The organism is Metabacillus sp. B2-18, assembly GCF_021117275.1.
In the GTDB taxonomy this organism is placed as follows: Bacteria; Bacillota; Bacilli; order Bacillales; family Bacillaceae; genus Metabacillus.
Genome location: NZ_CP088245.1, coordinates 2,978,748 through 3,092,747 on the forward strand (window position 1 = coordinate 2,978,748; position 114,000 = coordinate 3,092,747).

Genomic DNA, 114,000 nt, shown 5'->3' on the forward strand with positions numbered 1-114,000 from the left:
AGCACTTGGGAGCATGATTGTTTCGGCGATGCTAGAAAAAACAAATAGTGACATTGCATTTCTGCATCACGGAGGTATTAGGTTTTCATTAAATAAAGGAAATATTACACTTGAAGATATTTATAGATCATTACCTTTTAATCACAAATTAGTAAAAATGCAAGTAACTGGACAACAAATGATAAACATACTAAATCAACAATGGACTTACGAAAAAGAGAATCTCTTACAATCTAATGGTATTAGTTATCAAAAGACTCACATAAATAATAAAATAATTGAGCTAAAAGATTCTCTAGGAGAAGATATAGAACCAGATAAAATATATACTGTTGTAACAAGTGATTACCTTGCTTATGGAGGGGATGGTTTTTCAGCTTTTAAAGCAGGAGAAGTTATTTTTACTGGTGAAACTATTCGGGATGTTTTTATTGACTACTTAACAAAAAGATAGAATCTTAAAGAGACATTTTTCCAATCAAAAATACCCCCCTTTTAAAGGGGAGTTTCGCTGTATTTATTCCAAATCAAACTCCGATAACGAGTCCATATGACTTGCTATCATCGCAATAATTGTACTCGCTTCTTCTTTACTAAAGATAAAATTTGTTTCATCTTTTATCATATCATCATCGTCAGTCTTAATACGGTTTATTCGACGAAGAACTCCATCACCAGTCTCCTGGACAACTCCAAATTGATAAGTAACTTCCACTTCATCTTCATACATAAAGGCTGTAACTTCTGGTGTTTCCCACTCAACATCAATTTCTTCGAATATGTCTGAATCCTCATCATCTTCATATTCGTCATCTAAGTATACAACATCATCGAACTCATCATCATTCATATAAAGATGGAAGCTTTCATGCACAGCATCTACGATATCTTCAATATCTCCTAATATTGCTCTAGATGTTTGCTCGTACTCAAGATCGAACGTTTCAATATAAAATTCTTCGTTGTGAGGATCAAAAAACAACGTACAGAAATAATCACGATCTTCATCCTCTGTTTCTACGAAAAATTCAATTCTAGGATGCTTTGCTCCGCGATCAATTGACATATGTCCTTCTTGGTCATATTTTTCACAAATCGACTCCAAATGGTCCTGTAATTCACTACTAACACGATCAAACCATTCCATACTCATTTTTCACCCCACCTTTTACTCTAATTTCTATTTTACTATTCCCTACTTTTTTGAAAATTTCCCTATTTTTTTTATTTTTAGGTAAATAAGAAGTTCTCACAAGCATACAATGCAGTCAAATTAACGAAAAAGTTTTAAGAATATAGATCATAAAGCTGGGTACCGGCATATGATGTTAACATCATCTATTAGACTGACTGAAAGGAGTGAGTTTTTTGGTTTATATAAAAAACGATCAACATCCTTTACTATATAAACATTCAGCAGAAGTTAAGGCTACATCGAACCAAGACTCTTATCGCAGAAACTATTTACAAGAATTTATTCATGCTCAACAAAAAATAAATTCACAATTAAGAAATGCTACAACACAAGTAAATACCCTTGTTCATGAAACAAAGGTTGAGCAACAGCATCATTTTGACCAATTATCAAAAAAAATAGAAAATCAAGAAGAAAGAACAACTCCACTGCTTGATAACATCCTTAAGCAGGAGGAAGCCTATAAAGTTTTACTGGAAAGATTTGAATCAATCGAAATGTTTAATCAAGAGTTGTTAAAAAAGTATGAAGATGAAGGTCTGCTTAATCAAGCAATTGTTGATCAATTAACCATTCAGGATACTGCCGTTCAAAACTTATCGATAAGGTTAGAAAAATTTGGTGAAAATCATGAAAACCTTAATGATAAATTGGCTGAACAAAATGAGATTAACGAACAAATTTTAAAAACAGTCGAAATTCAGGAAGCATTCCACAAAACGGTCCTACAAAAACTTGAACAACAAGAAGCAATCAACCTAAAGACTTCACGTGAAGTAGATAGTTTAAAAGCAACACTATTCGAACGAATTAGTTATGTTATTGACAAGATAGAAGAAAATTACCGCAGTGTAACAGGATTTATTAATCAATTCTTTACCAAAACACACATCATTCCAAAAAAAACAGCGGATACTGAAAGAAAACAGAAAGAAACAACGCTAAATAAATAACAAAAAAACTGATTTCATGTAGGAGTAACACCTTACATGAAATCAGTTTTTTAATAGTAATTTACTCTATTCTCACAGTCTGAATGTTCGCCATATATTATGCTCATCATTTCCTGTGCGGCGTCTCCTGAAACTTTTTCATAGTCCTTTGCAAAATGCTTCAAGCTATCACAAAATCCAACATTATCCTGCCCTACACCTTCTGACCAACTAACAAAGTTGTGGTAATCCTGAAGTGGGTCATAAGATTCAAAGTTAGCAATAACATCACTCGAACCAAGTGTTGTTACTTCAATCCCTTTATAAGTATCTGGAAGATGTTCATCATATTTTACACATGCGTAAAAAATCATAGTATCTGTCCCTTCACAAATTGTCATATATCATAGTTTGCTTAGTAGCTAGTGAAAATATGCCATTTAAAGAAATGGAAACTCAAGATCATTTTTCAAAATTATGAGTTGTCATCACCCAAAAAGGAAAAAATAATTATGTGATTCGATTTATGGAGGGAAATCATGTCAAAAAAGTATCCTAGTTTTGTAAAGAGTGAATTTTTTGTAGATGAACCTGGAAATTGGCACTTAAAAGAGGGTGCACCAGATGAAATGAAAAAAGAGTTAAAAGAATATGTGGAATCATTAAATACGATTCAAGATGAACCCGGTACAATTGACAGCATACATGTTCCATATCCTTATGGCGATTAACAAGAAGAAGACCGCAATCATCAGATTGCGGTCTTCTTCTTGTTAACCATTATAGTACTGAAAAAGAATATGTTGTAGACGTTTTGTACTCCTCATTAACATCTAAGACGCACGGAGAAAAATGTGGGAAGTGTATAGAATCAGGCAGCCCTTGTGTTTCTAAGCAAATACCTAGATATTTTCTTGCTTGAGTTCCTCTTATTTCAAAGGAATCGTCCATCATATTACTTGTATATATAACAACACTTTGTTCATCAGTTTCCACCGTTAATTTTCTCCCACTCTGTTCTTCAACTAAAGTGATTTCTTCATTATGATGGTCGTTTAATAAAAATGGATGATCCACACCATTACCCGCTATTTGTATTTGTTGGTGATTTCCCGCAATCGCTTCTTTTATAGCTTTACTATTTCTGAAGTCAAATGGAGTGTTATCCACTTCAAGAAATTCGCCTGTTGGTAGTAAATTTTCACCTAGTTCAAGAAATTGATTGCTCTTTAGTTGCAGTTTATGTGATAAGATATCATTTTTTAGATTTCCACTTAAATTGAAATATGTATGATTTGTGAGGTTAACTAAAGTCTTCTTGTCTGATGTAGCACTGTATGAAATCTTCAGCTGGTTATTATTTGTTAAGACGTACGTTACATGTACGGTCAAGTTTCCAGGGTATCCATTTTCGCCATCTGGACTACAATAAGAAAACTCAATTCCAACTTCTCCGTCATGATGGAACTCTTTTGCAGCCCACAGTTTTCTGTCAAATGCCTCTGGTCCACCATGTAGATGGTTAATATTTTCATTTTTCGGTAACGAATATTGTTTACCATCTAACTCAAATTCAGCATTGCCTATTCTACCAGCAACACGACCGACGATTGTTCCAAAGTATGGTGAATCATTTAAATAGCTGTCAATATCATCAAAACCTAGGACAACGTTTTCATAGTTTCCATTTTTATCAGGTACAATGATATCAGTAATAATACAGCCTAATGTTATACATGTCACTTTCATGCCATGATCATTTTCTAAAGAATAGCTGTATACGTTTTCGCTATTAAGCTCTCCGAAAGTATTTTTAGTTATATTCATCTATCTCTCTCCCTTAATACGCTTTATTGTTTTCCCATAAAGATATAATAACACAACTTGTTCATACATCTTTATCTTTATAATTAAATAATTAATCATTTATTTGTCGATTCCTGCTAAAAACGGAAATTTCCTTAATCAAGACCAGATATTACTTATTTTTGTTGGTTTAGTGTGGCAATAAATGATGAAATCTCTCTATTTGCTGATTTCCATCTTTTCGTTGGCACTTGATGGTTTGTTCGTTTAAAAAACACAACTCTAAGGTTATTCGTTCTTTTTTTAAAATAAGATAAATATTTATTAATTAAATCAGACCTCGTTCCATACATCAAAAGAATAGGAACGTTAATTTTATGAATATCATTTATTAAATTGCTTCTTAATACAACTTGATAGTATTTATACCAAGCACTAGGTTGACATTTCTCCATATGCTGAATAAGCAATTCCCTCAATTTTTTGTTTTTTGTATGACTTACAGCTAACAATTGACCTAAAAATTTTTGATGGTGTTTAACCATGTACATGCCTGCCTTGTGTTCCCACTGAAATGCTGTATTTATAACTGCTGGATATCCACCAAATAAAATAAGTCCACTTACACGATTTGGATATAATATACATAAATTTTGAGCAATTACTCCACCGGCAGAGTAACCACAAATAACAACCTCTTCAAGATTCAGCTTATTTAATAGTTCGATAAGCTCTTCACTATAATGACGAATCGAAACTTCACTTGATTTTATCCGTGAGCTATCTCCATGCCCTGATAAGTCAGGAACAATGATTCTCATTTTTTCACTAAGTTTCCTTTGGTAATAAAACACGTGCCGCCCCATCCCAGGTGGATGTATAAAAAGGACCGGTATTCCTTGTCCAAAATCATCATACGCAATTATTTTATTCTCATTTAATTGAACAGTTGGCACTGTATTTCCCTCCTATCATAGCCGTCTTGTCGTATTATTCCACATTCTTAATTTGTTACCCATCAGGATTGGAAAAAATTTCTTTCAATAAAAAAGAATAAATATTGTTTATCGTGCAATATTAAATATCAACAACGATACAGCAAGGCAACAAAGCAGTACATCTTCTTCATTTATCAGGGGTTAACCTAGATGGTTAATGGATTGGTGCAATTCCAACCTAACCCACCAAACAATACATTTATTAAAGGAGATGGATTATCATGGCAAGCAACAGTAACAACAATTCTAACCAATTAGTAGTACCTGGTGCTTCTCAAGCGATCGACCAAATGAAATACGAAATCGCAAACGAATTCGGTGTAGATCTTGGTGGCGAAACAACATCTCGTGCAAATGGATCTGTTGGTGGAGAAATCACAAAACGCTTAGTATCATTTGCTGAACAACACCTAGGCGGCGAAACACGTAAACAATTTTAATTGAATATAAATGGCAATAGGGCACCATTTCGATGGTGCCCTTTCTATTCCTGAAAAATTGTCATGAAAAAGGTACATATGGTTAATCTAAAGAAGAAACAAAAACTAAAAGGGAGTTGATATGATGGTTAATGAAAACTTTGATGAATTTATCAAAACTGAAGCAAAACATAAGGCAAAATATTTAGGATCTACACAACCATCACATGGTATTTATAAAAACGATGAAGAAATTAATTCTAGAACAAATACAGATGAATCTGTTGGAGCAGTTGGTAGAGACGTTTTTGATAAAGAAAATAAATAAAACAAATACGCTCTAAATAAAGTACCGTATTGTGTGGTAAAAATGATAGTTAATGCTAAGTTGTGGGTGATAAGGTCTGATGAGCAATAATAAGTAGACTTTCTTGAGTAACCTGATCGTTTAAATAAGCGGAGTTTTTCCGGTTATATTGAGGAATGGAACTCTTTTTTTTGATATTAGCGGAATTTTTCCGCTTAAGCAACGTAAAATGGTCCATTTTCACCTTTTTCGCATAAATAGGCGGAATCTTTCCGTCTATTTATTCTATTTTACGTGCTTTTTCCTCATTAAGAGAAATTTCTCCGTTTATTTTTATTTACTGGTCATTCTTGAGGGTTTGGAAATCGCTTAACCTAGTGCTTATCTTGGTTAAAAAAATGCTTGGAGCATATATGTCTCCAAGCATTTTTCATTGCTAAATTTCTTTCGAAAGCAATATTCATTCGTACTTCAAAACAGAATCAATTATAAAGTGACCCCGTTTTTTCCAACTTATCTTCCTTTAATAAACATTTGCACCCATGCTCCGTGATAGAAGCCAACACCTATCGCATCAAATTCAGGTTTTAAAATATTTGCACGATGTCCTGAAGAATTCATCCATGCATTCATTACTTCCTGAGGTGTTTTTTGACCTTTTGCTATGTTTTCTCCAGCATATGAATAACTAATGCCAAATGTTTTTAACATATCAAAAGGTGATCCATAGTTAGGACTTGTGTGAGAGAAATAATTAGAATTAATCATATCTTCTGCTTTCTTTTGAGCTACATTTTTCACATCAGCTCGATGTGTTAATGGCTTTAAACCAGCTTTAGCTCGCTCCTGATTTACCAGTTGGACAACTTGATCTTGGAAGTTACTTACGCTTCCTGCAGACGGTTTTAAGCGAATAACTTCACCAACATGCATATTTCTTGGCTCAACATTTGGATTTAGTTCCATTAGCTTTTTATAATCTAAGCCATATCTTTGAGCTATGTACCAAAAAGTATCGCCAGGAGAAACTTTGTAAAATTCAAATGGTGGTTCCTTAAATGTTTTAATTTGTCCATGTGACACCGCCGGCATCGCTAATAAAAAAACAAAAGTTGCAAGTACTAGTTTTTTTAGCATTATGTCTTCCTCCAGTTTAATCAATTTAATTATTCAGTTTTCCACCACTATAGTTTGGCTAAGATCTTGAAAATCATTCATTAAACTTTCACAAAATTATGAGGATTAATAGAGTTATTCAAAAACGTTTTATAACAAAAATGAAAAAGAGGCTGGCATATAAACACGGCCAACCTCAGGAATGTGATGATTTTATTGACAAACATTCATATTTCTATGGTAATTGAACGTTTAGAGCTTTTAGCATATCATAGACAGCAGCTTTAATGTCTTCTGACTGATTTTCCCCTTCAAGAGCAGCATTAATTTGTTGCTTAAACTCTTGAACAACTGCTTTTACTTCATGTTTATTCATTGTTCTTATTCCCACCATTCATATTTTGAGTAATTTTATCTAGTGGAATGTTTAGGCCTAATCCTTGTAGCATTTCAAATACGGCAGCTTGGATATCTTGGCCACTTGCTCCTTCTTTTTTTAAATCAGCGATTTTAGATGATAAACTTCCAATGGCTTCATTCATTTTTTGATTATCCATATCTCACCTCATGATTGATTTAATATTGAGCGAATGTTTGCACATAGCTTTTCAGGATTTTCATCTTGGAAAATATTTCTACCAATTGAAATTCCATCAGCACCGGCACTTACAGCATCATCGATCATTGTCAATAAATCATCATTTGAACCTAATCTCTCTCCCCCTGCAATTAGAACAGGGATTTTCACACCAGAAACAACTTGCCTGAAGGTTTCCGGTGAACCACTGTAATTTACTTTTACAATGTCTGCCCCGAGCTCTTCTGCTACACGGGCAGCATGACGAATACGTTCAGGATCAAATTCATGCGCTTTTGAACCGTCACGTACATACATCATCGCAAGCAAAGGCATTCCCCATTTGTCACATTCTTCAGCGATTAAACCCACATCCTTGATCTGTTCTGCTTCAAATTGAGATCCAAGATTCACATGAGTTGAAATTGCAGTAGCCCCTAAACGAATCGAGTGCTCTACAGAGGATACAAGCTCTTTTCGCATACTTTGAGATTCTGGAGCTAACGCAGTTGAAGCAGATAAATGAATAATTAGTTCACCTTTATTGGAGCCTAATGCATCTGTTAAATAGCGAACAAGTCCTTTATGCACAACAACAGCATCCGCTCCTCCGTCAAATACGGCATTCACTGTTGAATTGATTTCCGTTAAACCAGTTACAGGACCTATCGTAATACCATGATCCATCGGAACAATTAGTAACTTATCGGAATGATGATATAATTTTTTCAGGCGAATTTCTTTACCGGACATACAAATTCCTCCAATTTTTCTATCTTTCAATAATTGTTTCGCTAACTTTTACTCCAACGTGACGTCCTGGCTCACAAATATAAGACAATAATTCATCACCTGGCTTAATTGTTGAAGCATTACGAGGCTTGCCGTCTGCACTCATAATACGGATGTGCCAGTCATCCTGTACAACAACATTCAGTTCACGCTCTCCTACTTTCCCTTTGATTAACAACATTGGACGAACTTCAGTTTTAATACGACCAACTGTTAATACGCGTGTTTCACCTTTTGTATTCACACAAAGAACTTTATCTCCAGCTTTAAGATCACTTAAATACTCCGCTGCATCTTCAGGCTGCCATACATAAGAATGAACTGCACCTGCATTAACACGAAATGGTCTTAAGTTCATATATGGTAAATAATGTGTTTCAGAGCAAACAAATACCCCTCCACCTGAAGTAGAACCAATAATCATTCCTTCATCTTGTGTCATGATACCAGTTGTATCGATACAAGCACGAACACCCATACCAGCATGCACAACATCCGTAACAACCATTGGATGTAAGTCTAATTTCGGTAACGATTGTTTTGACATAAATGCAGTTAATCGTTTTACTTCATCAACATTTGTTGTCGCGAATAAAACACCGTCACTACCCTTTTCAAGCGTTCCATATGCAATTTCTGTATCAATTGCCGTGTTAACAGCACGTAATAATACGGTGTTACTTTCTTCTAATCTAGCAATAATTAATTCAAGTGGAATGTTTGTTGGTAAATCAAAATCTACTGCAGCAAAATCATATTCACTTGCTTCTCTTGAACAACGTTCTAACATTTCACGATTATCAACTGAGTAGAAAATACATGTTTGATGACCACGTTTTTTCGCATCTGCTAATACTTCTTGGCTATCAGAAAAAATGACATCTTCTGCTGGTACTTGCTCTAATTCTTCACTGCTGCTAACTTCTGTAATGAATGTCATTTTTTGAGGAAAATATCCATCTTGACGTTGTTGAAGTGAAACCAATACCTTATCAATAGGAGAATGATTAATTAACTCCCAAACATCCATATTCTCAACTGAAACTCCTCTACCGTCATACCAAACTTGCCTAGCTTTTTGTTGCATATTAATTAGCTCCTTCCAATCTGCTCATTTTTAATAAATTTTCTGTTTCTTGAGTTGTTAAAAAGTAGTGTGGCTTTGCTTTCATGCCAAAAGATAAATCATCTGATCTGTCATATAATGTTCCTTTATCTAAGAGAATAATAGAAATGGCAACTCTGTATTTTTCATTCAGTTGATCAATATAACTGCTTAAGATCCGATCATCTTTTGATTCTTTTTCGATAAAAATATAGAGATGAGAGTTGATTTTACCCGCTGACCAAAAACGCCTTGCTGGTAAAATTGTGATCATTTTCTCTAATTCATGCATATCAAAAGACATACTATCAATTGTAATTAGATTTTCTTTTCTGCCTCTAATAATAAAAGAACGATTTCTACCGCAGGAACAAGGATGTTCTACTACTTGCACTAGATCTCCAGTTACATATCGGATCATCGGTGTTGCCCGTTTGCGAAGAGTTGTTAAGACTAAATTTCCAATTTCACCAGCTTTTACCTCTGTTTTTAAATCATCTGCGAGAACTTCGACATGAAAATAATCTTCAAATACATGTAATTGTTGTGATGAGCAATCAACCATTGTTGTACCTACTTCTGTCATTCCATAATTATCAAAAACAGGTACACCCCATATTTCCTCTATTAATTTTCTTCGAAACGGTGTTAATGGTTCACCAGCAGTACAAATAGCTCTCAATGAAGGGAAATCCTTTTTCGGATTTAGTCCAAGCATTTCTGCTACCTCAGCAAGCATGATTGCTTGTAAAGAAATACATGCTAGTACCGTTACATTTAACCTTTTTACTAAATCAATGACTTTTGACATTGGTGTAATTGTTGTTCGACTATCAGCAGGTACAACACAACCACCTTGCCTTTGCACGGCACGATGAACAAAGTGTGAAATCGTTGAAAGTGCATAAGGAAATCGGATTAGAACAATATCACTTTCGTTAAAAGAAGCACCACATGTTGCGATACCGCTCGTAATTTCATCAAGATCTTTTTCGTTATACCATACTGATACTGGAGTACCTGTTGTTCCAGAAGACTCATGGTATTGTGACAAAGAACTCGAAGAAGCTGGCAAAAGACCAAAAGGTGATTGCTCTCTTAAATCAGATTTTGTTGTGAATGGTATATTTTTTATGTCTTCTAGTGAATGTAGTGGTAGATTTTGAATTCGAGTAGAGTAAAATGGTGATGTTTTTGCATAGTTTAGTACTTCATTCAAAGCAGCAATCTTATTTTGTGTGTTCATCTTAAACACACCCTTATTTCATCTGTAAAAGATGTTTAATGTTTTGAGATAGGATTTCTTCACGTTCACGATCTGTTATTTGAAGCTTTATAATTTTTTCAAGCTCTATTCCAGGATGTGATAACGGATATTCTGATCCAAATATTACTTTTGATGATCCAACTTTCTTAACTGTTTCTTGGATGTGAAGAAAATTACCTGTTGATGTTTCTAAATAAAAATTCGATAAATTTTTTGCGGCCTCTAACGCTTCCTGATCAGCAGGACCAAATCCCATATGTCCGATAATAAAATTCGTTTTAGGAAATTGTTTAGCAAGCTGAATAAACTTTGCTGTAGAAGCACCAGGACTATAAACAACATGAGAGTAGACCGGGAAACCATAATCACCACAAAGATCAGCTAAACTTGTAATGCCTTTTGAGGCAAAGGAAAATTGGTGTGATAAAGGCGATAGCTTTAAACCTTTAAATCCTTGTTTTTTTCCTTTTTCCAGCTGTTTGTTAACATCCTTGTCGTGAGGATTAATGCAGATAAAACCTTGAATGTTTTGATTTGCTTTAATAGCCTTTTCTACATATTCATTGTCAGGAACAGGATTATCCGGCTTTGCTCTACCTGTAATATATTCAGTCATTTTACGAACATCAAGCATCGCACCAGGTACTGCCACCCCTTGGTCGATCCCTGCTTCCTTTATTACTTTTAAATACATCTCTGTATTTCCGTATTCAGTGTCAGACAAATGTGCATGTGCATCAATAATCAATTTTTTCACCTCTATTCATAAACAACACGTACTGTTTTACCTTGTGGTCTTGGAAGTTTATCAACGAACTCAAGTTTAAATGGAATTCCAGATGCAAACTCCAATTTACTTTCTAATGAATCTGCTAGATGATTTGATGCTTCAACACCTTCAGCAAGTTCGCATCTTACGTGGATTGCTTCATTATCTTCTTCTTTTGCTAAAACAAATTCAAACCAGTTACCAATTTCAGGTTCACGCATTAAGAACTCTTCTAAATAAAATGGTGAAAGTGATGTTCCGTTATATTTGATTTGATCAACAACTCTTCCTCGTAAATAGAACTTAGGCATCGTAACACCACAAGAACATGTTTCAGACTCAATATAGCCTATGTCTCCAGTTCGGAAGCGCAAAATTGGTGTATCATAACGAAGAGCACTTGTTACGACAATTTCACCAATCTCCCCTTCATCAAGTGATTCACCTGTTTTCGGATCCACAATCTCAACAATTGCATGTGCTTGAGCTAAATGATAGCCGTCATGACTGTCGCACTCAATACCTAACACTCCACATTCAAGGCTGCCATAAAAGAAATTAGCTGTAGCTCCCCAAAGCTCTTCAAGACGCTCACGGAATGCAGGTGAACATCCTTCACCTGTGATCCATAATTTCTTTAATTGCAAGCTCTTCAAGTCAAATTGTTGTTCTTCCGCTTCTTCTGCAAGCAACATTGCCCATGAAGGCGTTGTAATAACAACATTAGGCTGTAAATCTTTTATCATTTTCAATGTTTTCTTAGGTGTTGAATAAGCTCCACCTTTACCAGCAGGGATAACCGTTGCTTCACAACCTTCCATAAATGTTTTATGAAAAGCTAAACCTGCTGCACTCATTTCATATGGCAAGGCATTTAAGCAAACATCGCCAGGATCTACTTCAAAAAGCTTTGGATAGCGTGGAGCAAGATCATGTAAATAATAATCATTCCACGTATACATCATATAAATCTCTTCTCCACCCGTTGTACCAGTAGAAACCTGAACAAGTGCAATATCTTTTTTATCTACCGTTAATAAAATATAGGGTTTGCCGCGCAGTTCATCTTTCGTTAAGAAAGGTAACTTACTTAAATCACTTACTGATTTAATATCATTCGGCTTCATATTCACTTCATCTAACTTTTGTCTGTAAAACTCATTTTTTTCATATGCGTTTTTAACAATATGCTTTAACGATTCTAAATGATAAGAGTCAATCTGTTGCTGTGACATTTGATCAGGATGAGTGGTGCCATTGAAAAATCGCTTAATCGTTAAAGGCATTCTTACCTTTTTGATTTTTTTCTCAAATAATGAGCTCATTCTTCTTCACCTACCTGATGTGCAATTCGACGAGCATACTCTGAATGAGGATCTTCTTTCATAAGAGTTTTCCAAGTTTTCATTGCTTTGTCTATGAAACTAGTTTTTTTGTATAAATGCCCTAAATCATACAACAGTTTTAAATACTGCTCTTTTGTAATTGGAGCATTTTCGCGATTGTTTTCATATGCTGATTTAACCGATTTAAAATCTTTAGCTGCCTTGTCGCTAGTATGGAAAAATCCTTCCGGTAAACACATATAAATACAGCCTCGCAAATATTTTAATTCTGGGTCATCAGATTTAATGCAAGATTTTAATAGTTTTAAGCCTTTAATTGTTTCACCAAACATTTCTTGTGGATCACTTGCAAATTTGCCCTTTAACGCAACAGATGCTGCATAATAGGTTTTAGCAATTTCACAATCCGGAAAAGCATCTTTTGCTTTTTCCCATGCTTCTAAGCTTTGTTTAGCTGCAGCCTTACTACCTTTTGCACCTAAGTGATGCATTTCTTTTGCTGCTTCATATAGCTTTTCTTTTGTTACAGTAGAAAGGGTCCGAAGATCAATTTCCTTATAAGAGTGAATGTTTAATTTCTCTTGAACTCTCTCTTTTATATCTTTAGAAGGTCTGAGCTTTAATAGCTTATTCCATGTCTCATGTGCAGCATCAAGCATATCTAGCTTTTCATATGCAAAACCTAGATCAAATAGTAGTTGATGATGTGTGTCTGCTCCCGCTTCTTTAAGATAATCTTCAGCTTTTAATAATGTTTCTATATCACTTACAGCGATCGCAGCTCTTCTAAAGAAAAGTTCCGGTAAACGCAAGCAGTGCCTCGAACGAATTGCACGTAACTCATGCAAAGACGGATGTTCATTGATTAAGCTATCCATTGCCTTCATAGACTTAATAGCTGAACCGAACATTTCGTACGTGTTAATAGAATCACGACCTTGCATAGACTGAAGGTCAATATAAATCATCTCTACCTCTGGTGAAGGATTGGTTAACACAAAAACATCAAAGAAATTAAGAGCTTCTTTCACATCATCAGCATCACCATATAATGCTTTTTTATAATATTCCATTGCTTCATCAGTGAGCCCTTCATTAGAAACTTCATAATTATTGTCCACCGGTTTAGCTTTATCTTCAGCTTCATTAAAATGTCCACCATGTTTAAGTGCTTTTAATTTTTCCTGGTAATTTGTAGCTTTTTCTAGTTGATTTGTTCGTTTACATGCTTCAACTAAGTTCTTTAATACTTCTGTATACTCAGCTTCCGATAGAATAGATGAGTTCCCTTCAAATGCAGTTACCAAGTATGAAAAATCCTCAATTGCAGTAGATGTTCGTTGAAAATATAATTCAGGTAGACGATAGCACACATTTCCTCTTAAAAATCTTGCTAGAACAAGATCAGGAGAAGTTTCAACTACTTCGTCTAGTTGTTTTAAACCTTCTAATGCATATTTCATTTTGTCTGTTACACTATTTGCATCTCTTGCTAGTAGAGTTGTGGCACTTCCATAGTAAGCTTTTATTTCCAAATTTTTCGGCTGCTTTTTAGATAACTCTTTTAGTGATGAATAAGCTTTCTTTACAGCTAGTTTATTGCCCTTAATACCTGCATCATGATCCTTAATAGCTTCTTCTAAAGGTGACTGAGATTGGACAGGGTTTTTACTAGTTTTATTTGACAAATCTTCTTCTTTTTTTATTTTTGTTGGAACATGATTAGAAGTAGTTTGTTCTTTCACTTGCTGATTCCTTGTTTTAGTAGTTGCTGCTTCCATATTGTTTAATTGTGGCTGGGTATACTGAGCAACTTTTTTATTGATTACTTTTTTTGCTTTATTCATAAAAGGGTTTGTTTTCATTAATGATTCCAACAAATCTTCTCTTTTTCTGAAACTCAAGTTTATTCACTCCCTGTTTTCCTTGCCTGTTCAACAAGTTTTTTATATTTTCCGCTATTTATTTTTAGTAGTTTCTCCCAAGTATTCTCGGCATTTTTAGAATCACCGATTGTTTGATATGAACTACCTAGATTTAATAGAAACTCACAGTATTGGTCTTTTGAAATATCAGTTTTCTTTTTTTCATAATCACTAATTAAAAACTGAAAATCTTCAATAGCAGTTTTTGTTCGTTTAAAATACATTTCGGGCAATCGATAAGCAACGTTTGCTCGAAGCATTCTTATTTCTGTGTGATTTGGTTCTGCCTTTACTGCCTTATCGAGAGCTTTTAATCCTCTTTTTGCTAAGTTCATTTTTTCAATTAAATCAGGGTGATCTCTTGCTATTAGGGCAGATGAACTCCCAAAATATGCTTCAACAATGCTATAATTCATAGCTTGAAGCTTTATTTTTTTCAAAATATCATAAGCTTTTTTTGCTGCTTGTTGATCTCCATCGATTGCCTTTTGGTGAAGTTTAACTGCCTCTTCAAAGTCTTTTTCCCAATCACCTTTTTGATAAGTCAATCCTTCCACCTCCTTTTAACCAATACATGTTCGTAAATCTATCTCACTCAATCTTCTTGAGTACATTTACAACTTATGTGAGTGATAAAGTATGGTGATAGACATTAATGGAAAAGAAGATATTTGATGATAGAGTCCACAATGTAAGCGATATCATTTAACTAATTCTTGATTTTCTTATTGTTGTATAGACTATTAAACCTATTTAAAGAAGAATTTTAAAAATGTGCTTTATGAGCTTAAGTATTCTCATAAGAGGTCAATTAAAGAAAAGGCTAATCCTATTAGAACAAAGAACAAAATTCTATATCGCACAAAATATAAATCATTTATGCAAATTTAAACATAAAAAACCATCAGATTTTATCTGACAGTTAAAAAAGAACGATAAAGCTAGTTTATTGGAGATGACTAGGAGGTGTTGGGCTGTGTTTACCTTTTGTTATTTCAGTAAATAAAGTCGTATTCTGTGTTGATGGTTGATTTTGCTGCATATTAAGGTCTAATGGAATGACCCCCATTGATTGCTTTATTTGCTGAATTTCCTGTAAGATCATATTTATATCTTCTTTTGTTGCTGGCTTTTTATTCTCTTTTAATTCAAAACCAATTTGACCATTTGGTTCTAATGTTGCATATTTAATATCTTCCATCTTATTAACATTTGATTGTCTTAGCTTCATTTCCAGTAAGTCAACTGAAAGACGAAGCTTTTTTAATTGGCCTTCTTGCAGCTTTCCATCTTTAATTAAGATTTTGGCTTTTCCTGAAATGAACTTTTCAAGCTTATCAGATTTTATTTGAGTAAATTCCACTACTACAAGCGTTAGGACAAGGGTTAAACCAACCACTAATGTTGTCCATACATTTTTTCCAACTAACGGTTGAACAAGTAAAGATCCAATTCCAATCATAATCACTACTTGAGCTAATGTCATTTGCGAGATTGACTTTCTTCCTGCTATTCTTAAGAGGATTGTCCCACCAATCACAATAATGACGCTTTTCCAAATCAAATCCAAATCCATGGTTAATAAAACCACCTTTATCATTAGTTACTATTATTTTTTGTAAATTCCCTTATTTTATGCTTTTTAGGAAAGAAAGGATAGAAATGAATGACAAACAGATTCAAATTTATTGATTCAATTCGAGGCCTTGCATTGTTTGGAATACTTCTCGTTAATATGAAGAGCTTTCAATCTCCAGAGTTCATCGATACGATGTTTAGCAAAACTTCTTATAAAGATGATTTTGATCAAGGACTTTATTACTTTTTGCAATTGTTTATTCAAATGAAATTTTACCCCATTTTTTCCTTTTTATTTGGATTGAGTTTTTATCTTTTTATGATTAAATCAACTCTTTCCAACTTTGTTTCAAGAACACTTTTTCTATTTTTGATCGGAATAATTCACCTTATCTTTATTTGGTATGGTGACATTTTACATGTTTACGCGATAACAAGTGTGTTTCTCCTATTCTTCCATAAGCTTTCGAGCAAAAAGGTTGCAATGTGGAGTATAAGCTTATTATTTGCTTACCATTTATTTCTTTTCGCGTCTATATTTGTTTCTGCTTCTACGATTCCAACAGCGAGCCAAAGTAAAATCGCATTAGAGTATATTCAAATGTATAAGGAAGCTCCTTATTTTGAGTGGGTATTGTTTCGCTTTAACATTGAAGTATTGCCGATACTTCAACAGCTACCAATTGTCATGATTCCTGTATTAGGTTGGTTTTTATTAGGTTTGTTCGCAGGGAAAGAGAAGCTATACGAGAGAACCCATAGAAATATAGTTCGTATAAATAAGTGGTGGAAAATTAGTTTATTTTTAAGCTTGATTACAGTATGTTTGAATGGACTAGCTATACTCACAAACTTAGATGACGACAGTATTACCTATTTTCTTACTAGCTTGAGTGGTCTTTTTCTTGCTGTTTTTTATATCACGGCGATCTATTTGCTTAGTAGTCGGACTATTTTCAAGAAGATTCTTTCTCCCTTCCAATATGTTGGGAGAATGTCACTGACCAATTATTTAGCTCAATCCATAATGGTCATTTCCTTTTTTCGTTTTTTTCACATGTATAACACCCTAACTCTTACTGAAGGGTTGTTAATCAGTTTAGCTCTCTTTGTCATACAGCTTGGAATTAGTTATATATGGTTATCTTACTTCTACTATGGTCCATTAGAATGGATTTGGCGCAGCTTTACTTATCAAAAAATAAGTCCTTTTTTCATTAACAAAGAATCACACAAGTTAAAAATCCAAAAATAATTTCCAAATTGTATAACAGCGAATAAAACAGGTAAAAATAAAATGTTGATAAATTTTTAGGAGGTTATACAATTGGATATGAATCGAGTAAAACAAATCTTATCTTCATCTGCTGATATTAAAGTTATGTATAATGGTAGTTCTGTTTGGATTGATGAATTGCATGAAGAGCAAGGAATGGTTACTTGTCATTTAAGAGGACCACTTGAAGAACGTTCACAGGTAAGTGTTGCAGAACTAAAAGAAGTAGAGTAATACGAAGGTTATTAAATAAAGCTAATCAGGCTTGAAATAAGGTAATAACATAGGAATTTGTTAACATTTATACATATTGTTAGAAAAAATGTGTATAATGTACTTAGTACTAAATCTCCTTACTAAAGGATGTGTTGATATGAGATTTCAACAACAAGTTGAAAAACCACCAGAGGTAAGCTTAAAAATTTGGACTTGTGGTTCAGAAGATTGTAATGGTTGGATGCGTGATAATTTTAAATCAAACGAAGAGCCTGATTGTCCTCTTTGTGGACACGCAATGATTGAAGGAGAACGCACATTACCTGTTCTAGAGAATTTTTCCGCTGTAAGCCACAAAAAGGAATAATTTCATACACAACAGTAATACTGTTCAAAATAAAATTCCATGTATTCACATGGAATTTTATTTTTATTTATTTCAGGCCGAATCATGCAATATGTAGTGCATTGTTTTTTAGGAAGGTTTTCCACAGTGAAAATTGTGAGAAAACAATGAAGGTAACTGAGGTGTAAAATGTCTTGGATTGATGAGCAACTTATGAAGCATATTTTTGTATACAGTAAAGATCCATTCGATCCTGTTATTGTAAATAACATACCGAACGGATGGAAACTAATTGGTAAAGGTAATTTTGCAGCTGTATTTACTCATCCTTCTTTAGACGGAAAAGTAGTAAAGGTTTATGCTGAAAACCGTGAAGGGATTACAGAAGAAATCATGGTTTATAAAAATCTTGGAGAACACAATGCATATTCAAGATTATATGAGTATGGAGAAAGATATCTAGTTCTTAAAAAATTAGAAGGAATTACGCTTTACCAAGCCTTTAATACAGGAACATTTATACCAAAAACTGTAATTGAAGATGTAGACAAAGCCATACATTTTGCTAAATCAAAAGGGTTAAATCCTACTGATATACATGGAAAGAATATTACAATGAAAGATGGTAAAGGATATATAGTTGATGTATCCGACTTTCTAAAAACCTATTCCTGCCCAAAGTGGAAGCACTTTAAAAGGGGTTACTATTTAATCTATCTACCATTATTTAAAAACATTCGTATCCCTTTCCCTCATTGGCTACTAGAAAGAATTCGCAAAAGCTATCAATTTTACTTACTAGTAACCGGCTTTAGAAGAAAACAAGAATTATATAGTAATAAAAATAGATCTAGCTAATAGTAACCATCTCTGGGGTTAATTATAATCATCCATAAGAAAGGCACGCTGTTAATGGTTCTGCGTGCCCTTTTGTTATTCTTCTCCCTTTGCTTTTTTATTCGTTGCAATAACAGCCTGTTGAACAAGTTGAGTAAACTGACCATTTTGTAACACCTTGATCCCTTCTGCTGTCGCACCTCCGGGTGTTGTTACTTGTTCCCTTAGTTCCCGCGCAGAAAGATTTCCTTTAAGCATCTCTGCAGATCCAATTACCATTTCGTTTACTAATTTCTCAGCCACTTCAGATGATACCCCCATCTTTTCAGTAAACTCTATTAGTGTTTCAACGAAAAGATAAACAAAAGCCGGTGCACTCCCAGTAACGGCAGTTAAATCATGAATTTGTTGTTCAGTGCAATATTGTGATGCTCCAATGGAATTTACTAGCATTTCCATTTGTTTCTTATGTTTATCTTTAACAAACTTTCCATATGTATAAAGTGAAATGGAATGACCAATTGTAGCTGCCGTATTTGGCATTATCCATCCAACAGGAGTGTTAGTTGGAAGGTTATCCTCTAAGTAGGCAGGTCCAATTCCTGCTGCTACTGTTACAATAAACTGATTGGTTATGTAAGGACTTATTCTCTTAAGAATATCTTTATGTTCACCTGGCGGCATCGCCAATACAATAACATCTACTCTTTTAATAAACTTTTCAATTTCATGTATTGCATTAGCTTTATACTTTTTAGCTAATTCAGTAAGTCTCTCTGGATTTGATCTGTTCGAAACATAGATATGACTTATTTGTTCATCGCTTTTTTGGTATAACCCAGATATGATTGCCTCTGCCATTCTACCTGCACCAATAAATAGTATCGAATTTCTCATCCTGTACCTCTTTCTTCTCATATTTCCTATTACGATATGTTATTTTTGGAAATTATTCAAATCAAACTGTTAATTCTAAAAGGTCACGACAATATTATATTCGTACTTATATGAATTTTTACAAATAAAAAGAGACGCCTATAAAGACGTCTCCTGCGTATTGAGGCGAAAAACTGCACGCCACATCGTGCATTTAGCCTTCCGGCATGTTTTTCGACTTACACAATTCAGCTCATCGCTAGATAAATATAACATAATGCTAGCAATAAGAAAAGAGGAAAATTTAAGAAGATGGTATACCCGAAATTTTCTTTATTTAATCACAATATAAAAAAGTTAGTAGAATTCTACTAAATTAACTAGTAACATGCATTTTATGTTTAATACATCTTTTGTGTAATAGAATACTATAACATTTTAAAGGAGGAAGTTAGTATATGAAACCTTATATTGAAGAATTCCAAAATGAAGACAAGCTGGAGCAAGCTGTAAATAATCTTAAAAATAAAGGTGTACAAGCTAATGACCTTTATGTGTTAACACATGATGACGAACGAACAGAAAGAATTTCTGATAAAGCAGAAACAAATGTGATTGGTATTGAGGAAACAGGTTTAAATCAAGCTGTTGAAAACTTTTTTAGTAAAAAAGGTGACGAACTCCGAAATCAATTATATGAAATAGGGTTTTCAGAAGATGAAGCACAAACATATGAAGAAAAACTTGATGAAGGAAAAGCTTTATTAATTGTAACAAATGCTGAACAATATCATTTAGTATAATGTAAATGAAAGGGAGCTCTAGAATATTAGAGCTCCCTTTCCCCTTTCATTACCCACATTACTTTCAATCTACCCTCACATACCGATTATCTTGAAACTTTTTGTACAAATTAGACAAGTTCTCCTTTCTAAAGTCATATAGTTAAATTGAGACATGCTTAGGGGGGATATGATGCGGTTTATTTTTATTCGCAAGAGCTGGTTGTTTTTTCTTTTTGTCGCAATTGTCATGGGTAGCTTGTATTACTTCTCGAATGATGTTGTGCCAACATTTCAAAATAGCGCTGAAAAAGATACGAACATTGTTATAAACATGGTAACCGGAGAATTCTCGACAACAACATCAGATGGTAAGAAAATTGAAGCTTATCGTTGGGATCCAGGTACAATTGTTATTCCACAAGATAAAGATGTTACATTAAGTATTATTGGTGTGAACGGTGAGGAACATCCTTTTTATATAGAAGGTACTGATATTAAAGGTACTGTTAAAAAAGGAGAGGAGACAGTTATTCCACTTCATTTCAAGGAAGAAGGAACTTATCGTCTTATTTGTGATACACACTCTCATGATGGTCAACAAGTTCCAATGATTGGATACATTGTTGTAGATTAAACACTTTATCAATCCTTAGCCAAAAATAGGCATTAATACCTAGTTTATTTATTTAGACAAGCGGGTATTAGATATCTATCAAAGAAGAAAGGCAAGGGTGAGTAGTTTTGAAGATTGTCATCTATAAAGAGGAATTATATGAAATATTTTATACATACACCAGTGGATACGTAGAGCTTAAGAAACTCGAATCTGAGATTGATGATATCATACTAGTCCACCATTCCGAGGTATCAACGCTTGAATCTAGTGCATAAACTGAATTTTGTTCAAGTTAATCATAAGAGGAAAAGAACATTTTTTTCCGTTTTCTGTATAAAAAAAGCAAAGCAAATTATGCTTTGCTTTTTGTTTATTTTGTTATCTTACTTAGATCGCTCATAAGAATCTAATAAATATTGAACGAGCTTCTCATCTTTTGATAAATGAACAGAATAAGTTCTTTTAACAAAGCGCTCTGCTTCTTCATAGCTTGAGAATTGATTTGAAAGTAATTTATGATTTTTTTCTATATTCCATACAGCTTCTTTATTTTTGTAAAGCAAGAATTTATCCTTTTCAGCATTTTCAAAATGCGAACAATGATTTTTCAAGTTCATTTTATTGTGAATGAAATCTGTGCGTAATGGCTTTATTGAAAAAGGTTTTTCAATAAATTCTTTATAAGCATCGATTGTTAAGGAACACCCAGCTGCTTTTGCATGTCCACCACCACCATATCTTGAGGCAATCTCAGAAACATCAGTATGATCATGTATTGTTCGAAAACTAATCTTTTTATTACCCATATTTAATATCGAAATACAATCAAGATGTGGATGTTCCTTTCCTAATTCATTTCCTAATTCAGAATGATAAGATTCAGCATGAACAATCCCTATACATACATCACCTAAAAACGATTGCACTAACTCTCTTTTTTTACGCCTTATGTAACGGTCTGTTTTCTTTTCTTCGATATCGAGAATTTTCTCTTCAAACTCACTAAATGTAAAATGATCAAATGTTAACAACCTATCTAACATGCTTGCTTCAAACTCTTCTATTGATTGCATATATAGAAGATCATTTAACCTTTTAGCTTGAATATTCTCATTCTTTTCCCATTCCCATGTATCATATTGACGTACTAGTTCAACATACTCATCCAAGATTGGATGAGACGATATAATGTTGTTCTCAACTAAGTAGGAATAAAGCAGTGATGTAGCAGAAGCCAGCTTTCCTTCTTTTTCTTCTACCTTCACGATCCCCCACTCATACTGATTACAATGAAGAGCTGTTTTATGATGATCAATTAATCTTATCTGCCCCCCATTTTTATAAAACTTTTCTAACTTTGCCTCATTTTCTTTATTAACAGATAAATCAGTTATGTATACTTCCTTATCTAAGTCCTGCTGATCAAGCAATTGTTCAACATGATAATCTAGACTATTAACAGAATGATAATGTACCTCAACATTTTCTTTGAACGCAAATTTTGCTAGAATGCCACAACTTACACCATCTAAATCATTATGTGATAATAATATCTTTTGCATAAATCCACCTTCTACCTCAACATGTTTAAATTCTTTCAATATATGTCAGTATTTGTTTTAATGATTGATCTATTCAATCTATTTTATATTTTTACCTATTTTTAAAACAAAAAGAGGATACAATGAACCTGATTGGCCCAATGTTTCCTCTTTTTTTATTCACATACTCTTTTACCGAGAATAACTAAATCTCGTTCTACCCCATCCATGTTTGCAATCCTCGGTAAGTGTGCCCATCTTTCAAAATTGTAGTTTTCAAAAAGCTTAATACTAGGTGAATTGTGACCAAATACAAATGCTAGTAACGTTTTTAATCCCAGCTCGGGACATTGAGCTATAGCCCGTTCCATTAAAACACGAGCGTAGCCTTTTCCGTGAGCGGAAGGATCAAGATAAATACTTACTTCTGCTGTTGCATCATAAGCCGGTCTCCCATAAAAAGATTGAAAGCTTAGCCAGCCAACTATAGTGCCACCCTCTTCTAACACCCATAATGGTCGTTGGTGTGCGTTATGTTCATGAAACCACTTTAATCTGCTCTCTACAGTCACCTCTTGTAAATCAGCTGTTGCAAGCTGCCCTGGAATAGAGCTGTTATATATTTCAACGATCTTTGGGAGATCATCCAGATTTGCATCTCTTATTCTAAGATTCTGTTCACTCATATCTGTCTTTCCTTTCGTCATATAACATTTCTTCTTATTATAGAATAAAAATAGACAGACAAAAACTACTTTTTTGCTTCCGGAATAAAAATTGTCGACAGATGTCGAGCTTTTCGATCATTTGATGGTTCATTATCTATTACTTTTTTGTACACTTGTGAAAGTTCTTGCATAAATTCTTGAAATTCTTGATCTGTTAAGTACACCATAGCTTGCCGATAACTTACTCCATCTTTTATTAGATCAATATTTTCTTGGTTTAAATAACTTTCATACTGTCCAAGTAGATGAGTCATAAAGGTTAAAAATAAGTTTAAATGTTCATCTTTAGATATTTTTGTTAAATCTCTCTCATTAGATACCTCATGTTCATTTAAGGCATAGATTTTTTCGACCGTACCTCTTATTTGGTTTTCCTTTACAACTTTTAAAACTTCAGCCTCTAATAATTTATTTAGATGTCGATATAATGTTGCTTGTGGTACATCTGTTAATCTTGTTGCAATTTGCTGAACAGTATACTCTTTGTTTCCTATTAAGGTTTGAACAATTTTCATTCTTACTGGATGAAGGATTAGTTTCGCTTTTGAATCCACTGAGGTCACCCCTCCTAATATAAAAATAACATTTGTAACACAATGGTTATCATTATCAATTATAATAATAATATAGTTCATGTCAAATAATATAGGTTATCAATAGGTATTTCTAAGAAAATAAAAAAGAATGACAGTTTCCCGTCACTCCTTAACGAATTATTAAATCACTTCAAAATAGTCTTTGTAATATCCACCGACTTTACCGGTATTGTCAATAACAAAGAAAAATTCCTCTGTTTCATTTTGTACATCATACTCTTTTCCTGCTGTTAAAGCTCGATCTACCATATATTTTTCAGCATTCGTATGAATACATTTTACTTTCTTAATTTCTTTAGAATTTTGCCATGTTTTATGAATCATATCTATCACCTCTCTAATTTCTTCTTTTATTTTATCCGAAAATAGTTAAAAAGCCAATTATTGTGGAATGGCAACCTTAACAGCCACACTTTTCTTTTTCATTTCATATTTTACATATAGTAAGATTGGTAAAGCGATAATTGTAATCATCACTAGTGTACCAAAAAGATATAATGGTTTGTTCGCGCCAAATTGCTCTAATAAAATACCGCCGATCCATGGGCCGATGACATTTCCAAGTTGTGTAAAACCCATAGCACCAAAATATGTTCCCTTTAAATCAGGCTTAGCAAGCTGATCGATAAGTAAATCTGTCATAGAGAACATCAAGATTTCACCAATTGTAAAAATGATCATCATTAAAATTAATAGTGGCAATTCTTGACTAAATGCAAAGCCGAAAAGTCCTAAGCAAATGACAACATTCCCAATCATAATTGAAACAAGTGGGGAATATTTTTTCCCAATTTTTATTAACGGAAATTGCAAAACAATAACTGTAATTGCATTTAAAGTTAGTAAATATGAAAATAATTCAGCTCCATTTTTGAATAACTCCGAGCTTGAAAAGTATTGTGGCAATGTTGAGCTAAATTGAGAATATCCTGTAATACATAATACAAGTCCAACAAGACTATATAAAAAAATATGATCTTTACGGACAATTTGGACTGCATCTTTTAACTGAACAAGATTATTATTCGTTATGTTTACATTGTCATTGTATTTTCTCAACGTATAAAGTAAAACAATTCCATATAGAAAATACGTTATTCCCGCAAATATAAATGGAGTTGTGCTAGCAGCTGCCCCAAGTTTAAGTCCAATTAACGGTCCAAATGTAACACCAACATTTATTGCTGTATAGCGAAGATTGAAGATTACTAAACGATTTTTTTCAACCGTTAAATCCGAAAGCATGGCCCTGGAAGTTGGTTCAAAAACAGAACGACATAAACCGTTTAACGCATTCATCATAAAAAAACCTACAATAGAATGAGTAAAAGCAAATCCTACAAAAACGAGGCCCCAAGCAAAAACAGAGATTAACAGAACTCTTTTTCTTCCCCATAAATCTGATAAATATCCACCATAAAAGCTTGATGCAATGCCAACTAGAGAGCTAATTGCGATGATAGCACCTGTTGTCGACGGTGATACATGTTTTTCCTGTGTTAAGTAAATGGCTAAAAACGGTATACACATCGATGTTGCTAAACGTCCAAATAAAGTACCGATTAGAATATTCATTGTAACTGGACTAACATCTTTTAACTGTTTCCACATTCTGTTCCCTTCCATCTTCTAATAGAATAATAATTTATTATACCTGATAATGGAAAAAAGAATAGTAGAAAAACAGATAAAATCGTTCAGTTTCATAACACACAGAATGATTGCATAATGTATGGAGAGGTGAACGGATATATGTATACGAATGAAAGTATTGATCAGAAGATAGAAGAAATGATCGAAAAATTAAGAACTACTCAACGAAAAGATGGTTCTTGGAAATATTGTTTTGAAGGCGGTTTAATGACTGACGCTTTTATGATTATGACATTGCGTGCCTTAGATATAAAAAATGAAGAAAAGCTAATAAAACAACTAGCAGATCGGATCTATTCGTTACAAAAAAACTCAGGGGTATGGAAGGCTTATTCTGATGAAAAAAGTGGGAACCTTTCTATTACCATACAAGCATATTGTGCTCTTTTATATTCAGGTTACTTTACACAAGAACATCCTGGCTTAAAAAAAGCTGAAGCATTTATCCGTAAGAATGGTGGATTGGGTAATTCCCATTTTTTGACGAAATGGATGTTAGCTGTAAATGGGCTTTATCCGTGGCCAACTCTATTTTATATACCAATGACCTTCCTTCTAATTCCAACTTCATTTCCCTTAAATTTTTATCAATTCAGTAACTATGCCAGAATTCATTTTATTCCAATGATGGTTGCTGCCAATAAAAAATACACGATTAAATCAAGTTATACACCAAACTTGAATCACCTGATTATTCGTTCTTCTTTTGCTAACGAAAACTGGGAACTTCCATTTGCGACACGTACAAATTCATCGTTTACAAATGAAATGAAAAAACTTCTGCAACTACCTGAATATTTACACCGGTTAGGCTATCAAAAAGCAGAGCGATATATGTTAAAAAGACTTGAAGCTGATGGAACTCTTTACAGCTATGCTAGTTCAACCTTTTTCATGATTTATGCCCTACTATCTTTAGGCTATAAAAAGTCTTCTCCAACGATATTAAATGCCATAAACGGATTAAAGCATTTGGTTTCAACCAATTGTGATGGTATTCATCTAGAAAACTCAACCTCTACTGTTTGGGATACAGCTTTACTTAGCTATGCTCTTCAAGAAGCTAATGTTTCCAGTACTTCACCCATGATTAACAAATCCGTTCAATATCTCTTATCAATGCAACATACAAAAAAGGGTGATTGGAAGATTCATAACCCTAATATTAAGCTAGGGGGATGGGGTTTTTCCCATAATAATACGATTAATCCAGACAATGATGATACCTCAGCCGCATTACGAGCATTAACAAGGAAAGCTCGTAAAGATCAAAAAGTACGCGATGCTTGGTATAAAGGAGTTACTTATCTTCTCTCCATGCAAAATGCTGATGGTGGATGGGCGGCCTTTGAAAAAAATACAGATCTAGAAATCCTTACGTATCTTCCGTTAGAAAACGCAGAGGACGCCGCTATTGACCCTTCAACTCCGGACTTAACAGGTAGAGTACTAGAGTTTTTAGGTAACAATGCTGGATTAACAAAAGAACACCCAAGTGTAAAAGCAGCAATAAGGTGGCTGATGGACAATCAAGAAGAGAACGGCTCTTGGTATGGAAGATGGGGAGTTTGTTATATATATGGAACTTGGGCAGCTGTGACAGGACTACTAGCTGTTGGTATCTCCCCAAATTCATCTGCTATAAAAAAGGCAATCAACTGGCTAGTAAGCATACAATTAAACAATGGAGGTTGGGGTGAATCATGTGCAAGTAGTGAGGAGAAAAGATATGTACCCCTTTCATTTAGTACCCCTTCACAAACAACATGGGCATTAGATGCATTAATTCAGAGTAGAGCCTTTTCGAATTTATCTGTACAAAAAGGTATATCTCATCTAATAAATGATTCTTCTTTCACTGAAGAAGGAAGAACATATCCAACCGGCATTGGACTACCAGGGCAATTTTACATCACTTACCATAGCTACAATCTACTTTTTCCATTGTTAACACTTGCCCACTACCAAAAAAGGTCATAACAGGTTTATTTAGAAAAAAGATCAACCTTTTTGGAAAAGTGCATATATTGTCTACGACTGATGTCAGGGAGGGAGAAATAATGTCAGAGCAGTACATCGTATCCATGCAAAAATGGTGTGAGGAAATTTTAGAAAGTTATCATCATTCCTATGAAGAACTAAGCCGAAACCATCACAAAGATACATTAGAAAATTGGAAAAGTGAGCTTGAAATCTTCCAAGCTCAACTAAACAAAGATGATCGTCCTGATAATAAGGAAGTTTATGAGCGTGCTGATCGTCTGTTTACACAGTTTGAAGCTTACTTTGATGATGAAAATAATGAACAGGAAAGCATTTTACGCGCCCATAACGAAGCAGGAACGGTTCCAATCGGAGGTCATACGTTACCACCACTACCCTACAGTTATGATGCATTAGAGCCTCATATTGATCGTGAAATTATGAGATTACATCATGACAAGCATCATCAAAGCTATGTTGATGGTTTAAATAAAGCCGAAAAAGAAATGCAAAAAGCTCGTCAAACAAATAACTTCGAATTAATTAAGCATTGGGAACGTGAAGCAGCGTTTCATGGTGCAGGTCATTACCTTCACACAATCTTCTGGAATGTAATGAGTCCTAACGGTGGTGGCATGCCTTCTGGTATGTTAATGAGAGAGATTAATCAAACATTTGGTAGTTTTGAAAAATTTAAAACCCACTTTTCTGAAGCAGCCAAAAATGTTGAAGCAGTTGGATGGGCAATTTTAGTTTGGGCACCACGTTCCCGTAGATTAGAAATTCTTCAAGCAGAAAAGCATCAAAACTTAAGTCAATGGGATGTTATCCCCTTACTTACGCTAGATGTTTGGGAACATGCCTACTATCTTCAATATAAAAACGAACGAAAAAAATACGTTGAGAATTGGTGGAATGTTGTAAATTGGCGTGAAGTAGAGAGACGTTTTCATGAAGCACAACAACTAAAATGGAAACCATTTTAATATACAAAAAAGGCAGATTATCTTATAAAGAAAAATCTGCCTTCATTTATTCTATATAATACCTAAAGCATCTAAAAAGACAAAGATAATTACAATCGGTGATACATATTTTAATAGTAGGTACCAAATTGTAAAAATCTTTTTACTAAGAGATGATCCTTGTGATAGTTCATCAAACAGAACTTTTTTAGATATCTTTAATGGAACAAATATTGAAATTAAGAGCGCACCAAGTGGCATAAGAATATTGCTTACTAGAAAATCAGCAGCATCAAAAATTGACTTATCGAATAATGTTATATGTCCAAGCAGTCCGAAAGAAAGTGCTGACGGAATTCCGACAACAAAAATGCATATTCCAACTAACCAAGAAGATTTTCTTCTTTTAGAATCATTCCCCTTCGCAATCGGAGCTACAATTATTTCGAGCATTGAAAAAGCAGATGTTAAAGTAGCAAATAAAAACAATAATAAAAATGCGATCAAAAAGATTGTTCCAAATGGCATTTGATTAAACACTGTAGGCAGTACATTAAACAATAACACAGGACCTGCATCCGGAGCTAAACCAAAAGAAAACACGGCCGGAAAAATTGCTAATCCTGCTAAAAACGCAACTAATAAGTTAAGAACGACGATTGAAACTGCCGATTGTGGTAAGTTTTCATTCTTAGACAAATAAGAGCTATAAGTTACCATAACTGACACTCCAACACTTAGGGCAAAAAAGGATTGTCCCATCGCATATAAAATCGTCTCAGATGTTACGTTTGTAAAATCAGGCTTTAAAAAGAAAATAATTCCTTCCATGGAGCCATCTAGTGTAATAGAACGAACAATCAAGATGACAAATAATATAAACAACGCAGGCATCATAATTCGGCTTGCTTTTTCAATCCCATTTGAAACACCTTTAGAAACAACAAAACTTGTAATAAGTAAAAATAATAACTGTGCAAAAACGGTTAAAATCGGATCCGAAATGCTAGTACCAAATAACTCACCATACTCCTGCTCTGTTAAGCCACTAAGATTTCCTGTAACAGCTTTAAATAGATAAATTAAGATCCAGCCACCTACTACGCTATAAAAAGACAACAAGATAAAACAAGTCACTACACCAAGTCTTCCAATTAAGTGCCAAGAGGAATTCGGAGCAATTTGTTTGTATGCTTGAATGGCATCTTTTTTCGTACTTCTACCTATCACAAACTCTCCTAATAGAAGTGGTAGTCCTACTAGTAAAGTAAATAAAATAAAGATTAGAAAAAATACACCGCCCCCACTAGTCCCCGCAACATAAGGAAACTTCCATATCGCTCCTAAACCAATTGCAGACCCGGCAGCCGCAAGAATAAAAGAGAGCTTGGACGACCATTGTTCTACAGAATTATTCATAACATCACCTCAAAATCCTACTGATCAAAGATTTCTTTCAAAAGAATATAAAATCAACCTTTGAAAAATATATTATATAAATACACATTTTATCATTTTACTAGGATAATTTAAATTAAATTTTAAAATAATTCAATCAGCAAAACTGAATTAATAGAAAAAAAACAGCTTATTGCCAAGTCCTAATGGCAAAAGCCTTAGTTTTCTATACTATAATTCATAAAACTTATCCTTGCTGATAGTAAAAGAAAAAAGGCTGACACATTTAGTGCCAACCTTCTTAGATTTATTAAAAACTTATCCTTCTAATAATAATGATTCTGGATCTTCAAGTAATTCTTTCACTGTTGATAAGAAGCTTACTGCTTCTCTTCCGTCAACAATTCGGTGATCATATGAAAGGGCAATGTACATCATTGGACGATTTTCCATTGTATTTTCATCGATAGCAACAGGGCGAAGCTGTATTTTGTGCATGCCTAAAATACCAACTTGTGGTCCGTTTAGGATAGGTGTTGACATTAATGATCCGAAAACACCACCATTTGTAATCGTAAATGTTCCGCCTTGTAAATCAGAAAGACTTAATTTGTTATCGCGTGCTTTCTTAGCAAGATCAAGAATTTCTCCTTCAATACCTGCAAAGTTTAAGCGATCTGCATCACGAACAACTGGTACAACTAATCCATCTGGAGCTGATACCGCAATTCCAATATCATAGAATTTCTTCACCAAAATTTCATTGCCTTGTATCTCAGCATTAAGAAGTGGATATTGTTTTAATGCAGCAACAACAGCTTTTGTAAAGAAGGACATGAAGCCTAAACGAACATCATGCTGTTCGAAAAATTTGTCTTTACGACGTTTACGAACTTCCATAACAGCAGTCATATCTACTTCATTAAATGTTGTTAACATAGCAGCTGTTTGTTGAACTTCTACTAATCGATTTGCAATCGTTTGTCTACGTCTAGACATTTTTTGTCTTTCTACTGGTTTACCAGGTTTATCATCCTGTACGGCTGGTGTAGCAGCTTTTGGTGCAGCTGGTTTCGATTCTTGTTTTGGTGCTTCTTGACCCGAGTGTGCTTCAACATCTTGTTTACGTACGCGGCCAAGTGGATCAACTGTTTGAACTTGTTGTAAATCTATTCCACGCTCACGAGCTAACTTACGTGCCGCTGGTGAGGCAATTGTACGTTGTTTTTTCTCTTCTTCCGTTACTTCAACATTGTTTTGTTGAGCTTCTTGTGGCGCCGGTGCTTCTTGTTTAGTCTCTGTTTGCTCTGGTTGTGAAGGAGAAGCTTCACCACTCTCATCAATTATCCCAATTGTTTCTCCAACTTGAACAGTATCACCTGATTCTTTGTGTAGCTCTTTTAAAACTCCAGAAAATTCAGCAGTTAATTCAACATTTACTTTATCTGTTTCAACTTCTAAAAGGTATTCACCCTTCTCAACAACATCACCTGGTTGTTTTAACCATTGTGCAATCGTTCCTTCAGTAATAGATTCTGCTAGTTCTGGTACTTTAATTTCAGCCATTGTTGGTTCCCCCTTGAGAAACTTGCTTGTTAAAAGAATCACTTTTATTACATCTATATCAATTTAACGCGATAATATGATAACAGCAAGTCTCGCATTTTTCAATTTAAATGATGATTAATGGTTAAATAATTATTTATTCCAAGTTAATGCTTCTGTAACGATCCGTTCTTGATCTTTTTTGTGGATATTCGGATCACCTTCCGCTGGACTCTGTCTTCTTCTTCTACCTATATAGTTCACCTGAACTCCTTCAGGTGCAATTTCTCTTAATTTTGAATCAATAAACGTCCATGCTCCCATGTTTTGGGGTTCCTCTTGAACCCAAACAATTTCTTCAAGAGCTGGTAAACGATCCAAAATAGATGTAATAATTGTCTTAGGGAAAGGATATAGTTCCTCAACTCTTAGCATGTGAACCCAATCCAGATCGCCTTCAATCGTATTTAACTTATCAGTTAAATCTGTAGCTACCTTACCAGTGCATAAAAGAAGTCTTTTTACTTTTTCCGGAGAAGTGCCTAGTCCTGGTTGTTCAATAACTGGCTTGAACTCTCCTTCACATAATTCATTTAGATCTGATACAGTTTGTGGATTTCTTAGTAAGCTCTTTGGCGTCATAATAACAAGTGGTCTTACTTCTTCACGCTTTAGCAAGTCCGCTTGACGACGTAATATATGGAAATATTGAGATGCACTTGTTAAATTCGCAACTTGCCAGCTATCTTCAGCAGCTAACTGTAAGAAACGCTCCAACCTAGCACTGGAATGCTCGGGACCTTGTCCTTCAAATCCATGTGGTAATAACATAACAAGCCCAGATTTTTGACCCCATTTTGCACGACCTGCAGCAATAAACTGATCAAAGAATACTTGTGCTGCATTTGCAAAGTCTCCGTATTGTGCTTCCCATAAAACTAATGTTTCTGGTGCAAATACATTGTAACCATATTCAAAACCAATAACAGATCCTTCAGATAATGGACTATTGTGGATTGCAAATGATGCTTTAGCGTCATCTAGTCGATGTAATGGTGAATAAAACTCACCAGTATCAACATCATGTAAAACAATATGTCTCTGTGCGAATGTTCCACGCTGTGAATCCTGTCCTGTTAATCGAATAGGAGTTCCATCTGTTAAAATGGATGCAAACGCTAACGCTTCACCTAAAGCCCATTCCACTTTTCCATCTTCCTTAAGCGCTTTTGCTCTTCTTTCTAGAATTCTCTGAAGTTTAGAAAACACATTAAAGCTTTCCGGCCATTTTACAAGCTCATCATTTAATTGAAGTAACTTATCCTTATCAACAGCTGTTTTTAACTTAGGAAGGCCACTGTTAACGAATTCCGGTAACTGAATTTCATGTTTTTGAGCTACCTTTTTATCAGGAACTTTTTGATATGCCTTTTCTAGTACTGTTTGAACTTCATCGCTAATTTTTTCAACATCTTCTGGCTTAACAATTCCTCCACCTTGTAGTGATTTTGCATAAAGCTCACGTACAGTTGGATGTTTACGAACTTTTTCGTAAAGTTTTGGTTGTGTCATGGATGGTTCATCCATTTCATTATGACCAAAACGTCGATAGCCAATAAGATCGATTAAGAAATCACTCTTAAATTTATTTCTGTATTCCATTGCAATGAACACTGCAGCAATACATGCTTCTGGATCATCTGCATTAACGTGTACAATAGGAATTTCATATCCTTTTGCAAGGTCACTTGCATATGTGGTTGAACGGGAATCACGACTTTCAGTTGTAAAACCGATCATATTATTCGCAATAATATGTATTGTGCCACCCGTTTGATAACCAGTCAGCTTATTTAAGTTCAATGTTTCCGCAACAATTCCTTCACCCGGGAATGCAGCATCCCCATGGATAAGAATAGCCATAGCATTATTTTCATTTTGTTTTGGATAACCTTTTTCTGTACGAGTTTCCTGTGCAGCACGGGTATATCCTTCAACAATTGGATCGATAAACTCTAGATGACTTGGATTATTAGCTAATGTTACTTTAGCACGCACTGTACTTTCATCTTTTATTTGTTTATTGGCACCAAGGTGGTACTTAACATCACCACTCCAACCATAGTTAATTCCAATAGAACCTTCTGATGGAACCAATTCTTTATTAGGTGCATGTTGAAACTCAGAAAAGATAATTTCATACGGTTTGCCAAGTACATGAGCTAAAACACTTAAACGGCCGCGGTGCGCCATTCCTATATTTATTGTATCAGTGCCAGCTTGAACGGCATTTGAGATTAATTCATCAAGTACCGGAACTAGCATATCTAAACCTTCAATAGAAAAACGTTTTTGACCAACAAAAGTACGGTGAAGGAATTGTTCAAACCCTTCAACTTCTGTGAGTCTTTTTAAGATAGAAATACGTTTTTCCTTTGATAAATTTTCAAAGATCGCTCCTGATTCCACCATTTTTACAAGCCATGTTTTTTCCTCATAGTTATGAACATGACTAAATTCGAATGCGATCGTTCTCTTATAAACTTCTTTTAAGTATTGATATGCTTCAAGCCCATTGGTCACATGTGCAGGAGCATCTTCACATAATAGGTTTACAGGTATATCTTTTAAATCTTCTTCAGTTAAATCATATTCTTCAAGGCGAAGAAACTCATTCTTCTCATTTCGGTCCTCAAAAGGATAAATTGCTGCGTTTAAGTGACCATATCTACGAATATTTGTCACTAATCGAACTGCTTCAGCAACTTTTTTCATTTTATCAGTACTGATTGTTTCATTTTCAGCTGACATTGTCGTGTCTTTTGTTGTGATTGAAGGAGAACCCCAGGTATCAAAGATTTCTTTTAATTCTATATCAATAGAATTTGGATCAAGTTTATATTGATCATATTGTTCCATGACATAGCCGAGGTTAGGACCATGGAAGTCTTCCCAAGGGAAATTCTTCTTGCTATTGCCTTGTGCCATCTAACATTACCCCCAACGATTCATAAGTGATCAGAAATGATTTTCCTGATACGTAGGAAGGATAAAATTATCCTACGATATTAACCACTCTTACGAGTATAGTAGTATGATATTAAAACGCTTCCAATGCTATTTTAACATTGCTACCTTCACATTCCAAGATAGTTAATAGAAAAATCGAAAAAAAATGTTTCTTTTTTCTTACGGTTTTCCTTAGAGTGTCTAATTGTTCGGAATAATTGGAATTATCCAACAAAAATATCACTATCTTTATTCCAATCATACAACATATACCAAGGAAAAAAGTACAATTTTTATTATTTTAATGTAAATTAATTATATTTTTTTAGTATTAATGAAATTTATGTTTATTTTGAAATTATTATTAATGTCTTTCCTACTTTATGAGGCTAATTTTCTCCATGTAATTTCAATAAAAACCTCTATTTTTATAAATAAATGTGAGGTTTTTACTATTTTGCAAACTTTGTCACAATATGAAATTTCAGTTAGTGCTTATAAAGTAGAGATACTCGTTCTTTTCTCACATCTACTCTTACAGACACTGCATACTCGTTTCGGATCAATCCTTTTATAACATTTTTAATAACAATCTCTTAAGTATTGGATATAACTGCTCTGGGAGCTCTTCAATTTTGTCGACAAAAACACTATATTTCCCATAAATATTTTTTATTGTTTTTTGTGTTGCTTCATTAACTTCGCCATTTGACAAAAATACATTGATTACTTCTATACCCAGTTTTCTTGCCTCTAAAACTGCTTCATGTGTATCAATTATACCATTCCGTTCATAACCTGTTGCAGCGGGCTCACCATCTGAAAAAACAAGGAGAAATTTCTGTTTTTCATTTTTCTTCATTAGCTGTTCTGTCATATGTCTTATAGCATATCCATCACGATTATCTTCTTCTGGTGAGAGTTGCATAATTTCAGGTCCTGACTGCTGATTTAAAGAGGTCTCAAAAGAGATTACCTCATAGAAATGATTTGGCTGTCGTGTTTTTGTCGATTCGTTCGTGTCCTCCCAAAATCCAACAATTTTATGTGGAACTCTTACTGATTTTAACGTTTCATGAAATAAGATAATCCCAAGCTTTGATTGATCCATTTTATCGAACATGGATGCAGAACAGTCAACTAATAGAGTAAAAACAGCATCAATATCAGGAGACTTTTCCTGTTTTTTATAAAAAAGCTTCGGATTGTCATCTGTTATAATTCGGAGCAGTTTTTTGTTTAATCTTCCAATTTGAAGATCAGACCTCGGCATTGTTCTTTTATGCTCCAGCGTTTTTTGAATCATTAGCTTCAGCTTATTTTGGTATAACTGAATAACCATTCGATCTTTTTGATATTGCTCAATATCTGATATTGTTGGAGTCTTAGCTTCTTGAAACACAGGTACAGCATATTTATTTTCCTTACCATAAGATGCATCCCCACTACTAGCTCGATCTTCTTTTTGATTTTCCAATGCTTCCATTTTGGAGTAATCATTTCTTTTTGCTTTTTTTGAAGTTCCTTGAACCATCGCTAGAGCCTGGTCACCGTCTTCTCCCTCACGTACAGCACCGTCTCCATTTATCGTCGTATTTGTTCCTTGTTCTAAATCGAATTGAAGAAAACTTTTTGTAGGCTTGCTTGTTTCACTATGCCATGTTGGTAATTTGTCACCATGTACATCTTCATCACCTTGCTTAGCATCTTCTAACACATCTTTGTTTTTTAATTTAGATTTTCTTTTTAATTCATCATATAGGCTGCCAGACAAAATGTTATTGTAAGGTAGTTCCGCTAAATAAAAATAGGTATTCAGCATATCTTTTTCCAATATTTCTTCTAAAACATCAACAATTTCTAAGACAATATCAATAACCTGCTTAGTAGAACCTACATCAAACACTTGAAAAAGCTTTGACTCAATATAAGGTATCGTTCTGTCAATACTCTCAGATAAAGATGGGATTGTCTCGATTGTGGATTGTGCTGTTAGTGTTAAATACATACTATTAAAAAGCGCATCCGTTAAAATACTTCGCTCTTGATGAATAATTAACTGACTTTGAAAATGTTTTCGATAAAGCTCTCTTCGAATATTAAACGCTTTTTTCGTACCGCGTCTTTCTTTTCTGCATTTTTCCTCTATTCGAAGGTCCTCCAACAGCATACATAATTGCTTCGCAAAGCTCTTTAGTTTTAATTTTGAAGACTTTTCAATAAAAACACCTAATTCTTTAAAATCAGTATAATAATAATTACCAATACTTCTAAGATAAATATCGCTTTTTAACGCTAGTTCTGTTTCTTCCTTCTCACGGTGATCCCAGAAATGACTAACATAAACTTTTTTTTCAAATGGATCTAGATATGAGTGAACGCTGTAATCAACCTCAATGTCTGGAATTTTCGTTAAGCCCTTCGCTAAATCTGATAATGACATAAATAAAAAAGAATCTACCTGTTGATCATTAAATTTTATAAATCTCAATTTTATACCCTCACTCGAATAACGTTTCTGCTAGATTTCGAATGGCGGCTTTTTCTCTTTCATCTTCAAGCTTATTAACAATTCCTCTTTCTACAGCACGGTTTGGTGGCATATAGCAAGCTAAATCACATGTATCAATAAGCGCTCGGATCGATGCTGCCTCTTCTGAAACCTGGCCATTTTTCACGAGAGTTAGTAGATCTGACGAAAGACTAGTAAACGTTTCTAATAAGCGTTGATCAGACAGTTGTGATTGATTCTCTAAAACTATTTTTAGCTCTTCCCCTTGGATATAGGGTACTTCAATAACAACAAAACGATTTTTGAGTGCTTCATTTAATGGGACCGTTCCCACATATCCTTCATTAATAGCGGCAATAACACCGAAATCTTCATGTGAGCGGATAACTTCACCTGTAAATGGGTTTGTAATCATTCTCCGGTAATCTAGCACACCATTTAATATCGGTAATGTTTCTGGCTTTGCCATATTTATTTCGTCTATATATAATAAATGGCCTTTTTTCATTGCCTTTACAACAGGACCTGAAATGAATTCAATGGAAGTTTCACCGTTTCGATTTTCAATTGTTTTGAAGCCTAAAAGTGCTTCAGCATCCATATCAACAGAACAGTTTACACTATGCATAGGTTGATTAAACATAAATGATAATGTTTCTGCCAACTTTGTTTTTCCTGAACCTGTTGGACCCTTTAATAAGACATTTTTACCAAGAGCAAGAGCGATCATTGCATCTAGTAGAATTGATTCATCAGATGGAGTATAACCACCTTTACCAATTAATAAAGCGTCTTGTTCATCTTTTCGTTTTAATGATCTATTTTGAATTCTTTCTTTAATTTCTTCCGGTAATGGATAAGCTTGTAAATTATTCATTGTACGCCTTCTTTCATCTATATAAAGTTAAGTTGATACGGTTTTATATCAACCATGAGTATACTAAAAAGTATATTGAGATTCAAAGAAAAGAAATAATTAAAGGTCTTAAATATTTTAATCATAAAAACAAAAAGCTACCCTTTTAAAGAATGTAGGTAGCTTTTTCTTAGTTATATGCTTTTATTGGTATTAATTGATCCACAGATAATTCTATCCCCTGCATTTCCAGAAGGATCAGTTACATAATCATCTGGTTTTTCATGAATAACAAAGGAACTTCCATCTTTATCCAAAAGCGAAAGCTGTTCTCCTTTTTTTAATGTTACAGAAGATGCAAGAAGCTCAATATCAATTTTCCCATCGGCACCAACTTCAATATTTGGTAGATCTCCCTCATGTTGTCCTTTAGGATTATCAAAGCCATGTTCGTGATTTGACAAGCTTAGGTGACTACCAGCAGAAGTGAAAGTTGGTTTTTCACAGATTCCTATTGAATGGATATGAAAAGCATGCTTGCCCGGTGGTAGATTTTGTCCAATTAACCGAATGGTTACACCTTCAGCTGTTTCGTTTAGAATGATATTTCCTACATTTTTTCCTTTTTGGTTGATTAATTCTAATTTTTGCTGATTTAACTCAGGCTCAGAGGCAGTAATTGACTCCTTTTTAGTATGAGTGTTGTTATTAGTATTTTTTTCTGTTACTAAAACAATAAAAATGGATAGAGTCATAAGTGATATAAAAACAATAGATAATCCTTTCAACGTTAGTTCCTCCTAGATAATGGCGCTTATAAGTCATTCTTGCCAGGTTCTAAAGAAATAAACGCTGTGGTTAGGTTCTACAGTTAGAATGATCTATTTCCTAAAGTTTAATAGAGCAAAAAAGAACCAATTTGGTTCTTTTCATTAAAATCGCTTAGCTCCTAAGTAACGTTGTTTCCAATAAGAGTTATTTAAGTTAGAAATACTTACACCTGAACTACTGGCATGGATAAATTGATTATCCCCCAAATATATTCCCATATGTGATGGACCTTCTTTATATGTAGTAAAGAAAACAAAATCACCTCTAGAAGGTTCATTTATTACTTTCATCATATCCCAATACCCTGCAGTGCTAAGGCGAGATACAGAAGTAACCTTATTTAATACATAATAAATAAAACCGCTACAATCAAAACCACTAGGAGTATTACCAGCCCAACGATATGGTACTCCTAAAAGTGACTTTGCCTCAGAAATCATTGTTTCAACCTTATTGTTTTGATTTTGAGGTGCCGTATTTTCAGTACTGTTATCAATAATAGCTTCTCCAGTCACCTTCAAAACTTGTCCAACGATTATTACATCTGACTTCATATTATTTAATACTTTTAGTTCAGCAATTGTTATGTTAAATTTATTGGCGATTTTCCATAAAGAATCTCCAGCAGAAACAGTATATGTAGATGTGTTCGGATTTGATATAACTTGCTGTTTTGTGGGCTCACTCTGTTTAACATCTTCTTGTTTAGTTTGTGTTGTTTCCTGTTTTACGTTTAACTTCTGCCCAACATAAATAACATCACTATTCAAATTATTTGCTTTCTTCAATTCTGATACCGTTGTGTTATATGATCTGGCAATAACCCATAAGGAGTCACCACCCTTAACTATGTATTGTACATTACTAACAGTTTTTGAAACTGATTTTTCTGGTGCTGGAGTAGTAATTTCTTTAGAAGAATTTGTCCCGGGAATCTGAAGAGTTTGTCCAATCCTAAGAACATCAGTTGTTAGTCCATTAGCTTTTTTTAGTTGATCAACTGTCGTATTGTATTGGCGGGATAATCCCCAAAGAGTATCATTACTCTTTATACTAATGCTTTCGGCTTCTGCCATAGTTGCAAATAATGAGGAGCTAACTACAGCTGTTGCTGTTAACCCTAATATCTTATGCTTCATCTTTAAAGGTACCTCCTAGATCTTATATATAAATAGATTAACAACAATAAATGACATAAAAATTTCATTGAATAGTAGTTTTACAGAATAACAGGAAAAAAGAGACAAAACTTTTATTTTTATCATACAAAACATTACACTTGTAGACAATCATTTCTTTTATGAAGAACCATCTTTATTTAAAATTTATAAATTATTTAAATAAAAAAGGCCGGGTCCATTCCAGACCCATACCCAATTGTTAAACTATTTTTTTCTGATTATCTAGTAATCTCTTATTTGCTCCAATCTTAAAATGCTGCACACCAAAAATAAATACTGCCACTAAAGAAATCACACCAAAAACAATAACCATATATTTTAGACCAATTGTATCAAGAAATAATCCTGTACTTAATAAAACTACTTGAAACATGATGCGGTCAAACATATTTCGAAACGAAAAGAAACGACCGTGATATTCTTTATCGATTTTCGTTTGAAAGATCGTAGCAGCAATTGGGAAAAAGCAACCAACTGCAAAGCCAAAAATTCCAAAAGAAATAAGTGACATTATTTTTACATCACTAAAAAATAATGAAAGGTGGGCCAAAGATATAACAAAGGAGAAAATAAACATTAGTTTAATTGGCTCCACAAGATGTGTAATTCGTTTGACGAAGAAAGCACCAATCATAAATGAAACACCTTCTGCTGTATAAAGAAGGCCTTTAATTGCAGCGTCTCCTTGCGTTTCACTAATATTAATAACCATTAAATTAAAGCCACCTAGAAACAATACTGGAACAAATGTTAACACAAGTGCCATCATGGCAATCGGTGTACGTCTCAAGACTGGTATTATTTCTGTAAATCCTGCTGATTTTTTCCCCTTCACTTTGTTTGATTCAGGTTCTTCAAATGATAACAAGTATGTTGTTGCTAAAATCGTAACATAAGCCATCATTGACCCTATATAAAGAAAACTAATATCCATAATTACTAATAAAATTCCACCAAGAGCTGTCCCTGCAACACGTGAGATAGTCGATACATTCATATGAACTCCATTCATTTGAATGTAGTCCTTCTCTTCTACTATTAAAGGTATAACAGACTGTAAGGCAGGAAAATAAAAGGCCGCACTAATTTGAATGCAAACCATAAAACAAATCATAAAGATAATCGATTCGAACTCTAGTGCTAAAAACATAAATATTACACTTAAAGTTCTGCCTATTCCAGCATAGATTAGGACTTTCTTTTTTGAGTAACTGTCAATCACTCTACCCGCAAGTGGTCCAACCATAACACCCGCTAATAATCCTAAAAACAAAATCATTGATTTCATAAAATCTGAAGGAACATATTTTTGCATGAACTCTAAGTTACCGATAATCCCCAGCCATAAACCAAGACCGGCAACAAGTTCCCCAACCAACAAAATCCAAACATTTTTATTTTTCCACATGCTCTCAGCTTCTTCCAATATAATTCACAATATAAGTCAACTATAACACCGATATTTTTATTTCGCTATACGAAATAAATACTTTATTGAAGATTCGAATCAGGGGTGCTAATCGGATATAATGTTCCCTCTAGAGCAAATGACATTTTCCCCGTTTCTTCAGAAACAATTAATATTAAAGCATCTGTTAATTCAGATAGACCAATAGCTGCGCGGTGTCTTGTCCCAACCTTTTCTTGACCAAAATTTTGTGAAGATAGAGGTAAAACATTTGCAGCAGATATCATATAATCCCCTTTAATCAAAACAGCACCATCATGAAGGGGATTTCCGGGATAAAAGATGCTTTCAATTAGTCGGTTTGATAATGTTGCATTTAATTGTATTCCCTCTTGAATTAGATGATCTACATTTTGTTGTCGCTCAACAACAATTAGCGCACCATGTCGTCGTTCCGATAGATTTTTAATCGCCTTAGCAATTTCTATGTACTGACTCGTAAATTCCGCAATATATGCCTTTAAATAGAAAAAAGACGCAGTTGATTGTATTTCATTAAATCGATCCCTTATTTGGGCGAGTTCACATAATAAACAATACTCCTTTTCTCCTATAGATAATCGCATTTTCTCGGCTTCTTCAATAATTTGTTCAAGGTGAAAAGAAATATGATGTTTAATAGAAGAAAATGTGTTGTGTTCATTTTGCATATGTAATCAAGCCTCCTTTTCTTTAGTCTTTTCATTGATAAAAAACTTATGTTAACTAAGTCCATGTGTATTTTTTCCAATTGAAAAACCATACTAATAATAGGAGGCGTTTTACATGATTACACATAAAATTTTGCAGTATACATTTAGCATTCTTGGTGTTATTTCATTAGGATTTTTTTATTATCAAATGTTTAAAGGTGAATCAAGAAAATCTGATAATCAACCAAAGTAACATACCACGAATTTTTCATGATATAATTCTCAAGGTATTAAGTAGAAATGAGGATGTATAAATGAAAAATAACAGTTTAAAACGGGAAAAGCTTATTTATTTTTCGAGCATTTTATTTCCCATTCTTGTTACTCAGCTTGGACTTTATGCTATGAACTTTTTTGACACAACAATGTCAGGTAAAGTTCATCCAAACGACCTTGCCGGCGTTGCGATTGGTTCAAGCCTTTGGGTACCTGTTTACACAGGATTAAGTGGAATTTTACTTTCAATTACACCGATTGTTGCTCAGTTAGTAGGTGCAAAAAAGACAAAGAATGTTCCTTATATGGTTGTACAAGGAATATACGTCAGTATTGTGATTTCAATCATTGTTACTATACTTGGTGTTATTGTTTTAGATCCGATATTGAATAATATGGGATTAGATAAACCTGTTTCACATATTGCAAAATGGTACCTTATTTCGTTGTCACTTGGCATCTTACCTTTATTTATTTACGCCGTATTAAGATGTTTTATTGATGCACTAGGATATACAAGAATAACTATGTTCGTTACGCTTTGCTCTTTACCAATTAATTTTGTATTTAATTACTTATTTATCTTCGGTAAACTAGGCTTTCCTAAACTAGGTGGAATCGGTGCAGGTGTCGCATCAGCTATTACATATTGGTGTATCACAGCAATAGCAGTGATCATTGTTATGAAGCAATCTCCTTTTAAAAAATACGGTATTTTTAAAACGTTTTATTCTGTTTCGATAAAAGCATGGATGGAAATATTAAAAATCGGTGTTCCAATCGGTTTATCAATTTTCTTTGAAACAAGTATTTTTGCTGCTGTTACTCTTTTAATGAGTCAATATAATACAATTACGATTGCCTCACATCAAGCAGCAATAAATTTCGCCTCATTTCTATATATGATTCCACTAAGTATTTCAATGGCCCTTACTATTGTTGTCGGACATGAGGTTGGGGCGAAACGAATTAGAGATGCTAAACAATATAGTTATTTAGGAATTAGCATGGCTATCTTTTTATCCGTTTTGTCAGCTGCGCTTATTTATTTCTTTAGACCTGAAGTTGCATCAATTTACACAGAAAATTCTGCTGTTTTAAAACTAACACAAGACTTTTTAATTTACGCAATTTTCTTCCAGCTTTCTGATGCAATAGCAGCACCAATACAAGGAGTCCTTAGAGGTTATAAAGATGTTAATGTAACATTTATTATGGCCCTAATATCATATTGGGTCATTGGATTACCTATAGGATATCTTTTAGCAACGTTTACTTCTCTTGATGCATTCGGCTATTGGATCGGCTTAATATCAGGCCTAGCAGCAGGTGCTGTAGGCCTTTCAGCAAGATTATTTGTTATTCAACGTAGAAACGAATCTGCATTAGGCAATTCATAACAAAAAACCCTCAGAAATTTGAGGGTTTTTCTTTCTACTTAATTATTCCACTTATACGTATAAAAGACTTCATTTTCAAACCAATGCATAACCTCTGGATCTTTGTTAAGGAACTTCTCTTCCATTGCTTTTAACATACCTTCTGTTTGAGAACGATGAGCTTTTAAAGCATTTAATTTAATATCTGCTACATCTGTAATGTTTATCTGTACATCAGGATGACCAATCACTTCGAAACGATTTTTTGTAATCGCCATACAATACGTCATTGGTCGTTCTGCAATAGGTTTACGGTTTAATGCACGAATAACTCCTGCACCACATGCATCATGATCAGGATGAACACCATGACCTGGATAAAATGTAACAATTAATGTTGGTTTTACTTCATCAATAATTGTCTCAAAAAGATCAGCTAATTGTTCATCATCTTCAAATTCTAATGTTTTATCACGTAGTCCGAGCATTCGTAAATCTTGAATATCCATAGCAGCACAAGCATCCATTAATTCCTTTTTTCTTATTTCTGGTAATGTTTCACGGTTGGCAAATAGAGGGTTTCCCATATTCCTGCCCATTTCACCTAAAGTTCCACATGCATATGTAACAGGTATTCCTGCTTTTCTTTTTTGCGCGATTAATCCAGCTACTCCAAATGCTTCATCATCAGGATGTGGTAAGATTACTAGAACATGTTCTTTCATTAAATACACTCCTTTTGCCGATCATCTTAATTTTCAAACGGTGTTTCACTTATTTGTAATGATATCGCTAACTGTCCTTCTGAATTATGTCCTGCTGTTAACAATTGGTTATTTTCGTTATACACCCAATCTGTTAACCCTTCAGCATAGATCCAACCTTCTTCTAGCTTCAATCCAATTCGATATGGTCCATTACCCGTAATTTTAGCTTGATGATATTTCACCTTTGCATTTCGAATAAACGCAACTACTGTCATGCTTTTTTCATCTTTATGTGCCGAATAAGAGCCAGTAGTTGTTTCTAAATGAATATATACTGGTTTGTTTAGAAATGTATTTAAATATGCTTGTACATCTTCTTGTACAATTCTTTTCATAAATTAGCCCCCTAAGTAGGATTTTTTGTTAAGTTTTCCATCACTTTAAGATGAATTTCAATTAAACCGAGTTTTTGGTCTTGATTAAGTGAAGAAGAGAGTATTCGCTTAACCGACAAATGAAATTTAAAATGGATATTCTTACGAAGACGCGGATGAGTCATTTCATCTAACAATTCTTTTGTGATGGCATTCATCAGCGTCTCATTTTCGTTATTTTCAACAGGTAATTCACGATTTGTCCATAACTGTCTGTATGCATGCAATAAACCATTCATTTCCAAAATAAACCTCCACTCAAAGTTTACATCTCCAGTGAATTCCGATTTTTAAGCTTGAATTCTGCTTTTTTGAAGGATCTGGAATTTGATAACGTAAATAACAGTAGTGATGTCCATATACATGAGAATGTCATCACTTCAATTTTTGTAAAGGGTTCTTTATACAGTACAATTCCTATTATTAAAGTAATTGTAGGAGCTATGTATTGTAGAACACCAACCATAAACAGCGGAATTCTCTGTGCTCCACTTGCAAAAAGTAGCAAAGGAACAGCTGTTGCAATTCCAGCTCCAATTAAAAGTAAATTTGTTGGTACATGAAAAGATAGAAATTCAAGTTCCCCTTGAGTAGCAAGCATTATTAAATAAATTATCGCGATTGGTGTGACAGCCATTGTTTCAAAAGTAAGGCCGATCCCCGAGCTTAGTTTTGTTATTTTTTTAGTTAAACCGTATAAACCAAAACTTAATGCCAATGTAACCGCAACAAATGGAATTTGCCCATAATGATAGGTCATAATGAAAACACCAACTGCCGCAATTAAGAAAGAAAGTTTTTGCCATAAATTTAACTTTTCTTTAAAAAAGAGCATTCCTAGCAAAACACTAATTAACGGGTTTATATAATAACCTAAGCTTGCCTCAATCAAATGATCATTATTTACTGACCAAATATACACAAACCAGTTGATACTAATTAACAATGATGAAACAACTAGTAAAAAAATCAATCCTGGATTATTAATCATTCTTTTACTCACATCTTTTACATTTTTCCATTCTTTCGTAAAAGTGAGCAAAGCAATCATAAAAATGAAGGACCAGAAGATTCTGTGTGCTAAAATTTCTTCAGGTGAAACATTGTTAATCATTTTCCAATATAGAGGTAATATCCCCCAAAGGATATAAGAAAAAGCCGTGTAAAAGAGCCCTTTCTTGTATGTATTTTCTTCTGTTGTATTCATCTTGTTTACCTCGATTCTTATGCCTTTCTCAATCAATCTCGACTTTCAAAGTACACTATTCTTCCTCCACCTAAAACTCATTATAAACTTGTTAGAAGCTGTCCCACAACATATTAGCTTTCTAACCCATTTCCCTTCCCATGCATACTCTATATTATCAAATCAGGTATAAAGGAAGTGAAGATATGTTTCCTTGGAATAATAAACAATTTCCATTTGATCAATCCGGTTTTATGAAGCATTTAAACAAGATGAATCCAAAAGACGTCGAATCCTATATTCAAAACGTTATGAAAAATGTTTTTAGTGGAGATTTTACACAGGGATTTCCTTTTCAAGGTAATATGACAGGTAACGATCCTTCAGGATTTCCTTTTCAAGGAGATTTCTCAAAAAGTGAGACGCAAGTGAAGCCCCAGCCGGAAATCTTTGAAACAAATGATTTTGTTTATGTAAAGCTTCCCTTGTCAAGCAAAGATAACAAGAATTTAAAATTACAACACACAAATCATCAGCTTATTCTTATAAACTACCCTAAAGAAAATGAACAATCTAAATACATGTTGCCAAGCCCTGTTAAGAGAAAGGGAACTCGAGCACGATTTTTAGATGATTACCTTGAAATTCAATTTATTCGATTAGATGAAAGTAATATTTCTGAAATAGATATTTCATATTAAATCTTAATGTTATTGTTTGATAATCGTTTCAAATGAGAAAAAACTACCTACTTTATTAGGAGGCCACTGAAAATCTGACGATTTTAAAGATTATTCATGTGAGTTTAAAAAGAGCCGACTTTTTTTCCTTTTTTAGGAATTAAAGTCGGCTCTTTCTTTGCATTAGCCACATATTTTCTCTAATTTTACCCTAGTAGCTTTAGAATTCTTTTAATGTTTACCGTAAATATAGCCATGGCGCCTTGCAACTCCATGCTAATTAGACCCGAGGATTTTGCCACATTATACCCGTGTCTGTGTTTTAATTCACTATTTTTCGCTTCAATTTTATAACGCTCTTTAGACTTTTCCTTAAAATATACACTTTTCTGGAATTGTGCTTGGGATGAATGTTGATCAGACTTAAGGGAAACAGAATATGTTTTACTTTTGGCTCCCTCTTTGTAGCACCCTTCTCTGAAAGGACATCTCTTGCATTTTTCAACATTAAAATAGTAGGTATCAACTTGGTTTTTGCCTACTCCTTTTTTACCTTGCCTAGCTTTCCGTACAGCCATATGCCCTGCCTTGCAGACATACATGCCCGCATCCTTATTGAATTCAAATTCATCCTCTTTTTTTCGGGTACCCTGAGTTATGGAAGGATTTAATTTTGAGACCAGTTTAATTCCATTTTCCTTACTATATTGAATGTTGTCTTTCTCAGAATACGCAGTATCCCCAATAACCGTTTCAATTTCCATTCCTGCATCTATACTTTTCTCAACAAGTGTCTGTAGCTCTTTTCCATCATTTTTTTCTCCGGTTGTAATCGTTGCGGCTGTAATAATTCGCTCTTCACTCATCGCCAGATGAGTTTTATAGCCAAAGAATGATGAGTCAGCTGCTTTGTGTCCGACTTTGGCATCTAGATCATTCATGGACTGTAGCTGTTCGATATCATCTGCAACGGCTTCTTTCAGGAGATTAAGATGTTCCTTGACTTTTGGATACTCTAAAAGGCTTTCTTCCTTTTCAATCACTTCAATGAGCTCTTGGGAATAAGTAATCTCATCTTCAAGTAGATCATTGTTTGGCTTTACGGGGAATTTCTTCTTCATACTCTCGTTAATTTTATAAATTGCTTTTCTGAGGTTTTTGGAGCGCTCCATTAGTATTTCTTTTGGAGTCATTTGATTATATCTCGCCTTTGTATGGGTGGCATCTACAATAATGGACTTGCTTTTAATAATCTCTTTCTCAATGGCAATCTCCACTGTCTTATTGATAAGCATGTCTAATAAGTTCATGTCTTTTAACCTAAGCTTACGAAACTTTGTCAAAGAACTTGAATCAATAACGGCTTCCTCCGGAGCCATATCCAAAAAATATTTGAAGGACATATCATATTTTGAACGCTCGATAATATCAACATCTGAAACATCATGAATGGTTTTCAAAAACAAATATTTAAACATGCGAATAGGATCTATCGCATTCCGCCCATTATCTAGACAATATTTATCCTTTAATTCTTCGTAAATAAAAGAAAAGTCAATTAGATCCTTAATTCTTCGTAACATATTATCCTGAGGAACGACGATATCATATAGAGCCACATATGGACTAAACATCATTGTTTGTTGTTGTTGTATCATTGGAAACCACCCACTTATATTTATAATTTTAATTATAAAGTAAAAAAGGTAGAAAGGTTCACCTAAGTGAATCTTTCTACCTTTTACTTGGACTTTTTCAGTGGCCTCCTTTATTAGCAGGTAGTTTTTTCTCATTAGTAGAAAGGATAACCGCCATATGGAGTTCCATAACCATAACCGTAACCGTATCCACCATAAGGATATCCATAGAAAGGTGGTCTTGGTCTAAAGATCGCACTTCCAACTAACCCACCTAATAAGCCTCCAACAAAAGGACCTCCCCAGAAAAATCTCCCACCAGGATAAGGTCTACGAAAATCATTACGCATCATATAAGGTGCCATTTTTTTACCTCCTCTAAAATATACCTACACTACTTCATATTCATTTAGAGGAATATTGGAGTGGGCTCACACCCACTTTATTAGGTAAATGACATATTTTTTACGGTTTTAGAAATGTCCCGCAAAATAAAATTCCTGCATTATATATTATTCCTCATAAATCATCTTTTTCGTCATACCACCATCCACAACAATGTTAGTACCAGTAACAAAATCATTGTCTTCAGATGTTAAATAAAAACAAGCCTTTGCTATATCAGATGGTTTTCCGACTCTATTTGATAAATGTTGAGCATGATCTTTTTCTCGAAGTGCTTCATACTCTCCAGTTTCAATCCACCCTGGCGAAATAGCATTCACTTGAATATTATCTGAACTAAAAGAAGTGGCCAATGCATGTGTAAGGGCAACAATCCCGCCTTTTGTTGCAGCATATGCCTCAGAATTTTCTTCAGACATAAGTGCTCTTGTTGAAGCTATATTAACAATTTTCCCACCTTTGTTCATTTTCATCACTTTTGCAGCTTCTCTTGAAGCAAACATAACACTCCGTAAATTAGTATGAATTATCTTCTCCCATTCTTCTACAGAAATGTCATACGGTGAAAACCATTTAGAAAGTCCAGCATTGTTAATTAAGATATCTACTGTATTATATTTTACTACTGCTTGCTCTATTAAGTTCTCAATATCGGCCACATTTGATACATCTGTTCTTGTAAATGTGGCCTCCAGTCCTTGATTTTTACAAGTTTGTTCTAAATCCAAACCAGCTTGCTCTTCTATGTCTGCAATCACAACATTATACCCTTTTGCTGAATATTGAAGGACAAGTTCCTTGCCGATCCCGTTTGCACCACCAGTGACAATCACAGTTCTTTTCATTCCTAATTGTCCTCCTTTTGTTCAATACAATGTTTATTGGCCCAGATTCCTATTTCATTAATTACTCCCGTTAAGTCTTTCCCTTTTTCCGTTAACTCGTATATCACTTTTACTGGAGTATCGTCGATAACAATTCTCTTTAAAAGACCTTCATTTTCCAGTTCCTTAAGGCGTTCAGATAACATCTTTTGACTAATACTAGGGATAATATCAGTTAAGTCTTTAAACCGTTTTGGTCCATCCAATAAAACATGAATGATAATACCAATCCAACGTTTTCCCAAAAGCCTAAATGCAGATTCCATTTTTGGACAAAGATTGATTTTCAAGTGATCACTCCTTGCTTCGTATCTCTTGACTCATTTTAACACTTCAATTAAGATATGTTTTATGAGTAAACACTTACTAAAAGTTAGTTTATTACTTTTAGTATAAAACATGCGATACATGAAATCAACTTAGGAGGGTTTCTCATGAATACAGATTACCTAGACGATGTAAAAACAGTTATTAATAATCGCGCATCTGTTCGTCACTATAATCCAAACAAGAAAATAACAAAAGAAGAACTAACAGAAATTTTAACATTAGCAACTAAAGCTCCATCAGCATGGAACTTACAACATTGGCATTTCTCTGTTTTTCATTCAGATGAATCTAAACAAAAGCTGTTGCCAATTGCCTATAATCAAAACCAAATAGTAGAATCATCTGCTGTTGTTGCATTATTAGGTGATCTAGAAGCAAATCTTAATACAGATACAGTATATGCTCCGCTTGTTGATGCCGGCTATATGACATCCGAGATTAAAGAAACACTTGCAGGCCAAATTAACCGAGCTTACGAAAATAAAGGATTTGCAAGAGATGCTGCATTTTCAAACGCATCATTAGCAGCAATGCAACTTATACTTGCCGCTAAAGCCAATGGCTATGACTCCTGTGCAATTGGTGGGTTTAATAAGGATCAATTCATTGAGGAGTTTTCCGTATCAGAAAGATATGTTCCAATTATGCTAATCACACTTGGACAAGCAGCTAAACCAGCTCATAAAAGCAATCGTTTAGATATTGACACTGTAACAACTTGGTTGTAGCAAAAGAAATGTAGGGTGTCTCGTAAAAACTGAGACACCCTACATTTTTTCATTTTAATTTTTCAGCAATTGAAATTGTTCGTTTTGCCTGAAATTTAACCGCTTCTTCCACATCTTCTTTCATATTCCCATCTGAATCAACTGTTACACTCGTGCCATATGGATTCCCTCCAGCAGCAAATGTCACAGGATCAGCATATCCCGGAGCTGCTACAATTGCTCCCCAATGATACATTGTGGTATATAAGCTTAAAATTGTTTGTTCCTGGCCGCCATGTAGGTTGTTTGCCGAACTCATCGCACTTACAACTTTATTAACAAGCTTTCCATTAAACCAAAGACCACCTGTTGTGTCGAGGAACTGCTTCATTTGAGCTGGTACATTCCCAAAACGTGTTGGTACGCTGAAAATAATTGCATCCGCCCACTCTAGATCATCAAGTTTTACTTCAGGGACATCTTTAGTTTCCTCTAAATGACTTTTCCACGCTTGATTCGATTCAATTGCTTCTTTTGGAGCAAGCTCAGGAACTTTTAGAACCTTTACTTCTGCTCCAGTTTCTTTTGCGCCTTGCTCTGCCCATTGTAGTTCGTACCTGTTGAACTGTAATAAATGATTGCTAGTTTAACGCTTGACATTCATCATCTCTCCCTTTTCATTGAAAAAATAAATTGAGGTATGTATAAAACAACCTTTAGTATAGATATTTCGTTCTTACACATTCTTTACCACAATTTATAAATTGTAATCATGTTTTTTGATTAAATAAGAAAAGCAACGCTTCTTTGGGAGCGCTGCTTTCTTATCTTAAAGTTGTTCTTTTAGTACAGAAATTGCTTTTTCAAGTTGAGTGTCGTTATCTTTTATTTTGTTTTGAATTAATTCGATTATTTTTATTGTTGTATCTTTTGTTATTTCCCCATCAACAGTTAGGCCTTGGTCTTCTTGAAATTGTTTTACCACGTTTTCTGTGTTTGCATCAAAATATCCTTTTTCACTTACATCATTATAGCCAAGAGCTTTTAACATTTGTTGTGCTGCGTTCACTTCAGGTGTTGAATCTCCTAATTTTAAAACATTGTCAGGATTAATATAAGGAAGATTAGCATATGCCGGAAGTTCAACTTTTACTGTTGGCTCGATTCCCTTTTCATGAATCCAAGATCCATCTGGTGTTAACCATTTTGCTGTTGTATATTTAACAGAGGAAGAATCATCAAATGCTTTTGCTGTTTGTACAGTTCCCTTGCCAAACGTTTTTTCTCCAACTAAAGGAATTCCAGCAGACTGATGAAGAGCAGCAGCCATAATTTCTCCTGCACTTGCTGTCCCACCATCTATAATAACTGTTACTGGTAAAGTAACTACTTTATTATTTTCTGCTTTATACACTTCTTTTGCGCCTGTCCGATCTTCGACTTGTAAAATATTTTCACCTTTATCTACAAACAAATCAGACATCAAAAGAGCTTGGTCCATCAATCCGCCAGGATTTTGACGCAGATCAAGTACTAGACCTTTTACATTTTTACCTTGTAGTTCTTTTAGTGCATTAGAAAGTTCTTCACCTGTTGTTTCCGAGAACTTTGTAATTTGTATTTTACCAATATTATCTTCTATTACCTCATAATAAACAGTTTCTAGAGGAATTGTGTCTCGTGTAATCGTAAATGTTAATTCACCAACACCAGCTCGTTGTACCAAGAGGTTAACTTTTGTTCCTTTTTCCCCTCTTATCTTCAAAACCGCCTCATTAACTGAGAGTCCTTCAACTGATTCGTCATTTACTTTAAGAATGACATCTTTAGGTTTTAATCCAACTTCTTCTGCAGGAGATCCTTTTATTGGTGAAACAATCATAATGCTCCCATTGCTTTCTTGGATTTCAGCACCAATACCTTCAAACGATGATGAAATGTTTTCACTAAAGCTTTTTGCTTCTTCAACATCCATGTAGACAGAGTATGGATCCTCCAGTGAATCGACCATTCCTTTGATGGCGCCTTCTACTAACTTAGTCGTGTCAACATCTTTGTAATAATTTGATTGTAAAATATCGTAAGTAGACCGCAATTTCGAAAATGGATCATCAGGATTACTTGAAACACTTTCCCGAGGTTGTACAACACTATAGGTAATTCCTGCTGTAATAATTGCTGTCACGATAACTGAAATAAGTAATTTACTATTCTTCACTGCTAATCTGCACCACCTTTATGTATGTACTTATTATGTCTAAGGTACAAGAATACGTCAATTATTTTGAAGGAAAGAAGAATTTCTATTTCGTAGGAACCACTTTCTTCATGCTTAACCCCAGGCATTTACCTATATTCAGTTCATTCATTTTGTTTACACAAAATTCACAAATTATTTACGTTTATAAATTATTGTCAAGACTAATGCTTGTCATAACATATATTCTCAAATACACCTTTTTAAGCAACAAAGTAAAGTTGCACAATATAAACATGTCCTTCATAAAGTTCCTAAAAATCAGTACTTTTAAACATTTTTCTGCGTTCGACAAAAACCACGATACTTTTTTATTAATTTATTGTAAAGTTTATTACACGAATGTAAATGCAAGGAGGTATTCATATGCAATTAGCAGACTACATCGGAAAAACAGATTTTGATTTAATTCATTTTTCTATATCACTAGCAAAGGAAATTGATTGTAAAATAAAAAACAAGGTGTTTTTTTATCAAAATCAAGTTTCCAACTATATAAATGATAAGATTGATCATTTTATCCATACTTTACATGTAAAAAGTGCTCTAGAATTTATTTATAAAGTTGAAATTCTCAAGATGTTAAAACCAAAATTAGACTTACTGTTTGAAAAACATCGTTTATTATCCTGTGTGTAATCACCAGTCCATCAGTTTCTGAATACTATTAGGTAGAAACTGAATGGAGGTTTGGTTTGTGAATTATTTACAAATGCTTTCTGTGTTAGGAGTTGGTGGAGCTCATCCAGGTGGTCTATTATTAACAAAGTCTATTTTCGAAAAAGAGCAATTTCCGATACCTTCTAAGATACTTGATGCTGGCTGTGGTACAGGACAAAGCTCTAGTTACCTTTATCAGTTAGGGTATGAAGTAAAAGGACTAGATAAAGATCCAGTTATGATTGAGCACGCAAAAAAAAGAAATGCCACTTTAGAAATAGATATTCCATATCTAAATCAAGATTTATCAAACATAAAAGAACCAAATGAAAGTTATGATATTGTTATGTGTGAATCTGTATTAAACTTCACACCACTAAGCGAAACACTACCCGAAATAGAAAGAGTATTAAAACCAAATGGGATTGTTATTGCAATTGAAATGATCCGAAATGAATTACTTTCAAAAGAAGATTTTGAGGAAATTTCAACATTTTATGGCTTTCCGTCTATTTTCTCCATTGAAGAATGGAAAGATCAATTTGCTAAACATAATTTAATGACCTATAAGATACTCTCTGAAAATGACTTTACCTTCCCTTCTCTTGAAGAACCTACTACAGAATTTCACTTTAATGATCTAATTCCGGAAAATACCTTTGACATTCTTTCAATGCATGAGCATATAACACTAAAATATCAAGATAAACTTTCATACCGAATCTTCTTTGCACGTAAGAAATAAATGAATTCCTCATGGATATAAGTACAATCCCTCCTTGTTCTCAAGACATATCATATTGAGACAACTGATAAAGGAGGGATTTTTTTGTCACAGCATTATTATAATTTATGTTGTCGTTATACTGGAAAAGTTGTGAGAATTAATGATAGAAACGGCCGTGTACACGTAGGAAGGATTCACCGTGTTACACCGAATAGGGTATTTATTCAACCTATGGTCCGCGGCGGTAGAGGCGGATTTGGATACGGCTACTATGGTGGTGGCTGGGGATGGGGTCCTGCTTATGGAATCGGTATTGGTTTTATTACCGGAATTGCACTAGCTGGACTTTTATGGTGGTAAACCATCTAAAAAAGGGGAGCTAATGCTCTCCTTTTTTAGTTGATTAAAATTAATTAAGGCTATCTAATAAATCCTTAACACCCTTATAGATTAATATGATATCAGAGATTTTCATTCGAACTAAACCGCTTGATGAGGGGGCGACATAATCTATAACACCTTCAACCATACTCTTATCTTGTTTTCCCCAATCGGCCTTTTTACTTTGACTGTACTGAAGATAAACACCTTTGCCGACAAAAAAAGCAATCTTTGGCTTATAAAATGATATCTTCTCTTTCAGGACTTCTCTTCCTACTTGATATTCCTCTCGGGTAATTTCATCTGCTGCTCTTGTTGGTCTAGCCACAATATTCGTAAATCCATACCCCATCTTCCATAAGGTGCTATCTTCTTCAGGGAGGTATAATCGATCTGTTAATCCAGCTTCGTAAAGAATTTTCCAAAAACGGTTATTTTTATTTGCATAATTATGTCCAACTTCACCAGAAACTAAGCTGGGATTATAGCCTATAAAAAGAATATCTAATCCTTTAGAGATTTTATCTAAATCTTTTTCCATATACTCACCAACTATATTTTTCTTACCTTTTTAAAGTATTCCTCTAATGTTAATTTATTTTCATAGATATATGTTGCCTTTTCCTTGCCAACATATCGAATATGCCATGGTTCATATTGATATTCTGTAACCAGTTCCTTGTTTAGTGGATATCGGATAATAAATCCTGCACGATGTGCATTATCACGCAACCACTTTCCCTCTTTTGTTTCGCCAAAATCTTGAGTAATCTCTAAATCTACACTTTTGCTTGTAACATCCATGGCTAAACCTGTTTGATGTTCACTTTTCCCAGGCAAAGCAACAGCTGCTAAAGCATGCTCTTCGCCACTTTGCTCTTTTTCCACATTAAAAATTCCTTGTTGCCTTGAATAAGAGCGATAACCAGATACTGCATACAGTTCAATTTCTTCCTCTTTGGCATATTTGAAAAGTTCCTCCAAAGCATCAGCTGCCTCTTTACGTAAATATTTTTTAGGAACATCTTCATCACCAAACGAAAATTCAACATTTGGAACTGTTAAATCATTTGGTTCGTAACCAGCAGGAAGACCATAAGTTTTATTTACTAAAGCAAGAATATTGTCAGGATTTTCTATTTGAATATTACCATCTACTTGTTTGACTTCATTAAAATATTTAGACTCTAATAAAAGTTCATTTGTTTGTACAGAAATACTCTTTGTGTAACTTCCATGTTGTTCCCCACTAAAGGATAATCCTCCTGAAATAACAGAACAGGCTGTTAGCATAAAAAGAAAAAGAAATATAAGAGTTAGTTTTAGATAAAACATTTGATCACCCTATCTAATCATTCATTAATAGGCGATTCATCACGTTTTTCTTATTGATGTGATAAAAAGCACTTAATCACATCATTTCCGCATATCTTATACCTTAAAACATATAAAAAAATTTTATTTCGACAAAAAAACCAAGACTTTTTACTTTATAGGAAAAAGGTAATAAATAAATATAAAAAACCGCACAAAATCTAAATGCGGTTTTTTTGCGGAATCTTACATTTCTTTTTTTATTGCAGCATCTAACGCAACAACAATCATATCATTAAAGGTAGTTTGACGTTCCTCAGCAGTTGTTTCTTCTCCAGTTAAGATATGGTCGCTCACTGTTAAAACAGATAATGCTTTACGACCAAATTTTGCTGCTAATGTATACAGTGCAGCAGACTCCATTTCAATTGCAAGTATGCCATATCTAGCCCATTTCTCAAGTTCAGCGTTATCATTATAAAACATATCAGCTGTAAAGATGTTTCCAACTTTAAGGTTGAGTCCTTTTTCAAGACCAGTATCATACGCTTTTTTAAGTAGCTCAAAATTAGCAGTCGGCGCATAATCAACTCCACCAAACGTTAAGCGATTCATTTGTGAATCTGTTGAAGCACTCATCGCTAAAATAACATCTCTTACTTTAACATCCTTTTGAATGGCACCACATGTACCTACTCTGATAAGGTTTTGAACACCATAACTGTTCATAAGTTCATTTATGTATATTGAAATAGATGGGACTCCCATCCCTGTACCTTGTACTGAAATACGCTCTCCTTTATATGTACCAGTAAAACCAAGCATTCCCCTTACTTCATTATAACAAGTTACATCTTCTAAAAATGTTTCTGCTATATACTTAGCACGTAGTGGATCACCTGGTAAGAGGACCGTTTCTGCTATTTCATTTTCTTTTGCTCCTATATGTACACTCATTAATAAAACCTCCAATTCTAAAAGTACAAAAAGTCAATTTACTATACCATATTACATGAAATTTTTAAAAAATTATAGGAAACATTTATTAACTTTACTCTTCCTTCAGCCATTCATACAAAACAAATTTTGTTAGCTTTATCATGAACCGATATGGACATGATATAAAAGTAAACAGTTTAGGGAGGTAATTTCGCATGAAAAAGAAACTTGAACAAGCCGTACAACATGCAAATGAAACAAACCCAGGTTCCCGAAATGGAACTCAACCTCATGAATCCAAGAACGCTAAAAAGAAAAAAACACATGCGACAAATAAATCTAATGAGATTTAAGGAGGAGTGTTATCATGGGTAAAAAACATCGAAACAGAAATACACCTAAGAAAAACAATCACATTTCCCCTGAAGTACTCGCAGCTGAGGAAACAGCTCATTCAAAAGAACATACTTCAGATAAACGTAAAAATGGTCCTGGTCATCATATTTAATATTAAAAAGCTGACAGAAATAGGTTTCTGTCAGCTTTTATCTTACATGTATTCGGTTAATAATCTGCCATCCTTGTGGACAGAGCTTGTAATAAGTTTGCCCCTTTTTTCCCTCATCAATTAAAACAATATCACCCGTACTTAAATACCTTGCATCATAATCTGCAGGCATGCGGTCCGCCACATTAAAAGTTTGAAATACTTTTTCTAAAACATCCTTGTGGTTATTTCCTTCAAGAATAAGCCGATAAACATCCTTGTACCCTTTTTTCTCTCCAAAACTTGGAGTTTGGAAAATGGTAATATCAAAAGATAAAGTACGTTTTCTTACTAACAAGGAATAGACCATATTTCTCCCCCTCTACGAATCCATTTCATACTATAATAATTAGCTATTAAGAGGAGAATTCCTTTATCTAATACCTTCTATTTTTGTCGATATAATGATGGGTTTTAGCAAATATTGTAGACAAAATAACTAACCAAATAAAACCTACACTCCAACCTGCTAATACGTCTGTTAGATAATGAACACCTAAATAAATTCTACTAACACCGATTAAAAATACTAGTACAGCTGTCATAACAGCTGCTATTATTCTTTTATTAGGATTCTTTATTATGTAAAATAACAATAAAAAGCTAATAAATCCATAAATGGCCGCTGAATTCATAGCATGTCCACTAGGGAAGCTATAATGAGATGCTTCATAAACGGCATCAAACGATGGTCGTTCCCGCGAGAATAACTCTTTTAATTGATAATTAAGCTGCCTGACACTGTACAGCACCACAAATAAGAAAATGACTCCAACTATTTTTCGCTTAAATAAAAAATATAGTCCAATAACAAGACATAGTGGTAAATAAAATTTTAAAGATCCCATTTCGGTAATGACCAAAAATACGTCTGTTAAAAATGGTAAACGTAATTTCTCAAAGAAAAGAGTAACACTAACATCTATGTTGTAAAAAAAATCAGTTGAATAAACAGATGCACAGGTTACAAAAATTAAACATGCAGCAATTACAAACCATTTCACACCACTTACCTCCAAATCCTTTTACTTCTTTAAAGCAAAACATTCTATCAAGTAAAAAAGACCGACTATGAACGTATCGGTCTTTTTCTATAATCTATTATAAAAAATAGATGATTATACCTTTTTATGTTTTGATTGTTCGCGGTGACCGGGTGCTGGCTTCTTTTTATAAGCATATTCTTCTGCTGTTTCTGTATCTCTATGAGCCATTATGGCCTTTTGTTCAGGACTATTATGATGTTTTTTAGACAAAACGCTCACCTCACTGAGTAAAGTTAATTGTTAGTTTCTCTATCTTCAATAAAACCATTTACCTGTTAAATAGGTAAACCTCTTACTTTAGGCTAAATACTCCCTCATTTGTATAAGGGGCACTTTTATTGACCATCAGCACCATTTAAGGTTACTCTTCGAACATGGTCATCTTCAAAACCATTTTCTCTTAGTTTCTTCGCCTTATCATCCACTAACTTCTTTTGATCTACCTCTGATGATGGTGTGTTTTTCTTCTTAGACATGTTATACCTCCAAAAAAGAATGTGTCGCAATCTTAAGTTTAGCTAAAATGGAGATTTTCATTCAGGTGCAACTACTCAATATTTGCAAAATAATATCATTCATAAACTCATTCTTCAGCTTTGTTTTGTCTTGTATAAATCAAAATTGCATCTCTTAAAAATTCAGCAGTTCCTTTATTTTCTTTATCATAAAATGCTGTGAAACGTTCATCTTCAACATACATTTGCGCTAGTCCTGCATGCGCTTCCTTTGTATAATGATCCCAATAAAAACTTAACCATTGGCGATGTAAATCTGCTGTTTTTTGAGCAAGCTCACTCTCGGGGTCACCTGTTTTAAACGCTTCATTAAGAATACTTAAAATATCAGTACCTAATTGTTCAGCTTGAGAATATTGATATTCGGACATGTTTTTTAATTTATTGTTTGATTTGTCAACTGTAGCATTACCATATTTTGACCTTATTTCCTCTCCATATTTTTGTTCATTTTCCTCAATTAATTGATCTTTGAAGCCCTCAAACTTTTCTTTGTCACTCATTGTCAATCTCCCTTCCTTTGTAGCAATTGTTTTTCTTACATTTTCAATTAGAACATTTAGTTGTGCTCGCTTAGATAAAAGATTTTCTAAATGTTCTTCAAGGGCAGCTGTTTGATCAAATGATGGAGATGATAAAATTTGTTGAATGCTATCTAAGTCAATACCAAGTTCACGATAAAACATAATTTGCTGTAATTTATTAACTTCATCATGTCCGTATATACGATAACCTGATGAATTGATTCTCGCCGGCTTAAGAATCCCAATCTCATCATAGTATCGTAAGGTTCTTGCACTCACTCCAGCCAATGTTGCTAGCTTTTTTACTGTGTATTCCATCTTCAGCCCCCCTGATAAAAATCATAAAGCCTTACGTTACGTTAATGTAAATAGCATTTTTCAAAGAAACAAATAGGTAAAATGTCTCAAAAAAATAGTTGATACCACTAAATGGTATTATTTGTAAATATAAGGTAGATAATAAGATTCAGTATGATTTAAGGAGTAATTATATGCACTTCCTAATTTTATCCTTTGTTCTATATCTAGCTATTAAAAAAGCCAAGTGGAATAACTGGGAGCAATATTATCCAACAATGCTGTATATGTCATTGGCTAGCTTTATATATGAATATATTTCACATACCTATTACCATCTTTGGGAGTTAGAAACAGGTCCTTTTATTTCACATATGAATGTTCACTTTTTACATAATTTAGTTATTAATCCTCTTATTGCTTTTATCTTTTTATCAAATTATCCTACGCTTCCTTTAAAGAAATTTCTTTATATATTACGTTGGGTATTAATTTTTTTTGTTGGAGAATGGATTGGAAGGATAACAGAAATTCTAACCTATCATCATGGGTGGAACTTAGCATGGTCACTTCTTTTTATCACAATTATGTTCCCAATGATTCGATTTCATTTTATTTATCCTATTAGAGCGTTGCTATTATCGGTCTTTTTCGTGGTCTTCTTTTTGAAAATATTTCGATATATTTAAGCATTTAAATAGCAATCCAAATAAAGAAAACCTTCGTAATATAGAAACGAAGGTTTGGAATATTACTTATTCACTTAAATCTACATTATGGAAGACTTGTTTTACGTCTTCTAAATCTTCTAACGCGTCAATCAACTTTTCAAATTGAGCTTTTGCATCATCTGATAGTGTTACATCACTTTGCGCAAGCATCGTTAGTTCAGCAACTGTAAAATCAGTTATACCAACACCTTTAAATGCTTCTTGTACTGCATGAAATTGATCAGGCTCTGCATATACGATAACTGAATCATCTTCTTCTAGAATATCTCTTGCATCAACGTCTGCTTCCATTAATAGTTCTAAAACCTCATCAGCTGTTTTTCCTTCAACCCCAATAACAGCAGTTGCATCAAACATATAAGCTACAGACCCACTAACACCCATATTTCCACCGTTTTTTCCGAATGCAGCACGAACATCTGAAGCTGTACGGTTCACGTTATTTGTAAGAGCATCAACGATGACCATTGAACCATTTGGCCCAAATCCCTCATATCGAAGCTCATCATAACTTTCTTCGGTTCCACCTTTTGCTTTTTCGATTGCACGGTCAATAATTGTTTTTGGTACACTATATGTCTTCGCACGTTCAAGAACAACTTTTAATGCTTGGTTAGCTTCTGGATCTGGCTCACCTTGCTTTGCTACAACATATATTTCCCGACCAAACTTTGCATAAATACGACTAGTATTTGCATCTTTAGAAGCTTTCTTTTCCTTAATATTATTCCATTTACGACCCATTAAAAACACTCACTTTCAACGTTAAATCAATAAAAAACTTATATATTGTAATTCTTTAAATATAATCACTAAACTCTATTATACCTTAATTATTCATTTTGTTAAAAGATATTATATTTTGAAAAAGGATAGTAATAAAGCTAATTATTATAACAAAAAGACAGAAAAGCAATGAAGCTCTCCTGTCTTGGAATTTATTCTGTAACTTCTTCTTCTGTATCATAAACGATCCAGTCAGATCCCTTCACTTGATTGGAATAATGAATGATTTTATCCTTAACTCTCTCATATTCACCCCCACTTAATAAAGTTGGTTGATAATCATTATGAGATGAAACAGATGAGATCGAAAACGGAACCACATTAATTTCTTTTTTGTCACTAAGTTCACCATTTTCTATATGAAACGTTTGCTGAAAAACAAATGTATCCTTGTCAGAAGGGTTTTTATTTCCGCCAAACATAAAGTTACCTAGACTGTAAACAATAAACTTTCCGTTATACTCCTCAATTCCTTGTAAAACATGTGGATGATGACCTAATATTAAGTCTGCTCCAGCATCTACACTAAATCTTGCAAGTGATTTTTGATCCTCATTTGGAACATAGTGTTATGAAAGTGGATCAACACAATTTGAACTCCCTGCTCTCTTAAAGACTGTATGTCTTTCTCGATCGTTGAGCGGATTTCTTCGGTATCCTCCCATCCTTCGTAACCCAATGCACCGATTTTAACTTCCTTAATGGTTGTTATAAATTGATTTTCATAACCAAAATAACCAACATCTCTCTCTTTTAAAGCCTCTATTGTATCTTCATATCCTTTTTGCTTATAATCAAAAATATGATTATTTGCTAAATTGACTGCCTCAATTCCACCAAGTTTTAGTATTTGGGCATATTCAGGATCTCCTTTAAAACGAAATGTTTTCTCAGCTTTTTCTGTTGCATTCGTTAAGGTTGTTTCTAAATTTACAGTAGTAAGGTCATCTTTTTTAAAAACATCATTAAGTCCTTCTAAAAAGTAAGACAGACCATTCGTAGAAGCTGTATGAACAAATGAACCATTATACTCAAAATTCTCATCCATTCCTAGTGTAAAATCACCAGCAGCACTAATTTTTATTGACGCATCTACATCACTTGGCACTTCCACTAGTTGTTTTTCAGATATAACACTCTCTTTTCCTTCATGCTCAGATGTCGTTACAACTGCTGATTTTTCTGGTTTTAGCAGTGAATATGCAGAACTTACTATTATGATAAAAATAATGCCAAGAAGTATTCTTCTATAAACCTTTTTAAGTCTTCTTCGTTTCCTTCGATTGGTTACCCTTGATAAAGATGCCTTTTTCTCGTCCATTTCTTTTTCCCCTTTTTGCAAAAGTGCTCTACTTAACATACTTTAAAACTTAAACATGTAAATGCAACTATAAGTTAGAGTTTAAATAAGAATAGTTTAATATACATATAACGATATTTTCTACCTAATTGTTACATTTTTTTAAAACAAATTACCTACACTATTATTCTATCGGTAAATTTTTATATTTTATTAATATATATAAAGTTAGTTAGCTTGAATGAATTTCTTTTAAATGATGAAACTATTCATGTATAATAAAAATGAGTCAAATTTCATAGGGAAAAATAACTATTAATCTTGGAGGACTGTTTATGAGTATATATCATTTTACAGCGAAAGCAATGAATGGAACGGAAAGATCTCTTGAAGACTATAAAGGAAAAGTATTATTAGTTGTTAATACTGCAGGTAGATGCGGATTTACATATCAATATGAAGACTTACAAAAGCTGTACAATCGCTATAAAGAAAAAGATTTTGTAATATTAGGGTTCCCTTGTAATCAATTTGATAACCAAGAACCTGATTCAAATGACGCCATTCAAGCGAACTGTCTATTAAACTATGGTGTTAGTTTTCCATTATTCCAAAAAATAGATGTAAGAGATGAAAACATTCACCCATTATTCGATTATCTATCACAAAGTAAACCTTTTGAGGGATTCAATCCTTTCCATCCTGTTGCAAAAATACTAATTCCGTTACTAAATGAAAAACACCCAGAATATTTAACAGATAATTACTCAATTAAATGGAATTTCACAAAATTCTTAATTGACCAGGAAGGTAACGTTGTAAAACGTTTTGAATGTACAACAGATCCTATTGACATGGAGCAGGATATAGAAACATTATTAAATAATGTAACAGCGTAAATACATGCCAAAAACTATTGGAACTTTATTCTGTTCCAATAGTTTTCCTTTTCTAACTATGATTTTCTAGAATTTCCTTAAAAATGTTTTTTACTTGATGCAGTTCATTTTCTTCTATTGTAAATTTAATAATCGATTCATCTAAATCAAGTGCTTCTGAAAAAAGACCAGCAAGGCCCCTTGCACGGCGGTCGACTTCTACTACAACCTCTATTTTATGATCATCAATTAAGAAAAACAAAACTTCCACTTCATCGAATTTTCCATAATACGAACCCGTTGTTGGAATAAATTCAAATTCTTGTACAAACGGTAATCTTTTTCTTAATTTAAATGAAGCCTCTTCGTTTTTGACCTTTCTTAAGGAAAAACCTAATTCTTTCATAACATTTAAAATCTGATCCATCATATTATTAGGTAAAATTGTCACAATATCTCGATCTTGTGGATCAAAAGCACCTTTTATGTCCACACCTGTTTGAATCCATACTTGTGATGAACCTACACTAACCGGTGTGTCTAATGGCATTTCAATTTGGAAAGGGAATGTTTTAGTTTCTCCAGGCATAATGACAAACGGTTCATTTAACTTAATGGTTGCGATCACAGCATGCTTATTGATTACGCGATCATCTTGTTCTTTTTCATAATTTGTGTTGACTGTTAAATAGATCTCATCAACTGCTTGTTCTACATTTCCACCTTGTACATCAATAACTCCTTCTACTTTTTCACCAATCATGATGGATGATTTAGAAAGTTTAGCATCAACCTTTGCAGAACCAACTCCAACACTTGCCAGTATTTTATTAAAAAATGACATCCTGATTCCTCCTCATTTTATGACCCTCTTATATCCTTCATAATTTGATTGATTTCATCATATGGTTCATCTAATTGGAGCATTTTACGTAGAATTCTTTTTGTATGGTCTGTAATATCCAACTCTTCTTCCCATGATCTTTTTTCCCTAGTTTTCGGTTGATATGAGGAATAAAGTAAAAATAAAAGAAAATGACCTAATGCATAAAAATCACTTTTAAATGAAACTTCTCGAAACAACTTTTTCTCTAAAGAATCAAATTGTTCAGAATGATTATCATTTATGAATCTAGCCAGACCAAAATCAATAATGTACTTTTCTTCTTCATTTTTCAAGATATTAGGAATACGTAAGTCACGGTGAACCCATCCAATATCATGAAACAATTTTACTAATACAAGTACGTCATAAAGCTCTTTCAATGCTTCTTCTTCTGAAAATGTCATATTTTCTATAAAAATTAAATCTTCATATGTTTTTCCTTTTTTATATTCCATCACAATAAAATGTTTTTCATTTTCTATAAATTCATCATAAAAAGCTGGAATAGAAGAATCATTTAAAGTTCTTAAAATAGTGACTTCATGTTTAAAAGATTCTTCCCCAGACTTTTCGAGCATTTTATATTTCCGTAATTGCTTTAGCACTTTATTCTGATTTTCTTCATCTTTCACTAAATATGTGAACCCATAGCTACCTTTGCCTAAAAGATTCTTAATGATATATCTTTCATTTACAATTTGATGAGCTTTTAATGGTTGCTCTGTTAGTTCAATCCACTTTTTGGTGAACTTGTTCATTAGCTACTATATGAACTAAAAAAACCACTTGATTTATGCTTTCTTTTGTAATGTTGGTGCCCATACTTTGACGGATGATAATGATGAGATTTTCTTCTTTTAAAATCACTCGAACTGTAGCTTCTTCGGTATGAATGTGAATGTTTACTTGAAGATAATAAAGATTTAAGGATTTTCTTTAACATATTAAATCCCTCTTTCTAAAAATTTTATTTTTATTATAGCTCATTAGTATATACGACAAAAAAGAACAAAGGTTTCATAAATTTCATACAAATAATATAGGAATTTAACTGAATCCATTTCATAATGTATCATTTGTTACCAAAAAACGTATGAATTTCACCTTTATTAGTGTTTTCATCCGTGTATTGTTTATTAACAAGTTCAGGATGAAGAAAGATGTTCGTTTTTTGATTTAAGAGTCATTATTATAAAATTAACTCAACTACAACTACTGTAATAAACAGCCTAAACTTAAAGGACGGTTTAATTATGAATGAAGAAATTAGAAATAAAAAAGCAAACGACCGGTTTCTTGAGCAGCAACTAAAGAATATATTGAAAGAATCTTCTCCTTTTGTTATTACACAAAAAGAAAGAAAAATAATCAACACTATTTCTAATGAAACAAAAATTAATAATAAAAATAATCTTACTAGAACAAATGCATATTTAACATTTTATCGTCAACATCCAGAGATTCATTGGGCTTTTCTTGCGCATATGGTTTCTCGCAATGGTGGATACAATATGACCGATTTGAAAAGTCCTTTACTTGAATCTTTCGTTGATAGCAAGCAACAAACAATTCTGTTTCATTTTTTAGAAAGAGCAAATGCCCTGATTTTTCATGATGCCTTTCCACAGCTATTACTCTATAAAAAAAGCAAAGAAGATTCTACTGATTATTCCCATTTATTACCTTCGTTTCATGTTTCTAAGTTCATGATACCAATTTGGAAATTCTTCTTTACTTCACAACAATCTTCACTGCTAACATATGCATTAATAACGAATGAACAGCATTATGTTGAAAAACACTTAATGACACTTCCTTTCATAAAAAAAACTGTTCTCCTTTCGTTTATGTATTTGCTTCAGGAAAAATTAGGATTCACACATGTTCTTTTTCCTTTTAAACGCTACCGCTTTTTAAATAAGCATTCATTAGCAGGTTTAGAAGTTCATGATTTTTCTTCTGTTAAGACAAGAATAGATACTGGTAAAAAACTATACAACATCCTTTTTTCAAAAAATTGGCTTTCTTCATTTTCTCAGTTTGCTACTAAACATGAACATACAGCTTCACGTCATGATTATTGGCCACATATTTTCACCAATAACATAATGGACGATCCTAAAATTTACAGCCCACCACTAGCTAAGGCTTGGGAGGATGTTCCACACACTTTTCCAAAATACCAAGATTGGTATATAGACTTTTCACAAATAAAGAAATTTAATAACCCCTTAAATATTGAATTTCAAGTTATCACTAAGAATGTAAACCATGATTTAATGCTCATTAAAGCATTGTCAACAATGAAGGAACTATTAACATAATAAAAAAGGCTGACATGTAAAATTCATGTCAGCCTCTCTAGTATTCTTCCTATTCATTCTCTTCATAGTCTAAATCTTCATCGATAATGCATTTGTTAAGAAGGTAATCGAATGTTATATCTGCAAGTTCTCCAAGTTCTTCTTCACCTGGAACATACCCTCTTTTTGTGAGCTCATTGTAAAAGAACTCAGCAATCTCCTCAGTATCAATAATTACTTCTATTTCCTTCACAATATCGCCCCCCTTCTATTTTTTATGTCCATTTAAAGGGACATATGCAAATCAATGAATATTTTTTTATAAGACTTTATAAAATGAACTGGAATAAATATAAAGTAAAAACATATAGTTAGTTTTAAGTGGACAAGCTTAAAAAAGGGGCGGTAATCGATATGTTAAAAGACATCCAATATACTTCAGACTATAGTGAAAAGAAACAACAAAATTCGAAAGAACGTGTACTAGATTTTATTGATGGGAAAGGCTTTGATTCTCTTTTAGAAAATTCTTTAAAAACATTATTTTATGGAATGGTCTTTTTCTGTGTTCCTTACCTTATTTATCTCATAATCTCTTTGGCCTTATAAACTATTCTTTATATCTATATAAGCTCTTTAAAATTAAGTTCATCATATCTTTGTATTCTTCATCATGAAACATTTTATATAAGGTTTCATAATCGTTATAGATATCAAGCATTTCATCAATTAGCTTTTTATAATTTTCTTCTTCAACAGGTTGTTTTGTTGACTCGAGACCAATGTAACTATGAATCATTGATGCATAATATCGACTTTCGTCTGAAATCGTATTATGCAAATGAAGCTGCTGCATAAAAGACTCAGCCTCTTGATTGCTGATCATTAGGCTCATTTCATCTTCAGTAGCTTCTAACCATTCTCCATCAGACATGCGATTTAATTCATATGTTAGTTCTTCCCACCCATCTTCGGCATATCTCCACACTTCTGTTCTCACACCTACAATGCGAAATAAAGAGCTTCCGTATCCTTTAACTAAAACAATATCACCTATTTGATAGTGAACATCAATATTTATTTTCTCTGTCTCAATAAGAGATCCTTCATAATCAGAAAATAATTGAAGGGCATTTTCATAATACAAAATATCACCATGATTCACTTCGTACGCATATTGATGATCAACAAAATGGAGCTTTGTTATGGTACCCACAGTTCCATACATAATAATCACGACAATATCCCCTATTTTAAATTTTGGTCTGTTTTTATTTTTCATTTTTCATCTCTCCTTTGTCGTGATTGTAAGGATAAGATAGTATATGCTGAAACTTAAAATTCGTCATGGATAGTTTTTTACAACGAAAACTAAAAGGACAAAGATGAGCTTAGTTCATCTTTGTCCTTTTAGTTATATTCTTCTTAAAATTTCATTTTGATAACGATCCCAGGCATCGTCGAAAACTGACATACTTTGTAAATAATGACCGTTCATCTCCAAATAAGAACTTAGCTCATCATAACTATCAGTTGTCTTTGGAAAAGCATGATCAAGATACGCATCATTGGCAAATTTAGATAACTCATCCTTTGGTTTTGGATGACGATATTTCATTAAATAATGATAAAAGGACTTCATCTGGTATTCCCCCGTTGTTTTTGCTTATTAAAGACTAGGATAATACAACTGAAGAACTTTAATCAAGCCTCGATTATATTTCTCCCTTAACTAAAAAGTGATCTTCTTAAACCCTCAACTAATATAACAAGTAAAACCACAGCAGATTTACTGTGGTTTAGTTCCGGTAAATTTTAAACACTCATTTCTTCATACTGAAAATCTATCTCAAATCCAAGATCCTTGAGCATTTTATGGTCTGCAGTGCTTTCTTGTCCAGCTGTTGTCAAATAATCTCCTACAAATATGGAATTTGCTGCATATAAGCCAAGTGGTTGTAGAGACCTTAAATTCACTTCACGTCCACCAGAAATTCTAATTTCTTTTGTTGGGTTTATGTATCGAAATAAAGCTAGTACTTTCAAACAATATCTAGGATTTAAATCATTTGTCCCTTCAAGAGGTGTACCATCTATTGCATGTAAAAAGTTTACAGGGATTGAATCTGCATCTAATTCTCTTAAACTATATGCCATATTCACCACATCATCTAATGTTTCACGCATTCCAACAATTACACCAGAACAAGGTGAAATACCACTCTGCTTTACCAACTCAACTGTATTCGTACGATCTTCGTATGTATGTGAAGTTGTGATAGAAGAATGATGTTCTTTTGATGTATTTATATTATGATTATAACGATCTACTCCGGCTTCTTTTAAACGCCTTGCCTGATCTGGTTTTAAGATACCTAGGCATGCACAAATTTTCAATCCATATTTGTCCTTTATTTCACCAACAGCAGATGTTACATGATCAACTTCCTTATCACTTGGTCCCCGGCCACTTGCAACAATACAATATGTTCCCACTTTTAGGTTATGAGCTTGCTCTGCACCTTTTAAAATAGATTCTTTATCTAGCATTCTATATTTCTCTATTGGTGCTTTTGAAACAACTGATTGTGAACAATAACCACAATTCTCAGGACATAATCCTGATTTAGTGTTGATGATCATATTAAGCTTTACTTTTTTTCCATAATAATGTTTTCTAATCTTAAATGCACCATTTAATAGCAATAACAAGTCATCATCATCACACATTAAAATTGACTTTGCTTCTTCTCTGGTTAAAATTCTTCCATTAATCACATCGTCGGCCAATAATTCCCAATTCATTTTAACATTCCCCCTTAGATTACTTATATTAATGGTAATGAATGGTTGTTATAATGTCAACCATTTTAACATTACAGTTAACATATTGAGCATAATATTTCCTAATATAGGTTTACACTTCAGTTATATTATGATTCACCTTATATATAAAAAAGAGCTCACATCGGAGCTCCTTTTAATAGAGATTAGTGAATGTAAGCTGCACCAACGATGATTAATAAAATGAACAAAACAACGATTAATACGAAGCTATTTCCATAACCGTATCCACCAGCGTGTGGGTATCCATGATCATAATAGCAATGCATATTGATTCACTCCTCATTTGAATTTAGATTTCCCTTTACTTTATGTCATGGGTGGGTTGTATCGTATGTGCATTCGCCCATTTTTAGGTAAAAAACTAATTTTAAAATAAAAAGCAAAAAACCAGGCTGCATCCAAGGCCCGGTTTCCTTTCTTTAACGTTCAAAAAATTCGATCCATTCTTTTTCTGGACCTCTAAAGAAAATATACTTTGCTCCATTTGGCAACTCTGTGATCTCTTCAAAGATCCATTCTACGTTTGCCGCACGTAATCTATCTCTTTCTTTCTCAATATTATCAACTTGAAAAGCAATATGATGAACCTTTCCTTCATCAGGTAAATTAGGATTATATCCTTCTATAAGTTCAACAATAATATTGCCTCCCACACCTAAAAATGCTAGCTTCATATTCCCATCTGTATGTAAAAACTGATCAAGCAAATCAAGACCAACTACATCTTTGTAAAATGTAATGCTTCTTTCAATATTTTCCACTTGTATTCCAACATGCTCAAAGCCTAATACTGACATCTGCTCTACTCCTCCTCTTCTATTTTATTCCCATTTTATACAAAGAATACAAAAGTGTCTATACTAGAAAAAGGCTGAACATCATTCAGCCTTTTTCACTATTTATCAAATAACTGAGCGTATTTACCATACCCCTCTTTTTCTAAATTATCCTTTGGGATAAATCTTAAAGCAGCCGAATTAATACAATATCTTAACCCATTAGGACCTGGTCCATCATCAAATACATGACCTAAATGTGAATCAGCTGTTTTACTTCTAACTTCTGTACGAATCATTCCATGCGTTGTATCCATTTTCTCGACAACTTCAAAGTCTTGGATTGGTTTTGTAAAACTAGGCCAGCCACATCCTGCGTCATATTTGTCTTTTGAACTGAATAAAGGTTTTCCAGAAACAATGTCTACATAAATACCCTCTTCATTGTGATTCCAAAACTCATTATGAAAAGGAGGCTCTGTTCCATTGTTTTGAGTAACTTCATATTGAATAGGAGATAAAGTAGATTTTAAACCTTCTTTGTCATTCCCTTTCCAATGCTCTTGTATAAAGCGGTCTCTACCAGATCCTGTTCGATATTGTTTGTAACGACCGGTACTCTTTTTATAGAAATCCTGATGATATTCTTCCGCAGGATAAAATGGTTTTGCCTCAAGAATCATTGTAACGATAGGCTTTGAAAACCTTCCACTTTTCTCCAACAGTTCTTTTGAGGCTTCTGCAATCTGCTTCTGTTCTTCTGTATGATAGAAAATAGCTGTCTTATAAGATTCTCCTCTATCAAAGAATTGACCACCTGGATCTGTTGGATCAATTTGTTGCCAAAATAATTCTAACAGCTTTTCATAAGGGAATATCTCAGGATTAAACGTTATTTGTACAGCTTCAAGATGACCTGTTGTATTTGAACAAACTTCCTCATATGTAGGATTTTCCTTATTTCCCCCGGTATAGCCTGAAATAACACTTTCGATACCTGGTAACTCATCGAAGGGCTGGACCATACACCAAAAGCAACCACCAGCAAATGTAGCGAGTTCCAACTTGTGCTTATTCATCGTTTACTTCCCTCCTATTAACTAATGGATTCTATTATATATCATGCAATAAAACTTAGAAAGTATACAGCTTTTTATAAATAGTCTCTTACTTATCTTCCACATCATTTTCTTTAATAAACCTTGACACATTCTATAACATTCCTTAGTCTTATTAAAAGGATACTTTGATAGTACGGAGGAAACTAGGTTGAATAATCGTCAAGAAAAGATGTATGAAATGGAAGCCCTAATGCGTGATGTATATAAGAAAACTCGTCACGAAATGAATCAAGTTTATGATAATGAAATGTCTAGAAATGAATTTTTCATTTTAAAAACTTTGTACGAACTTGGTCCAAAAAAGTCATCTGACTTATCCAAAATACTAAATGTTTCTGCTTCTCATATTACAGCGGTAACTGACTCTCTTATCGAAAAAAATTGGATTGAGCGCGTTCGTTCTGTCAAAGACCGTAGAATTGTTGATATTCATCTAACGGAAAATGGGAAGAAAATTCTTGAACAGTATGAAAAAAAGAAAACAGACTTTTTGTTAGAAAAGTTTAATGATTTTAGTGATGAAGATATTGCAAACTTCATTATCTTATTTAAAAAACTATTAAAAGAATAGTGTATATTTATTAAACGCTGTAGGTTTGAGAGGAACTCCCAAACCTACAGCGTTTTTACATATAAAAAAATAATTTATACATACTAAAGAAAATAAGAATTATTACGGAGGTCAGAATAATGTCTTCACCATATTTATGCCCAAATTGTAAAACAAATAGAACCAGGTTTAATATTATTGAACAACTTGCAAAACCGGTTAAATTAAACCCACAAACAGGAGATATAGTAGAAGAGCTCCAGCAGTCAAATTTAGATCCGTTCCATGTTTCATATAAAGGTCCTAATTATCGAGTACAGTGCGGTACTTGTGGTCTAATTGAAGACGAAATATCATTTATTAAAAGAGCACAGATTAATCAGTCTTACTAACATAACGAAAATAAGTGGAATAGAATCTTTTATGATCAGATCTATTCCACTTTTTCTTCACTCACTATTTTGAGTCATATTAAAAAACATCGGGTCTTCTTTTTTTTCATTTTTTGAGGATTTCTCATCTTTCTTCCCCATTTTCCCATCTGATTCATAACTTAATTTTTTATTTTTGTTTTTCAACCTTATCTCTCCTTTGCATAAGAACTACCATCATTTTTTCCATTTAAGATGAAATTATGTAGACGATGAATAAACGAAGAGCTGTCCTACCACAGTCTGATTGAAGAGGGATTTGAAGTATCGATTGAACTAGTTTTACAATAAATTACTGTAAAGATCATTAATGAATTTTTAATTCATTTTTAATTTTTTAAGATCATGTACAGATTCTGTAAAAAGTCTATGCACACCTGAAATTTCCATTATTATTAAGTTGAGCCAACTGGTTCACATATAAATTACTCAACGTTACATGGGAGGAAAAGACAATGAATAAAAGTTTATTATTAAAAGTTGGAGCTTCTTTACTTGCTGTATTTTTAATGGCTGCATGTAACAACACAGAGGATACTGAACAAGAAGAAACAAATGTAGAAGAAACTGAAGAAGGTACTGAAGAAACCGAAGAAGACGCTGAACAAACTGAAGAAGAAGCAGAATAATCATAAAACTTTTTCAAGTAGAAAACTCGCTGACCGGCGAGCCTACAAGATGAAATGTGATGAGTAGTTGCACTTAAGCTAAATACTTAGGAATTGAACACTATGTCGGAATTTTTCAGTGCTGCTGATTTATGCTTTTAACGTACAAAAAATGAGAGGGGATTTCCCTCTCATTTTAATAAATTAACTTTCACTTTTATGTTTTTGCTTTTCATCTTTAATATGCCAAACATAAACTGCAATACTCATACACAATGTGCTATAGGCGAGATTTAAGTACACCTCATCCATATTTTCTGCAACTAGCTGCTGATAGGCAATTCCACCGAAAATAAGCGCAATAATGATGGCTGCAATTCCCATTAAAACAAATTTGTTTTTCATAATAACCCCCTTATATTATTTAGTAATCCAAGGAATATATATGATTAATCAATCCTGCTTTTTCTCTGATATAATTTTGGCCTGATCATTCTCGTAAGCTATCACATAATTCACAGAAGTTGAAGTAGTTTCTTGACCACTACCTGTTCTTTTCACAATCTCAAGGACTGTTTCAACGATTATTTGTTCTTCTTTTTTTACCGTTTTTAATTCTTTAATAGTTATAGATAAAATATTCAAATACTCTTTACGAAATGATTGATAATCTACATTTGACTGCCATTCACTTCCTAACAAGGAATAAGCAGTGACAAAATCATTAAAGGTTATACTCTCAATGAAGTAGCTAATTAAATAATCTGATGTTTCTATAATCTTATTTTCGTCTATATCAACGGCTGCGTCAATAGAAGGTTCAACAGGAAGGTTCTTCATAGGTGTTTCTGACCAACTATTAACAAGTGGTAATACTGCACTAATTGGGAGGCTAAACCCGATATTTCCTTGCTCAATTCTAGCGGAATTAATGCCTATAACAGCTCCAGTTTGCCTGTCAATCAGCGGACCTCCACTATTACCTGGAGCAATGGGTGCAGATATTTGATACACATCTTCATAAATATACGGATCAACACTTAGTTCTCTGTCCGTTCCACTAATAATTCCAGTTGTAACCGTATTTTGAAAACCTAATGGACTACCTAGTGCCAATATTTCATCGCCAATTTCTAGTTTGGTATTTGGTGATAAACTTAAAGGCTCCACATCCTCTAAACCTTCAACTCGAACGACCGCTACATCAGTTTCTGTACTTATTCCAATTACTTTTCCATCGAAGCCTTTTGCATCGGTTGTTCTAACTTTTACCTCACTAGCACCACTAACAACATGTGCATTCGTAATAATATCACCTTTATCATTATATAAGAAGCCAGATCCAACCGTACCATCATTTAATTCAACCATCACAACTTTCTTTTGAGCCTCACGAATAATTTCCTTTATCTCAGGAACAGTTTTATCATTATTTGAATCTTCAACTTTGTTTAAAATCGTTGATTCAGAAAATACATTTTTTGTTGTTTGTTCTTTTATATAAAAATAGCCAAACCCACCTGCTATCCAAATTAGAAGGGATACTATGATACTATATATCACTCTCTTATTCATAAATTATCCTTTCTTCTCTTCTAATAACCATGAAATATTCATAATGTTAACTTTTGCATTTTCTTTTGTTGAATAAGTCACATGTTCAAAATCACCAGTTTCACCTGGCTCCAGCTTATTTGGAAACACATTTGTTTTACCAGACTCTAATTCCTTTCCTTTTTCATCGCTAACTGTAAACTCAATAACAATTGAGTGCACTGTTTCAGTCCCATTATTATTTACAGAACCATTAATATATGCATCACCATATTTATCAACTTTTATATTGACTGCTGTTAATTCCACGGCTTTTGTAAGATTATGTTGTTCTTCCATTTTAGCGGCTTGAAGAGCTTTATTAATTCGTTCTTGTTCAGCTTGTTCAAAACCGGTCTTTTCCTCTATTATCCGATCTTTTAGTGATAGCAGTTTCTCATTATTGACAACATACTGTAATGCCTCATCTACTACATTTAACGCTTGGTTAAAATGTTTATTCGCCAAGTTTTCTTCAGCTTTAACCGAACTAATTGTGACCATTTTCGTATAAATCTGTTGTTTTAATTCAGTAGCTTCTTGTAATTCCAACGAATAAAAAGTGGCCAATTTATCAGCCAACTCATCTATAGATTCTAGCTTATTTATTTCTTCCTTCATTTCCCCAACCTTGACAGAAGTTTCGGCTTGTTTAATTTCGTGACTAAGCTTTACAAATAATGGTGATCGATTCGTACCCATTTGGCGCTTAAGTAAATCAAGATCCCTTTGAGCACTTTCATATTGTTCATCCATTATTTTTTTTTCAACTTCCGTAAGATCCTCGTTTAAATCCATAATTGTTAAAAGTAATTTTTTCTCATTTAATAGAATATCGTAATTATTACGATATGAAAGACCAGTTTCTACAAAATCTAATGCTTTGTTATACTCCCCTGCTAAAGCAGCTTTTTCTGCTTTTTCTTGATAAGTAATGACATTTCCATTTACTTTAGTTTCATGAGAATAAACAAATATTAGAACAAAGAGAACCGATAAAAAACTTCCTACTGGAATTAAGAAGCTTAGTAAATAAGTTTTTTTGTTTATTGATTTATGATGATCATTTCTTCTTTTCCCACAATGGGAACAATAATTTGCATTTTTTTCTATAAAACTAGCTCCACAGTTTATACAAAACAATTATAACCCTCCCACTCTAATTTCAGAGTTAGAGCTTACTAATACGTCGTCTAATAGATACATTTTTTCAGGCATCTATTAATCTATCTATTTATTCGACATACTATTCTATAAGTATACATGTTTCAACAAGATCATTCTAGGTTTTAACCTGGGGGTAATTCGTACCATTTTTCAGTATAAAAAAATAATGCTGTAAAGAACTAAACTTCCCATAAAAGGCTATAAGGTCTAACATTTGAAGTTAGACCTTACGGCAGTGGAACATATAATGTAAATGTGATGTCATCTTTTTCTAAATTAAAGCTTTCAGCTCTTGCACTTAAACCACTCTTTAATGTTAATTGGTCAAGATGAATATCAATCAATTTTTCACTTGGATCTATTACCACATACTTAGGAAGATCATAATAAGTATTCATATATTTCAGTACATAAGACACAGGAAGCTTCAACTGTCCTATTGACAATTCATTAACCAATAACTGAACATTTCCATCAGATTTAACTTTCGGTTCCAGAATTAACTTCATGTCAATATCTTTATTAAAAGCTTTTACAACTCCATACACGTTTACTTTATCTTCAAATTCCACTCGATATTGTAAATTTTGCTGACCTGTTTCCTGTTCTAAATAGTGATTCACTAAATGAGTCAAGTCACTTTTCTGGGTTTTAATAAGAAAAGGGACAGTTCCTTCCTTACTAACTTTCGTGTTTTGTGCGCTAGGTTTTTCGGTTGGAATTAATGAAGAAACTGTCACGAACAAAAGAAACAGTACGTTAATCCCAGCTAGAACAAAAAATGAAATTTTCCACCTTCTCATTACATCACTCATTTCTACCTATTCATTAAAGGATACTTCTGCTTTAGATATAGAATCATATACTCGCTCAGCTATTAATGTATACCCGCTTTCGTTAGGATGAAATTCATCTTTGTACAATAGCTTATTGTCTACTTCAGAAGTAGAGAAAATATCTTCAACAGATACAAATATCCCATTTTTATCTTCCGTTATCATCTGTTTTGAAACTGAGTTCCACTCATCGATAATTTGATCGATTTCCGTTATATTAGGAAGCATATATTTAAAAGGATTATAAAGGCCAACAAATACAATTTGTGCATCTGAATTATAAGATCGAATTGTTATAATAATATTACTTAATCTTTCCTCGTAAAGTTTTTGCTATGCTCTAAACGGTTGAAAGTCCAATGAGAAAATATTCTGTCGAACAACATTCATAATGTCATTTCCACCAATAGTCATAACAATCATATCTGCTTCCTTAATGGATTCAATTACTTTATCATTTGTTAACTTTTTTTGGAGATTAGATGTTTTATGTCCCTTTACCCCGTAATTTTCAACCAAAACTTCTTTAATGTGATCTTGCTCTTCCAACATTTCAGTCACTCTGCCAACATAACCACCCAACTCTGCTCCGTCGCCAACTCCCTTTGTTAAAGAATCACCTATCCCAACTACCTTCATAGTTTTAGGAAAAAAATCTTCAGCAGGGGTTTCCTTTTCGCTTAGTGACACAGGTTTATATTCTAGTTTTGCAGCAGGCTGATTTATACAACCAGTTAAGCACAAGCCAATTATACTAAACAATACAAGCTTTTGGAGCATACAATCACCCCGTTATTTAGTTTCAAAAAAACATTATATCATGTCACCATGGATAAAAGCCTTTTAAATCATGAAAAAGAGTTAGCTTTTAAACTTTTAACTTTATTATATCTTATGAAAAAAGACTCCTTATGGAATCTTTTTTCATGGCTTATCTTTTGTTTATTCCTGGCTTATTGCTTTTATATCTGCAATCATTTGATCATATGGTGGATTTTCAACACCATTGTAATCTTTTAGCACCGTTCCATTTTGATCAACTAAATAAAAATAAGTACCATGGATCACTTGTTCTGTACTTTCTGGCTTTTGAACAATAGTCTTAAAGCTTTCTTTTGCAAATTCTTCAATTTCCTTTTGTGAATATCCCGTTAAAAAATCCCAGTTTTCAAATGAAATTGAGTAAGGCTCTGCAAACTCTTTAAGTTTATCAGGAGTATCAATTTCTGGATCAACACTAAAGGAAACAATCCTTGTATTAAGCCCTTCATTCTCTAGTATCTGTTGAAGCTCCGTCATGTGCGCTGTCATTGGTGGACATACTGTGTCACAGCTAGTAAAAATAAAATCAGCTACCCACACCGTTCCTTTTAAATCCTCCAATGATACTTGATCATTGTCTTGGTTTGTATATTCAAAGGATTGAACTTCATAATTAAGTGGGTTTTCAATTGGTGATTTTTGTCCGCAGGCACTTAAAATAAGAATAGTGGCTCCGATCAAACTCCATAAAATTTTCTTTTTCATTAACACCTTCACCCTTCTGTTTCGTTCATAATGAAAAGTTTATCAAAATACAACATAAAGGGGAAGATGAAATGATGTGAAGCTTTTTTGAATAATTATTAAACTTATTGCCATTTATAAAGGTATCGTATACATTCTCAATATAGAATTGGTAATCAAATTTTATCGCAATTGAATGTATAGGATACTTTTCGAGCTCTTTATAAGGCCTGAAATCTCCAATGCTCTGCCCTCTCGCCACACCATCTTCCGTACTGATTTTTACAGGCTTATCAACAAATTGAAAATGGTTACTATTTTTTACTGCCCAGAGTGTTAACAAGTCATGCATTGGTCCACCCGAAATGGAGGGATCTCTTTTTTTATACCATTCTGAATAATGGGTGATAATCGGCTTTAATAATTGACCTACACTATCGCCTGTTCTTTTAAAATATTGGTCAAGTTGATTTATGATGTTATCAGGAATAATTGCATAATTCGTTACATTAAGAGGAAATATCTTTACTTTTTCTACATTACTTATTACTAGATTTGCTGCGTAATGATCACTATAGAAATTTGCTTCAGCAATTGGGGTTGCATTACCTGGAAAAAGGAATGCACCGCCCATAATATAGAACTCTTTGACTTGCGATAGAAAATTCGGATATAAAACAATTGCTGTTGCTAATGATGTTAAACGACCAACATTAACAATGCTAATTTCATTTGGATATTGATTAATAACGGTTAAAATCTCATGAAAGTTCTCAAATTCAGGTATCGGTTCGCTCAAATCAGGCGTAATCGGACCAAGTCCATATTCACCGTGAATTTCAGGAAAATAAGTAGGTTGTTCGCCAGTTAACGGTCGATCTGCACCTCCAATAATAGGGATATCTGTCAGCTGGGTAATTTCTTGAATATATCTTGCTGTTATCGTGGCGTTTTTCTTTGAGATATTTCCGTAGTCAACAACAATTCCAACAATATCAATACTTTTACTATAATAAGCAAAAAGTAAAGCAACAATATCGTCAATTCCAAAGTCTCCGATAAACAACACTTTTTTACCGATGATTCAACACCACCTGTTTTGAGTGATTAGCTAATTTAAATACTTCATTGCACTTTACTGTTCTTTTTATAATAATTATGCGTAATTTTTAGCACGATGTCTTTTTATATTTTGACCCATTACAAATGGGTTTTCTATATATTTGAATCAAATGCCATGAAGAACTAAAAAAGACCCAGACAATCCCCATAAAAAATGGTCTTGTCTTGGTCAAATATTTACTCTGCAAAAAACATAAAACCTACTGCACCCGGTCCCGTATGTGTTGAAACAACAGGTGTTGTAAATGAGATATCTACCATGCAATTCGGACTAATTTCAAGAACAGCTTGCTTTAGTCTTTGAGCAAAATCATGTGCGTCGGCATGGGCAATGCCAACTGCTTTAACAGTTTTCCCTTTTACATCTTCTGCAAATTGTTTGGCTAAGTATTTTACTGCCTGAGATTGACTTCTAACTTTTCCAACTGGAGTATAAAGCCCATCTTGTAATTTTGCTATTGGCTTAATATTGAGTAAGGAGCCTATTAAAGCTTTTCCACGACCAATCCTACCACCCTTCACAAGATTTTCCAGTGTGTCTACACTTAAATAAAGTCTTGTTTGATCACGAATTTCAGCTATCCTATGAAGTATTTGTTCTTTTGAAGAACCTTCTTTAGCCATTTTTGCTGCTTCCAAAACTTGAAAACCTAGTGCCTTAGAAATAAACATTGAATCAAGAACTGTTACATCAGCTTCGGCCATTTGAGCAGCCGATTGAGCTGATTGGACTGTCCCACTTAAGCCTTTTGTCATATGAATAGAAATAATTGAACTCCCATCCTCGCTAAGCTCCTCATACACTCTTAGAAACTCCCCAGCAGGTGGTTGTGAACTCTTAGGTAGTTCAATAGATTGATTCATCATTTTTATAAAAACGTCTGGAGTAATGTCAACTCCGTCTGTAAACTGTTTATCATCTATTGTAATGGACAATGGAACAACCGTAATATCATATTCTTCTATCAAATCTTTTCTCATATCTATTGTTGAATCAGTTACAATTTTAATTTTTTGCAAATCCTCACATCCCTAAAAAGTCTACCTACTATTATACCCCCATTAAAGGCACATTCAATGAAATTATTTCTTATCTTTTAAAATTATATGCGACTTCAAACCTATTGATTGGTATATTGTCCATGTGTTTTATTCCGAAAGAATAAAACATTGAGTAATAATTTAAGTATTTTAAAACAAAAAAAGAGAACCAGACACTCCTGGTTCCCTCCTAAGCATTGTTTTTTAATATACTACTTCCAAAGATAGCCTCGTAATCAGGCCATTTCAACACTTTTTTCAAGTAATCTTTAAAAGAATAAATACTTCTTGGATTTATCTGTGTTTGGATAATGGATATAAACTTCTGTAAACGGATTTGAAGCATGAAACGGTTTTTGTTATCCTCCTCCAATACTGGGATATCAGTAATTTTTACCTTCTGTCCACTTGCCAGTTTGAACTCTAGGCTCTTGAATAACAAGTTATCAATCCTCTTTTTTACCCGTTTCCTATATTATAACCCAATTACAATGAGAAGTCTGTCTATTTTTGTCTAATGAAAAGTTTTTTTTCGGCGTTTTCATCGTTGAGATATCAATGTTTTGCACTAACCTCAACTCTTCAGAAGAATACTATTAGATTAAAAGGTGAAATAAATTACTATCCTTATTCACTTCAGTTACAAAAAAACCTTTCTTTTTCATTCTTTTTACAAGAGGTTCATAATCTTCTTTTTGTTTTAATTCAATACCTACCAATGCTGGTCCATTGTCTTTGTTATTCTTCTTGGTATACTCAAAGCGATTGATATCATCGGTTGGCCCAAGTACTTCAACTAAGAACTCTCTTAACGCTCCTGCACGTTGTGGGAAATTCACAATAAAATAATGCTGTAATCCTTCATAAATCATTGAACGTTCTTTGATCTCCTGCATTCTACCAATGTCATTGTTTCCTCCACTTACGATACAAACAACATTTTTACCCTTAATTTCATCTCGTAAAAAATCAAGAGATGCAATTGACATCGCTCCAGCAGGCTCTGCTACAATTGCATTTTCGTTATATAACTCTAAAATAGTTGTACAGATTTTTCCTTCTGGAACAAGCAGAACTTTGTCCAATACATCGTTACAAATAGAAAAGGTTTTGTCTCCGACCTTTTTGACTGCTGCTCCATCAACAAATTTATCAATCTTCTCAAGCGAAACTACTTTGTTTTCTACTCTTGATTGATAAAGAGCAGGTGCACCCTCTGGTTCAACACCTATCAGCTTTGTTGAAGGTGAAATCGCGTGAAAGTAGGTACCAACACCAGAAATTAAGCCGCCTCCACCAACACTTGCTACAACATAGTCAATGTCCACATCAGCATCGTTCAATATTTCTACTCCTACGGTCCCTTGTCCAGCAATTACATCTACATCATCAAAAGGGTGAATGAAAGTACGGCTCTCTTCTTCACTGCTAATCATTGCCTTTTGATATGCATCATCAAACGTATCGCCGGTTAAAATAATATCAACGTATTCTTTACCGAACAGTTCAACTTGAGAAACTTTCTGACGAGGAGTTGTTGACGGCATAAAAATTTTCCCATGGATTTTTAATTGACGGCAAGAGTATGCAACACCTTGTGCATGATTTCCAGCACTAGCACATACGATACCATTCTTTGTCTTTTCAGGATCAAGCTGCTTAATCTTATTAAAGGCACCTCTGATTTTAAATGAGCGAACAACTTGTTGATCTTCTCGTTTTAAGTAAACATTACACTCATATTTTTCAGAGAGTTGTTCATTTTTTTGTAATGGAGTATGTGTTACAACATCTTTAAGTAAATGATGCGCTTTTAAAATATCTTCCACAAAAACATTTTGCAATTCATTGATTGTTTGTTTCATTGTCACGGTCCTTTCAACTGCTTGTTAATTTGAAATTATATCATGAATATTCAAAATTTAAAGGAAATATCAAAAAGTTTTACATAATTTTTAATTTTATGTCTCATAGATAGATGAACTACAAGCAATAAGCTGACAAACCTTCAAAAGAATGAAAAAATTATTTACACAAAAACTTTTATGAGGTGATAAAATAATGGAATATGAAATAAAAAATAAGGAAGGTGCAATTCCTTGTTTAATTGTTGCAGATGATGAAAATGGTCGTTACATGATAAGAGAAGCTGACACGAGCGGTGAAGTGTTTAACAGTTCGAGAGAAATGCTTTTTTGGATTTATGAAAATTGGAAAGAACAAGATTTTGAGGACAAACAATTGTTTCATCAAATAGTCTCTTCTTTACAAGATCATGTTCAGCAATCAAAAAGCTAATTTTTCTAGTAAATAAATGATAAATGTCACTATTTCATCTTATGAATGAATGATATAATTTATAAATTATTGAAAAACAATTTCATTGAAAGGAGAAAAGCATGGCAAACACACATACCTTTTCTAAAGGTGAAGAAATAGCAAATTCAATTACGCATGGAATTGGCGGCTTACTAAGCATTGCTGGTTTAGTCATATTGATTATCTTTTCCTCCTTACATGGAAATGCTTGGCATATCGTAAGCTTCACTTTGTTTGGAGTAACGATGGTTTTGCTATATACAGCTTCAACCTTAGTTCACAGCTTTCCAGCAGGTAGAGCAAAAGATTTTTTTGAAATATTAGATCACTCCGCTATTTACTTTTTTATTGCTGGCACCTATACACCCTTTCTTTTTATTGCGGTAAAAGGATGGGTCGGTTGGACATTATTTGGAATTGTTTGGGGTTTGGCAATAGGCGGAACAGTTTTCAAATCATTCTTCGTTAAGAAGTACTTATTCTTTTCTACCATTATGTATGTTGTAATGGGATGGTTAATTGTCTTTGCTTGGAACCACATTATTAGCAACGTACCCTTTAATGGTGTAGTCTTGCTTGTCATTGGTGGAGTATTATATACAGTTGGTGCAATTTTTTACGTTTGGCGTGGTTTTAAATATCACCATGCTGTTTGGCATACTTTTGTTTTAGCAGGTACAGTGCTGCACTTCTTCTCTGTATTATTGTATTTGTTGCCATAATAAAATGGATTTAAAAGGCGCTATCCTTCAGGGTAGCGCCTTTTGCTTTAATCAAATTACTTTGAGTCTTTTTATTAAATAGAGGAAACTGTTAAAATTCACTTTGTTATAAAAGGTTAAATTACTGTTGTATTTGTATTTTCCCTCTTTAGTAAAGCCCTCTTTGTTAGTAAAACATTTAGTTTTTCAGAACTTAACAGCATTGCTGCAATAATAAGAATAATACAAATTGGGAATATTCCTATTGTTGTATAAGACGCCATGAAACCAAGTAGAGGCGGCAAAAATGTACTTCCTGTATAAGCTACCGCCATTTGATAACCCATAATAGTTTGGGAATGCTTTTTCCCAAAACGTGAAGGTGTCTCATGTAACATACACGGGAATATTGGCGCTAATCCTAACCCGATCATAATAAAACCTACTAAGGAGAAAACCGACGGCAATGGTAGGAATAAAAAGATAGCACCAGTTAATGCTAGTAATTGCCCTGTACGAATGAGACTAAGATTACTAAATTTGAAAGTAATAAAACCTGTTAGAAAACGACCAATTGTTATTCCTGCATAATAAAAGGAAACCCATTGTGCTGCAACTGCTACAGGTATCTCTCTAACATTTACCAAATAACTACTTCCCCAGAGACCAACTGTTGCTTCAACTCCACAATAAAACAGAAAGGATGCCAAAGCCAGTTTTACTCCCTTAATTTGTAAAGGTTTCACTTCATCATCACGGATCAACTCATCTGAATCTACCATTTCTTCATTTGAGATCGTATTGTTATTTTTTACCACTCTATTCCATAATGGCAATGTAAAGAAAAGAATTACAGCCAATGTAAACTGAATTGCTGCAATTGTAAAATATCCATTTCTCCAAGTATTTTGGCCTGATATGAACTGCGCCATAATGATCGGACCAAAAGTAGCTCCAACTCCCCAAAAACAATGTAACCAGCTCATATGGTGAGCTTTATAATGTGTAGCAACATAATCATTTAATCCTGCATCAATAGCTCCTGCACCTAAACCTAGTGGTATAGCAAATAAAAATAACCATAAAACTGAAGGAGCAAAGTTAAACCCTAATAATGCACCGGCAGTCATTAAAACACTGACAAATGTAACCTGCCCCGTCCCGAACCTTTTAAGAATCTTTCCGCTAGCTAAACTTGAGATAATCGTACCGCCTGCAATCGCCATAAAAAGAAATCCAGCAGTCTCAAGGGGAGCACCATAATCCGATTTCATTACAGGCCACGCTACCCCTAACAGTGAATCAGGTAAACCTAAGCTTATAAATGCTAAATAAATAATAACTAAAAGGAATGTTGTCATATTAACCTCGCCTATATCTATTAATAATAGTCTATTCTTCTCTTTAACAATTCAATATTATAGAAACACTTATTAAAGATTTTTAAAAAAGTAAAGAGAATAAAAGTATTAAACTTAAAAGCTATGGACAAAAATTCACTTCACATAATTTTACACTTATGTAATTTATTGATCATTAATCATAAGATCAAGTCCAATGCTTTGTAACCCAAATAAATAATCTTGTTTCAAATCACTAATGACTAGCTCTGGAAGATGCTCTGACGGAATATATTTTGAACTGCATATAGCCATTTTATTTAGCATTTCTTTTTTTATTTCACCATTTGAAAAAATAATTGAATGTGGGTTAATGATTGCTGCAAATGAAGCTACCAATCTGCTAATTGCATCAATCGTTTCATCATTTTCATAAGGTATTATTTTATTAGACCCATTTTCAATTTCAAGAGCCTGCCCAAAATTTCGATTATTATACTGAGGTACAAATGAAACCTCTCCAGAGAAAGAAGTGCTTCCCCGCATCACATCACCATTTATCATAATACCTGCACCCGGACCATTTTGACCAAGATACAAATAGATGAGAGACTGCCCATTTATATTCCCTGTTTTATTGTTATATCCAAGAACAGAAGCGTTCATATCGTTCTCTACTGCAACCGGTATGGAAAAATAATCCTCATAATATCCTTTTAAATCAAAATTTTGAAACTGATCATATTCTGGTATAAAAATAATCCGACCATTATCTACAGAACCTGGAACTCCAATTGCTAAAGAACTGATTTTGGGAAATTTATTTAGCAAGTTTTCGATACAGCTAGTTAGTACTGGTAAACCGTCATTTATTAATACACTTGATACCTTTCCCTGCTCCTTTACTTCTCCTATACAATTAAATATTGTATAATTTGACTCACTTTTCTCTAAAAAAATGGCCAGTCCTAGCATATGCTCGGGATTGTATCTGTATCTTTTTGCTCGTCTCCCTCCACTAGATTCATCTAATCCGACTAAAATAATTTCCCCATCTTTCTCCATTTCCGCGAGGAACTTACTTATTGTCGGGAAACTAATTTCTATTGCTTGACTGAGTTCAACTTTTGTAGCACTTCCCAACCTTAAAAGAGTTGTACGAATGTTACGAAGAATATTCTTCTTTACCATCTCTTGTGTAGCAAATACTTTTTTCAATGTATTCACCCCCCTAAAAAACTTCGTATTGTCAAAACTTCTATAAGAAATAGGTTATAAAATATCTCCATAGAGGGCTTTATAGGCAAAAAAATTGCCACCCCCTAAATTCTTTGGATAATTGAGGTTACCACACACCCAACAACCAAGAATGGAAGTGACAATTTGTACCCTCAAATTATAACCTATTTATTAACTTTTATAAACTATCAAGAACAACTCATTCGAACATTGCTTACTTTATTGATTGGTAAAAGCATGTTCGATAAACCTACTGAACAGCCCGTAAATAAACCTTATCGAAAACTTCAAGTGGATGACCTTCCGGTCATTGAAGTTCTAGAACAGCTTGATTATCGAGTTCTTCTTAGTGAATATCTAGAGAAGAACGGGAAAGCTCTCAAACCTGTTCAAAGGCGTAAGAATGCAAAAGTTTCCGTACCTAAAGCCATGAACTGTCCAAAGTGTGGTGCTCCATCGGATTATCTTTATGCCAACAATGGAGATAAAGGTCAGTATCAATGCAAGGTGTGTACAGAACTTTTCAGTGAAAAGAACCGTTACTCTAAGGAGGCCATCCTGAAGTGTCCTCATTGTTCCAAGACTCTCGAGAAAATAAAAGAAAGAAAAGATTTTCACGTGTTTAAGTGCAAGAACAATGACTGTTCTTATTATCAAAAGAAGCTCAATGGGATGACTTCAAAAGAAAAGAAAAGGTTCAAAAAGGACCCTCAAGCATTTAAATTGAGATACATTTTCCGTCAGTTTTATATCGATTTCCAGCCGTTATCTAAGGAATCACCAGAACTGCCGGCCGTGGACTTATCAAAGATTTATGCATCCCCACATACATTAGGATTGATCCTAACCTATCATGTAAACTATGGCCTTTCGGCCCGTAAAACAGCTGCGATTATGCAGGACGTACACGGAGTGATGATTTCACATCAGACTGTATTGAACTACGAAAATAGCGTAGCTTTATTACTTAAACCTTATGTGGATCACTATCCCTATGAACTTTCAGACCAATTCTGCGGTGATGAAACGTATATCAGAGTAAACGGTCGATGGCATTATTTATTTTTCTTTTTTGACGCCGTGAAAAAGATTATTCTTTCGTATCCGGTGTCGCCTAATCGAGACACAGCAACAGCCATTCGAGCAATTGATGAGGTCTTAATCAAGATGAAAGAGATTCCAGAAAATCTGACCTTTGTGGTAGACGGGAATCCAATCTATCTTTTAGCCCAACATTTCTTCGCTCAACATGAGATTTTATTCGATGTGAAGCAGGTCATTGGATTAACCAATGAGGACCCTGTTTCAACCGAATATAGACCAATGAAACAAATAATTGAGAGACTTAACCGCACCTTTAAGGGCAATTATCGCTCCACTCATGGATTCGGCTCTGAACATGGTTCCATTTCATACGTCACCTTATTTACGGCCTACTTTAACTTTTTGCGTCCGCATGCCGCCTTAGAAGGAAAAGTGCCCGTAGTGAATCCAGAACTCAAGGGGCTTCCAACAATGCCAGCACGTTGGACAAAGCTCATTGGATTAGCACAACAATGGATAGTAGAACAAAGACAAGCCTAACTTTTTGTTTAGCTGAGCCCTTAAGCTAATTCAGCAATCGGCGGAGCGAACTCTTGACAAACCGAACTTGCCAATGGTTTAAAATGGAAACAACCAAGGGCTTATTTGGTATGCCTTCTTTTGTTCCCTTCGCCCTTGTTAAACAATCCACAAACCATTGGCGTGTTTGTCAAGAGAGATTGCGGCGCATCTCCATCCAGTAAATAGGAGAGAAGCTAACCCTTTAGGTAGTTTTCATAAATCTTTTGACACTACCAAAAACTTATTAAAGATCTTTAATAAGTAATGTAGCATATTATTATATTGCAAACAATCCTTCAATTTCATTTCATTATAAGTACAAAAAATTCCTTTGTTCAACTTATATTATAGTGAGTATTTTTGATATTAAAAACTAGGGGGACAATATGAATATTTACGAAGCCGTAGAGGAACTCACTAAAGCGGGAGTCTCTGAGAGTATAAGAACGCTAACAATAAGAAAGTGGATTAAAGAAGGAATAATCACTTCTTCCGAAAATAACGGCTACAGTATTGATAAACAAACAACGAAGTTATTACAAAACAGCCTGCGAGATGAAAAAAATGAAATTATCAAGAAACTTCAAACAAAAATTAAGCTACAAGATGAATATATTGAAGGGATAAAAGCCATTCATAAAGATGCTACCAGTTCCTTTATAACACAACGAGAAAATTTAAACCGAGAAATATCACTACTTAAAAAGGAAAATAATGACTTACAAAAGGAAGTTACTCAATTATTAAAAGAAAATATTAGATTAAGAGATGACTTAATCAAATACAAAGAAAATTCAATGAATAAAAATAAAAATAGCGACCATGATCAACAAGAACAACCCACATCTTATGATCTATCTTATCACCTAAGAGAATATCAGCATAAATTAGGTCTAGCAAAAATAGCAGGTAAAAAAGAAATTGTTGCTAGTTACAAAGAATTATTAAAACTAACACACCCTGATCATGGTGGAGATCCTAAATGTTTTCATTACATAAAGGCTGATTTTGATACTTTTAAAAGAAACCTTAAAAATAACATTAAAAGGTAGTATGAATTAAAATTAAAAAAAGCATCATTTCGTTCTTCAACGAAATGATGCTTTTTTCTCATATACAACAAACTCATAATCATAAGGATTTTTTTCATCTTTCATTCCTTTATCACATTTCACCATATCCCACTCTTCTTCATTTGTTCTAGGAAAATATGTATCTCCCTCAAACTCATGATAAATATGTGTAATATAAAGGCGGTCACTGCAAGGTAAGATTTGCTGAAATATCTCCGCTCCTCCTATGACAAAGATTTCTTCATCAGATTGCTCAGATAGTTCCACTATATCTTCTAAAGAATTCAGGACTAAACATCCTTCTTGGGAATAATTTCGATCTCTAGTAACAATAATATTTTCTCGACCTGGTAGTGGTCTACCAATAGATTCAAACGTTTTTCTTCCCATTACAATTTTATGATTCATCGTCGATTTTTTAAAATAAGCCAGATCTTGTGGGAGGTGCCATGGAAGTTGATTATCTTTTCCAATAAGGCGATTAGTATCCATTGCTACTAGTAAAGAAATCAAACACTAACAGCTCCTTTAATATGTGGATGAGGATTGTAGTTTTCGAAACTGAAGTCCTCAAAAGAGAAATCAAAAATAGATTTAACATCTTTGTTCACCACTAAAGTTGGTAAAGGCCTAGGATCTCGTTGTAATTGTTCTTTTACTTGTTCAACATGATTTGAGTAGATGTGAACATCTCCAAAAGTGTGAACAAACTCTCCTACCTCTAAGTTAGTTGCTTGTGCCATCATATGAACAAGTAAAGCATATGATGCAATATTAAATGGCACACCCAAGAAAACGTCAGCAGAACGTTGATATAACTGACATGAAAGCTTCCCATCTGCTACATAAAATTGAAAGAAGCAATGACAAGGTGGTAGTGCCATAGAATCAACATCTGCAACATTCCAGGCTGAAACAATTAATCTTCTGGAATCTGGATTGTTTTTAATTTGCTGGACAACATTCGTAATTTGATCAATAGTAGAACCATCTCTTGCAGGCCATGCTCTCCACTGATGTCCGTATACTGGACCCAGCTCTCCATCTTCATCTGCCCATTCGTTCCAAATTTTCACACCATTATCTTGAAGATACTTTATATTTGTATCACCTTTAAGAAACCATAAAAGTTCATGAATAATTGATTTAGTGTGTAATTTTTTTGTCGTAATTAACGGAAATCCTTCTTTAAGGTTGAACCTCATTTGATAACCAAATGTACTTATTGTCCCCGTACCTGTTCGGTCTTCTTTTATCACTCCATTTGCAAGTACATGTTGACATAATTCCAAATATTGTTTCATTTAGACATTTCCCCTTACTTTTAATCCTTCATGTATTTTACCATACTTTAATATTGAGAATTCACATAAATATTTTTGCGTATCTCTGCTGCTTGTGTTTCTAGTGAACGAATAAATGTAAAAGTTAACGGAGCTTTTTCTTGTAGAGTTAATTTTGTTTGATTATTGTAATAATACATGGCAAATGTTTCAGCAAAATATTCTTCAGGGAATTGGATAAAATATGATTGTAGCGGAAAAAGAGAGTCAACTTCTTGTTTCCAGATATTTAAAAAGAGTGGATTTTTTCGAACGTACTGGAAAACATAACGATCAACAGCATGAGCAAATTCATGAAGCTCTAGTGACACAGAGCCATGTCCTTTTCCAAATTCGCTATGCCCGATTTTTGCATAAACGACTCTATTATCACTCATCCCCGGAACTAACTCCCAATTCGGATCATTTGTTTCATATCCACGTGGTTTCAAGTCTTTTAATCTATCTAAACCATTTTGACTAGTTAAAGAACCAGTGAATAGTTTAATTTGAATACTTTCCTCTGCTGCTAATAATAAAATGTTTTCATCTACTTTTTGTATATTTTCTATCATCTTCATTGCATCATTTTCTGAAAAGCCTTTGGGAGGTAAATAAACCAGTTCACTAACTATTGGTTTAGATAAGGATAATCCATTTGTTTCAAACTTATATGAAGATAGCTGAACACCTTCAGGAAAGGCTTTTGCTAGATGATAAAATGGAATACAAATAAGAGAGAGTAAAAGAATAAATAATGTCTTTTTCATGATGTATATCCCCTCTTTACTAATGACAAATTTGTAGAAAACTTAAGAGGTTTGCAGGTTAAATTACTTTTCTACTATACTATCATAAATAGACATTTTTAACTAGAAGTGTGGAATCGAATAGATTATTGGTTTTTGTATCAAAATGATTAAAGCAAAAGGGGCTGACCCAAAAGTCTAGATTTTAGACCTTTGGGTTAGCCTTTTTTTAAAAGTGTTTTTAATAAAGTTAAATATAAAAACTGGTTCGTTACATTGCGCTCCAGACACTTGCTTTCCGCGGGGAGGAAGCTGAGCCTCCTCGCCTTCGCCTGCGGGGTCTCAGCCTTTCCTCTACCTCCCGCAGGAGTCAAGTGTCTTCCGCTCCATTCCACTATCCATTTTAAATAATATTTATCTGCATCAATCTACGAAAACAGCTTTTTAAAAGACAAAATTAAAACAAAAAAATCGTCCAATTTTGTATAATGAAGTTACCACACCACCTTATACAAGAAAGGAACGATTTTTTTATGAAATATGATCATATCTCTTTCGTTAATTATAACATGAATCAGTTAGTTCTTCCATTAGACCTTGAAATTCTCATACCTCAAAATCATTTATCTATCATTGTTCACGATATAAATGCTAATTTAATAATGTACAAAGATGATCATATAAGAATGTACAGTTCTGCAATATGCATGCATAATTACTTTGAGGTGGAGAGAATGCATGTACAGCTAGATTTACAGACAGAAATAGAAATTAAAAGCCTAGAAGATTTACCACAGTTAAAATTTCTTATGGAGAGCTTAAATATGAAAATAAATAAAAGTAAGGTTGGGCGTGAAATGGGTGTAGATAGGAGGACAGTGGATCGGTATTTAAAGGGCATGGGATCAAATAAAACTCGTAATAGAAAGTCTAGAATAGATGAGTTATATGATGTGATCTCTGAATTACTCTCAAAAGAATCAATACAAACTTTTTACTACAAGAGGGTTCTCTGGGAGTACCTAAAGGACAACCACGGTTTGGATTGTTCCCAGTCTTCTTTCCGAAGATACATATCGAACAAACCTGAGTTCCAAGCATACTTTACCGATGGCCAGAAGACTCAAGCCAATCAATCAGTTATTCGGTTTGAAACCCCTCCAGGGGAACAAGCACAATTCGACTGGAAGGAGAACATAAAATACGTAACGTCTGAGGGAGAAATTTTAAAGGTCAATGTAGGAGTCTTTCTGTTAGGAAATTCGAGATACAAGTCTTATGGTTTGACCCTGTCAAAGTCACAAAGTGTATTGATGTCATTTTTGATGGAGAGCTTTGAAGCAATCGGAGGGGTTCCAAAGACCATATTAACAGACAATATGAAAACAGTAATGGATGAACATAGAACAGAATATTCAGGAGGAGTGGTTAATGAACGTTTTGAACAATTTGCCAATGATAGTGGATTTGAAATTAAACCCTGTATTGCAGGAAGACCAAGGACAAAAGGGAAAGTAGAGAGTATTATGAAGCTTTTAGATGAAATTCATGCGTATCAGGGGAAGTTCACTTTTGAAGGTCTTCATCAATTTGTACAAATGCTTTGTGAACGCCATAATCAAAGTTTTAATCAAGGTAATAGGAAAATTCCGATACTTGCCTTAAAACAAGAAAAGAGTCACTTACTCCCCTTACCAAGGAAAGAAATAAGAGACTCTTATAAAATCAAACACAGGCTCGTAAAAGTAAACCCTGCAAGTATGATTACATACAAATCAAACCAGTATTCAGTACCAGCTGAATACAAAGGGAAAACCGTAGGTTTACAAGTCTATGACGACCACATACATGTTTATTATAACATGGATTTGATCGCACAACATCGAGTCAGTAAAAAGGTATTAAATTACAAGGAAGAACATTATCTAGACGTGTTGTCACGGGGGATGCCAGATTATCCTGATATTGACGAGCTAGCTAAAAATAATCTACTGACTATGGATGAGGTGTATAAAATTGAATAGTAGTTATCAACAATTAGTAAGTAATTTGGAATATTTAAACTTAAAACAGATGATAAATCATCTTCACGATACCATTGATTTTAGTACCAAGAATGAATTATCTTTCGTTGATACATTGATGAAGTTAACGAACTATGAAATTGATGTGCGTGAGAAGACAATGATTAATTCGATGGTTAAGGTGGGGGCTTTTCCCCACCGCAAAGAGATAAATGAGTTTAATTTTAATTTTCAACCAGCAATAAATAAACAACAGATTCTTGATTTTATTTCTCTGCGGTTTATCGAAGATAAACAAAATATTATCTTCATGGGAACGAGTGGTGTCGGTAAAACCCACTTAGCTACTTCCATAGGAATCGCTGCAGCTAAAAAACGAACAAGTACCTATTTTATTAAATGTAATGAACTTATCTTGAACTTAAAAAAGGCAAAGCTAGAAAACCGATTAGAATCTCGATTAAAGCACTATGGGAAGTATAAATTATTAATTATTGATGAAATTGGTTACCTTCCAATTGACAAAGAAGATGCCAAACTATTTTTTCAGCTGATTGATTTAAGATACGAAAAGAAAAGTACAATTTTAACAACAAATATAGGCTTTAAAGAATGGGATGCGGTGTTCCAGGATACTAAATTAGCAAATGCAATATTAGATCGTGTTTTACACCACGCAACAGTCGTAAATATTGTTGGTCCTTCTTACAGAATTAAAGATCACTTAGCAAAAGAAGATGATGATTAATTTTGTACATTCTTAAACGATCAAAGTTGTACATCGTTAGCTTGACATTTACATTCACGAAGCTGTAGAAAAGCTAGACGATACTTTGTTGGTTCAACCCTACAAAGGTGGTGGACGCCCATCCTATCACCCAAAAATGTTACTTAAAGTCATCATATATGCTTATACACAAAAAGTTTATTCAGGAAGACAAATGGAAAAGTTACTAACCGAAAATATCTACTTTATGTGGTTAAGCGGTAGTCAAACTCCTGATTTTCGTACGATCAATCGGTTTCGATCAGAGCGAATGAAAGACATTATCTATCAAGTCTTCTTCTCAATTGTAGAGTTACTACGTGAAAAAGGATTAGTCAAGCTGGAGCACTATTTTGTAGATGGGACTAAGATTGAAGCAAATGCAAATCAGTATACTTTTGTTTGGCGGAAAGCGACAGAGAAATATGAAAAAAGTTTAGATGATAAATATCGTCAACTCGCTTTACAAATTGAGCACATCCTTGAAAATGAGGAAAAGACGGCCCCTTCCATGGGGCTAGAAGAAAAGCTGAAAGAAACTCCTATTACTTCAGAACAGATTGAAGAAAGTATTAAAAAGTTAGAAAAGCATTTAGAGACAGAACCTAAAAATAAAGAGGCAAAAAAAGCTGTTCGATTATTAAAGAAAGACTATCTTCCTCGAAAAATGAAATATGAAGAACAAAATCAACTTTTCAATGGAAGAAACAGTTTCTCGAAAACAGATAATGATGCAACCTTTATGAGAATGAAGGAAGATCATATGCGAAATGGGCAGTTAAAACCAGGATATAATGTACAAACAGGAACAGAAGGTCAATTTATTACAGGTTTCTCTCTACATCAAAGAGCAGGTGATCCAGGCTGCTTGATCCCTCATCTTCAACACCTGGAGGAGCACGGAGTGAAACCAGAAAAAATAGTTGCCGATTCTGGTTATGGTAGTGAGGAAAACTATGACTTTTTAGAAAGAGAAGGACGAACAGCGTACATAAAATATAATACATTTGATCAAGAACAAAAAAGAAACTGGAAAAAGAAAATCGAACGTGTAGAAAATATGGAGTACGATGAGGAACTAGATGAGTTTATATGTGCAAACAAGCAAAGCCTTGTTTTCCAGTATGAAACCTCAAAAACTTCTGAAAATGAATATGTTTCAATTAAAAGAAAATATTCATGTTTTGAATGTGCCGGCTGCCCTTTCCAAAAAACTTGTGCCAAAGGAAAAGAACAAAAAACAATTACAATATCTCTAGAAAATCAAAGACAACGAAAAGAGATTCGTGAACGTCTTCAGAGTGAAGAAGGAAGAAAATTATATAGTCAACGAAAATGTGATGTGGAAAGTGTATTTGGACAAATAAAACATAATCAGCAGTTCAGACGCTTTTCGATGCGTGGCCTCCAAAAAAATACAATTGAATGGGGGCTTCTTTGCGTTGCGCATAACTGTAAAAAAATGCAGAAAGCAATAAAAAGAAATAAAGTAAAAGAGGAAATTGGATGCCAATAAGGGGAGGAATACCCCTTTTTCATTAAAAAATCCTACTTATTTGGTTTCTATGCAAAAAATAAAGAAAGGGTGCTCAAAAGGTCGTTATTTAACAACCTTTTGAGTCACCCTCTTTCAACATTTTTCAAATAATAAAGTCGTTAATGGTAACTCATCCAATTTGGAGGAGTGTTTTTATCCCAATAAATACTGCCTAAATCTTTATGTGATTGAAATGAATCATGATAAGAGTGATAGTGAAAGTTGAACCAATAGCCTTCTAAAGGACGATTTTCTCTTCTTACGTGAAAACGCAAAACATCCTCACCTGTTTGTGTGTTATAGATGTGAAAAATCTTTTCCCCGGTTCCACCGGATGGCTTAGAAATTTCAACATGTTCAAAAAGTTCGTCATCTTCGACATTAACATAATATGTAATGACTTCCTCCATTTTAGGCAGGATCACTTTTTTAAACTCATCTTGGATTACATCGCCAATTTTATCTCCAAACTTAGAAAAAGATTTTTGCTCTGCTTCAAAAAGAAGAGAATCAATAATTTCATCTTTTGATAAAGATACTTGCTGTTCAACATCTATGTTATCAGATAGTAATGCATGTTCATTTTCATTCGAGAATGTAGGCTTGGTCACCGAATCTTCTGCTGGCTTCTCTTGAACTGCCGCTAAAGACGCCGGTGGTGTTACAAGTCCAAAGGTTGCGATAGAGAATAAAATAAAGAGTGATTTTCTCAACCATTTGTTCATGACAGTTCTTCCCCCAACATTATGATTATAGCAATATTTTATCATAGTCTTAGAGGTTATTATATATCAATTTTATTACAAAATTTAAAAACAATTTGTTCAATAAAATGTAACACTTTTATTGTTGAACGAAAACGTTTAAAATAGAATTATCTATCACATATTATGTACAAAAAGTATAGGAGGGTTTAGAAATGGGTTATGATACTTTATTCGTTGTACTTTCTTTTGTTACACTAGCTTATTTTATTTACGTTGAAATTACGGACTAATACATAAACAAAGCAAAGGGTGCCATAAACGTGAGCACCCTTATAAGTTGTCAAAGCAAATACTTATGTTCTCTTTGTCTTTTTTCGAGCGGAATCCACTTGCTTACCACCTGTTTCATTCATAGTGGTACCTTGTCCCTCAACATTAGGAGAGCTAAGGCCGGCTCTAGATGGATCAACTTTTCTTTTTGGCATAAAGATAACACCTCCATGATATTATCTTTTGCTATTTGTTCAGATCTATGACTCCATAATGGAATTTCGCTGTTTTACGGACATTTACTTGAAATTGAAATTCGGCAAAACGTGAACTTCGCCAATGGTCTTTTAACACGAGTCTTTTTGAAGCAACTCGTTTTGCTTCAGTAATAGTCTCTTTAGTTAACGTAGAATAATTTGCAATTCTTTTTAAAGGCTGTAATCCAACGGACCCTTCTTTCGTTTCCTCAAACATTGGATCAAAATAAATCACATCAAAACTGTTATCAGGGCATTCTTTCAAAAAAGAAAGATGCTCTGTATTTTTCACATGAATTCTTTTCATTGCATCATCCAATTGAGGTAAACCAGTTTTCCACTGTAAAAGACCTTTTTGTACAAGAAAAGCTAAAGGCTTACTGCCTTCTATTCCATTAACTATTCCTTTATGACCAACAACATAGCTAGCAATTATACTGTCAGAAGCCAGTCCAAGTGTACAATCTAAAAATGAATTCCCTTTTTCAAGTTTACATGCTAAACAAAAAGGGTCATCTTCCCCCTTTATTATCCTTTTTATTCGAAACATAGCTGAATTAGGATGAAAAAACAAAGGTTCTGTAGAATCAGAAAAATGAAGTTCCATCCTATTTTTCCCAACAACAAGAATGTCATCATCATATTCTCTTTTTAAATGATCAACAGCTCTTTTATTTCTCCTCAAAAAAATTGAATCGAACTCATTTGCAATTTCTATAGCAGACTTTATTAAATTTTCATCAGGCCTTCCTGAAGTGGTGATTATCATACCTACTTATACTCCTATATGCCAAATTCACTGTTTTATCTTGTAAAAAAAGGATGCTATAAGCACCCTTTTTTTAACAATATTTTTCAAATGAAGATTCTAAATTTCCCATTATCTCTTCAATTGAGTTTCCTTCAATTTCGTGACGAGGTATAAAGTGAACAACTTCACCGTTTTTAAGAAGTGCCATTGATGGTGACGAAGGTTCCTGTCCTTTAAAATACTCACGCATTTTACTAGTCGCTTCTTTATCCTGTCCAGCAAAAACTGTAACAATTCGATCTGGTTTTTTTTCTGCATTCAAAACAGATTGTGTTGCGGCAGGCCTTGCTAAGCCGGCTGCACACCCGCAGACAGAGTTAACTACTACTAAAACTGTGCCTTCTTCTTCATTCATGAATTGTTCCACTTCTTCTGCTGTTGTTAATTCTTCAAATCCTGCATTTGTTAATTCTGCTCTCATTGGTTTTACCATTTGTCTCATATATTCTTCATATGCCATTGACATAATAAAATCCCTCCAAAATGTACATTAATGTAAGTAAAGAATACTATAGGGTCCTCATTCTTGCAAATAAATAGAAACAACCTAACAACTAAAAACATTAGGTTGTTTCTTTATTCACTTACTCTTTTATACCTAGTCGTTAATTTGTATGAGAAGTATGAGCTGCTAAAGCTTTAAAATCATTTTTCACTTATCATTTCCCTCATATAAATCAGTTACTGCGCCTTTTGAAGCACTTGAAACAAGACGGGCATATTTTGAAAGAACACCTCGTTCTAAAAGCTTAGGTGCTGCCCAATTTTTCTTACGTTGCTCAAATTGTTCTTCTGTTAACGCAACAGACAGTTCACGTTTTTCACTATCAACTGTAACCATGTCTCCATTTTCTACAAAAGCGATTGGACCACCAACTTGTGCTTCTGGAGAAATATGACCAACTACTAATCCATGAGATCCTCCTGAGAAACGTCCATCCGTTAATAATGCAACACTTTCGCCTAAACCTTTTCCTACAAGAATCCCTGAAATGGATAGCATTTCAGGCATACCCGGTCCACCTTTTGGGCCTTCATAACGTATGATTAAAACATCACCTGCTTTAATTTCTCCTGAAATAACTGCATCTGATGCTTCTTCTTCTGTGTCAAACACCTTTGCTGGTCCAGTTAACTTCGACACCTTTAAACCAGATACTTTAACAACTGCTCCTTCTGGTGCAAGGTTACCACGTAAAATGACTAAAGGACCATCTTTACGTTTTGCTTCAGATACAGGATATATTACTTTTTGTCCTTCTTTTAATTCTTTGCAATCAGCTAGGTTTTCAGCAACTGTTTTGCCTGTTACCGTTAAACAATCTCCGTGTAAGAAGCCTTCCTTAAGAAGATATTTCATAACAGCTGGAACTCCCCCAACTTGGTGCAAATCATTCATAACATATTTTCCACTTGGCTTTAAGTCTGCTAAATGAGGAACACGTCTTTGAATTCGATCAAAGTCATCAATTGATAAATCCACTTTAGCAGCATGTGCAATTGCAAGTATATGAAGAACAGCATTTGTTGAACCACCAAGTGCGTACACAACTGTTATTGTATTTTCAAATGCTTCTATTGTCATGATATCTCTTGGTCTAATTCCTTTCTCAATTAACTTATACACAGCATCACCTGCATCAAAGCAATCTTGAAATTTTTCATCTGATTCTGCAGGGTTAGAGGAGCTGCCAGGTAAACTCATTCCCATTGCTTCGATTGCAGAAGCCATTGTGTTTGCTGTATACATTCCTCCGCAAGATCCCGCACCAGGACATGCATGACACTCGATTTCACTTAATTCATCTTTATTAATCTTTCCTGCATTGTATTGACCAACACCTTCAAAAACAGAAACAATATCAATATCTTTTCCATTCAAATTACCTGGTTTAATGGAGCCACCATAAACGAATACTGACGGCAAATTCATACGTGCAAGAGCAATTAAGCACCCCGGCATATTTTTGTCACAGCCTCCAATAGCAACAACTGCATCTAAGCTTTCTCCACCTACAACTGTTTCAATTGAATCAGCAATCACTTCACGGCTTGGAAGAGAATATCTCATACCAGCTGTTCCCATTGAGATTCCATCAGATACGGTAATTGTATTAAAGATCATCCCTTTACCGCCTGCTTCATTTGCTCCATTCTTTGATTGAATAGCAAGCTTGTCAATATGTATATTACAAGGTGTGACTTCACTCCAAGTACTTGCAACCCCAACCAAAGGTTTTTTAAAATCTTCATCACTAAAACCTACTGCACGCAGCATTGCACGGTTTGGTGCTCTTAACGCCCCTTCAAATACCTTACTTTCATTTCTCAAATCTTTGGTCATCATAATACCTCCATACTTTTTATTTTGTAATAATATTCAGTAAATTCCCTGCAAATAAAAACAGTCAATCGTAATTGACTGTTTAGTTTTGAGTTCTACCCATTTCTACTCTCTGTCATTTGTTTCCAAACAGAGCCTTTTGCTTCTTCTCCGCCTTCAATTCGTCCAATTGCCATTTTCACTTGCATACTTACTTCAAATTCCGAATCATCTTCGGCTTCTTTTAATGCTTGAAGGGCTGACTCATCTCCTACTTCATATAGAAACATGGCTGCACGCCATCTTACTAGTTTGTTTTTATCTTTTAGTGCATCGATCATTTCGTTCATTGCGGCAGGATCACCAATATCTGATAAACAGTCACCTGCTGTTCTTCTTACTGTAACTGATTTATCTTTTAGTGCTTTGTATAATAAAGGTAATACAGTTGATTTTTCAATCATACCTAAATAGACAGTTGCAAGCCTTCTAATCGATGGTTTTTCATCATCAAGTGCTTTTTCAAGTACTGGCAGGTCTTCTTCGGTTGGGTCCATTTGGTCTAAATGTGCGAAACGATTTGTCCAATCTTCCTCATCAAGCATATCAAGGGTGACTTTGTATGATTTACGAGCTTGAACTTTTGTTTTTTCTTTTTCAGTTGCTGCTTTAATGAGCCTTTTTAGACGGTCTTCCGAATAAGCAGCACTGATTTCATCCACAACTTCTTTTCCGATATCAGCAAGTTCACCATATCGAACTCCATGTTCTTTCCATTGCCTATCAAGAACAACATTGTCATCGGCTTGTTGTGCAGTCATAACCGCTTCTTTAAAACGATCTGGTAAGCCAAATCGTTCCTCAAGAACTCCATCAGTAAGTTTTACTTGCATTGGAATTCCATTAAACTTTTGAATAAAAACCTTTACTTCTCCAAATGCTTCTTCATTTGTTGCATGATTTGCTTGTTCAGCTACTTCCTCACCAAATGCTTGACGAACTTGTGCCAAAAGATCTTTCCAATCATATTTTGCATTCCTTTCAACAGCAAGGAAGTCAGCAACATGATAAACACCTTTAATTCCTTCAATGGATAAAATATCTTTAATGATAGCAGGCGCCTCACTAGCTTGATCTTTTTTGTAATTATTGCTTTTTCCAGTAGGAAGCTCTTCTGATAAAAGAACCTTCATCGTATTTGGACTAGGAGTAGGTTCAATTGACTTTATTTTCATAATGGCACTCCTTTATTTTTTTCGTAATGATATTGTAACATAGCCACTATTTTTCATGCTATTCATAGGGTTTGCCTTCTACACCTACATTGACGTTTAACAGTTGAAAAACACACAAATTCTTTGAAAAAGCCGAGCATACTACCTGTGTTATATTTTTTTCGGACCATTCCACTCTGTTAGAAACTGCTCCAAAAAACCTTCGAGATATTGATGTCGCTCTTCAGCTAAAAGCTTTCCGGTTTTAGTGTTCATTAACTCTTTCAATTTTAATAATTTATCATAAAAATGCTGTATTGCATTAGACAAGTCCAAACCTTCTGGGTCATAAATCACATTTCCTCTAGAACCAGCAAAAGCAAACGTCCTGGCTATTCCAATCGCTCCAATCGCATCTAAACGATCACCGTCTTGAACAATTTTCGCCTCAAGTGAAAGCTGACCAGCTGAAATATGCTTTCTAAAGCTTATATTCTCAATGATAGAGAGAATTTCATCCATTTCATTATTATCAACTTCCAATTCAATTAATAGGTTTTTTACATCAGCCACTTCTAGTTTTATCTCATTTGACAGCTTATCATCTATTAGGTCATGTAAAAGTGCAGCTGTTTCAACAATGAACATATTTACTTCCTCTTCATGTTTCCCGATAAGTAAGGCATTTTTTCTAACTCGATCAATATGCCACCAGTCGTGACCGCTACCCTCTTGCTTTAATCTTTTTTTCACAAAATCTTCTATCGTTTGTACGATAATTTTCTTTGTTTTCTCCACTTCACAATTACACTCCTCATTCTTAAGAAACGATTTTTGAAACGATAACAATCTTTTTTTTATAGCTACCAATTAAAATTCCAAATACAAAAACACTGACTAGCTCATTTACATATACTACTTTATCAATTTTTAAAGGAGTATGTTCATGAAAAACGCGAGAAACCAACAGCAACCAATGATCGGCCAAGCTTGGACTGGTAAGCATGTTATTCTTCTACATTGCAATGAACGAAATCAATTTAAGCAACTATATAGTAGCTATCATGCCCCAATCGAGCCACCTCGTCAAAATTGTGCTGAGACGTTGTCACAACTTTTTAGTATTGGATATAAAGTGAAACAAGTTACCACCCTTACCGGAGGACAACTACAGTATTTGCTTGTTCTTTAGCCATTGAAAAAGAAGTCTAACGTTTAGACTTCTTTTAGTAACTTTTCAATATGAGGTTTTATTTCTTTTGGGTTTGTATTCGGTGAAAATCGCTCTATTGGTTGACCATTAGAATTCACAAGAAATTTTGTAAAATTCCATTTTATCGATTTTGTTCCAAGCAATCCTGGAGTTTCAGATGCCAAATACTTAAATAATGGATGAGCATTTTCACCGTTAACATCAATTTTTGCAAACATTGGAAAACGAACACCATAGTTGATTTCACAAAAACTTTCAATTTCTTCATTATTACCGGGTTCCTGCCCCATGAATTGATTGCAAGGAAAACCAAGAATAGTAAGACCTTGTTTATGATATTCATCATAAAGAGCTTGTAATTCTAAATATTGAGGCGTAAAACCACATTTACTTGCTGTATTTACAATAAGAAGGACCTGATTCTGATATTCTTCCAACGTTTTTATTTCACCTTTGATTGTTTCTACTTTATATTGGTATAAACTCATTATTTGAAACCTCCTTTTATTTGAAAATCTATTAGCTCTTGTATCCCAGCCCTAATAATGAAATTGAATGGTCCAAAATATTTATTAAATCATCAATGGAATCTTCACCAAATAAAGTTTGAAACTCCACAATATATTTGTGATGATACTTGACGCTAAGGTCAGTTATCTCTTTTGTTAAAAATAACTTCACAACATGTTGTTTTCCCCAACGTCTTTTTAATTTTTTTAGTAATAATTCATCATATTCATTTGTACCGTTGTTCTCACAAAATGTCACAGTCACATAACAGCCGGGCTTTTCATTTGTTTCTAACAGCTCTCCAGATAATTCCCGGTGAGGTATTTCAATTTCAATAAGGATTGACCGTTTGCTTTTTCTAACATCTTCAATTGTAATTAAATATTTTCTAACCATTGAGGCTAAGTCAACAATATCACTTCGACCAATAACATTTATTTTCCCTTCAAGGTCCAAGTCATATATATATCCTTCTATTACTACTTTCAAGTTATCAAAGACAGTTGGATCAAACATATATACCTCCTAGAACAAGCCAGTTGCCTTTCCATCTACTGAAACATCCATATTTAGAGCTGCAGGTTCAAATGGTAAACCTGGCATTGTCATGATATCACCGGTTAAAGCAACGATAAAGCCGGCACCTAAAGAGCCCTTTAATTCACGTATTGTGATCGTAAAGCTTTCAGGTCTACCTAACACAGAGGCATCATCTGTTAAAGAATATTGTGTTTTAGCCATACAAATAGGCAAATTGCTCCATCCTAAGAACTCAAATTCTTGAATTTGTTTCTTTGCTTTATTCGTGAACTGAACTCCTGTTGCTCCATAAACTTTACTTGCAATATTGAAAATTTTCTGTTCAATCGAATCTTCATCTTTATATAGAAATTGAAAAGAATTTTCTCCCTCTTCAATAATCTTGAGTACCTTTTCAGCTAGTTCTACTCCTCCATTGCCGCCATGTTCCCATACTTCACATATAACAGCAGGATGACCTTCCTGATCACTCCAATTTAATAGTTCTGTTATTTCAGCTTCTGTATCAGAAACAAATTTATTAATTGCTACAACGTATGGTAATCCAAAGCTTTTTATTGTTTCAATATGTTTTTTTAAGTTTGCTATTCCTTTTATTAGAGCATCCGTATTTTCTTGCTGTAATTGATCTCTCCTCAATCCACCATGCATTTTAAGAGCTCTTATTGTTGCCACGATGACAACAGCAGAAGGATTAAGCATTCCAATTCGAGATTTTATATTAAGGAATTTTTCCGCCCCTAAATCAGCACCGAATCCAGCTTCAGTTACCACATAATCTCCAAGCTTTGTCGCCATTTTGGTCGCAAGCAAACTATTACAACCATGTGCAATGTTCGCGAATGGTCCACCATGAATTAGAGCCGGTGTATGTTCTATTGTTTGAACAAGATTTGGCTTTATTGCTTCTTTTAATAGAAGAGTTAAAGCTCCTTCAACACCCAAGTCGGCCACTGTAACCGGTTCTTTTGAATATGTATATCCGATTACTATCCTTGAAAGTCTCTCTCTAAGATTATCTAAACTGCTAGCTAAACATAAAACAGCCATAATTTCAGAAGCTACCGTAATATCGAAATGATCTTCTCTTGGAATGCCATTTGTAGGTCCACCTAAGCCGATGGTAATATTTCGAAGAGCTCGATCATTTAAATCTAATGCTCGTCTCCATACAATTCTTCTAGGGTCGATATTTAAATCATTTCCGTGGTGAAGATGATTATCGATAAATGAAGCTAATGCATTATTTGCTGTCGTAATTGCATGTATGTCACCTGTAAAATGCAGGTTTATTTCATCCATAGGAAGAACTTGAGAATAGCCGCCACCTGTAGCTCCACCTTTTAATCCCATTGTTGGTCCAAGCGAAGGTTCCCTCATTGCAATAATCGCTTTTTTATTTAGTTTATTAAGTGCTTGACCCAAACCTACTGTTACTGTTGATTTTCCTTCTCCAGCTGGAGTTGGGTTAGTTGATGTAACTAAAATAAGCTTACCTGGTTCTTTCTCCTTTAATCTTTCTAAAACATCAAGAGAAATTTTAGCCTTATATTTTCCAAATAGCTCTAACTCTTCTTCCTTTAAATCTAAATGATTATCGGCTATTTGCTGAATTGGTAAAAGTGGTGTTTGAAGGGCAATTTCGATATCTGATTTAAATTTTTGATGACTATTCACTGTTTTTTCCTCACTTTGTTGTTAAAATGATCTTTAGAATATATTACCATACATCCTTATCCATCAATCAATATGTCAAATTATTGATGTAGAAAAACTATTATTTGAAATATATAAATTGAATTATTTTTCTAAACTTTCTATAATAAAGAATCAGTCATTTATCATATTTATCAATTATTATTATGACAAAAATATAAAGCTTATTTCGGAGGTGTTTTCTTTGCCAATCAATATTCCAAATCACTTACCAGCGAAAGAAATCCTTGAACAGGAAAATATCTTTATTATGGATGAAAATAGAGCATACTCTCAGGATATACGTCCTTTAAATATTATCATTCTAAATATCATGCCTGAAAAAGAAAAAACAGAAACACAGTTGTTACGACTATTGGGTAACTCACCATTACAGTTAAACATTACTTTTTTACGTCCTGAAACACATAAATCAAAAACAACTGCAATAGAGCACTTAAAGGAATTTTATACAACTTTTAGACATATCCAGCATAAAAAGTTTGATGGGATGATTATTACTGGTGCACCAATTGAGCATTTGGAGTTCAATGAAGTCTCATATTGGCCTGAACTTCAAACAATTATGGACTGGACTAGAACAAATGTTACCTCAACTTTACATATTTGTTGGGGTGCCCAAGCAGGACTTTACCATCACTATGGCGTAAATAAATATCAATTGGATAAAAAATGCTTTGGAATTTTTGAGCATGAAATTGTAGATCCAACAGTAAAATTGGTAAGAGGTTTTGATGACCTTTACTTTGTTCCACACTCTAGACATACAGATGTATTAAAAGAGGAAATTGAACGAGTTGAAGAGCTTCAAATTCTTTCTTATTCCGATAAAGCAGGAGTTTGTTTAGTGATGTCACAGGATGGTAAACAAATCTTTTTAACAGGGCATCCTGAATATGAATTAACTTCATTAAAAGATGAATATGAACGTGATCTTTCAAAGGGCCTGGAAATCGAGATGCCAGAAAATTATTTTAAAAATAACGATCCTAAAAATAGACCAATACAGTGTTGGAGGTCACATGCGAACCTACTGTTTGTGAATTGGCTGAACTATTACGTATACCAAGAAACACCGTATATTTGGGATTGAAAGTCTCGCAAACTATTTATTTAACCACAAATTCATTTAAAAATTCAATATTTTTTACAACCACTTTACATCTTAAGAAATACTTAATAATTGCTTTATAAAAAAGTAATAATTATATGGTAATCTTTAAGACAAATTGAGTTCATATTTTACATATAGTTTGATATGAACTTTTTTTCTTGTACTGATCCGTTTCTTTACTAGATTGAGGTGAAAATGTTGAAAAGAAATTCGAAGGTGTTAATTTTGACAGCTAAATATGGCAATGGTCATGTTCAAGTTGCAAAGACATTAGAAGATAAGTGTAAGCAGATGGGTTTTAGCAAGGTAATCGTGTGTAATCTTTACTCGGAATCTTTTCCCGTTTTTTCAGAAATTACCCAATACTTATATTTAAAAAGTTTCTCAATCGGAAAACAATTTTATCGCCTTTTTTACTACGGAGTTGATAAAATTTATAACAAAAGAATGATGAACCTGTATTTTAAAATGGGGCACAAACGTTTGCATCAAATCGTGACAAGTGAACAACCCGACATGATTATTAATACCTTCCCTATGATTGTTGTTCCTGAATATCGTCGTAAGACTGGTACGGTGATTCCCACGTTTAATGTCCTAACTGACTTTTGTTTACACAGAATTTGGGTTCATGAAAATATTGATAAATATTATGTTGCTACAAATCATGTCAAAGAGAAACTTTTACAACTTGGCATCCATCCAAGCACAATAAAAGTTACAGGAATACCTATCCGTAAACAATTCGAAGAAAAAATGGATTTAAACGAAATCTATGAAAAATACAAGTTAGATCCTGATAAGAAAACATTACTTATAGTTGCAGGTGCACATGGAGTTTTAAAAAATGTTAAGGAATTATGCCAGTCGTTTATTAACCAAAGTGAACATATTCAAACCATCGTTGTTTGTGGAAATAATACTTTACTAAAAGAAACGCTGGATCCTCTCGCTACTCAGTATCCTGAGCAATTTAAAGTATTAAGTTATGTTGAGCGAATTGATGAGTTATACCGTGTTGCTTCATGCATGATAACAAAGCCAGGAGGTATTACTCTAACAGAAGCAACTGCAATTGGGTTACCTGTTGTCCTTTTTAAACCTGTTCCTGGTCAAGAAAAAGAAAATGCCCACTTTTTTGAAGATAATTCTTCAGCAATTATTATTAATCAAATTGAGGATATTTTTGATGAAGTAAATCAATTATTGGCAGATGATCAAAAGTTACAAAAAATGAGAGACAATATTAAAAAGCTACATGTACCTAATTCTTCAGATCTTATTATTGAGGATATGATAAAAGAAGCTTCTTACATTAGAGATAAAAAAGTAATGGCGGGCTCCGTAAACTATTAGTATCTAAAACGGATGAGAGGTTTACCTTACTATCTGGAGGCTGAAATGGATACAAGTACTCACATAATAATGGGATTTGGCTTAGCTGGTTTAGCTTATATTGATCCTGCTGTTGCGGGTAGTCCTGAATTAGCACAAGCTATTATGATTGGTACGGTCATAGGATCAAATGCACCAGATTTTGATTACGGAATTAAACTTTTAAAAGGTAATGGTATGTATATTGAGCATCATAGAGGTGCCTCTCATTCCATCCCTGCCCTTTTTCTTTGGACAGTACTTATTTCATGTATTACGTTTCTCTTTTTTAAGGACGTTTCATTCTATCCTTTACTTTATTGGACTTTTTTAGCAGTTATCTTACATGTTGGATTTGATATTTTAAATGCTTATGGTACCCAAGCTGCAAGACCATTAACAAAAAATTGGTTGTCATTAAACTTTGTCCCGTTATTTGATCCATTTATCATCTTGGTTCACCTCATTTGTTTTTCATTTTGGACTATTGGATTTCATTCTGGATTTGTATTTTTATGGGGATATATCGTGATTATTGGTTATCTTGTTGTTCGTTTTTACATATCACTAAAAAACAAAAAACAAGTTATTCAATCGATGGATATGAAAGGAATTTGTACAATTGTTCCAACTATATGGCTTCGCAAATGGCATGTTGTGTTCGAAACAGATCAAATTTATTATGTTGGTATTCTTGATAAAAATGGTCTTCACCTTATCCATACTTTCGAAAAACATAATCAACTTTGCCCTTATATTATTGCTTCCCTGGACGATCATAATGTAAAACATTTTCTAGCAAATTCAGGGCATGTTCATGCTATGTATGTTCCTCATCCAAAAGGATATGAAGTCCGTTGGATTGATTTAAGATTTCGTCATAATCATCATTACCCATATATGGCAGTGGTTAAACTTGATAAGAATCTTCAAATTATCTCTTCATATACAGGGTGGATTTATCAGTCAAAGAAACTTCAACAAAAGCTTGTACCCTCAAAAACCAATGCTGTACAAATGTAGCGGTATTTCTCTAAAAATGTCCGATTTTTTGACCGGACATTTTTTCTTTCATTTAAAGTGATCTTATGTTTAAGGAATATATTTTCACATTCAACAAAAAATAACTTCTGTATGATAAATCATTACTCATACATAAATTAGGAAATGTTTTCTTAAAAAGAGGAGGATTATGATGACAAAAAAATATAATAAAGGTAGTAAAAATCAAAACTCGCCACAAAACGGAATGAATCAAATGGAGTTTGCTGAAGAACATATTGCCGGAGACAATAGCAAAGGAAACAAACGAAATAAAGATCAAAGAGACAAAACAAGAATGGAATAAAGAAATTATCACATGCAAAAGGCGGGTTATCCCCGCCTTTTAACCCTTTATTACTCTCCTAGGCCTTCTGTAGTAATAGCGCGTTCAACAGCTTCTAGTGCTGCTTGTTCATCGCTTCCACTTGCTGTAATTGTCACTTTTGTTCCTTTAGAAATACCAAGTGACATTACGCCCATAATTGATTTTAGGTTAACTGTACGACCATTAGCCTCTAAGTTAACATCAGCTGTAAATGAATTTACTGCATTCACTAAAGCTGTTGCTGGTCTAGCGTGTAGACCTGCTTCACTTGTGATTGTAAACGATTTTTCTACCACTTTTAAATCTCCCCTTCACATTAGCACTTTGGAAAGATGATTATGTATTCATCTTTACTCGCCAAAATCTTTACATGTATCATCATTATTATAAACTTTTTTTAAAAAAAGTGAACTAAATTTTCCATTAACTATTGTCTCTTTTAGCCTACTTTATATACATGATCTACTGGTATTTCATGATGTATATGTAAGGTAATAGTATCTGTGTTCATTCGTTCTACAACGATAAAATTTTCTTCATGATCTTGTATTAAAATGATGGAAGATTTTCTCAAATACAGTAATTTATCTCCTACGTTAATAATAGCTTGATAAGCCCTATTAAACTCTAAATCATCTATTTTTTTTGAGGATGTAATAATGATGCTATTTCCATTTAAATCAAACTTACGCATTAAGATCCACTCCACCCTTTTTAATCATTATATGCTTGTTTTATGTAAGTATTATCTATTCCATAAATGTAAGTTTCTGAAAGATTTGTTAAAACATTTTTCTTGACCTTGACGGTTATCTTTAGATTGGTGTATAGTTAAATTATCATTAAGCTGAGTATATATTGTAATAATACATCTCAGAAATCTATCATCCTTGTTAAAAATCTACATATCATATTCATTAATGATAAAATTTTTTTTAGCACCACCCGTGCTACAGTATTAGGAGGATTAAGTACTATGCAAAACGGTAAAGTAAAATGGTTTAACAATGAAAAAGGGTTTGGATTCATCGAAGTTGAAGGCGGAGACGATGTATTCGTACACTTCACTGCAATCCAAGGTGATGGTTACAAATCATTAGAAGAAGGTCAAGAAGTTTCCTTTGAAATCGTTGAAGGTAACCGCGGACCACAAGCTGCTAACGTTACAAAGTTATAATCACAAGATTTCACACATGTGATTTAACCATAAACAACTAGATATAAAAGAGGCTGGATTTTTCAGCCTCTTTTTTGCGTTTATTATTATGTAACCAATCGTTGGAAAATATGACTTGACCTTCAGTTTTTATTTGCTCTCCTTTTATTTTGTCATGCCGGACTTCTGACTGATCAATAAATATTCAATTGCTTTAACATTTTGCTTAATACTTTTTTCAATTCTACTAACCTCATTTGAATTGAATATATTTGCGTTGTTCGCTATAAAGACCAATTTGTCAAGATCTTTATAAATTTCAGAAAATGCTTCTTTAATAGATGAATCTAACGGCTCAGTTGCCATAGTGAATCTCTCCTCCACCAATAAAATTTTGACAGATATCTAGTCAAAATGATTTATATTAATCCTATATTTTTACAATATTTAATCCTATTTTCATTTTAACATGACACCTTCATTTGTCATAGAAAATAATTTTGTTTTTTTTAACGAATATTTCATGTTAATAATTCAAAAACTAATGATTGGAGGTGTTTTTTATGGATCAAATAAATCATACTGGATTAATTAGTGGAATGAATGATTTAGGACAACTTGAAGCATCTGTAAAAGCAGCACAAAAAATGGTTGGAGCTGCAACGATGCAATTAGATCCGGAAGCTCTACAAAATGCAGAAAATGCAATAAGAGATGCGAAGGATATTATGAGTCGCACCAATGAGACAGGTGTTGATTCAGATTTTGTGAATAAACAGCAACAACTGTTACAACAGTGTGAGCATCAATTATCAGAAGCTAGAAAATAAATGATTAACTACAAAAAAATCCGCTAAATAGCGGATTTTTTTGTTATCAAAAGGTGTTTTATTTACTATAGGTTATGATTTGCTTCTTGCTTTTGTTTGTAACTGTAACATGTTACAACAACTTCTTGCCAACTTCTTTTATTTTCTCACCAACAGTACATTTATTAATACAAAAAGAATGGGCAAAGCTTTTTCCATACTCTTCTCTAAAATGCTTTTTTAATAAGCAATTCACACAATAAGTATCAATGATTTCACTAAGTTCTTGGAGTGTTTGCTTTTTACTCATGTTCTTCAACGTCCTCATTTATGATCATTTTACTACTAATTTCGATTCCTTCCATCGCTTGAGTTGCTAGCTTATCTGCTTCTGTATTTTCTTTTCTCGATACTGGCTCATAGGATGCTGTTATTTTCAGTTTTTTTAATTTGCTTTCTATGCGATCTAGCCAATTATTAAATTCTTCTTCATAACAAGGCCATTCACCTGATAGTTGGTTTAATACTACTTGCGAGTCACCTTTGAACAATACTTTTTGTTTCGTTATTCCGTTTTCCTCTAGAACATCCACCAAATAATGAAAGGCAGCATATTCTGCTTCATTGTTTGATTCCATTTCTTCTGCTTTTTCATTCATTCGAATTCGATATCGATTTCCACTTTGCGTGTAATAAACCACTGCACCGAATCCAGCTAATTTTGTGCTTTTATGAAATCCACCATCAAAAAAGGCAACAACATCATGTGGTTCATCTTTAACAATTTCTTTTAATTTTTTAAGTTCCTTAAGAGTCCATGACTGGCCATCCTCTGAGAAAAATGAAAGGTTCTTTACTCTTCCTGTTTGAAGAAAGTCCTCAGCCAAAACAATGGATTCGTTTAAAGAATGATATTCTGTTGTTATCATTGTTTCTAATTTTCTTTTTGTTTGATAAGTCCATTCTATGCGATAATTCAATAGATTCACTCCTGAAATTTCTGTTAATTTTAAGGGGAAATCTTGATGTTTCTATATCACTAATATCATCAAAACCGTTTCGAATAATTCTTCCTATAACTAATGTAGTCAATATGCTATAATCATATTCGATTTATTCTACTCGTGTTTGTTTTTATCAATTCCTTTATGATAATGCTATTTATTTTACCATCGTTTTAGTATTTAATGAAATATTTTAATTTTGGAGGTGTTTGTTTGATTGAAGTATATGTAGATGGAGCCAGTGCAGGTGATCCAGGTTTATCTGGTGCAGGAATCTTTATAAAAGGACATGGTACGGCCGAACAATACTCTTTACCTTTAGGATCTATGACAAATCATGAAGCAGAATATCATGCATTGATTAAAGGAATGGAGATTTGTTTGAATCAAGGATATAAAGTCGCTTCTTTTAGAACTGATTCACAACTTGTGGATCGAGCATTTGAAAAACAATTTGTTAAGAATAACAATTTTGCTCCTCTTTTAGAAAAGGTAATGAAGCTTTCTAATCAATTTGATTTGTTCTTCTTAAAATGGATTCCTAGTAAAGAAAATAAAGTCGCCGACCAGTTAGCCAGAAGTGCTATTTTGAAACAATCTTAGTTTATACTGAAAGAAAGAAGTGAAATAAATGAAAAGAACGTTAGTAGCAGATGCAAGTCTGTTATTTGTAGCATTTATTTGGGGAGCAACCTTTGTGATTGTTCAAAATGCAATTGAATTTATACCACCTAATTTGTTTAATGGAATTCGCTTTTTAATTGCGGCAGCCCTACTATCATTATTTCTTTTTAAAATCCCTAAAGGTTGGTTATCTAAAGAATTGCTTAAATCAGGAGTATTTTTAGGAATATTTTTATTTATTGGATATAGTTTTCAAACTGTTGGTCTGATGTATACAACATCCTCAAAAGCCGGATTTATTACAGGTCTAAGCGTTATGGTAGTTCCTTTATTATCTGTATTTATCTTAAAGGAAAAACCAAACTTTGTTGTATTTATCGCTGCTGGTGTAGGAACAATAGGCTTGTACTTTCTTACTGTTGCAGGATTATCCCAAATGAATATAGGTGATGGTCTTGTATTGATTTGTGCTATTGGGTTTGCCCTTCATATTGTTTATACAGGAAAATTTTCAAACAAACATAAAGCACTACCCTTAACTATCATTCAGCTCTTAACTGTCTCTCTATTAAGCTTTATAAGCGCTGGTTTATTCGAGAGATCATCAATTGTATCAACCGCTTTATTAAATATGGACGTTTTGATTGCGTTAGCTGTTACATCGATACTGGCAACTGCTCTAGCCTTTTTACTCCAAACTAAGTTTCAACAAATTACCACAGCCGCAAGAGTAGCGCTGATTTTTGCTATGGAACCAGTATTCGCTGCTTTAACAGCCTTTCTTTTAATTAACGAACGTTTAACTACAAATGGTTTAATTGGCTGCTTCCTTATTTTTTTAGCCATGATTGTTTCAGAATTGCCTAATATGAAAATACTTAAAACATCGATTAATCAAGAAACTAGTCTTTAAGCCCTAAGCTTAAAGACTTTTTACATTAAATTTAATGTTTGTATATGATGAAAAGCCTGTTTACGATTCAGTATGTCTTCTGCCTTAAATTGTTCTAATAATGAAATATAAAAAGAACCATCAAATTCTTTTTGTATTTTTAGTGTAAGCTCAATGGCAATAATGACAATTTCATCTGATGTATCTGTATACTGCTGTCCAAACTCAATGAAACCATAAGCTTCCTCACCTAGGATAAATCCTTTACTAGCTAAAAAGGTAACATAATCTCTAACTGTACGAGCCATCCTGTATTATTCATCCTTATCGAAATATGTAGTACTTTGATCATATCAAAAAAACGTCGACAAATTCCATCTTTTTTCGTCATAAATTTCTTTGTGGATTTTTGGTCATAATACAAATGGAGGTGACCGAACATGAGCAGTGAAAAAAAAGGTAATAATCGCGGAAGAAAAGCGCCAAGTGTTAACCCACAAGGTCATGCTAAAGATGTTGAATTTTCAACCGAGCCAAAAAGTAAACTTGAAAATGCAGCTAAGAAAAAAAATACGAAATAAAAAAGAGGGTGACTCAAAAGGTTGTTAAATAACGACCTTTTGAGCACCCTTTCTTTATTTTTTGCATAGAAACCAAATAAGTAGGATTTTTTAATGAAAAAGGGGTATTCCTCCCCCTTATTGGCATCCAATTTCCTCTTTTACTTTATTTCTTTTTATTGCTTTCTGCATTTTTTTACAGTTATGCGCAACGCAAAGAAGCCCCCATTCAATTGTATTTTTTTGGAGGCCACGCATCGAAAAGCGTCTGAACTGCTGATTATGTTTTATTTGTCCAAATACACTTTCCACATCACATTTTCGTTGACTATATAATTTTCTTCCTTCTTCACTCTGAAGACGTTCACGAATCTCTTTTCGTTGTCTTTGATTTTCTAGAGATATTGTAATTGTTTTTTGTTCTTTTCCTTTGGCACAAGTTTTTTGGAAAGGGCAGCCGGCACATTCAAAACATGAATATTTTCTTTTAATTGAAACATATTCATTTTCAGAAGTTTTTGAGGTTTCATACTGGAAAACAAGGCTTTGCTTGTTTGCACATATAA

The 114,000-nt window shown here is 33.7% G+C and carries 134 protein-coding genes and 4 pseudogenes (2 of these 138 running past the window's edge); 45 read left to right on the forward strand and 93 right to left on the reverse strand.

Going from position 1 to position 114,000, the window contains the following annotated elements:
- A protein-coding gene (locus LPC09_RS14995) for a bifunctional metallophosphatase/5'-nucleotidase (protein WP_231307679.1) crosses the window boundary here: on the forward strand, positions 1-454 show its end. The gene continues 1,070 nt to the left of window position 1, outside the view; the window shows 454 of its 1,524 coding nt (coding positions 1,071-1,524); its start codon lies off the left edge, out of view; its stop codon occupies positions 452-454.
- Between the two features lie 63 nt (positions 455-517).
- Here the strand turns inward: LPC09_RS14995 and LPC09_RS15000 are convergent, their stop codons facing one another.
- The gene (locus tag LPC09_RS15000) at positions 518-1,153 is read right to left on the reverse strand and encodes a hypothetical protein (protein ID WP_231307680.1); all 636 of its coding nucleotides are present in this window, start codon (positions 1,151-1,153) and stop codon (positions 518-520) included.
- 215 nt (positions 1,154-1,368) lie between these two features.
- Here LPC09_RS15000 and LPC09_RS15005 point away from each other — a divergent pair, with 215 nt between their 5' ends.
- On the forward strand, positions 1,369-2,148 hold the full coding sequence (locus LPC09_RS15005) for a hypothetical protein (RefSeq protein ID WP_231307681.1): 780 nt from the start codon (positions 1,369-1,371) through the stop codon (positions 2,146-2,148).
- Positions 2,149-2,198: 50 nt separating this feature from the next.
- Here LPC09_RS15005 and LPC09_RS15010 read toward each other — a convergent pair whose 3' ends face one another.
- A complete protein-coding gene (locus LPC09_RS15010) occupies positions 2,199-2,501 on the reverse strand; it encodes a hypothetical protein (RefSeq protein WP_231307682.1) in 303 nt (100 codons plus the stop codon).
- 165 nt (positions 2,502-2,666) lie between these two features.
- On the opposite strand from LPC09_RS15010, the gene LPC09_RS15015 reads away from it, so the two are divergent.
- On the forward strand, positions 2,667-2,858 hold the full coding sequence (locus tag LPC09_RS15015; RefSeq protein WP_098799323.1) for a hypothetical protein: 192 nt from the start codon (positions 2,667-2,669) through the stop codon (positions 2,856-2,858).
- Between the two features lie 49 nt (positions 2,859-2,907).
- Here LPC09_RS15015 and LPC09_RS15020 read toward each other — a convergent pair whose 3' ends face one another.
- A complete protein-coding gene (locus LPC09_RS15020) occupies positions 2,908-3,954 on the reverse strand; it encodes an aldose epimerase family protein (protein ID WP_231307683.1) in 1,047 nt (348 codons plus the stop codon).
- A 155-nt stretch (positions 3,955-4,109) separates the two neighbouring features.
- Entirely contained in the window at positions 4,110-4,889 is a 780-nt protein-coding gene (locus LPC09_RS15025; RefSeq protein ID WP_231307684.1) for an alpha/beta fold hydrolase, read from the reverse strand.
- Positions 4,890-5,152: 263 nt separating this feature from the next.
- Between LPC09_RS15025 and LPC09_RS15030 the strand changes: the two genes are divergently transcribed.
- Both LPC09_RS15030 and LPC09_RS15035 read left to right on the forward strand, forming a co-directional pair.
- Complete coding sequence (locus LPC09_RS15030) at positions 5,153-5,371, forward strand: alpha/beta-type small acid-soluble spore protein (protein WP_098799320.1); 219 nt, start codon at positions 5,153-5,155, stop codon at positions 5,369-5,371.
- A 124-nt stretch (positions 5,372-5,495) separates the two neighbouring features.
- The gene (locus tag LPC09_RS15035) at positions 5,496-5,678 is read left to right on the forward strand and encodes a hypothetical protein (RefSeq protein ID WP_098799319.1); all 183 of its coding nucleotides are present in this window, start codon (positions 5,496-5,498) and stop codon (positions 5,676-5,678) included.
- A gap of 492 nt (positions 5,679-6,170) precedes the next feature.
- Here the strand turns inward: LPC09_RS15035 and LPC09_RS15040 are convergent, their stop codons facing one another.
- From LPC09_RS15040 to LPC09_RS15090, 11 genes are all read right to left on the reverse strand, one after another.
- Complete coding sequence (locus LPC09_RS15040) at positions 6,171-6,794, reverse strand: CAP domain-containing protein (RefSeq protein WP_098799318.1); 624 nt, start codon at positions 6,792-6,794, stop codon at positions 6,171-6,173.
- A 214-nt stretch (positions 6,795-7,008) separates the two neighbouring features.
- Positions 7,009-7,149, reverse strand: coding sequence for a hypothetical protein (locus LPC09_RS15045; RefSeq protein WP_231307685.1), 141 nt, complete (start codon positions 7,147-7,149; stop codon positions 7,009-7,011).
- Entirely contained in the window at positions 7,142-7,330 is a 189-nt protein-coding gene (locus tag LPC09_RS15050; protein ID WP_231307686.1) for a hypothetical protein, read from the reverse strand. The genes LPC09_RS15045 and LPC09_RS15050 overlap by 8 nt, the downstream gene beginning before the upstream one ends.
- Before the next feature lie 8 nt (positions 7,331-7,338).
- Entirely contained in the window at positions 7,339-8,103 is a 765-nt protein-coding gene (locus LPC09_RS15055) for a 2-amino-3,7-dideoxy-D-threo-hept-6-ulosonate synthase (protein WP_231307687.1), read from the reverse strand.
- Positions 8,104-8,122: 19 nt separating this feature from the next.
- Entirely contained in the window at positions 8,123-9,229 is a 1,107-nt protein-coding gene (locus LPC09_RS15060; protein WP_098799315.1) for a 3-dehydroquinate synthase II domain-containing protein, read from the reverse strand.
- A 1-nt stretch (position 9,230) separates the two neighbouring features.
- Positions 9,231-10,493 carry a phenylacetate--CoA ligase family protein gene (locus LPC09_RS15065; RefSeq protein WP_098799314.1) on the reverse strand — a complete coding sequence of 421 codons (1,263 nt, stop codon included), beginning with the start codon at positions 10,491-10,493 and terminating at the stop codon, positions 9,231-9,233.
- 13 nt (positions 10,494-10,506) lie between these two features.
- Positions 10,507-11,262: an amidohydrolase family protein gene (locus LPC09_RS15070; protein WP_098799313.1), complete on the reverse strand. Its 756-nt coding sequence runs from the start codon at positions 11,260-11,262 to the stop codon at positions 10,507-10,509.
- A gap of 11 nt (positions 11,263-11,273) precedes the next feature.
- On the reverse strand, positions 11,274-12,608 hold the full coding sequence (locus LPC09_RS15075; protein WP_098799312.1) for a phenylacetate--CoA ligase family protein: 1,335 nt from the start codon (positions 12,606-12,608) through the stop codon (positions 11,274-11,276).
- The gene (locus tag LPC09_RS15080; protein ID WP_231307688.1) at positions 12,605-14,533 is read right to left on the reverse strand and encodes a hypothetical protein; all 1,929 of its coding nucleotides are present in this window, start codon (positions 14,531-14,533) and stop codon (positions 12,605-12,607) included. Before LPC09_RS15080 ends, LPC09_RS15075 begins: the two co-directional genes overlap by 4 nt.
- Before the next feature lie 2 nt (positions 14,534-14,535).
- Entirely contained in the window at positions 14,536-15,102 is a 567-nt protein-coding gene (locus LPC09_RS15085; RefSeq protein WP_231307689.1) for a tetratricopeptide repeat protein, read from the reverse strand.
- A gap of 398 nt (positions 15,103-15,500) precedes the next feature.
- On the reverse strand, positions 15,501-16,130 hold the full coding sequence (locus LPC09_RS15090) for a DUF421 domain-containing protein (RefSeq protein ID WP_098799309.1): 630 nt from the start codon (positions 16,128-16,130) through the stop codon (positions 15,501-15,503).
- A gap of 90 nt (positions 16,131-16,220) precedes the next feature.
- Here LPC09_RS15090 and LPC09_RS15095 point away from each other — a divergent pair, with 90 nt between their 5' ends.
- From LPC09_RS15095 to LPC09_RS15110, 4 genes are all read left to right on the forward strand, one after another.
- Positions 16,221-17,387 carry a DUF418 domain-containing protein gene (locus tag LPC09_RS15095; RefSeq protein ID WP_231307690.1) on the forward strand — a complete coding sequence of 389 codons (1,167 nt, stop codon included), beginning with the start codon at positions 16,221-16,223 and terminating at the stop codon, positions 17,385-17,387.
- 72 nt (positions 17,388-17,459) lie between these two features.
- Positions 17,460-17,642 (forward strand): H-type small acid-soluble spore protein, encoded by a 183-nt coding sequence (locus LPC09_RS15100; RefSeq protein WP_098799307.1) that lies wholly within the window; start codon positions 17,460-17,462, stop codon positions 17,640-17,642.
- A 139-nt stretch (positions 17,643-17,781) separates the two neighbouring features.
- Positions 17,782-17,991, forward strand: a complete 210-nt coding sequence (locus LPC09_RS15105) for a cold-inducible protein YdjO-related protein (RefSeq protein ID WP_098799306.1) — start codon at positions 17,782-17,784, stop codon at positions 17,989-17,991.
- A gap of 168 nt (positions 17,992-18,159) precedes the next feature.
- Positions 18,160-18,828 (forward strand): serine/threonine protein kinase, encoded by a 669-nt coding sequence (locus LPC09_RS15110; RefSeq protein ID WP_231307691.1) that lies wholly within the window; start codon positions 18,160-18,162, stop codon positions 18,826-18,828.
- 75 nt (positions 18,829-18,903) lie between these two features.
- Here LPC09_RS15110 and proC read toward each other — a convergent pair whose 3' ends face one another.
- The gene (gene proC / locus LPC09_RS15115; RefSeq protein WP_231307692.1) at positions 18,904-19,704 is read right to left on the reverse strand and encodes a pyrroline-5-carboxylate reductase; all 801 of its coding nucleotides are present in this window, start codon (positions 19,702-19,704) and stop codon (positions 18,904-18,906) included.
- 437 nt (positions 19,705-20,141) lie between these two features.
- Here proC and LPC09_RS15120 point away from each other — a divergent pair, with 437 nt between their 5' ends.
- Positions 20,142-20,486, forward strand: coding sequence for a YflT domain-containing protein (locus LPC09_RS15120; protein WP_231307693.1), 345 nt, complete (start codon positions 20,142-20,144; stop codon positions 20,484-20,486).
- Positions 20,487-20,658: 172 nt separating this feature from the next.
- A complete protein-coding gene (locus tag LPC09_RS15125) occupies positions 20,659-21,102 on the forward strand; it encodes a cupredoxin domain-containing protein (protein ID WP_231307694.1) in 444 nt (147 codons plus the stop codon).
- A 365-nt stretch (positions 21,103-21,467) separates the two neighbouring features.
- Here LPC09_RS15125 and LPC09_RS15130 read toward each other — a convergent pair whose 3' ends face one another.
- From LPC09_RS15130 to LPC09_RS15150, 5 genes are all read right to left on the reverse strand, one after another.
- The gene (locus tag LPC09_RS15130; protein WP_231307695.1) at positions 21,468-22,646 is read right to left on the reverse strand and encodes a DHH family phosphoesterase; all 1,179 of its coding nucleotides are present in this window, start codon (positions 22,644-22,646) and stop codon (positions 21,468-21,470) included.
- Positions 22,647-22,801: 155 nt separating this feature from the next.
- Complete coding sequence (locus LPC09_RS15135) at positions 22,802-23,332, reverse strand: GNAT family N-acetyltransferase (RefSeq protein ID WP_231307696.1); 531 nt, start codon at positions 23,330-23,332, stop codon at positions 22,802-22,804.
- 44 nt (positions 23,333-23,376) lie between these two features.
- Positions 23,377-23,907: a helix-turn-helix domain-containing protein gene (locus tag LPC09_RS15140; protein WP_231307697.1), complete on the reverse strand. Its 531-nt coding sequence runs from the start codon at positions 23,905-23,907 to the stop codon at positions 23,377-23,379.
- A gap of 162 nt (positions 23,908-24,069) precedes the next feature.
- Positions 24,070-24,273 carry a DUF6501 family protein gene (locus tag LPC09_RS15145; RefSeq protein WP_098799299.1) on the reverse strand — a complete coding sequence of 68 codons (204 nt, stop codon included), beginning with the start codon at positions 24,271-24,273 and terminating at the stop codon, positions 24,070-24,072.
- A 57-nt stretch (positions 24,274-24,330) separates the two neighbouring features.
- Complete coding sequence (locus LPC09_RS15150; RefSeq protein ID WP_098799298.1) at positions 24,331-25,560, reverse strand: MDR family MFS transporter; 1,230 nt, start codon at positions 25,558-25,560, stop codon at positions 24,331-24,333.
- Between the two features lie 141 nt (positions 25,561-25,701).
- On the opposite strand from LPC09_RS15150, the gene LPC09_RS15155 reads away from it, so the two are divergent.
- Positions 25,702-27,582: a terpene cyclase/mutase family protein gene (locus tag LPC09_RS15155; protein ID WP_231307698.1), complete on the forward strand. Its 1,881-nt coding sequence runs from the start codon at positions 25,702-25,704 to the stop codon at positions 27,580-27,582.
- Positions 27,583-27,662: 80 nt separating this feature from the next.
- Positions 27,663-28,571, forward strand: a complete 909-nt coding sequence (locus tag LPC09_RS15160) for a superoxide dismutase (protein ID WP_231307699.1) — start codon at positions 27,663-27,665, stop codon at positions 28,569-28,571.
- 51 nt (positions 28,572-28,622) lie between these two features.
- On the opposite strand, the gene LPC09_RS15165 is transcribed toward LPC09_RS15160, so the two are convergent.
- The 9 genes from LPC09_RS15165 to cdaS form a co-directional block, all read right to left on the reverse strand.
- On the reverse strand, positions 28,623-29,969 hold the full coding sequence (locus LPC09_RS15165) for a sodium-dependent transporter (protein WP_231307700.1): 1,347 nt from the start codon (positions 29,967-29,969) through the stop codon (positions 28,623-28,625).
- A 297-nt stretch (positions 29,970-30,266) separates the two neighbouring features.
- Positions 30,267-31,514 carry a 2-oxoglutarate dehydrogenase complex dihydrolipoyllysine-residue succinyltransferase gene (gene odhB / locus LPC09_RS15170; RefSeq protein WP_231307701.1) on the reverse strand — a complete coding sequence of 416 codons (1,248 nt, stop codon included), beginning with the start codon at positions 31,512-31,514 and terminating at the stop codon, positions 30,267-30,269.
- 132 nt (positions 31,515-31,646) lie between these two features.
- A complete protein-coding gene (gene sucA, locus LPC09_RS15175; protein WP_231307702.1) occupies positions 31,647-34,481 on the reverse strand; it encodes a 2-oxoglutarate dehydrogenase E1 component in 2,835 nt (944 codons plus the stop codon).
- A gap of 592 nt (positions 34,482-35,073) precedes the next feature.
- Positions 35,074-36,993 (reverse strand): vWA domain-containing protein, encoded by a 1,920-nt coding sequence (locus LPC09_RS15180; protein ID WP_231307703.1) that lies wholly within the window; start codon positions 36,991-36,993, stop codon positions 35,074-35,076.
- 10 nt (positions 36,994-37,003) lie between these two features.
- The gene (locus LPC09_RS15185; protein WP_231307704.1) at positions 37,004-37,891 is read right to left on the reverse strand and encodes an ATP-binding protein; all 888 of its coding nucleotides are present in this window, start codon (positions 37,889-37,891) and stop codon (positions 37,004-37,006) included.
- A 173-nt stretch (positions 37,892-38,064) separates the two neighbouring features.
- Positions 38,065-38,658 carry a superoxide dismutase family protein gene (locus LPC09_RS15190; protein ID WP_231307705.1) on the reverse strand — a complete coding sequence of 198 codons (594 nt, stop codon included), beginning with the start codon at positions 38,656-38,658 and terminating at the stop codon, positions 38,065-38,067.
- A 144-nt stretch (positions 38,659-38,802) separates the two neighbouring features.
- Positions 38,803-39,840, reverse strand: coding sequence for a C40 family peptidase (locus LPC09_RS15195; RefSeq protein ID WP_098799289.1), 1,038 nt, complete (start codon positions 39,838-39,840; stop codon positions 38,803-38,805).
- A 241-nt stretch (positions 39,841-40,081) separates the two neighbouring features.
- Positions 40,082-41,290, reverse strand: coding sequence for an MFS transporter (locus LPC09_RS15200; protein ID WP_098799288.1), 1,209 nt, complete (start codon positions 41,288-41,290; stop codon positions 40,082-40,084).
- 83 nt (positions 41,291-41,373) lie between these two features.
- Positions 41,374-42,000 carry a sporulation-specific diadenylate cyclase CdaS gene (cdaS, locus tag LPC09_RS15205; protein WP_098799287.1) on the reverse strand — a complete coding sequence of 209 codons (627 nt, stop codon included), beginning with the start codon at positions 41,998-42,000 and terminating at the stop codon, positions 41,374-41,376.
- Positions 42,001-42,296: 296 nt separating this feature from the next.
- Between cdaS and LPC09_RS15210 the strand changes: the two genes are divergently transcribed.
- Positions 42,297-43,658, forward strand: a complete 1,362-nt coding sequence (locus tag LPC09_RS15210) for an MATE family efflux transporter (protein ID WP_098799286.1) — start codon at positions 42,297-42,299, stop codon at positions 43,656-43,658.
- A 38-nt stretch (positions 43,659-43,696) separates the two neighbouring features.
- On the opposite strand, the gene bshB2 is transcribed toward LPC09_RS15210, so the two are convergent.
- Genes bshB2 through rarD form a run of 4 tightly spaced genes read right to left on the reverse strand, consistent with a single transcriptional unit; the run spans position 43,697 to position 45,985 of the window.
- A complete protein-coding gene (gene bshB2, locus LPC09_RS15215) occupies positions 43,697-44,362 on the reverse strand; it encodes a bacillithiol biosynthesis deacetylase BshB2 (protein ID WP_098799285.1) in 666 nt (221 codons plus the stop codon).
- Between the two features lie 26 nt (positions 44,363-44,388).
- A complete protein-coding gene (locus LPC09_RS15220; RefSeq protein WP_231307706.1) occupies positions 44,389-44,739 on the reverse strand; it encodes a YojF family protein in 351 nt (116 codons plus the stop codon).
- 11 nt (positions 44,740-44,750) lie between these two features.
- Positions 44,751-45,017 carry a hypothetical protein gene (locus LPC09_RS15225; protein ID WP_231309767.1) on the reverse strand — a complete coding sequence of 89 codons (267 nt, stop codon included), beginning with the start codon at positions 45,015-45,017 and terminating at the stop codon, positions 44,751-44,753.
- Between the two features lie 26 nt (positions 45,018-45,043).
- The gene (rarD, locus tag LPC09_RS15230) at positions 45,044-45,985 is read right to left on the reverse strand and encodes an EamA family transporter RarD (protein ID WP_098799781.1); all 942 of its coding nucleotides are present in this window, start codon (positions 45,983-45,985) and stop codon (positions 45,044-45,046) included.
- Positions 45,986-46,170: 185 nt separating this feature from the next.
- On the opposite strand from rarD, the gene LPC09_RS15235 reads away from it, so the two are divergent.
- Positions 46,171-46,665, forward strand: coding sequence for an Hsp20/alpha crystallin family protein (locus LPC09_RS15235; protein WP_098799780.1), 495 nt, complete (start codon positions 46,171-46,173; stop codon positions 46,663-46,665).
- A gap of 185 nt (positions 46,666-46,850) precedes the next feature.
- On the opposite strand, the gene LPC09_RS15240 is transcribed toward LPC09_RS15235, so the two are convergent.
- The 4 genes from LPC09_RS15240 to LPC09_RS15255 all read right to left on the reverse strand — a co-directional run bounded on the left by LPC09_RS15240 (position 46,851) and on the right by LPC09_RS15255 (position 49,860).
- The gene (locus LPC09_RS15240) at positions 46,851-48,302 is read right to left on the reverse strand and encodes an IS1182 family transposase (RefSeq protein ID WP_231307707.1); all 1,452 of its coding nucleotides are present in this window, start codon (positions 48,300-48,302) and stop codon (positions 46,851-46,853) included.
- Between the two features lie 134 nt (positions 48,303-48,436).
- Positions 48,437-48,646 carry a hypothetical protein gene (locus LPC09_RS15245; protein WP_098799808.1) on the reverse strand — a complete coding sequence of 70 codons (210 nt, stop codon included), beginning with the start codon at positions 48,644-48,646 and terminating at the stop codon, positions 48,437-48,439.
- A gap of 147 nt (positions 48,647-48,793) precedes the next feature.
- Positions 48,794-49,531: an SDR family oxidoreductase gene (locus LPC09_RS15250; protein WP_098799809.1), complete on the reverse strand. Its 738-nt coding sequence runs from the start codon at positions 49,529-49,531 to the stop codon at positions 48,794-48,796.
- 2 nt (positions 49,532-49,533) lie between these two features.
- Positions 49,534-49,860: a winged helix-turn-helix transcriptional regulator gene (locus tag LPC09_RS15255; RefSeq protein ID WP_098799810.1), complete on the reverse strand. Its 327-nt coding sequence runs from the start codon at positions 49,858-49,860 to the stop codon at positions 49,534-49,536.
- A gap of 144 nt (positions 49,861-50,004) precedes the next feature.
- Between LPC09_RS15255 and LPC09_RS15260 the strand changes: the two genes are divergently transcribed.
- Positions 50,005-50,628, forward strand: a complete 624-nt coding sequence (locus LPC09_RS15260; RefSeq protein ID WP_098799811.1) for a nitroreductase family protein — start codon at positions 50,005-50,007, stop codon at positions 50,626-50,628.
- Between the two features lie 49 nt (positions 50,629-50,677).
- Here the strand turns inward: LPC09_RS15260 and wrbA are convergent.
- A pseudogene (gene wrbA / locus LPC09_RS15265) lies at positions 50,678-51,267 on the reverse strand (NAD(P)H:quinone oxidoreductase).
- A 169-nt stretch (positions 51,268-51,436) separates the two neighbouring features.
- Positions 51,437-52,825: a S41 family peptidase gene (locus LPC09_RS15270; protein WP_098799813.1), complete on the reverse strand. Its 1,389-nt coding sequence runs from the start codon at positions 52,823-52,825 to the stop codon at positions 51,437-51,439.
- Positions 52,826-53,230: 405 nt separating this feature from the next.
- Between LPC09_RS15270 and LPC09_RS15275 the strand changes: the two genes are divergently transcribed.
- The 3 genes from LPC09_RS15275 (at position 53,231) to LPC09_RS15285 (ending at position 54,611) form a co-directional block, all read left to right on the forward strand.
- The gene (locus LPC09_RS15275) at positions 53,231-53,503 is read left to right on the forward strand and encodes a hypothetical protein (protein WP_098799814.1); all 273 of its coding nucleotides are present in this window, start codon (positions 53,231-53,233) and stop codon (positions 53,501-53,503) included.
- Positions 53,504-53,561: 58 nt separating this feature from the next.
- The gene (locus LPC09_RS15280) at positions 53,562-54,269 is read left to right on the forward strand and encodes a class I SAM-dependent methyltransferase (RefSeq protein ID WP_176551263.1); all 708 of its coding nucleotides are present in this window, start codon (positions 53,562-53,564) and stop codon (positions 54,267-54,269) included.
- An 84-nt stretch (positions 54,270-54,353) separates the two neighbouring features.
- Positions 54,354-54,611 carry a hypothetical protein gene (locus LPC09_RS15285; protein WP_098799816.1) on the forward strand — a complete coding sequence of 86 codons (258 nt, stop codon included), beginning with the start codon at positions 54,354-54,356 and terminating at the stop codon, positions 54,609-54,611.
- A 49-nt stretch (positions 54,612-54,660) separates the two neighbouring features.
- On the opposite strand, the gene LPC09_RS15290 is transcribed toward LPC09_RS15285, so the two are convergent.
- The 3 genes from LPC09_RS15290 to deoD all read right to left on the reverse strand — a co-directional run bounded on the left by LPC09_RS15290 (position 54,661) and on the right by deoD (position 56,903).
- Positions 54,661-55,173: a mismatch-specific DNA-glycosylase gene (locus LPC09_RS15290; RefSeq protein WP_231307708.1), complete on the reverse strand. Its 513-nt coding sequence runs from the start codon at positions 55,171-55,173 to the stop codon at positions 54,661-54,663.
- 11 nt (positions 55,174-55,184) lie between these two features.
- A complete protein-coding gene (locus LPC09_RS15295; protein ID WP_231307709.1) occupies positions 55,185-55,967 on the reverse strand; it encodes a M15 family metallopeptidase in 783 nt (260 codons plus the stop codon).
- 225 nt (positions 55,968-56,192) lie between these two features.
- Complete coding sequence (deoD, locus tag LPC09_RS15300; protein ID WP_098799437.1) at positions 56,193-56,903, reverse strand: purine-nucleoside phosphorylase; 711 nt, start codon at positions 56,901-56,903, stop codon at positions 56,193-56,195.
- A gap of 197 nt (positions 56,904-57,100) precedes the next feature.
- Between deoD and LPC09_RS15305 the strand changes: the two genes are divergently transcribed.
- Together LPC09_RS15305 and LPC09_RS15310 are read left to right on the forward strand one after the other, a co-directional pair.
- Positions 57,101-57,238 carry a hypothetical protein gene (locus tag LPC09_RS15305; protein ID WP_176551226.1) on the forward strand — a complete coding sequence of 46 codons (138 nt, stop codon included), beginning with the start codon at positions 57,101-57,103 and terminating at the stop codon, positions 57,236-57,238.
- 14 nt (positions 57,239-57,252) lie between these two features.
- The gene (locus LPC09_RS15310; protein ID WP_176551227.1) at positions 57,253-57,393 is read left to right on the forward strand and encodes a hypothetical protein; all 141 of its coding nucleotides are present in this window, start codon (positions 57,253-57,255) and stop codon (positions 57,391-57,393) included.
- Between the two features lie 37 nt (positions 57,394-57,430).
- Here LPC09_RS15310 and LPC09_RS15315 read toward each other — a convergent pair whose 3' ends face one another.
- The 5 genes from LPC09_RS15315 to LPC09_RS15335 form a co-directional block, all read right to left on the reverse strand.
- Positions 57,431-57,742 carry a YodL domain-containing protein gene (locus LPC09_RS15315; protein ID WP_098799438.1) on the reverse strand — a complete coding sequence of 104 codons (312 nt, stop codon included), beginning with the start codon at positions 57,740-57,742 and terminating at the stop codon, positions 57,431-57,433.
- A 67-nt stretch (positions 57,743-57,809) separates the two neighbouring features.
- The gene (locus LPC09_RS15320; protein WP_231307710.1) at positions 57,810-58,436 is read right to left on the reverse strand and encodes a phosphatase PAP2 family protein; all 627 of its coding nucleotides are present in this window, start codon (positions 58,434-58,436) and stop codon (positions 57,810-57,812) included.
- 114 nt (positions 58,437-58,550) lie between these two features.
- Positions 58,551-58,688: a hypothetical protein gene (locus tag LPC09_RS15325; protein ID WP_176551228.1), complete on the reverse strand. Its 138-nt coding sequence runs from the start codon at positions 58,686-58,688 to the stop codon at positions 58,551-58,553.
- A 125-nt stretch (positions 58,689-58,813) separates the two neighbouring features.
- Positions 58,814-58,954: a hypothetical protein gene (locus tag LPC09_RS15330; RefSeq protein ID WP_176551229.1), complete on the reverse strand. Its 141-nt coding sequence runs from the start codon at positions 58,952-58,954 to the stop codon at positions 58,814-58,816.
- Between the two features lie 107 nt (positions 58,955-59,061).
- Positions 59,062-59,835 carry a MerR family transcriptional regulator gene (locus LPC09_RS15335; RefSeq protein WP_231307711.1) on the reverse strand — a complete coding sequence of 258 codons (774 nt, stop codon included), beginning with the start codon at positions 59,833-59,835 and terminating at the stop codon, positions 59,062-59,064.
- A gap of 173 nt (positions 59,836-60,008) precedes the next feature.
- On the opposite strand from LPC09_RS15335, the gene LPC09_RS15340 reads away from it, so the two are divergent.
- A complete protein-coding gene (locus LPC09_RS15340) occupies positions 60,009-60,503 on the forward strand; it encodes a CBO0543 family protein (protein ID WP_098799506.1) in 495 nt (164 codons plus the stop codon).
- A 66-nt stretch (positions 60,504-60,569) separates the two neighbouring features.
- On the opposite strand, the gene LPC09_RS15345 is transcribed toward LPC09_RS15340, so the two are convergent.
- Entirely contained in the window at positions 60,570-61,289 is a 720-nt protein-coding gene (locus LPC09_RS15345) for a YebC/PmpR family DNA-binding transcriptional regulator (RefSeq protein ID WP_098799505.1), read from the reverse strand.
- A gap of 194 nt (positions 61,290-61,483) precedes the next feature.
- Positions 61,484-62,652 (reverse strand): annotated as a pseudogene (locus tag LPC09_RS15350) (CapA family protein).
- Between the two features lie 314 nt (positions 62,653-62,966).
- Here LPC09_RS15350 and LPC09_RS15355 point away from each other — a divergent pair.
- On the forward strand, positions 62,967-63,530 hold the full coding sequence (locus LPC09_RS15355; RefSeq protein WP_098799503.1) for a glutathione peroxidase: 564 nt from the start codon (positions 62,967-62,969) through the stop codon (positions 63,528-63,530).
- Positions 63,531-63,582: 52 nt separating this feature from the next.
- Here the strand turns inward: LPC09_RS15355 and LPC09_RS15360 are convergent, their stop codons facing one another.
- The 3 genes from LPC09_RS15360 to LPC09_RS15370 are packed head-to-tail and all read right to left on the reverse strand — an operon-like array spanning position 63,583 to position 65,338.
- The gene (locus LPC09_RS15360) at positions 63,583-64,353 is read right to left on the reverse strand and encodes a sporulation protein (protein WP_098799502.1); all 771 of its coding nucleotides are present in this window, start codon (positions 64,351-64,353) and stop codon (positions 63,583-63,585) included.
- A 17-nt stretch (positions 64,354-64,370) separates the two neighbouring features.
- A complete protein-coding gene (locus LPC09_RS15365) occupies positions 64,371-65,153 on the reverse strand; it encodes a serine/threonine protein kinase (protein ID WP_098799501.1) in 783 nt (260 codons plus the stop codon).
- Entirely contained in the window at positions 65,153-65,338 is a 186-nt protein-coding gene (locus tag LPC09_RS15370) for a hypothetical protein (RefSeq protein ID WP_098799500.1), read from the reverse strand. The genes LPC09_RS15365 and LPC09_RS15370 overlap by 1 nt, the downstream gene beginning before the upstream one ends.
- 310 nt (positions 65,339-65,648) lie before the next feature.
- Here LPC09_RS15370 and LPC09_RS15375 point away from each other — a divergent pair, with 310 nt between their 5' ends.
- The gene (locus LPC09_RS15375) at positions 65,649-66,719 is read left to right on the forward strand and encodes a DUF2515 family protein (protein ID WP_231307712.1); all 1,071 of its coding nucleotides are present in this window, start codon (positions 65,649-65,651) and stop codon (positions 66,717-66,719) included.
- Positions 66,720-66,768: 49 nt separating this feature from the next.
- Here the strand turns inward: LPC09_RS15375 and LPC09_RS15380 are convergent, their stop codons facing one another.
- A complete protein-coding gene (locus LPC09_RS15380; protein WP_098799498.1) occupies positions 66,769-66,951 on the reverse strand; it encodes a YozD family protein in 183 nt (60 codons plus the stop codon).
- A gap of 161 nt (positions 66,952-67,112) precedes the next feature.
- On the opposite strand from LPC09_RS15380, the gene LPC09_RS15385 reads away from it, so the two are divergent.
- Positions 67,113-67,307, forward strand: a complete 195-nt coding sequence (locus LPC09_RS15385) for a hypothetical protein (RefSeq protein ID WP_098799497.1) — start codon at positions 67,113-67,115, stop codon at positions 67,305-67,307.
- 1 nt (position 67,308) lies between these two features.
- Here the strand turns inward: LPC09_RS15385 and LPC09_RS15390 are convergent, their stop codons facing one another.
- From LPC09_RS15390 to msrB, 6 genes are all read right to left on the reverse strand, one after another.
- On the reverse strand, positions 67,309-67,980 hold the full coding sequence (locus tag LPC09_RS15390; protein ID WP_098799496.1) for a hypothetical protein: 672 nt from the start codon (positions 67,978-67,980) through the stop codon (positions 67,309-67,311).
- Positions 67,981-68,112: 132 nt separating this feature from the next.
- Positions 68,113-68,340 (reverse strand): YozE family protein, encoded by a 228-nt coding sequence (locus tag LPC09_RS15395; protein ID WP_098799495.1) that lies wholly within the window; start codon positions 68,338-68,340, stop codon positions 68,113-68,115.
- Positions 68,341-68,513: 173 nt separating this feature from the next.
- Positions 68,514-69,503: a biotin synthase BioB gene (bioB, locus tag LPC09_RS15400; protein ID WP_098799494.1), complete on the reverse strand. Its 990-nt coding sequence runs from the start codon at positions 69,501-69,503 to the stop codon at positions 68,514-68,516.
- Positions 69,504-69,688: 185 nt separating this feature from the next.
- Complete coding sequence (locus tag LPC09_RS15405) at positions 69,689-69,811, reverse strand: YjcZ family sporulation protein (protein ID WP_098799493.1); 123 nt, start codon at positions 69,809-69,811, stop codon at positions 69,689-69,691.
- 153 nt (positions 69,812-69,964) lie between these two features.
- The gene (locus LPC09_RS15410) at positions 69,965-70,342 is read right to left on the reverse strand and encodes a VOC family protein (protein ID WP_098799492.1); all 378 of its coding nucleotides are present in this window, start codon (positions 70,340-70,342) and stop codon (positions 69,965-69,967) included.
- Between the two features lie 98 nt (positions 70,343-70,440).
- Positions 70,441-71,400 carry a peptide-methionine (R)-S-oxide reductase MsrB gene (msrB, locus tag LPC09_RS15415; RefSeq protein WP_231307713.1) on the reverse strand — a complete coding sequence of 320 codons (960 nt, stop codon included), beginning with the start codon at positions 71,398-71,400 and terminating at the stop codon, positions 70,441-70,443.
- 190 nt (positions 71,401-71,590) lie between these two features.
- Between msrB and LPC09_RS15420 the strand changes: the two genes are divergently transcribed.
- Both LPC09_RS15420 and LPC09_RS15425 read left to right on the forward strand, forming a co-directional pair.
- Positions 71,591-72,013, forward strand: coding sequence for a MarR family winged helix-turn-helix transcriptional regulator (locus LPC09_RS15420; RefSeq protein WP_231307714.1), 423 nt, complete (start codon positions 71,591-71,593; stop codon positions 72,011-72,013).
- A 119-nt stretch (positions 72,014-72,132) separates the two neighbouring features.
- Positions 72,133-72,384 (forward strand): DNA alkylation repair protein, encoded by a 252-nt coding sequence (locus tag LPC09_RS15425; RefSeq protein ID WP_098799489.1) that lies wholly within the window; start codon positions 72,133-72,135, stop codon positions 72,382-72,384.
- A 57-nt stretch (positions 72,385-72,441) separates the two neighbouring features.
- Here LPC09_RS15425 and LPC09_RS27405 read toward each other — a convergent pair whose 3' ends face one another.
- A complete protein-coding gene (locus LPC09_RS27405) occupies positions 72,442-72,570 on the reverse strand; it encodes a hypothetical protein (protein ID WP_255301700.1) in 129 nt (42 codons plus the stop codon).
- 308 nt (positions 72,571-72,878) lie between these two features.
- Here LPC09_RS27405 and LPC09_RS15430 point away from each other — a divergent pair, with 308 nt between their 5' ends.
- Complete coding sequence (locus LPC09_RS15430) at positions 72,879-73,052, forward strand: hypothetical protein (protein WP_176551233.1); 174 nt, start codon at positions 72,879-72,881, stop codon at positions 73,050-73,052.
- A 183-nt stretch (positions 73,053-73,235) separates the two neighbouring features.
- On the opposite strand, the gene ypmT is transcribed toward LPC09_RS15430, so the two are convergent.
- From ypmT to ilvA, 10 genes and pseudogenes are all read right to left on the reverse strand, one after another.
- Complete coding sequence (ypmT, locus tag LPC09_RS15435) at positions 73,236-73,436, reverse strand: protein YpmT (protein ID WP_098799488.1); 201 nt, start codon at positions 73,434-73,436, stop codon at positions 73,236-73,238.
- Positions 73,437-73,484: 48 nt separating this feature from the next.
- On the reverse strand, positions 73,485-74,606 hold the full coding sequence (locus LPC09_RS15440) for a S1C family serine protease (protein WP_098797399.1): 1,122 nt from the start codon (positions 74,604-74,606) through the stop codon (positions 73,485-73,487).
- A gap of 3 nt (positions 74,607-74,609) precedes the next feature.
- A complete protein-coding gene (locus LPC09_RS15445; protein ID WP_098797400.1) occupies positions 74,610-75,767 on the reverse strand; it encodes an FxLYD domain-containing protein in 1,158 nt (385 codons plus the stop codon).
- Positions 75,768-76,018: 251 nt separating this feature from the next.
- Complete coding sequence (locus tag LPC09_RS15450) at positions 76,019-76,594, reverse strand: YpmS family protein (protein ID WP_176551081.1); 576 nt, start codon at positions 76,592-76,594, stop codon at positions 76,019-76,021.
- Positions 76,595-76,612: 18 nt separating this feature from the next.
- Positions 76,613-77,407 (reverse strand): annotated as a pseudogene (locus LPC09_RS15455) (SGNH/GDSL hydrolase family protein).
- Positions 77,408-77,569: 162 nt separating this feature from the next.
- On the reverse strand, positions 77,570-78,154 hold the full coding sequence (locus LPC09_RS15460; protein WP_098797404.1) for an SCO family protein: 585 nt from the start codon (positions 78,152-78,154) through the stop codon (positions 77,570-77,572).
- A 25-nt stretch (positions 78,155-78,179) separates the two neighbouring features.
- Positions 78,180-79,202, reverse strand: a complete 1,023-nt coding sequence (locus LPC09_RS15465) for a nucleoside hydrolase (RefSeq protein WP_231307715.1) — start codon at positions 79,200-79,202, stop codon at positions 78,180-78,182.
- Positions 79,203-79,432: 230 nt separating this feature from the next.
- Positions 79,433-80,275, reverse strand: a complete 843-nt coding sequence (locus LPC09_RS15470; RefSeq protein ID WP_098797406.1) for a DegV family protein — start codon at positions 80,273-80,275, stop codon at positions 79,433-79,435.
- 211 nt (positions 80,276-80,486) lie between these two features.
- Positions 80,487-80,738 carry a DUF2535 family protein gene (locus LPC09_RS15475; RefSeq protein WP_098797407.1) on the reverse strand — a complete coding sequence of 84 codons (252 nt, stop codon included), beginning with the start codon at positions 80,736-80,738 and terminating at the stop codon, positions 80,487-80,489.
- Between the two features lie 154 nt (positions 80,739-80,892).
- A complete protein-coding gene (gene ilvA / locus LPC09_RS15480; protein ID WP_098797408.1) occupies positions 80,893-82,161 on the reverse strand; it encodes a threonine ammonia-lyase IlvA in 1,269 nt (422 codons plus the stop codon).
- Positions 82,162-82,357: 196 nt separating this feature from the next.
- On the opposite strand from ilvA, the gene LPC09_RS15485 reads away from it, so the two are divergent.
- Both LPC09_RS15485 and trhA read left to right on the forward strand, forming a co-directional pair.
- The gene (locus tag LPC09_RS15485; protein ID WP_098797409.1) at positions 82,358-82,594 is read left to right on the forward strand and encodes a hypothetical protein; all 237 of its coding nucleotides are present in this window, start codon (positions 82,358-82,360) and stop codon (positions 82,592-82,594) included.
- A gap of 101 nt (positions 82,595-82,695) precedes the next feature.
- Entirely contained in the window at positions 82,696-83,337 is a 642-nt protein-coding gene (gene trhA / locus LPC09_RS15490) for a PAQR family membrane homeostasis protein TrhA (protein ID WP_098797410.1), read from the forward strand.
- A 116-nt stretch (positions 83,338-83,453) separates the two neighbouring features.
- Here the strand turns inward: trhA and LPC09_RS15495 are convergent, their stop codons facing one another.
- Positions 83,454-84,677 carry an MFS transporter gene (locus LPC09_RS15495; protein WP_098797411.1) on the reverse strand — a complete coding sequence of 408 codons (1,224 nt, stop codon included), beginning with the start codon at positions 84,675-84,677 and terminating at the stop codon, positions 83,454-83,456.
- Positions 84,678-84,842: 165 nt separating this feature from the next.
- The gene (locus LPC09_RS15500) at positions 84,843-85,847 is read right to left on the reverse strand and encodes an ROK family transcriptional regulator (protein ID WP_231309768.1); all 1,005 of its coding nucleotides are present in this window, start codon (positions 85,845-85,847) and stop codon (positions 84,843-84,845) included.
- 192 nt (positions 85,848-86,039) lie between these two features.
- Between LPC09_RS15500 and LPC09_RS15505 the strand changes: the two genes are divergently transcribed.
- Both LPC09_RS15505 and LPC09_RS15510 read left to right on the forward strand, forming a co-directional pair.
- Positions 86,040-87,479: a DDE-type integrase/transposase/recombinase gene (locus LPC09_RS15505; protein ID WP_098795475.1), complete on the forward strand. Its 1,440-nt coding sequence runs from the start codon at positions 86,040-86,042 to the stop codon at positions 87,477-87,479.
- Positions 87,480-87,886: 407 nt separating this feature from the next.
- Complete coding sequence (locus tag LPC09_RS15510) at positions 87,887-88,552, forward strand: hypothetical protein (RefSeq protein ID WP_231307716.1); 666 nt, start codon at positions 87,887-87,889, stop codon at positions 88,550-88,552.
- A gap of 36 nt (positions 88,553-88,588) precedes the next feature.
- Here the strand turns inward: LPC09_RS15510 and LPC09_RS15515 are convergent, their stop codons facing one another.
- Genes LPC09_RS15515 through LPC09_RS15525 form a run of 3 tightly spaced genes read right to left on the reverse strand, consistent with a single transcriptional unit; the run spans position 88,589 to position 90,665 of the window.
- The gene (locus LPC09_RS15515) at positions 88,589-89,086 is read right to left on the reverse strand and encodes a dihydrofolate reductase (protein ID WP_231307717.1); all 498 of its coding nucleotides are present in this window, start codon (positions 89,084-89,086) and stop codon (positions 88,589-88,591) included.
- On the reverse strand, positions 89,083-89,877 hold the full coding sequence (locus LPC09_RS15520) for a thymidylate synthase (protein ID WP_231307718.1): 795 nt from the start codon (positions 89,875-89,877) through the stop codon (positions 89,083-89,085). The genes LPC09_RS15515 and LPC09_RS15520 overlap by 4 nt, the downstream gene beginning before the upstream one ends.
- Positions 89,878-89,924: 47 nt before the next feature.
- Complete coding sequence (locus LPC09_RS15525; protein ID WP_098797416.1) at positions 89,925-90,665, reverse strand: anthrax toxin lethal factor-related metalloendopeptidase; 741 nt, start codon at positions 90,663-90,665, stop codon at positions 89,925-89,927.
- A gap of 713 nt (positions 90,666-91,378) precedes the next feature.
- On the opposite strand from LPC09_RS15525, the gene istA reads away from it, so the two are divergent.
- From istA to LPC09_RS15540, 3 genes and pseudogenes are all read left to right on the forward strand, one after another.
- Positions 91,379-92,668, forward strand: a complete 1,290-nt coding sequence (gene istA / locus LPC09_RS15530; protein WP_098794821.1) for an IS21 family transposase — start codon at positions 91,379-91,381, stop codon at positions 92,666-92,668.
- On the forward strand, positions 92,661-93,416 hold the full coding sequence (istB, locus tag LPC09_RS15535) for an IS21-like element helper ATPase IstB (RefSeq protein ID WP_098794820.1): 756 nt from the start codon (positions 92,661-92,663) through the stop codon (positions 93,414-93,416). Before istA ends, istB begins: the two co-directional genes overlap by 8 nt.
- Before the next feature lie 52 nt (positions 93,417-93,468).
- Positions 93,469-94,950 (forward strand): annotated as a pseudogene (locus LPC09_RS15540) (IS1182 family transposase); the annotation flags it as partial.
- A gap of 140 nt (positions 94,951-95,090) precedes the next feature.
- Here the strand turns inward: LPC09_RS15540 and LPC09_RS15545 are convergent.
- The 7 genes from LPC09_RS15545 to LPC09_RS15575 form a co-directional block, all read right to left on the reverse strand.
- The gene (locus tag LPC09_RS15545; RefSeq protein WP_231307719.1) at positions 95,091-95,696 is read right to left on the reverse strand and encodes a YpjP family protein; all 606 of its coding nucleotides are present in this window, start codon (positions 95,694-95,696) and stop codon (positions 95,091-95,093) included.
- Between the two features lie 335 nt (positions 95,697-96,031).
- Positions 96,032-96,163 carry a YuzL family protein gene (locus LPC09_RS15550; RefSeq protein ID WP_098797417.1) on the reverse strand — a complete coding sequence of 44 codons (132 nt, stop codon included), beginning with the start codon at positions 96,161-96,163 and terminating at the stop codon, positions 96,032-96,034.
- A 31-nt stretch (positions 96,164-96,194) separates the two neighbouring features.
- A complete protein-coding gene (locus LPC09_RS15555; protein WP_231307720.1) occupies positions 96,195-96,974 on the reverse strand; it encodes a class I SAM-dependent methyltransferase in 780 nt (259 codons plus the stop codon).
- A 73-nt stretch (positions 96,975-97,047) separates the two neighbouring features.
- On the reverse strand, positions 97,048-97,482 hold the full coding sequence (locus tag LPC09_RS15560) for a BrxA/BrxB family bacilliredoxin (protein ID WP_231307721.1): 435 nt from the start codon (positions 97,480-97,482) through the stop codon (positions 97,048-97,050).
- A 186-nt stretch (positions 97,483-97,668) separates the two neighbouring features.
- Positions 97,669-99,360: a dihydroxy-acid dehydratase gene (ilvD, locus tag LPC09_RS15565; RefSeq protein WP_231307722.1), complete on the reverse strand. Its 1,692-nt coding sequence runs from the start codon at positions 99,358-99,360 to the stop codon at positions 97,669-97,671.
- A gap of 95 nt (positions 99,361-99,455) precedes the next feature.
- On the reverse strand, positions 99,456-100,574 hold the full coding sequence (locus LPC09_RS15570) for a conserved virulence factor C family protein (RefSeq protein WP_231307723.1): 1,119 nt from the start codon (positions 100,572-100,574) through the stop codon (positions 99,456-99,458).
- 150 nt (positions 100,575-100,724) lie between these two features.
- The gene (locus LPC09_RS15575; RefSeq protein WP_098797422.1) at positions 100,725-101,351 is read right to left on the reverse strand and encodes an HD domain-containing protein; all 627 of its coding nucleotides are present in this window, start codon (positions 101,349-101,351) and stop codon (positions 100,725-100,727) included.
- A 148-nt stretch (positions 101,352-101,499) separates the two neighbouring features.
- Between LPC09_RS15575 and LPC09_RS15580 the strand changes: the two genes are divergently transcribed.
- Positions 101,500-101,745: a hypothetical protein gene (locus LPC09_RS15580; protein WP_098797423.1), complete on the forward strand. Its 246-nt coding sequence runs from the start codon at positions 101,500-101,502 to the stop codon at positions 101,743-101,745.
- A gap of 23 nt (positions 101,746-101,768) precedes the next feature.
- On the opposite strand, the gene LPC09_RS15585 is transcribed toward LPC09_RS15580, so the two are convergent.
- Genes LPC09_RS15585 through LPC09_RS15595 form a run of 3 tightly spaced genes read right to left on the reverse strand, consistent with a single transcriptional unit; the run spans position 101,769 to position 104,493 of the window.
- On the reverse strand, positions 101,769-102,254 hold the full coding sequence (locus LPC09_RS15585) for a glutathione peroxidase (RefSeq protein ID WP_231307724.1): 486 nt from the start codon (positions 102,252-102,254) through the stop codon (positions 101,769-101,771).
- A gap of 31 nt (positions 102,255-102,285) precedes the next feature.
- Positions 102,286-102,792, reverse strand: a complete 507-nt coding sequence (locus LPC09_RS15590; protein WP_231307725.1) for a hypothetical protein — start codon at positions 102,790-102,792, stop codon at positions 102,286-102,288.
- Positions 102,793-102,801: 9 nt separating this feature from the next.
- Positions 102,802-104,493, reverse strand: a complete 1,692-nt coding sequence (locus tag LPC09_RS15595; protein ID WP_231307726.1) for a formate--tetrahydrofolate ligase — start codon at positions 104,491-104,493, stop codon at positions 102,802-102,804.
- Positions 104,494-104,716: 223 nt separating this feature from the next.
- Between LPC09_RS15595 and metA the strand changes: the two genes are divergently transcribed.
- The 4 genes from metA (at position 104,717) to LPC09_RS15615 (ending at position 108,368) form a co-directional block, all read left to right on the forward strand.
- Complete coding sequence (gene metA, locus LPC09_RS15600) at positions 104,717-105,625, forward strand: homoserine O-acetyltransferase MetA (RefSeq protein ID WP_098797427.1); 909 nt, start codon at positions 104,717-104,719, stop codon at positions 105,623-105,625.
- 219 nt (positions 105,626-105,844) lie between these two features.
- Positions 105,845-107,002, forward strand: coding sequence for a diglucosyl diacylglycerol synthase (locus tag LPC09_RS15605; RefSeq protein WP_442920043.1), 1,158 nt, complete (start codon positions 105,845-105,847; stop codon positions 107,000-107,002).
- A gap of 45 nt (positions 107,003-107,047) precedes the next feature.
- The gene (locus LPC09_RS15610) at positions 107,048-108,043 is read left to right on the forward strand and encodes a metal-dependent hydrolase (RefSeq protein WP_231307728.1); all 996 of its coding nucleotides are present in this window, start codon (positions 107,048-107,050) and stop codon (positions 108,041-108,043) included.
- Positions 108,044-108,215: 172 nt separating this feature from the next.
- Positions 108,216-108,368 (forward strand): hypothetical protein, encoded by a 153-nt coding sequence (locus tag LPC09_RS15615; protein WP_162987399.1) that lies wholly within the window; start codon positions 108,216-108,218, stop codon positions 108,366-108,368.
- A gap of 50 nt (positions 108,369-108,418) precedes the next feature.
- Here the strand turns inward: LPC09_RS15615 and LPC09_RS15620 are convergent, their stop codons facing one another.
- The gene (locus tag LPC09_RS15620) at positions 108,419-108,685 is read right to left on the reverse strand and encodes a phosphocarrier protein HPr (RefSeq protein ID WP_098797430.1); all 267 of its coding nucleotides are present in this window, start codon (positions 108,683-108,685) and stop codon (positions 108,419-108,421) included.
- 143 nt (positions 108,686-108,828) lie between these two features.
- Positions 108,829-109,083 (reverse strand): hypothetical protein, encoded by a 255-nt coding sequence (locus tag LPC09_RS15625; RefSeq protein WP_231307729.1) that lies wholly within the window; start codon positions 109,081-109,083, stop codon positions 108,829-108,831.
- A gap of 282 nt (positions 109,084-109,365) precedes the next feature.
- Between LPC09_RS15625 and cspD the strand changes: the two genes are divergently transcribed.
- Entirely contained in the window at positions 109,366-109,566 is a 201-nt protein-coding gene (gene cspD / locus LPC09_RS15630) for a cold-shock protein CspD (RefSeq protein ID WP_046590248.1), read from the forward strand.
- Positions 109,567-109,710: 144 nt separating this feature from the next.
- Here the strand turns inward: cspD and LPC09_RS15635 are convergent, their stop codons facing one another.
- Positions 109,711-109,911 (reverse strand): hypothetical protein, encoded by a 201-nt coding sequence (locus tag LPC09_RS15635; protein ID WP_098797432.1) that lies wholly within the window; start codon positions 109,909-109,911, stop codon positions 109,711-109,713.
- 197 nt (positions 109,912-110,108) lie between these two features.
- On the opposite strand from LPC09_RS15635, the gene LPC09_RS15640 reads away from it, so the two are divergent.
- Positions 110,109-110,375, forward strand: coding sequence for a DUF2564 family protein (locus LPC09_RS15640; protein ID WP_098797433.1), 267 nt, complete (start codon positions 110,109-110,111; stop codon positions 110,373-110,375).
- 112 nt (positions 110,376-110,487) lie between these two features.
- Here the strand turns inward: LPC09_RS15640 and LPC09_RS15645 are convergent, their stop codons facing one another.
- On the reverse strand, positions 110,488-110,664 hold the full coding sequence (locus tag LPC09_RS15645; RefSeq protein ID WP_231307730.1) for a zinc-finger domain-containing protein: 177 nt from the start codon (positions 110,662-110,664) through the stop codon (positions 110,488-110,490).
- Complete coding sequence (locus LPC09_RS15650; RefSeq protein WP_331275776.1) at positions 110,657-111,343, reverse strand: reverse transcriptase-like protein; 687 nt, start codon at positions 111,341-111,343, stop codon at positions 110,657-110,659. The genes LPC09_RS15645 and LPC09_RS15650 overlap by 8 nt, the downstream gene beginning before the upstream one ends.
- A gap of 228 nt (positions 111,344-111,571) precedes the next feature.
- Between LPC09_RS15650 and LPC09_RS15655 the strand changes: the two genes are divergently transcribed.
- Together LPC09_RS15655 and LPC09_RS15660 are read left to right on the forward strand one after the other, a co-directional pair.
- The gene (locus LPC09_RS15655; protein ID WP_231307732.1) at positions 111,572-111,961 is read left to right on the forward strand and encodes a reverse transcriptase-like protein; all 390 of its coding nucleotides are present in this window, start codon (positions 111,572-111,574) and stop codon (positions 111,959-111,961) included.
- Between the two features lie 28 nt (positions 111,962-111,989).
- Positions 111,990-112,895: a DMT family transporter gene (locus tag LPC09_RS15660; protein ID WP_231307733.1), complete on the forward strand. Its 906-nt coding sequence runs from the start codon at positions 111,990-111,992 to the stop codon at positions 112,893-112,895.
- Positions 112,896-112,915: 20 nt separating this feature from the next.
- Here LPC09_RS15660 and LPC09_RS15665 read toward each other — a convergent pair whose 3' ends face one another.
- Complete coding sequence (locus LPC09_RS15665) at positions 112,916-113,182, reverse strand: DUF6123 family protein (protein ID WP_098797438.1); 267 nt, start codon at positions 113,180-113,182, stop codon at positions 112,916-112,918.
- 132 nt (positions 113,183-113,314) lie between these two features.
- Here LPC09_RS15665 and sspL point away from each other — a divergent pair, with 132 nt between their 5' ends.
- A complete protein-coding gene (sspL, locus tag LPC09_RS15670) occupies positions 113,315-113,455 on the forward strand; it encodes a small, acid-soluble spore protein L (protein ID WP_098797439.1) in 141 nt (46 codons plus the stop codon).
- A 117-nt stretch (positions 113,456-113,572) separates the two neighbouring features.
- On the opposite strand, the gene LPC09_RS15675 is transcribed toward sspL, so the two are convergent.
- Positions 113,573-114,000, reverse strand: the final stretch of a protein-coding gene (locus LPC09_RS15675; RefSeq protein WP_231307734.1) for an IS1182 family transposase. It continues 1,156 nt past the right edge of the window; the window shows 428 of its 1,584 coding nt (coding positions 1,157-1,584); its start codon lies beyond the right edge, outside the window — the gene reads right to left on this strand; its stop codon occupies positions 113,573-113,575.

Excerpts from the sequence above, each read along its gene's own strand:
- sspL (WP_098797439.1), top strand. The coding sequence starts at position 113,315 with ATGAGCAGTGAAAAAAAAGGTAATAATCGCGGAAGAAAAGCGCCAAGT.
- LPC09_RS15460 (WP_098797404.1), bottom strand. The coding sequence starts at position 78,154 with ATGAAAAAGAAAATTTTATGGAGTTTGATCGGAGCCACTATTCTTATT.
- LPC09_RS15055 (WP_231307687.1), bottom strand. The coding sequence starts at position 8,103 with ATGTCCGGTAAAGAAATTCGCCTGAAAAAATTATATCATCATTCCGAT.
- LPC09_RS15060 (WP_098799315.1), bottom strand. The coding sequence starts at position 9,229 with ATGCAACAAAAAGCTAGGCAAGTTTGGTATGACGGTAGAGGAGTTTCA.
- msrB (WP_231307713.1), bottom strand. The coding sequence starts at position 71,400 with ATGAATAAGCACAAGTTGGAACTCGCTACATTTGCTGGTGGTTGCTTT.
- ypmT (WP_098799488.1), bottom strand. The coding sequence starts at position 73,436 with ATGAAAAACAAATTTGTTTTAATGGGAATTGCAGCCATCATTATTGCG.
- LPC09_RS15110 (WP_231307691.1), top strand. The coding sequence starts at position 18,160 with ATGTCTTGGATTGATGAGCAACTTATGAAGCATATTTTTGTATACAGT.
- LPC09_RS15195 (WP_098799289.1), bottom strand. The coding sequence starts at position 39,840 with ATGAAGCATAAGATATTAGGGTTAACAGCAACAGCTGTAGTTAGCTCC.
- LPC09_RS15090 (WP_098799309.1), bottom strand. The coding sequence starts at position 16,130 with ATGGATTTGGATTTGATTTGGAAAAGCGTCATTATTGTGATTGGTGGG.
- LPC09_RS15155 (WP_231307698.1), top strand. The coding sequence starts at position 25,702 with ATGTATACGAATGAAAGTATTGATCAGAAGATAGAAGAAATGATCGAA.
- sucA (WP_231307702.1), bottom strand. The coding sequence starts at position 34,481 with ATGGCACAAGGCAATAGCAAGAAGAATTTCCCTTGGGAAGACTTCCAT.
- LPC09_RS15065 (WP_098799314.1), bottom strand. The coding sequence starts at position 10,493 with ATGAACACACAAAATAAGATTGCTGCTTTGAATGAAGTACTAAACTAT.
- LPC09_RS15410 (WP_098799492.1), bottom strand. The coding sequence starts at position 70,342 with ATGTCAGTATTAGGCTTTGAGCATGTTGGAATACAAGTGGAAAATATT.
- LPC09_RS15360 (WP_098799502.1), bottom strand. The coding sequence starts at position 64,353 with ATGTCATTTTTTAATAAAATACTGGCAAGTGTTGGAGTTGGTTCTGCA.
- LPC09_RS15440 (WP_098797399.1), bottom strand. The coding sequence starts at position 74,606 with ATGAATAAGAGAGTGATATATAGTATCATAGTATCCCTTCTAATTTGG.
- LPC09_RS15040 (WP_098799318.1), bottom strand. The coding sequence starts at position 6,794 with ATGCTAAAAAAACTAGTACTTGCAACTTTTGTTTTTTTATTAGCGATG.
- LPC09_RS15290 (WP_231307708.1), bottom strand. The coding sequence starts at position 55,173 with ATGGAAAAAGATTTAGATAAAATCTCTAAAGGATTAGATATTCTTTTT.
- LPC09_RS15220 (WP_231307706.1), bottom strand. The coding sequence starts at position 44,739 with ATGAAAAGAATTGTACAAGAAGATGTACAAGCATATTTAAATACATTT.
- LPC09_RS15335 (WP_231307711.1), bottom strand. The coding sequence starts at position 59,835 with ATGGAATACACAGTAAAAAAGCTAGCAACATTGGCTGGAGTGAGTGCA.
- LPC09_RS15610 (WP_231307728.1), top strand. The coding sequence starts at position 107,048 with ATGGATACAAGTACTCACATAATAATGGGATTTGGCTTAGCTGGTTTA.
- istA (WP_098794821.1), top strand. The coding sequence starts at position 91,379 with ATGCATGTACAGCTAGATTTACAGACAGAAATAGAAATTAAAAGCCTA.
- LPC09_RS15510 (WP_231307716.1), top strand. The coding sequence starts at position 87,887 with ATGAATATTTACGAAGCCGTAGAGGAACTCACTAAAGCGGGAGTCTCT.
- LPC09_RS15640 (WP_098797433.1), top strand. The coding sequence starts at position 110,109 with ATGGATCAAATAAATCATACTGGATTAATTAGTGGAATGAATGATTTA.
- LPC09_RS15295 (WP_231307709.1), bottom strand. The coding sequence starts at position 55,967 with ATGTTTTATCTAAAACTAACTCTTATATTTCTTTTTCTTTTTATGCTA.
- ilvA (WP_098797408.1), bottom strand. The coding sequence starts at position 82,161 with ATGAAACAAACAATCAATGAATTGCAAAATGTTTTTGTGGAAGATATT.
- LPC09_RS15250 (WP_098799809.1), bottom strand. The coding sequence starts at position 49,531 with ATGAAAAGAACTGTGATTGTCACTGGTGGTGCAAACGGGATCGGCAAG.
- LPC09_RS15645 (WP_231307730.1), bottom strand. The coding sequence starts at position 110,664 with ATGAGTAAAAAGCAAACACTCCAAGAACTTAGTGAAATCATTGATACT.
- LPC09_RS15225 (WP_231309767.1), bottom strand. The coding sequence starts at position 45,017 with ATGAATGGTTTATTGCATGCATACAGACAGTTATGGACAAATCGTGAA.
- LPC09_RS15125 (WP_231307694.1), top strand. The coding sequence starts at position 20,659 with ATGCGGTTTATTTTTATTCGCAAGAGCTGGTTGTTTTTTCTTTTTGTC.
- LPC09_RS15550 (WP_098797417.1), bottom strand. The coding sequence starts at position 96,163 with ATGCCAAAAAGAAAAGTTGATCCATCTAGAGCCGGCCTTAGCTCTCCT.
- LPC09_RS15000 (WP_231307680.1), bottom strand. The coding sequence starts at position 1,153 with ATGAGTATGGAATGGTTTGATCGTGTTAGTAGTGAATTACAGGACCAT.
- LPC09_RS15050 (WP_231307686.1), bottom strand. The coding sequence starts at position 7,330 with ATGGATAATCAAAAAATGAATGAAGCCATTGGAAGTTTATCATCTAAA.
- LPC09_RS15390 (WP_098799496.1), bottom strand. The coding sequence starts at position 67,980 with ATGAAAAATAAAAACAGACCAAAATTTAAAATAGGGGATATTGTCGTG.
- LPC09_RS15615 (WP_162987399.1), top strand. The coding sequence starts at position 108,216 with ATGACAAAAAAATATAATAAAGGTAGTAAAAATCAAAACTCGCCACAA.
- LPC09_RS15120 (WP_231307693.1), top strand. The coding sequence starts at position 20,142 with ATGAAACCTTATATTGAAGAATTCCAAAATGAAGACAAGCTGGAGCAA.
- LPC09_RS15245 (WP_098799808.1), bottom strand. The coding sequence starts at position 48,646 with ATGGCACCTTATATGATGCGTAATGATTTTCGTAGACCTTATCCTGGT.
- LPC09_RS15525 (WP_098797416.1), bottom strand. The coding sequence starts at position 90,665 with ATGAAAAAGACATTATTTATTCTTTTACTCTCTCTTATTTGTATTCCA.
- LPC09_RS15585 (WP_231307724.1), bottom strand. The coding sequence starts at position 102,254 with ATGAGTTTATACCAATATAAAGTAGAAACAATCAAAGGTGAAATAAAA.
- LPC09_RS15015 (WP_098799323.1), top strand. The coding sequence starts at position 2,667 with ATGTCAAAAAAGTATCCTAGTTTTGTAAAGAGTGAATTTTTTGTAGAT.
- deoD (WP_098799437.1), bottom strand. The coding sequence starts at position 56,903 with ATGAGTGTACATATAGGAGCAAAAGAAAATGAAATAGCAGAAACGGTC.
- LPC09_RS15305 (WP_176551226.1), top strand. The coding sequence starts at position 57,101 with ATGAAAAAGAAACTTGAACAAGCCGTACAACATGCAAATGAAACAAAC.
- LPC09_RS15020 (WP_231307683.1), bottom strand. The coding sequence starts at position 3,954 with ATGAATATAACTAAAAATACTTTCGGAGAGCTTAATAGCGAAAACGTA.
- LPC09_RS15345 (WP_098799505.1), bottom strand. The coding sequence starts at position 61,289 with ATGGGTCGTAAATGGAATAATATTAAGGAAAAGAAAGCTTCTAAAGAT.
- LPC09_RS15275 (WP_098799814.1), top strand. The coding sequence starts at position 53,231 with ATGCAATTAGCAGACTACATCGGAAAAACAGATTTTGATTTAATTCAT.
- odhB (WP_231307701.1), bottom strand. The coding sequence starts at position 31,514 with ATGGCTGAAATTAAAGTACCAGAACTAGCAGAATCTATTACTGAAGGA.
- LPC09_RS15340 (WP_098799506.1), top strand. The coding sequence starts at position 60,009 with ATGCACTTCCTAATTTTATCCTTTGTTCTATATCTAGCTATTAAAAAA.
- LPC09_RS15370 (WP_098799500.1), bottom strand. The coding sequence starts at position 65,338 with ATGTTAAAGAAAATCCTTAAATCTTTATTATCTTCAAGTAAACATTCA.
- LPC09_RS15145 (WP_098799299.1), bottom strand. The coding sequence starts at position 24,273 with ATGATTCATAAAACATGGCAAAATTCTAAAGAAATTAAGAAAGTAAAA.
- LPC09_RS15200 (WP_098799288.1), bottom strand. The coding sequence starts at position 41,290 with ATGTGGAAAAATAAAAATGTTTGGATTTTGTTGGTTGGGGAACTTGTT.
- LPC09_RS15580 (WP_098797423.1), top strand. The coding sequence starts at position 101,500 with ATGAAAAACGCGAGAAACCAACAGCAACCAATGATCGGCCAAGCTTGG.
- LPC09_RS15035 (WP_098799319.1), top strand. The coding sequence starts at position 5,496 with ATGGTTAATGAAAACTTTGATGAATTTATCAAAACTGAAGCAAAACAT.
- LPC09_RS15660 (WP_231307733.1), top strand. The coding sequence starts at position 111,990 with ATGAAAAGAACGTTAGTAGCAGATGCAAGTCTGTTATTTGTAGCATTT.
- rarD (WP_098799781.1), bottom strand. The coding sequence starts at position 45,985 with ATGAATACAACAGAAGAAAATACATACAAGAAAGGGCTCTTTTACACG.
- LPC09_RS15240 (WP_231307707.1), bottom strand. The coding sequence starts at position 48,302 with ATGATACAACAACAACAAACAATGATGTTTAGTCCATATGTGGCTCTA.
- LPC09_RS15485 (WP_098797409.1), top strand. The coding sequence starts at position 82,358 with ATGGAATATGAAATAAAAAATAAGGAAGGTGCAATTCCTTGTTTAATT.
- LPC09_RS15570 (WP_231307723.1), bottom strand. The coding sequence starts at position 100,574 with ATGAAAATAAAGTCAATTGAACCTACTCCTAGTCCAAATACGATGAAG.
- LPC09_RS15260 (WP_098799811.1), top strand. The coding sequence starts at position 50,005 with ATGAATACAGATTACCTAGACGATGTAAAAACAGTTATTAATAATCGC.
- bshB2 (WP_098799285.1), bottom strand. The coding sequence starts at position 44,362 with ATGAAAGAACATGTTCTAGTAATCTTACCACATCCTGATGATGAAGCA.
- LPC09_RS15135 (WP_231307696.1), bottom strand. The coding sequence starts at position 23,332 with ATGACGAAAGGAAAGACAGATATGAGTGAACAGAATCTTAGAATAAGA.
- bioB (WP_098799494.1), bottom strand. The coding sequence starts at position 69,503 with ATGAATTGGGAATTATTGGCCGACGATGTGATTAATGGAAGAATTTTA.
- LPC09_RS15075 (WP_098799312.1), bottom strand. The coding sequence starts at position 12,608 with ATGAGCTCATTATTTGAGAAAAAAATCAAAAAGGTAAGAATGCCTTTA.
- LPC09_RS15235 (WP_098799780.1), top strand. The coding sequence starts at position 46,171 with ATGTTTCCTTGGAATAATAAACAATTTCCATTTGATCAATCCGGTTTT.
- LPC09_RS15210 (WP_098799286.1), top strand. The coding sequence starts at position 42,297 with ATGAAAAATAACAGTTTAAAACGGGAAAAGCTTATTTATTTTTCGAGC.
- LPC09_RS15130 (WP_231307695.1), bottom strand. The coding sequence starts at position 22,646 with ATGCAAAAGATATTATTATCACATAATGATTTAGATGGTGTAAGTTGT.
- LPC09_RS15500 (WP_231309768.1), bottom strand. The coding sequence starts at position 85,847 with ATGGTAAAGAAGAATATTCTTCGTAACATTCGTACAACTCTTTTAAGG.
- LPC09_RS15010 (WP_231307682.1), bottom strand. The coding sequence starts at position 2,501 with ATGATTTTTTACGCATGTGTAAAATATGATGAACATCTTCCAGATACT.
- LPC09_RS15160 (WP_231307699.1), top strand. The coding sequence starts at position 27,663 with ATGTCAGAGCAGTACATCGTATCCATGCAAAAATGGTGTGAGGAAATT.
- LPC09_RS15385 (WP_098799497.1), top strand. The coding sequence starts at position 67,113 with ATGTTAAAAGACATCCAATATACTTCAGACTATAGTGAAAAGAAACAA.
- LPC09_RS15545 (WP_231307719.1), bottom strand. The coding sequence starts at position 95,696 with ATGAACAAATGGTTGAGAAAATCACTCTTTATTTTATTCTCTATCGCA.
- LPC09_RS15095 (WP_231307690.1), top strand. The coding sequence starts at position 16,221 with ATGACAAACAGATTCAAATTTATTGATTCAATTCGAGGCCTTGCATTG.
- LPC09_RS15045 (WP_231307685.1), bottom strand. The coding sequence starts at position 7,149 with ATGAATAAACATGAAGTAAAAGCAGTTGTTCAAGAGTTTAAGCAACAA.
- LPC09_RS15375 (WP_231307712.1), top strand. The coding sequence starts at position 65,649 with ATGAATGAAGAAATTAGAAATAAAAAAGCAAACGACCGGTTTCTTGAG.
- LPC09_RS15150 (WP_098799298.1), bottom strand. The coding sequence starts at position 25,560 with ATGTGGAAACAGTTAAAAGATGTTAGTCCAGTTACAATGAATATTCTA.
- LPC09_RS15635 (WP_098797432.1), bottom strand. The coding sequence starts at position 109,911 with ATGGCAACTGAGCCGTTAGATTCATCTATTAAAGAAGCATTTTCTGAA.
- LPC09_RS15450 (WP_176551081.1), bottom strand. The coding sequence starts at position 76,594 with ATGAGAAGGTGGAAAATTTCATTTTTTGTTCTAGCTGGGATTAACGTA.
- LPC09_RS15590 (WP_231307725.1), bottom strand. The coding sequence starts at position 102,792 with ATGTTTGATCCAACTGTCTTTGATAACTTGAAAGTAGTAATAGAAGGA.
- LPC09_RS15030 (WP_098799320.1), top strand. The coding sequence starts at position 5,153 with ATGGCAAGCAACAGTAACAACAATTCTAACCAATTAGTAGTACCTGGT.
- LPC09_RS15185 (WP_231307704.1), bottom strand. The coding sequence starts at position 37,891 with ATGAATAATTTACAAGCTTATCCATTACCGGAAGAAATTAAAGAAAGA.
- cspD (WP_046590248.1), top strand. The coding sequence starts at position 109,366 with ATGCAAAACGGTAAAGTAAAATGGTTTAACAATGAAAAAGGGTTTGGA.
- cdaS (WP_098799287.1), bottom strand. The coding sequence starts at position 42,000 with ATGCAAAATGAACACAACACATTTTCTTCTATTAAACATCATATTTCT.
- LPC09_RS15355 (WP_098799503.1), top strand. The coding sequence starts at position 62,967 with ATGAGTATATATCATTTTACAGCGAAAGCAATGAATGGAACGGAAAGA.
- LPC09_RS15560 (WP_231307721.1), bottom strand. The coding sequence starts at position 97,482 with ATGTCAATGGCATATGAAGAATATATGAGACAAATGGTAAAACCAATG.
- LPC09_RS15405 (WP_098799493.1), bottom strand. The coding sequence starts at position 69,811 with ATGCATTGCTATTATGATCATGGATACCCACACGCTGGTGGATACGGT.
- LPC09_RS15495 (WP_098797411.1), bottom strand. The coding sequence starts at position 84,677 with ATGACAACATTCCTTTTAGTTATTATTTATTTAGCATTTATAAGCTTA.
- LPC09_RS15395 (WP_098799495.1), bottom strand. The coding sequence starts at position 68,340 with ATGAAGTCCTTTTATCATTATTTAATGAAATATCGTCATCCAAAACCA.
- LPC09_RS15520 (WP_231307718.1), bottom strand. The coding sequence starts at position 89,877 with ATGAAACAATATTTGGAATTATGTCAACATGTACTTGCAAATGGAGTG.
- LPC09_RS15365 (WP_098799501.1), bottom strand. The coding sequence starts at position 65,153 with ATGAACAAGTTCACCAAAAAGTGGATTGAACTAACAGAGCAACCATTA.
- LPC09_RS15310 (WP_176551227.1), top strand. The coding sequence starts at position 57,253 with ATGGGTAAAAAACATCGAAACAGAAATACACCTAAGAAAAACAATCAC.
- ilvD (WP_231307722.1), bottom strand. The coding sequence starts at position 99,360 with ATGACCAAAGATTTGAGAAATGAAAGTAAGGTATTTGAAGGGGCGTTA.
- LPC09_RS15330 (WP_176551229.1), bottom strand. The coding sequence starts at position 58,954 with ATGTCTAAGAAGAAAAACACACCATCATCAGAGGTAGATCAAAAGAAG.
- trhA (WP_098797410.1), top strand. The coding sequence starts at position 82,696 with ATGGCAAACACACATACCTTTTCTAAAGGTGAAGAAATAGCAAATTCA.
- LPC09_RS15665 (WP_098797438.1), bottom strand. The coding sequence starts at position 113,182 with ATGGCTCGTACAGTTAGAGATTATGTTACCTTTTTAGCTAGTAAAGGA.
- LPC09_RS15315 (WP_098799438.1), bottom strand. The coding sequence starts at position 57,742 with ATGGTCTATTCCTTGTTAGTAAGAAAACGTACTTTATCTTTTGATATT.
- LPC09_RS15105 (WP_098799306.1), top strand. The coding sequence starts at position 17,782 with ATGAGATTTCAACAACAAGTTGAAAAACCACCAGAGGTAAGCTTAAAA.
- LPC09_RS15555 (WP_231307720.1), bottom strand. The coding sequence starts at position 96,974 with ATGATAATCACCACTTCAGGAAGGCCTGATGAAAATTTAATAAAGTCT.
- LPC09_RS15165 (WP_231307700.1), bottom strand. The coding sequence starts at position 29,969 with ATGAATAATTCTGTAGAACAATGGTCGTCCAAGCTCTCTTTTATTCTT.
- LPC09_RS15430 (WP_176551233.1), top strand. The coding sequence starts at position 72,879 with ATGAATAAAAGTTTATTATTAAAAGTTGGAGCTTCTTTACTTGCTGTA.
- LPC09_RS15625 (WP_231307729.1), bottom strand. The coding sequence starts at position 109,083 with ATGCGTAAGTTTGATTTAAATGGAAATAGCATCATTATTACATCCTCA.
- proC (WP_231307692.1), bottom strand. The coding sequence starts at position 19,704 with ATGAGAAATTCGATACTATTTATTGGTGCAGGTAGAATGGCAGAGGCA.
- LPC09_RS15425 (WP_098799489.1), top strand. The coding sequence starts at position 72,133 with ATGTCTTCACCATATTTATGCCCAAATTGTAAAACAAATAGAACCAGG.